Origin of the sequence: Streptomyces zagrosensis (assembly GCF_014203645.1) — a bacterium.
In the GTDB taxonomy this organism is placed as follows: Bacteria; Actinomycetota; Actinomycetes; order Streptomycetales; family Streptomycetaceae; genus Streptomyces; species Streptomyces zagrosensis.
Map to the genome: position 1 here is coordinate 1 of NZ_JACHJL010000007.1, position 115,343 is coordinate 115,343.

Sequence of the window (115,343 nt, forward strand, 5' to 3'; positions counted from 1 at the left end):
TTCTCCGGACTGCTGATCGCCATGCTCCCAGTCCTTGCGGTCTACATCATCTTCCAGCGCCAGGTGCAGGCGGGCCTGACCGCAGGCGCCCTGAAGTAGCCTCTCCCGCGACACTGGACTCGGTCGCGACGGCTCTGGCCCCGCTCGGCGGGACCAGAGCCGCCGCCGGTTGTGGCAGGGGCTTGGACACCGCACAGACCGTTGCGCGGCGGGGCCCGCCGGGTACCGCACACGGCCCTCGCGCGTTACGGTGCGGCGGGTCGTGTTGGCGTGGTGTGCTGCCGCTCGGTTCGCCGAAGCGGTGCAACCGGGCAGCATCCTTCGGGTCGCACGGGTCGCACGGGTCGCACAGGCGGCCGGTGCGCGTCGAGGACTTGACGAGCGGCAACCTGTGCCGATCAGCTTAGAGTTCACATGTTGGAAGCAAGGTCGGGCGCTGCGGTCCGGCCGGTGGTCGGCCGTCGAGCCGTTCGCCGAGGCGGGAGTGGATGGGCGTGGAGACTCCGGGGTCGCAGTCATCGCTGCACCGGGCCAACCTTGAGCGAGTCGTACGCGCGGTGCGTATGGCGGGATCGCTCACGCAAGCGGAGATCGCTCGGACCACCGGGCTGTCGGCCGCCACGGTCTCCAACATCGTCCGCGAGCTCAAGGACGGCGGCACCGTCGAGGTCACCCCGACATCGGCAGGCGGTCGCCGGGCCCGCAGCGTCGCACTCAGCGGGGACGCCGGAATCGTCGTCGGCGTGGACTTCGGCCATGCGCACCTACGCGTCGCTGTCGGCAACCTGGCCCACCATGTGCTCGCCGAGGAGACCGAGCCGCTCGACGTGGACGCCTCGGCAGCACAGGGCATGGACCGCGCCGAACACCTGGTGGAACGGCTGATCGCAGCGACCAACATCGACCCGGGCAAGGTGGTCGGGGTAGGGCTCGGCGTGCCGGGACCCATCGACGTCGCCTCCGGAACGCTCGGCTCCACCGCCATCCTGCCGGGCTGGGCCGGCACCAATCCGCGCGATGACCTCGCGGCACGGCTCGGGGTGCCGGTGTACGTGGACAACGACGCCAACCTGGGTGCCCTTGGCGAACTGGTGTGGGGGAGCGGCCGAGGGGTTGCCGACCTGGCGTACATCAAGGTTGCCAGCGGCGTTGGCGCGGGCCTGGTGATCAGCGGCCAGATCTACCGGGGCCCGGGCGGCACGGCGGGCGAGATCGGGCACATCACCTTGGACGAGTCCGGCCCGGTCTGCCGGTGCGGCAACCGCGGCTGTCTGGAGACCTTCACCGCGGCCCGTTATGTGCTGCCGCTGCTGCACTCCAGCCATGGCCCCGACCTCACCGTAGAGCGCATGGTGGCGCTCGCTCGGGAGGGCGATCCTGGTTGTCGCCGCGTGGTCGGCGATGTCGGGCGGCACATCGGAAGCGGTGTTGCCCACCTGTGCAACCTGCTGAACCCGAGCCGCGTCGTGCTCGGTGGCGACCTCGCGGACGCCGGCGATCTCGTACTCGACCCGATCCGGGACTCGGTCGCGCGCTACGCCATCCCCAGCGCTGCCCGCCAGCTGTCGGTGATGCCGGGCGCACTCGGCAGCCGGGCCGAGGTACTCGGGGCGCTGGCCTTGGTGTTGAGCGAAATGGGCGACTCCACGCTGCTCGACGGCTCCTTCGCGGCAGGCACCCCAGCCCTGACCTGAGCTGACCCAGCCCAGCCCAGCCCAGCCCAGCCCGGCCGGGCCCAGCCCAGCCCAGCCCGGCCGGGCCCAGCCCAGCCCAGCCCGGCCCAGCCGGGCCTTGAGGCTCCAGTCTGACCCGCACACGCCCCTGCCCCGCCCGGCCACCCGGCCCACCTCGACTAGACACGGGCCGTGCGGCCCACCCCCACCCCCACCCCCACCCCACCCCAACCCCGTCTTGTACGACTGCCTGGCCCCGGCCTCCCCCGGGCATGGCTAGCGGAAGCCTGCGCGTACGAGGCCCGCAGCCGCCCGTAACGGAGCAAGGTCTGCCCGTATCGGCAAGGCTCCCCGTATAAGGCCCGCAGTCTGCCCGTACTGCTCCAGCGCCTGCCCGTTTGGGGGCCGCAGCCTGCCCGTAAGCGATCGCCTGGCCCGTTGCCTGGCGTCGCCGGCGCTACCAAGTGGCTGACCGCAGGGCGGTATCGAGCCTCGTCCCGCACGCAACGCCAGACGCCCTGGCGCGGGCGGTCACGCTGGCCATATCGTGCGTGATTGAGTTCACGTACGTTACGAGTGGCATCGTTGCCATCTCGTTAAGGATTTACTTCTTGACGCCCCTCTGGCGGCCGAGTTGACTTCCAGCCACCTCGGCCGCAGTGACGGCCGCGTCAGGGAGGTACCCCACATGAACGCGACGCTGCGTCGTGTCGTCATCGCCACCGCCGCCGTCAGTTTGACCATGGGCCTGTCCGCCTGTGGCAAAGCCAAGGAGGCGGACAGCAACGGGTCCAAGGACCGAAAGAAGGGCAGCCCCCTCACCATCGGGCTCCTGCTGCCGGAAGACCAGACCGCGCGCTACGAGAACTTCGACGAGCCCTTGATTAAGAAGCGGGTTGAGGAGCTCTGCTCCGCCTGCAACGTCAAGTACGTGAACGCCAAGTCGGATGCGTCGGTCCAGCAGCAGCAGGTGGACTCAATGATCACCAAGGACGTGGATGTGATCATTCTCGACTCGGTGGACTCCAAGTCCATCGCCAGTTCGGTCGAGAAGGCGCACGAGGCCGACATCCCCGTCGTCGCGTACGACCGGCTTGCTGAGGGCCCCATCTCCGCGTACACCTCCTTCGACAACGCCGAGGTCGGCAAGGTCCAGGCCAAGTCGCTGCTCGATGAGATCGGGGGCAAGGCCGCCCAGGGGCAGATCGTGATGCTCAACGGCTGGGAGGCCGACCCGAACGCCGGCGACTACAAGAAGGGCGCGCTGTCCGTCCTCAAGGGCAAGGTCAAGATCGGCAAGTCGTACGACGTGGAGAAGTGGCTGCCGAACCTCGCCCACGACAACACGAACGGCGCCATCTCCTCGCTCGGCAAGGACCAGATCGTCGGCGTCTACGCGGCCAACGACGGCATGGCGGGCGGCGCCATCACCGCTCTCCAGCACGGCGGCTTCGACAAGCTGCCACCGGTCACCGGGCAAGACGCTGAACTCGCCGCCGTGCAGCGCATCGTCGTCGGCGACCAGTTCATGAGCGTCTACAAGCCGTACAAGAGCGAGGCCAAGACCGCGGCCGAGATGGCTGTGGCGCTCGGCTGGGGCGAGGACATCCCGGCCAAGACCGCCGTGGACAGCCCGACCACGAAGGACGTCCCGGCGACCTTGATTCCACCGGTCGCGCTGACGGTGGAGAACATCAAGGAAACGGTTCTCAAGGACGGCCTGTACCCGCTGGGCAAGATCTGCGCGCCCAAGTTCAAGGACGCCTGCCAGCGGGCCGGCCTGCTGTAGCCGCCGGCCCGGCCGCGACCGGGACCCAGTGGCTCCCCCGAGTTCTGTACGCGCCCGCCCCGGTGGTGCGGCGCATCCCCCGCCCCCGTGGGCGGTGAAGGAGATGGTTGATGTGACCGCTACGCCCGTACTGGCGTTGCGAGGGATCTCCAAGCGGTTCGGTGCCGTCCAGGCGCTCACCGACGTGGAGCTTGAGGTCCATGCCGGTGAGGTGGTTGCCCTGGTGGGTGACAACGGTGCCGGTAAATCCACCCTGGTCAAGACGATTGCCGGGGTCGGTCCCGCCGACGACGGCGTCATCGAGTGGCGGGGCGAGCAGGTGCGGGTTGAGCGCCCGCACGACGCGCAGGCGCTGGGCATCGCGACCGTGTACCAAGACCTCGCGCTGTGCGACAACATCGATGTGGTCGGCAATCTCTTCCTCGGCCGCGAGATCACCCGCGCCGGCATCCTGGACGAGGTCGAGATGGAGCGCCGCTCGCGTGAGCTCTTGGAGACGCTGTCGATCCGCATCCCCAGCGTTCGCATCCCCATTGCCTCGCTCTCCGGCGGCCAGCGGCAGACGGTGGCCATCGCTCGGTCCATGCTGGGCGAGCCGGGTCTGGTGATCCTCGACGAGCCGACCGCCGCGCTCGGCGTGGAGCAGACCGCGCAGGTGCTCGACCTGGTGGAACGGCTGCGTGAGCGGGGCCTGGCGGTCGTCCTCATCAGCCACAACATGGCCGACGTCAAGGCCGTAGCCGACCGCGTCGCGGTGCTCAGGCTCGGCCGTAACAACGGCACTTTCGACGTCGCGACGACTTCGCAGGAAGACATCATCTCCGCGATCACCGGCGCAACCGACAACGCTGTCACCCGCCGTAAGGCCCGTACCTCGGACGCGGAGGACCAGAAGTGACCACCGACCTCAACACGCCAGCCGACGAGCCCGAGCCGCGCGACCACGCCGCAACAACCGCCGCCGAGGCGGACGCCGGCACCGGCACCACAGGCACCACCGGCAGCACTGGCACCACCAGCGGCACCGCCAGCGCGACGACCGAAGCGACGCACAGCGCAACCGAAACCGCATCAGCCGCCGCCACCGGCGCAGCGCAGCCCGGCTCCTCGGCCGCGCGCCCGATCAAGGGCGCTCCCGTGGCGCCGGGCGCGGTCGCCGCCATCGATCCTCGGCTCCTGGTGAGGGAGCGCGGCTTCAAGGGATACCTCCAGGAATTCGGCCGCAAGCTACGTGGCGGTGAGCTCGGCTCGGTCCCGGTGGTGGTCGGCCTCGCCATCATCTGGGCCGTCTTCCAATGGAAGGACTCGGCCTTCCTCTCCCCGAAGAACCTCTCCGACCTGTCCATCTACATCGTCGGCACCGGGATGATCTCGGTCGGCATCGTCTTGGTGCTGCTGCTCGGCGAGATCGATCTGTCGGTCGGTTCGGTCAGCGGCCTGGCCGCCGCGATCCTCGCCGTGCTCTACGTCAACGAGGGCATGTCCGAGTGGCTCGCCATTCTCATCGCCCTGTCCGCCGGCGCCGCGGCCGGAGCGCTGCACGGCTTCTTCTTCGCGCGTATCGGCGTCCCGGCGTTCGTCGTCACCCTGGCCGGGCTCCTCGCCTGGAACGGCCTGATGCTCCAGGTGCTGGGCACCACGGGCACCATCAACCTCGACCGCGACAGCTTCATCGTCTATCTCACCAGCCACTACTTCGTCTACATAGCCGTCGCCTACGGTGTCGCCGGGCTCGCCGTCGCAAGCTTCCTCGCCGCTCAACTCCTCGACGCCAGGCGCCGGCAGGCCGCGGGCGTGCCCTCCAGGCCGCTCAGCGAGATCTTGGTGCGTACCGCCGTGCTGGCCGTGCTGGCGTTTGCGGTGGCCTGGCGGCTGAACGAGTACAAGGGGCTGCCGCTGGCACTGCTGATCTTTTTGGTGGTGTTGATCGCTTACGACGTGCTGCTGCGCCGCACCCGCTTTGGCCGCAAGGTCTTCGCCGTGGGCGGTGGCGTGGAGGCCGCGCGCCGGGCGGGCATCAACGTCACCTTGGTACGGATCACCGTCTTCGCGATCTCCGGCCTCATGGCCTCGGTGGGCGGCCTGTTCATCGCCTCCCGGATCGCCGCCGCGAACCAGGGCGCCGGCACCGGCAACCTCCTGATGGAGGCCATCGCCGCGGCGGTCATCGGCGGCACCAGCCTCTTCGGCGGCCGGGGCAGCGTCTGGTCGGCGCTGCTCGGCATGCTCGTCATCGGCTCCATCGCCTCCGGCATGGCGCTGCTCGGCATCGAGGCCTCGGTGCAGTACATGATCACCGGTGGCGTGCTGCTTGCGGCTGTGGTAATCGACTCCGTTTCACGCCGCACCCAGCGCTCGGCCGGGCGTGGCTAGCTCACGGCTGTGTACCCCGGTGGCTTCGCGACGGTTCCTTGGTGGCTCACCGGTGGTTTACCGGTAGCTCCCCGCAGCGTCGCTGAAGACAAGAACTGCTGCCAAGAACTGCTGCGGGGCCGCTCGCGGGACTGCGGCAGGGCGGACGGGACCAGCTCCCCTCCCGGGGGCAGGGCAGGGCGCACAGCAAGGCGCTTAAGTCCGTTGTTCTCGTGCGCCGGCGCGAGCCAGGTTTCTGGCCCGCCCGGCGCGCGGTACGCATGTGCGGGTGTGCTGTTGATGGTCCGAGATCTGGACCACCCACGTGAGTTACGTCGCATCGCCGCGGCATCACCGGTAAGTGCGGAACATTAGACTCGTCGAACTGGCAAGGCTCGACAGCTCTACACCAAGGAGGCACAGTGCCGAAGGAGCCGCGTGCAGCGCGTACGGAGGCAGCGGACGGGTGGCGACTGCTGAGCCGTGTGAAGCGGCCACGCGACCTCGACCGATTCAGTCCCGAGCAACTGAATGAGCTGGCGGCCGAGATCCGCTCGTTCCTCGTTGACGCAGTTGCCAAGACCGGCGGACACCTGGGCCCCAACCTCGGCGTGGTCGAGCTGACCATCGCCCTGCACCGCGTCTTCCACTCCCCGCAGGACCGGGTGCTCTTCGACACCGGGCACCAGTCCTACGTGCACAAGCTCCTCACGGGCCGTCAGGACTTCGGCAAGCTCAAGAGCAAGGGCGGCCTCTCCGGCTACCCCTCGCGCGCCGAGTCCGAGCACGACGTCATCGAGAACAGCCACGCCTCCACCGTCTTGGGCTGGGCCGAGGGCCTCGCCAAGGCCAACGAGCTGCGCCGAAAGAAGGACCACGTGGTCGCCGTCATCGGCGACGGCGCGCTCACCGGCGGCATGGCCTGGGAGGCGCTCAACAACATCGCCGCCGCGAAGGACCGCCCGCTGGTCATCGTCGTCAACGACAACGAGCGCTCGTACGCACCGACCATCGGTGGCCTCGCCAACCACCTGGCCACCTTGCGCACCACCGATGGCTACGAGCGCTTCCTCGCCCGTGGTAAGGACCTTCTGGAGCGCACTCCGGTCGTGGGCCGGCCGCTGTACGGCACGCTGCACGGCGCCAAGAAGGGCCTGAAGGACTTCATCGCCCCGCAGGGCATGTTCGAGGATCTGGGCCTGAAGTACGTCGGTCCGATCGACGGCCACGACATCGAGGCGCTGGAGTCCGCGCTGGAGCGGGCCAAGCGGTTCGGCGGCCCGGTCATCGTGCACTGCCTGACGGAAAAGGGCCGCGGCTACACGCCCGCCCTCCAGGACGAGGCCGACCGCTTCCACGCAGTCGGCAAGATCCACCCGGATACCGGCCTGCCGATCTCCTCCTCGGGCGCCGACTGGACCTCGGTCTTCGGTGAGGAGATGGTCAAGCTCGGCACGGAGCGCGACGACATCGTCGCGATCACGGCTGCGATGCTCCAGCCGGTGGGCCTGGAGAAGTTCGCCAAGGCGTTCCCGGACCGGGTCTTCGATGTGGGCATCGCCGAGCAGCACGCGGCCGTGTCGGCGGCGGGCCTGGCGACCGGCGGGCTGCACCCGGTCTTCGCCGTCTACGCCACCTTCCTCAACCGTGCCTTCGACCAGGTGTTGATGGATGTGGCGCTGCACAAGTGCGGAGTGACCTTCGTCCTGGACCGGGCCGGGATCACCGGCACCGACGGCGCCTCGCACAACGGCATGTGGGACATGTCCATCCTCCAGGTCGTGCCGGGGTTGCGGCTGGCCGCGCCGCGCGATGCCGACCAGGTCCGCGCCCAGCTCAGGGAGGCCGTCGAGGTCACTGACGCACCGACCGTGGTGCGCTACTCCAAGGGCGCGGTGGGCCCGGCGGTCAAGGCCGTCAACCGGATCGGCGGCATGGACATCCTGCGCGAGCCCGCCTCCGAGGGCCGGCCCGCGGGCCGCGCCGATGTGCTGCTGGTGTCGATCGGCGCGCTCGCCCCGATGTGTCTTGAGGTCGCCGACCTCCTCGACAAGCAGGGCATCTCCACGACCGTGGTGGACCCGCGCTGGGTGAAACCGGTGGACGAGACGATGCCCGTGTTGGCCGAGCGGCACCGGGTGGTCGTCACGGTCGAGGACAACAGCCGGGTGGGCGGCGTCGGGTCCGCCATCGCGCAGGCACTGCGCGACGCGGATGTGGACGTTCCGCTGCGCGACTTCGGCATTCCGCCGCGCTTCCTCGACCACGCATCCCGCAAGGAGATCCTGGCGGAGATCGGCCTCACCGCGCCGGACATCGCCCGCCAGGTGACCGGGCTCGTGGCGAAGATCGACGGCAGGTACGAGGCGACCGCGGCAGGGGCCGCCGGAGTCCATGCCGGGTCCGCGGAGCCCGCACGCGACTAACGCTGCCACGGCCTGGGCCACCGTCCACCAAGGCGGCAAGGTCCGGCCACCGGCTGCTGCCGGGCCGGCCACCGTGGCGTCACGCCAGCGGTGGCCGGCCCGGCTTTGTGCTGTGCCGCTCTGAGGCCAGGCCCCGTACCGTGCGGCTTGCTGGACCCGACCTCGCGGTGCAGCACGACTTCTGACTGCTGGACCCGGCCTGGGGTAAGGCGCGGCTCCTATGGACCCCTGCCTGGTCTGTGCCCTGCCCGCGGCTCGCTGGGGCCGCGCGGGTACGTTCTGGCTTGGGCGGCGAACCATCGGTGCCCCGCCCGGTCGGCGCGGCTGGCCCGCATCCCCGGGGTGGCCCGGCTCGCTGCCTGGCGGCCACGGGGCTCGGATGGGCCGGACAGCCAGCGCGGATCAGTTACGTCAGGACAACCACGAGGGGTCCCTATGCGGTACGTCATCATCGGCGCCGGTGCGATCGGCGGGGCCATCGGCGGACGGCTCCACGACAGTGGTCACGACGTGCTCATGGTGGCCCGTGGGGCCCAGTACGCGGCGCTGAGCGAGCGGGGGCTGCGCCTGGTGACACCGGATGGCATGCTCGATCTGCCGGTGCCCGTGGCGGCTGGTCCCGACGCGGTGCGGCTACACCCGGACGATGTGCTCATCTTGGCCGTCAAGACGCAGGACAGCGTGGCGGCGCTGGATGCCTGGGCGCCCCGGCCGGTGGCCGGGGGAGGCACAGCTGCCGACCGGTTGCCGCTGATCTGCGCCCAGAACGGGGTGGCGAACGAACGGTTGGCGCTACGCCGCTTCCGCCGCGTGTACGGCATGTGTGTGGTGCTTCCCGCGAGCTTCTTGGAGCCAGGCGTGGTGGCCGCCCCATGCGCCCCGTACACCGGCGTCCTCACCGTGGGCCGCTACCCGGCCCCGGCTGCGGGTGGCGCGGCGGTACCGGCTGCGGACGCTGGAGCAGTGCCGGCTGCGGACGGTGGGGCAGACCAGGTGCTGCGGCGGTTCGCCGCCGCAGCGGAGAAGTCCGTCTTCCTGGCACCCGTGGTGCCCGACGTCATGCGCTGGAAGTACGCGAAGCTGCTCGCCAACCTCGGCAACGCCGTAGAGGCCATCTGCGGGCTGGGCGGCGGCAGCCAGGCCATGGCCCTGGCGCAGCGCGCCGCGGCGGAGGGCGCCGCCGTCCTCGACGCCGCGGGCATCGACCGGGTCGGCCCGGCCGAGTTGCGGGTCTCCCGCGAGGGGAAGGTCGATGTGCGCCCGCTCGACGGCGCCTGGGCGGGCGGCGGTTCGTCGTGGCAGAGCGTGGTGCGCGGCACTGGGTCGATCGAGGCGGACTACCTCAACGGGGAGATCGTCCTGCTTGGGCGGCTGCACGGGGTGCCCACGCCGGTGAACGAGACGCTGCGCCGGGTGGCGAACGACTGCGCACGGGGGCGCCGGGCACCCGGCGAGATGTCCCCGGCCCAGCTCGCCGAGGCCATGGGCAGCGAGTGAGCTGGGCCGCCAAGTGAGCGCCTCCCGCGAGCCTTAGCACTGCGCAGGGTGTACGGGAGCGTCAGCGCGCGCCATCGGCTCGGTGAGCTGCCGGGCAGCGGGCCTGGCCAGCCGTGGGCCCGCGGTCAGGGGCCACGGGCCGCCACACGCCCAATACAGGGCCTGCGGGGGCGATGGAGGCGATGGGGGCCGATGGGGCCCGTGTGCTCCGAGTGGGGGAGTGAGACGGCGTGGTCCACCCCTCATCGGGTGAACCGGATGGTCCCCGGCTGTGTGCGAGGCCGGTCGCCCGCCGCCATGCGAGAGCTTGTCGCGATGCGCGGTTGAGCGAGCGTGGAGGTCCGCCGGTGAGCACACAGGAAACCCAGGGCAACGCCGGGGGCTACTTCCGGACGAAGACCGTCGAACAGTCCATTCGGGACACGGAGGAGCCCGACCGCGCACTGAGCAAGTCCCTGACCGCCCTCGACCTCACCGTCTTCGGCGTCGGGGTCATCATCGGCACCGGCATCTTCGTCCTCACCGGGCAGATCGCCAGGGACACCGCGGGCCCGGCGGTCGCGCTCTCGTTCGTCGTGGCGGGGCTCGTCTGTGCGCTGGCCGCCCTGTGCTACGCGGAGTTCGCCTCGACCGTGCCGGTGGCGGGCTCCGCGTACACCTTCTCGTACGCCTCGCTGGGCGAACTGCCCGCCTGGATCATCGGCTGGGACCTGATGTTGGAGATGGCGCTCGGTTGTGCCGTGGTTGCCGTGGGCTGGTCGGGCTATGTGCGCTCGCTGCTCGACAACGCCGGCTGGCATCTGCCGCAGTGGCTGTCCGGCACCAGCGACGCGGAGGGCTTCGGCTTCGACCTGCTCGCCTTTCTCCTCATCCTGCTGCTGACGGGGGTGCTGATCGCCGGCATGAAGCTGTCCGCGCGGGTCACCTCACTGATCGTGGCCATCAAGGTGGGCGTGGTACTCCTGGTGATCATCGCCGGGTCCTTCTTCGTCAAGGCCGACAACTACCGGCCGTTCGTCCCCGAGGCCCAGGGGGCCACCGACAAGGGCGCGGGGATGGCCGCACCGCTGATCCAGGTCATGTTCGGGTACGAGCCGACGACCTTCGGTGTGCAGGGCATCTTCACCGCGGCGGCCGTCGTCTTCTTCGCGTTCATCGGCTTCGACATCGTGGCCACCGCCGCGGAGGAGACCAAGAGTCCGCAGCGCGATGTGCCGCGCGGCCTCATCGGCTCGCTCATCGTCTGCACGGTGCTCTACGTCGCGGTGTCGGTCGTGGTCACCGGCATGCAGAAGTACACCGAGCTGACCGTGGACGCTCCGCTGGCCGACGCGTTCAAGGCCAACGGGCACCCGTTCTACTCCGGGGTCATCAGCTTCGGCGCCGCGGTCGGGCTCACCACGGTGTGCATGATCCTGCTCCTTGGCCAGACCCGGGTCTTCTTCGCCATGAGCCGCGACGGGCTGCTACCGCGGACCTTCTCGCGGGTCCACCCGCACTTCGGCACCCCGTACCGGTCCACGGTGCTGCTCGGCACCGTGGTCGCCGTCGTGGCGGGCTTCACCAGCCTGTCCGAGCTCGCGGAGCTGGTGAACATCGGCACGCTGTTCGCCTTCGTCGTGGTGGCGCTCGGTGTGATCATCCTGCGCCGCACCCGGCCCGACCTGCCGCGTGCCTTCCGCACCCCACTGGTGCCGCTGCTGCCCATCGTCTCCGTGCTCGCCTCGCTGTGGCTGATGCTCAACCTGCCAACGGAGACCTGGTTGCGGTTCGCGGTGTGGATGGTGATCGGTTACGTCCTTTACGTCGGGTACGGGCGCTCCCACAGCCGTATGAGCGCCACCACGGACCGGGCGGACTAGGGGCGCGTCCGCTGGGCCGTACGCCCTGGGAAGCCCTCGGGGGCGGAAGCGGCTGCTACCCGGACGGGCTGCGGCTGGCCAATTGGCTCCAGCAGGTCGGACGGAGCGCGCAACGGCGTGACCAGGGCGCGCACGGGGCACGACTAGAGCGCCCACGCGGGCGTACACGCCAGCGCCCATGCGGGCGCACACGCCCTTGATCCCCCTTCAGCTTCCGCTGGCTGCCTGACGACTCGCCCGCTGCTCGTGCTGGCTGTACTAGCTGTACTAGCTGTACTAGCTGTACTAGCTGGGCTGGCTGTACTGGCTGGGCTGGTCGTGCTGGTCGCGTTGCGGCACCCGCTAGCTACCCGTGTACCGCTCGCGGCCCGACGACGCTCGCGCCCAAGGCGCCTACTCGGGAACGAAGTTCGCGGTCGGCGGTGACCACCAGGCAGGGCCGCTCGGGGGCTCGGTCGCCGACCAGCGTGACGATGTGGTCATCGCCGCTGCCCGGCGCGGCCTCGACCCGTACCTTGGGCACCGAGTCCACGGCGCGCGCCTTGCCCTCCACGACGAGCACAATCTCCACGGGCGCCTCGCACGCCCACGCGGGCACGTCCGCGCGGGCGGGGAGCCCCGTGGATGCGTAAGCAGCCAGCGCGTCCCGTAGTCGTTCGGCTGCGCCGTGCCGGTCTCGCCACCATCCATCGGGTACGGAGCCCACCACATTCGCCGCGTCCACCACCACGAGTGCCTTCATGCGCTCAGCCTGGCACGATCGCTGTCACTGAGCCGTATTGCCATCGGGTGCGCAAGCGGTGTGCTCGGCCAGGCAAAATACTATGGTCGGTGTCACGTGAGGGAAGGTTGTCTGCGAACCATGGTGTTGCGGTTGCTGCGTGGCAAGGACGGCAGGCTCTCGGCCTACGCCCCAGCGGCAGGCGGCATCGCCCGCTGGACGGAGACCCGTCCCGGAGGCCCACAGTGGGCGGGGCCGGTGTGGCTGGATGCGCCAGGGCTGAGCGTCTGCTCGGTTGGCCAGGGCCTGGATGGCTATGTCCATCTGGTGGGCCTGCGGGAGAAGCGTGCCCCGGACGATCAGTTGGACGTCGATGTGGTGCACGCCACCCAGTACCAGACGGGGCGGCCGACCACGGTCTGGCACTCGCTGGGCACCCCGCACCCCAACGACTGGCGCAAGGCCAGCCGGGTCACGGTGGTGGCCACGGTCGTCGGCAAGGACGGCGCCGTCCACATCATCGTCCGTAACGCTGGGGGCGGCATCAGCGCGCGCCGCCAGGACGGCAAGGGCAAGTGGAGCGGCTGGGTTGATTTCAAGGGCAAGGACGTCACCGAGGGCCTGTCGGCCGTCGCGACCGCGGAGGGCCGGGTCGAGTTCATCGCGCCGACCACCAGTGGCGCGCTGCGCTGGTACATGACCGAGCCAGGCGGCGGCCTCAAGCGCGGCGACGACCTCGATGCGGACCCGCAGCCCGGTTCCGTCTCTGGCGTCGAGACCAGCCACGACACCCTCACCCACTACTGGCGGGACGCGAAGACCCGCGAGATCTTCGCTTACCGCCCCGGCGACGGTACCGAGCCCATCTCCCTGGGCGGCGGCGAGGGGCAGGGGCCCGCCGCCGTCATCCAGGCGCCCGTCTACGGGTACGACTGCACGGTTCTCGCCCAGCACGAGCCGGGTACCGGGCGGCTGGCCGTGGCGGCCTACCCCACCGAGAACGAGGCGGCCGGAGTGTGGTGGACGCCCACCGGCGACTGCGGCCTGACCGAGCCCGCGCTGTCGCTCGACGGCTACGGGCGGGTGGTGCTCGCCGCGCTGGGCCCCGACCGGGAACTGCGGGTCGCCCGGCAAAAGACGACCGAGCCGGGGCTCGCGCTCGACGCATGGAGCGCGGTGTAGCACGTGGCACGGCCAGGCGCACGCGGTGCGTCCAGCCGGGGTACGCACCACCGCGCACCCGGCGCGTCCGGCCGGGGCACGCACCACCAGCGAGCGTGCGCAGCACAGAGCAGCACAGGCAGCGCGCAAAAAACCGGGGAGCGCCACGCTCAGCGCCGCGTGACACTCCCCGGATTCCTGGGGCCCGGCTTCCTGGGGCCCGGATTCCCTGTGGGCCGGACGCTCTGTGGGCCAGGTGCCCTGTATGCGGCGGTTACGCCGGAACGCTCGCCAGCCCCTGCTCCAGGAACCGCTTGCCGGTGACCCGCTGCGATACGCCCTCGCGGTCCAGGTACGGCGTAATGCCGCCCAGGTGGAAGGGCCAGCCCGCGCCGGTGATCAGGCACAGGTCGATGTCCTGCGCCTCGGCGACGATGCCGTCCTCAAGCATCAGGCCGATCTCCTGCGCGACGGCGTCCAGCACTCGGGCGCGCACCTGCTCCTGCGTCAGCACCGTGTCGCCCTGCTGGAGCAGCGCCGCAACCTCCGGGTCCAACTCCGGCTTTCCGGAGTCATAGACGTAGAAGCCGCGCTTGCCCGCCGCCACGACGGCCTTCAGGTTCGGCGAGACCGTGAAGCGGTCCGGGAACGCCCGGTTCAGCGTCTCCGACACATGCAGGCCGATCGCCGGGCCCACCAACTCAAGGAGGACCAGCGGGGACATCGGCAGCCCGAGCGGCTCGATGGCCTTCTCGGCGGTGGCCACCGGGGTGCCCTCGTCGATGACGTTTTGGATCTCGCCCATGAAGCGGGTCAGGATGCGGTTGACGACGAACGCCGGGGCGTCCTTGACCAACACCGCGGTCTTCTTCAGCGACTTGGCGACCGCGAAGGCGGTGGCCAGCGACGCGTCGTCGGTCTGCGCGCCGCGCACGATCTCAAGCAGCGGCAGGATGGCGACCGGGTTGAAGAAGTGGAAGCCAACGACCCGCTCCGGGTGGCTGAGTTGCGAGGCCATCTCGCTGACCGAAAGCGATGAGGTGTTCGTGGCCAAGATGGCGTGCTTCGGCACGACCGCCTCAACCTCGGCGAACACCTTCTGCTTGACGGCCATTTCCTCGAAGACGGCCTCGATGACGAAGTCCGCGTCACCGAATGCGGCGGCCTTGTCGAGGGAGCCGGTCACCAGACCCTTGAGGCGATTGGCCTGGTCCTGGTTGACGCGGCCCTTGAGCAGCAGCTTGTCGATCTCCTCGTGGACGTATCCCACGCCCTTGTCCACACGCTCCTGGTCGATGTCGGTCAACACGACCGGCACCTGAAGACGGCGGACGAACAGCAGCGCGAGCTGCGAGGCCATCAGCCCCGCACCGACCACGCCGACCTTGGAGACCGGGCGGGCCAGCGACTTGTCCGGGGCACCGGCGGGCCGCTTGGCGCGCTTTTGGACCAGGTTGAACGCGTAGATCCCGGCGCGCAGCTCGCCGCCCATGATCAGGTCGGCGAGCGCCTGGTCCTCGGCGTCGAAACCCTGCCGCAGGTCGCCGCTCTTGGCCGCGGCGATGATCTCCAGCGCCCGGTAGGCGGCCGGGGCCGCGCCGTGCACCTTGGAGTCGGCGATGGCCCGGCCGCGCTCGACGGCCTGGTCCCACGCCTCGCCCCGGTCCACCTCGGGCCGTACGACCTCGGTCTTGCCCTGGAGTACCGACGCCGTCCACAGCAGCGACTGCTCCAGGAAGTCCGCGCCATCGAACAGCGCGTCCGCGATCCCGAGGTCGAAGACCTGCTGCCCCTTGAGCTGCCTGTTCTGGTTGAGCGAGTTCTCGATGATCACCGAGACCGCGCGGTCCGCGCCGATCAGGTTCGGCAGCAGCGCACAGCCGCCCCAGCCGGGCACCAGACCGAGGAAAACTTCGGGCAGCGAGAAGGCAGGCAGCGTCTTGGAGACGGTGCGGTACGTGCAGTGCAGGCCGACCTCGACGCCGCCGCCCATCGCCGCGCCGTTGTAGTACGCGAAGGTGGGCACGGCGAGCTGGGAGAGCCGCTTGAAGACGTCGTGGCCGCCCTTGCCGATGGCCAGCGCGTCCGGGTGTCGCTTCAGCAGCTCGACGCCCTTGAGGTCGGCGCCGACGGCGAAGATGAACGGCTTGCCGGTGAGGCCGACGCCGGTGATCTCACCGTCCGCGGCCTCCTTTTCCACCTGGTCGATCGCCGCGTCCAAGTTGGCCAGCGACTGCGGGCCGAAGGTGGTCGGCTTGGTGTGGTCGAAGCCGTTGTCCAGGGTGATCAGCGCGAACCGCCCGGCGCCGGGCAGGTCGAGATGGCGTACGTGTGCCTGCGTCACGACCTCGTCCGGGAACAACTCGGCCGCGCCCCTCAGCAGTTCAGCGGTGGTGGCTGTGGTGGTGGTGCTCACTTGCCCTCCCAGTGGGGGTTTTCCCAGATGACCGTGCCGCCCATGCCGAAGCCGACGCACATGGTGGTGATGCCGTAGCGCACCTGCGGCTGCTCCTCGAACTGCCGGGCGAGCTGCGTCATCAGCCGCACGCCGGAGGAGGCCAGCGGATGGCCGTAGGCGATGGCGCCGCCGTACTGGTTCACCCGCGGGTCGTCATCGGCGATGCCGTAGTGGTCCAGGAACGAGAGCACCTGCACCGCGAACGCCTCGTTGACCTCGAACAGGCCGATGTCGTCGATCGAAAGGCCCGCCTTGGCGAGCGCCTTGTGTGTTGCCGGAACCGGCCCGATGCCCATGACCTCGGGCTCCACGCCCACGAAGGCGTAGGAGACCAGGCGCATCTTGACCGGCAGGCCCAACTCGTGCGCCACGTCCTCGGCGGCGATCAGCGAGGCGGTGGCGCCGTCGTTGAGGCCCGCCGCGTTGCCCGCGGTGACGCGGCCGTGCGGGCGAAAGGGCGTCTTGAGGCCCGCCAGGTTCGCCAGCGTGGTGCCCGGGCGCATCGGCTCATCGGCGGTGGCCAGGCCCCAGCCGGTCTCCCCGGCCTCCGGGCTGGTGCGGCGGATGGAGATGGGCACCAGGTCCTGCTGGATCTGGCCGTTGGCGTACGCCTTGGCGGCCTTCTCCTGACTGCGTACGGCGTACTCGTCCGCGCGCTGCTTGGTGATGTGCGGCAGCCGGTCGTGCAGGTTCTCCGCCGTCATGCCCATGAACATGGCGGACTCATCGACCAGCTTCTCCGACACGAAGCGCGGGTTGGGGTCCACGCCCTCGCCCATCGGGTGCCGCCCCATGTGCTCCACGCCGCCCGCGACCACGACGTCGTATGCGCCGAAGCTGATGGAACCCGCGGTCGTGGTCACGGCCGTCATCGCGCCGGCACACATCCGGTCGATGGAGAAACCGGGCACGGACTGCGGCAACCCCGCCAGGATGCCGGCGGTGCGGCCCAGGGTCAGGCCCTGGTCACCGATTTGAGTGGTCGCGGCCAAGGCCACCTCGTCGATCCGCTCCGGTGGCAGACCGGGGTTGCGGCGCAGCAGTTCCCGGATGCACTTGATGACCAGGTCATCGGCTCGGGTCTCGTGGTAGATGCCCTTCGGGCCCGCCTTGCCGAACGGGGTCCGGACGCCGTCAACGAAGACGACGTCCCTAGCGGTACGAGGCACGTTGGATCTCCCTCTCGTAGTGTTCGCTCGCCACCGGATACGGCGCGACCAGCGCCCGCTGGCTCGCTCACTCACGGGGCTGGCCGGATACACAGGGCAGGTCACCCGGCAGAGCTCACCGCAAGACGTAGCGGCGGGCTCACACCGCCATGCTACTTACGAGTAACCAAGCTGCCCACCCCCTACGAGCTAAGCGGCGCAGATCACACCCTGAGCGGCTGCTTTACGTGCCTTGCTCAGGCTGGCACGTACCTAGCTCGGGCTGCTTTACGTGCCTTGCTCAGGCCGCCGGCGTCAGCAGTGCCGCGGTGAGCGCGGGCGTGACCAACTCGATCTGCCAGGCCCTGGCCCCGTACCCACCGAGCACCGCCGCGACGCTCTCCGCCGTCGCCTCGGCCGGCGGCTCCCAGCACAGCCGCCGGACCGTATCGGGGGTGATCAAATTCTCCTGGGGCAGGTTCAGCCCCTCCGCGAGTGCGGTCACCGCGGTGCGCGCGGCGGACAGCCTGGCGGCGGCGGCCGGGTCCTTGTCGGCCCAGGCCCGAGGCGGCGGCGGGCCGTTCAGCGGCTGTCCCGGCTGGGGGAGGTCCGTCTCGGGCAGGGTGCGCGCCCGCTCCACGGCCGCCTGCCACTGCTCCAGCTGGCGGCGGCTCATCCGCGAGCCGTATCCGGGCAGCGCGGCCAGTGCGCGGGCGCTGGTCGGCAGCGCGAGGGCCGCCTCGACGATGGCGCCGTCGCTGAGGACCTTGCCGGGCGAGACATCGCGCCGCTGGGCGATCTGGTCGCGGGCCTCCCACAGCTCGCGCACCACGGCCATCTGCCGACGCCTGCGCACCTTGTGCATGCCCGAAGTGCGCCGCCAGGGGTCCTTGCGCGGCGGGGCGGGCGGCGCCGCGGCGATGGCCGCGAACTCCTGCCGGGCCCACTCCAGCTTCCCCTGCTCGGCCAGCTCCGCCTCCAGGGCGTCTCGCAGGTCCACCAGGAGCTCCACATCGAGCGCGGCGTAACGCAGCCACGGCTCGGGCAGCGGGCGGGTGGACCAGTCAACCGCGGAGTGGCCCTTTTCCAGGGCGTAACCGAGCACGTTCTCCACCATCGGGCCGAGCCCCACCCGGGCGAACCCGGCAAGCCGCCCCGCTAGCTCGGTGTCGAAGAGCCGTTGCGGAACCATGCCTATATCGCGCAGGCACGGCAGATCCTGAGTTGCGGCGTGCAGCACCCACTCGGCGTCCATGATCGCGGCGGCTAGCCCCGACAGATCAGGACAGCCGACGGGGTCGATCAGTGCGGTCCCCGCACCGGCACGGCGCAACTGGACCAGATACGCGCGCTGCCCGTAGCGATAGCCGGAGGCGCGCTCGGCGTCCACGGCCACCGGCCCCGACCCCGCCGCGAAGGCCGCGATGATCTCGGCGAGGGCATCGGGACCGGCGACGACCGGTGGGATGCCCTCGCGTGGTTCCAGCAGGGGGACCGCTGCCGATGGGCTGTCCGGGGGGCCGCCCCCGGCGGTTCGCAGTGTCGTCTCTGCTGCGGCTTCTTGGGCGTCGGTCACCCGTCAAGGGTATAGGCCGCGCGAGGCGGTGACCTGCCCTGATTCCACGTAGTGGGCGCTGACCTGCGTCAACCACGCTCAGTAGTTCCCATCCGCGCCCGTGCGGCCGGAATCTGATGTCCCCGCACCGGGTGCGTACTCGGTGCATTGCCCCACAGATGCCCCCAGACCTCTCAGGACATGTCGTGGAACAGACCTTCTTGGCCCGGTGGCGGCTTAATCGCCCACAGGGTGCGATAAGCCGCGGATGGCGGGCATGGCACGCGCCCGCCGGCGGGACATCTCCGCCGGCGGGCGCGGGTACGCGAGGTCAACAGCGCGTCTACAGGTACCTGATCACGGTTAGTGGATGATCCCCGTCCGCAGCGCGACGGCGACCATGCCGGCCCGGTCTCCGGTGCCCAGCTTGCGAGCAATGCGCGCCAGATGGCTCTTGACGGTAAGTGCGGACAGGCCCATCGAGACGCCGATGGCCTTGTTGGACTGGCCCTCCGCTACCAGCCGCAGCACCTCCACCTCGCGCCCCGACAGCTCGCGGTAGCCACCGGGGTGGCCGGGGGCGCCGGGGGGCCGGCGGTGCAGTCGGGCGGCTGCCGCGCCCACTGGCGCGGCGCCCGGGCGGCCGGGGAGGCCGAGGTTGGTCCTGGTGCCGGTGACCACGTAGCCCTTGACGCCGCCCGCGAGGGCGTTGCGTACGGCGCCGATGTCGTCGGCGGCGGAGAGGGCCAGGCCGTTGGGCCAGCCGGCGGCGCGGGTCTCGGAGAGCAGGGTGAGCCCCGAGCCGTCAGGGAGGTGGACGTCGGCGACGCAGATATCGCGCGGGTTTCCGACTCGGGGGCGGGCCTCCGCGATGGACGACGCCTCGATGACGTCACGCACTCCGAGCGCCCACAGATGGCGGGTGACGGTGGAGCGGACTCGGGGGTCGGCCACGACGACCATGGCGGTCGGCTTGTTCGGGCGGTAGGCGACCAGGCTCGAAGGTTGCTCAAGAAGAACAGACACCAGGCCTCCTGGGGGGAGTGGCAAAACGGACGTCGTGCTCGGGGAGTAAGCGGGACGTTCCGTGCGGGAAGGGTCATGTGATCCTTCGGCAGCTCAGGCGCCCGGCTTTAGTGAGTGATCACGAAATAGTTGGTAACAATTGGGGCAATACGGACCGTTGGTCGGGTCGGCCGCTGGGGTGCGGTAGGCGCCGAAACCGGCGCGGCCCCAGTCGATGGCGGCTTGACGCCGAGGCGGTGTGAGGGAGGAGCGGTGGCGGCGTACGGGCGGCGTCGGTGCCGGATCGGTGCTGGCGCAGCGCCGGGAATCGGGGAGGCCGCGGTCAGTGTGTGGCGGGCTGGACGCGGGTTCGTGGAGTCGGGTCTCGTCGGCGCCTACGGGGCGGGGCTCGTGCCTGCCGCAGTATCGGGGGCGGTGGGCCGTGGCGGGGTGGGCCGCGTGCGGGCTGATCGTGGTGCGCGTGGTCGTACGGGGCCGGTTATGCGCCTGCCGCCGGTGTACGCGCCCCTCGTCGGCGCGTGCGGGCGGTGGTTGATGCGTGCGGGGGTTCGCTTGCGCGGTGGTTCAGCGGGGGAGGGGGCCTCTGCGTTGGGGGAGGGTGACGATGCCCGGTTCGCCTGCGCCCACCGGTGGCAGCCCCGCGATCTGGCAGAGCAGGTCGCCCCACGCCGACAGATGGGAGGCGGTGTCGGGCACCGGCTCCGCGGCGGCGGGGCCACCTCGCCCGTTTCGTGCGCCCAGGTCGGCGGTGCCGACCCAGTCCGCCGGGGTCCACGAGGCCCGGATCTCGATCCGGGTCGATGGGTCACGGTCGGCGAGCCCGCCGAAGTAGTGCGATCCGGCTCGGGTCACGGTGCCGCTGGGCTCGCTGTAGACCACGCCGCGCGCGGCCAGCGCACCGGTCAACCACGACCAGCACACCTCCGGCAGCAGCGGATCGGCGGCCATCTCGGGCTCCAGATCGGCATGGACGAGCGTCACCATGCGGAACGTACCCTTCCAGGCATCGTGTCCCGCCGGGTCGTGCAGCAAAATGAGCCGGCCCTCCGCCAGTTCCTCGTCATCGACGACGACTGCTGCCTCCAGCGCGTACGAGAACGGCGCGAGGCGCCGGGGCGGCGGCGTTGAGTCGATCTCCAACTCGGGCCGCAGCCGCGCGTCGCGTAGCCCGGCGACCGCGTGTCGGAACACGAGCGGGGTGACTTCCCCGTCCGCGCCGTCCGCACCGCTCGCACCGTCAGCGAAGTGTCCGTGAGCCGCAGCCATGCGGGGAAGACTAGGCGGAGAACGGAGCTGGTTCGGGTAGGAACACCCGCATGGGCGGGTCACTCGTTCGGCCCGTGCGAAGATTTGGGACATGAGCGTCAACTCCCAGCCGACGAGCCAGCAGCAGCAGACCGGCCGCACCGCGGCGTACGACTCCGCATTCTTGCGGGCGTGCCGCAGGGAGCCGGTGCCGCACACCCCGGTGTGGTTCATGCGCCAGGCGGGTCGCTCGCTGCCTGAGTACCGCAAGGTGCGGGAAGGCACCGCCATGCTGGACTCCTGTATGCGGCCTGACCTGGTCACGGAGATCACGCTGCAACCGGTGCGGCGGCACGGTGTGGACGCCGCGATCTTCTTCAGCGACATCGTGGTGCCGCTGAAGGCGATCGGCATCGACCTCGACATCAAGCCGGGGGTCGGTCCGGTCATCGAGCGGCCCATCCGCTCGCGTGCCGATCTCGACCAACTTCGGCCACTCACCCCTGACGATGTGAAGTACGTCACTGAGGCGATGGGAATGCTCGTCGGGGAGCTCGGTTCGACGCCGCTCATCGGCTTCGCAGGCGCGCCGTTCACCCTCGCCAGCTATCTCGTCGAGGGTGGCCCGTCACGCAACCACGAGCACACCAAGGCGCTCATGTACGGCGACCCGGAGCTATGGGCCGAACTGCTCGACCGGCTCGCCGACATCACGGCCGCGTTCCTCACCGTGCAGATCGAGGCGGGCGCGAGTGCCGTGCAGCTCTTCGACTCCTGGGTGGGCGCCCTCGCGCCGGCCGATTACCGGCGCTCCGTCATGCCCGCTTCGGTCAAGGTCTTCGACGCGGTCGCCGGGCTCGGCGTGCCTCGTATCCACTTCGGCGTCGGCACCGGCGAACTCCTGCCGCTGCTCGGCGAGGCGGGTGCGGATGTCGTCGGCGTGGACTGGCGGGTTCCGCTGGACGAGGCCCACCGCCGCGTCGGCCCCGGCACGGCGCTTCAGGGCAACCTCGACCCCGCCGTTTTGTTCGCCCCGCGGGCAGCGGTCGAGGCCGCGACCGATGAGGTGCTTGAGGCGGCGCGCGGGCTGGATGGCCACATCTTCAACCTGGGCCACGGCGTCTTGCCGGACACCGACCCGGAGGCGCTGACGCGACTCGTGGCGTACGTGCACGAGCGCACGCAGCGCTAGCTCGTCAACGTGCGTCCAACCGGCGCTCGACCGGCGCGGCCCCGCCGCGGGCCCGCGCCGCGCCCCGGCGTCGCGGCAGCGGACCAGGCCAGTGCGAACTAGGCGAGGCTAGTTCGCACTGGGCGGGACCGGACCGAACTGGGTCAGCGCGGAATTGGGTTAGCCAGTCAGCCAGTCAGCCAGTCAGCCAGTCAGCCAGTCAGCCAGTCAGTCAGCCAGCCAGCTCAGCGCTGGCCCGCCGCGTCGCGGGACACCTCCGCCGCCGCCTTGCGGGCTGCCACCAAAACGGGGTCCCAGACCGGCGAGAAGGGCGGCGAGTAGCCGAGGTCGAGCGCCGTCATCTGTTCCACCGTCATGCCCGCGGTCAGCGCCACAGCGGCGATGTCCACGCGCTTGCCCGCCCCCTCGCGGCCCACGATCTGCACACCGAGGAGCCGCCCCGTACGGCGCTCGGCGATCATCTTGACCCACATCGGATAGGCGCCCGGGTAGTAGCCGGCCCGGCTGGTGGATTCGATGGTGGCGGTGACGAACTGGTACCCCACCTCTCGCGCCTGCTCCTCAAGGACTCCCGTACGGGCGATCTCCAGGTCGCAGACCTTGCTGACGGCCGTGCCGACCACACCGGGGAAGGTGGCGTAGCCGCCGCCCACGCCCGAGCCGATGACCTGTCCGTGCTTATTGGCGTGCGTGCCGAGCGCGATATGCCGGGTGCGTCCTGACACCAGGTCAAGCACCTCCACACAGTCGCCGCCCGCCCAGATGTGCTGCTGCCCGCGTACCCGCATCGACAGGTCGGTCAGCAGCCCGCCGGATGCGCCGAGCGGCAGCCCCGCCTGCTGCGCCAGCGTGGTCTCGGGGCGTACGCCTAGCCCAAGGACGACGATGTCGGCGGGGTACTCGGCGTCCTCGGTGGCCACGGCGCAGACCCTGCCGTCCGAGCCGGTGCGGATCTCGGTCACCGCCACACCGCGCACCGTGTGGATGCCGAGCCCGCACATCGCCTCGTACACCAGTCGCCCCATGTCGGGGTCGAGTGTGGTCATGGGCTGCTCGGCCTGGTCCACGACCGTCACCTGGTAGCCGCGTCGGACCAGCGCCTCGGCCATCTCCACGCCAACGGAGCCGGCCCCGATGACCACGGCCCGGCGCGCGTCGCCCTCCTGTGCGCTGCTTTCTGCCGCGCTCAGCGCATCGAGCAGGGCCTGACCGTCGTCGAGGCTCTGCACTCCGTGCACCCCGGGGGCGTCGATGCCGGGCAGCGGAGGGCGCAGGGGCCGGGCGCCGGTCGCGATGACCAGGTCGTCGAAGCCCGTCCAGCGCTCGGTGGCACTGGGTGACTCAAGATCGCGGGTACGGACCTGTTGCCGATCGAGGTCGAGCTCGGTGACCTCGGTGCGCATCCGCAGATCGATGGAGCGCTTGCGGTGCTCCTGCGGTGTGCGCGCGATGAGCGCGTCGGGGCCGTCCACGGTGCCGCCGACCCAGTACGGGATGCCGCAGGCGGAGTACGAGGTGAAGTGGCCGCGCTCAAAGGCGATGATCTCCAGCTCGTCCGGGTCCTTGAGCCTGCGGGCCTGTGAGGCCGCCGACATTCCGGTCGCGTCCCCTCCAATGACCACCAGCCGCCGTTTCGCCATCCTGCGCGCTCCTCTTCACCGATACGGAGTGTCGTAGCCAACGGTACGTGCCCACAGCGCGGCCCCTCGGGGGGCTGCCGCCGTGCGGGTGGGGCGCTGCCTTCACACCCGCACGGCGCGCGGTCCTAGCCGTTCGACTGCCCGCTGTGGTCCGACTCATGGGTGATCTGGTCGGCCGGCGGCGGGTCGATGCTGAACCCCTCGTTGTGGGCGAGGAAGGTGAGCTCCATGGCCACGGGGCCGTCAGGGGTCGTGGCGCTCATCGTGAACTGCTTGGTGAAGCCGTCCGGGTCGATCCACATGTCCGTTGAGAACCGCTTGGCGCCCGTCTTCTCGAACTCCTCGATGGCCTCCTCACGGCTCGCCCGGCGGGCCGGGTCCTTGGTGGTGGCCGAATTTTTACGGAGTTCGGTCGTGCTGAGCGTGCCCCGGTAGTGAGTGGTGCTCACACCCATGATGGTCTCGGTGCCCGCTCGGCGCAGGTCGTGGGACTCGGCGAGGAAGGACGCCCCGATCGCTGGGTTCTTCGGTGTCCGGCCCTTGAGGCGGCCCAGGTCCGGCTCGGATGTGCCGTCCTTGCGCGGGGCCGAGACGTCCAGCTTCATCCAGGGCGTGTCGCCGAGTTTGGCCGTGGTCTCCGCGTCGCCCTTGACGTACGTCGCCCCATCGACGATGCGCATCTCCCCCAGGATGGGGGTCTCCGCCGTCGCCTCAATGCCAGTATTTTCTCCGGGCTCTCCGGGCTCTCCGGGCGCGTAGTGCGTCACGCTCAGGCTGAAGGGGGCGGCGGTCATCGTCACGTCGCTCGTCACCAGCCCGTCCTTCGGGGTCTGGGCGAGCGTGCGGTAATGCACAGTTGTGAACGCCTCGCCCTTGCGCGCGGCCTCGCGTACCGCCGTCGCGGGCGCGACCTGCGGTGCGCTGGTGGGCGCGCTCGGTGCCGCCCGCTCGGGCCGTTCCTCGGCCCCCGGCTCCGATGAGCCGCAACCGGCCACGCCGCCGCACAGCAGGACGCTGCCGATCGCGGCGGCCACCGTTCGCTTCCGCCGCTGTTTCCCCGAACACAAGCCGCTGGTCATCTACCCCGCCCTTGTGCGTAATTGAGCCCTTTTCGCGCGATTCGGGGACCATAGCGCACGCTGAGCGAACGACGGGGGCTGGGTGGGGTTGGTGGCGGCAGGGCCTTCGGGGCGGCAGGGCGTCGAGGCGCCAGGGTCGAGCCGGGGCGGCGGGCCCGGGGAGCTGCCGGTGTTCGGGCCCGCCGCGGTCCGCGGGTTTGACCCGCAGTGGTCAGCGTTCCAGGACCAGGGCCTGGCCCTGGCCGACCCCGATGCACAGGGCGGCGAGCCCCACGCCCGAGCCTGCCGCGGCGAGTTGGTGGGCCACCGAGCCCGCCAGACGGGCGCCGGAGCAGCCGAGGGGATGGCCGATGGCGATGGCGCCGCCGCGCGGGTTGACGATGTCCGGGTTCAGATCGGGCCACTCCGCCAAGCAGCCCAGCGCCTGGGCCGCGAACGCCTCGTTGAGCTCGAAGGTGGCGAGGTCGGCGAAGGTGTGGCCGCTGCGCTTCAGCGCCTGCCGCACCGCCCGTACCGGGCCGAGCCCGAAATACTGCGGCTCGATGCCGGTGACCGCCGTGGCCCGTACTCGGGCGAGCGGCTCGCGACCGCTGGCCCGCAGCCCCTCCTCGTCGCACACCAGCAGCGCCGCCGCCCCGTCGTTGAGCGGCGATGAGTTGCCCGCCGTGACCGTGCCGTCCGTACGGAAGGCGGGCTTGAGCCGGGCCAGTGCGTCGAGTGAGGTGTTTTGGCGAATGGTCTCGTCACGGTCCAAGGCGGCGGCGGGACACGGCACCACCTCCGCGTCGTAGGCCCCGTCCTTCCAGGCCCGCGCGGCCTTTTCATGGCTGGCGAGCGCGAACGAGTCCTGCGCCGCGCGGCTGATCTTGTGCTGGTCGGCGATGAGTTCGGCGCCCTCACCGAGCGGTGTCGTCCACTGCGGAGGCATCTGCGGGTTGACCATCCGCCAGCCCAGCGTCGTGTTCAGCAGCGTCTGGTTGCCCGGCGGGAACGGTCGGTCCGGCTTGGGCAGCACGTACGGTGCGCGGCTCATCGACTCGACACCGCCCGCGACCACCACCTGTGCGTCCCCCACGGCGACGGCACGCACCGCCTGTACGACGGCCTCAAGGCCGGAGCCGCACAGCCGGTTGACGGTCGCGCCCGGCACCGAGACCGGTAACCCGGCGAGCAGCACCGCCATCCTGGCCACATTGCGGTTCTCCTCGCCCGCGCCGTTGGCGTTGCCGAAATACACATCGTCGACACGGGCCGGGTCGAGCGCGGGCGCGCGCTCCATGAGCGAGCCGAGGACATGCGCGGCGAGGTCGTCCGGCCGTACGCCGGACAGCGCGCCGCCGTACTTTCCGATCGGCGTGCGGACTGCATCGACGATGTACACGTCGCGAAGGCGGTCATTCATACGGTGGTCGTCCCTCGTTAGAAGGTTCCGGTGGATGACGGTCGTGCCTCGGTGCCGACGGCGGGCTCCGGGCGGCGGCCCGTTGATCCAGCAGGTCAGATCGAGCGGTCGAGAAGCGGACCAGCTGGTCAGCGGGGCTGATCGGGGCGGCAGGCCCAGGTGGCCCTGCGGGCAGCCGCCAGCCCACCGACCGATCGTCCGTTCGGCCAGTGGGAGCGCTCGCGTGTGCTGCCCCGCGCCGAGTCTCCGCACCCTGGCACGCAGTGTCAATGGGGCCCACTCGGCGGCGTCGGCGGGGCCCGTTAGGGGTGGGGGTGCGGCGGGCGGCACGGGGCGCGGTGAGAGAGTGGGGGTATGAGCGAAACGCACGTCCCTGCTCGTCGGGTGGTCGTCATCGGCGGCGGGATCTCCGGCCTCGCCGCCGCTCACCGGCTCGTTGATGGCGGCGCACAGGTCACCCTCCTGGAGGCGTCGGGGCGACTCGGAGGCAAGCTGTACGCGGGGCAGATCGCGGGCGTTGCGGTGGACCTGGGCGCCGAGTCCATGCTGGCCCGCCGCCCCGAAGCGGTGAATCTCGCCCGCGCCGTGGGGCTCGCGGACCGGTTGTGCCTCCCGGCCGCCTCGGCCGCCGGTCTGTACACCCGGGGCGCGCTGCGGCCCATGCCCACCGGCCATGTGATGGGCGTTCCGGGTGATGTGGCACCGCTGGCCGCCTGTGGAGTGCTCTCCGATGCGGGCCTGACCCGCATCGGGCGTGACGCCGAACTGCCCCGCGACGAGCTCGGCGAGGACGTCGGCATCGGCACTTACGTTGCGGCCCGCCTTGGCCGCGAGGTCGTGGACCGGTTGGTGGAGCCGCTCCTTGGCGGCGTGTACGCGGGCGATGCGTACCAGATCTCGATGCGCGCCGCCGTGCCGCAGCTGTACGAGGCGGCGCGCGCCGAGCGGTCGTTGACCGAGGGCGTACGCGCCATCCAGCGCCGGGCTGCGGCTGGGCCCGCCGCGGGCGGCCCGGTCTTCATGGGCATCGACGGCGGCGTCGGAGGGCTGCCGCTGGCCGTCGCCGACGCGGTACGAGCCGGCGGCGGGGACATTCGCACGCATGCGCCCGTGCGCCGGCTCGCGCGTACCGGATCGGGCTGGAGCGTGGTCACCGAGGACGGGACCGCGCTCACGGCGGACGCGGTGGTGGTTGCGCTGCCCGCGCCCGCCGCGGCCAGCCTGCTCGCCGCCGATGCACCGGGTGCCGCCGCCGAACTCGGCACCGTCGAATACGCGTCGATGGCCCTGGTGACCATGGCCTTCCGGCGCGCCGAGGTGGCCGGGCTCCCGAACAGTCGGGGATTTCTGGTGCCCTCCGTGGACGGGCTCACGATCAAGGCAGCCACGTTCTCCAGCCACAAGTGGGGCTGGGTCGCGCAGGGGGACCCGGAACTGTTCGTGCTGCGCACCTCTGTTGGCAGGTACGGCGACGAGGCCGATCTGGAACGCGACGATCCGGAGCTGGTCGCACGGTCACTGGCCGACCTGCACACCACCGTTGGGCTCACCGCGCGCCCCGTGGCCACCCGCGTCGAGCGCTGGGACGGCGGGCTGCCGCAGTACCCGGTCGGTCACCTCGACCGCGTCGCCCGAGTACGCGAACAGGTCGCGGGGCTGCCGGGGCTGCGGGTGTGTGGCGCGGTGTACGACGGTGTGGGCATCCCGGCGTGCGTGGCCACCGCGCACACCGCGGCCGATGAACTGCTGGGGCTGCTGGCGACCGTGCCCGCCGCCTGAAGACTTCCGGCACCCTGATGCGCTGCGGGCACCGGGCCCTGCCGCGGGGCACTGCCGGGCGAAAGTGAGAAGAGGAACCATGACTGCTGCTCCAGACAAGACCTCGAACGCGGGTAAGAAGGCGAAGGACCTCAACGAGGTGATCCGCTACACGCTGTGGTCGGTGTTCAAGCTGCGCGATGTGTTGCCCGATGACCGCAGCGGCTACGCGGACGAGGTGGAGGAGCTGTACGCGCAACTCGCCGCCAAGGACGTCACCGTGCGCGGCACGTACGACGTGTCGGGACTGCGGGCCGACGCGGACCTCATGATCTGGTGGCACGCGGAGACCGCGGAGGCGCTGCAAGACGCGTACAACCGGTTCCGCCGCACCACGCTTGGTCGGGCCCTGGAGCCGGTCTGGTCGAACATGGCACTGCACCGCCCCGCGGAGTTCAACAAGTCACACATCCCCGCGTTCCTCGCCGACGAGGAGCCTCGTCAGTGGGTCAGCGTCTACCCCTTCGTACGTTCCTACGACTGGTACCTGCTGCCCGACGAGGACCGCCGCCGGATGCTCGCCGACCACGGCAAGATGGCGCGCGGCTTCCCCGACGTACGGGCCAACACGGTCCCCGCGTTCTCGCTGGGTGACTACGAGTGGATGCTGGCCTTCGAGGCGGACGAGCTGTACCGCATCGTGGACCTGATGCGCCATCTGCGGGCCTCCGAGGCCCGGATGCACGTCCGCGAGGAGGTGCCGTTTTACACCGGCCGCCGCAAGCCGATCGCGGAGCTGGTGGCGGAGCTGGCGTAAGGCCCGCGCGCCGGTGCGGGTGGTTGGGGGCGGCCTGGTGCTGGCGCGTGAGCGGGTCGCCCCGGGGCCGGTGGGTCGGCGTGGTCGGCTGTTGGCGTGGGCAGCGGGCTGGCATGGGCAAGAGGCTGGCGTAGGCAGGGGCGGATCAGAACCGCTCGCGGCGCCGGCCGCCCCGCAGCGCGGCCCGAAGCCCGGGGTCGGACAGCCCGGCTGCCCCGTGGACGGCCAAGATGGTGAGCGCGGCCCTGGCCAAGCGCTCGTCCGGGGCGTTCGGGTCGGCTGGGTCGTTCGGCTTGCTTGGCTTGCTGTGCTCGTTGGGGCCGTTGGGGCCGTTGGGGCCGTTGGGGTTGCTCGGGTTGGTTGGCGCCGGGGCGCCGTCGTCCGAAGTGCCGGGTGTGGCCCCGGCGTTCGACCCGGCGCTCCCCGGCGCCGCGTCGTTCCCGCCGTCGCGCTCGGTGGGCGCGACGGCGTCGGAGCCGCCGGGCTGGCCCCCGGGGCGTTCGCCCGGGGCGCCAGCGGCGCGTGGCCCAGGCTCCGTACCGGGCAGCCGGTCATCGCGCGGCGGTACGGAAATCTCGCCCAGCCGCTGCTGGCCGGCGGGGGAGGCCCAGCGCGTGTACGGGTGGACCTCGACGCGCGCTATCGCCAAACAGCCGGTGGTCAGCACCAGCGGCAGGGCGAACCACGCCGCGACCGGTCCGGACCCTGTCTCCGGTGGCACCATCACCAGCGCGGCGACCGCCGACACCAGCACCAGTGCGCACGCACCGCGCACCTGGGAGATGGCCGTGGCAACGCCCAGCCTGGCCGCGTCGGGCACCGCGAGGCCGGCGGCGACCAGGCGGTCGGCGAGTGCCCGTACGGCATCGGCGGCGGCCACCGCCGAGCGCACCGGTGGGATCGGTGCCTGCCCGGCGGAGCCGATGGCCTGGAGCAGCGAGCGCTCCATCTCGTCCCGGCCGACCGGATCGACCACCGTCACCCAGCCGGTGTGGGCGAGCAGCAGCCGCCGTTCGCGGTGCATGGAGACGAGGGCGAGTTCGCTGACCCGGTAGGGGCCGCCGGAGAGGAACGCCGTTTCGTACAGCGTGAGAGTGCGGCGAAGGCCCCCCGGCGGCGGGGCGTCGGGGCCTTGCGCGGCGGCAACGGCCGCTTGACACAGCCGGGCACAGGTGAAAAAGGCCACGCCCCAGGCGATCACAAGAAACAGGACCCACAGCATGGCCGATTCTTACTCACCGGATTCGCGCTTCGCCATGGTTTGTTCACGATACGGACCTGGGATGTGCGGAAGATGACCTTCCGCAACCGGTGATGCACGGGTTCGAGTGGGCCTGAGCGCAACGGGGTGGGTCGGGCGGAAGGCGGGCGTGCCGGGAAGTGAGCATGCGGGATGCGCTACTGCGGCGTCCAATGGGGCGCGTAATCGTAGGGGTTGCGGGCCTGTGATTCCCAAGCCCCCGGCCCCCCAGGGCCGCTGGCCCCCAAACCCAAGGCTTCCGAGCCTCCTTGGCCCCCGCGAGCTCCCCAGGGCGGCTTGTGGCGCGCGGGCCCACGCCGTACCCCTACGCGCGACTAACCCCCACCACCGCCTCCTCCTCCACAACCCCCTCCGCCGCAGCCGCCTCCGCCGCCGCCTCCACCACAGCTGCCGCTGCCGCCTCCGCCGTCGCCCGCGCTCGTCCCGCACGACGCCGTACCGCAGCCTCCACCGCCTCCACTGCCCCCACCGCTTCCACTGCTCCCGTCGCTGCGTACGGGCTGGCCGTGGGCGCTTCCGCACCACACCGCCTCTGCCGCCTCCGGCACCGCGACGACCCCCACCCCCACACCGCTCACGGCACGCGATGCCGTTGGTCCGGTGCGTGCCGCGTCCCACAAGTAGGTGCGCAGTGGTTCGCTCATCCCGTTCACGCCCTTGGCCACGATTCGGGACATGGCTGCGTCCACCGTGCGTTCGCGGGTGGAGCCGGTGACGCGGGTGTACGTGGCAAGGGCCTTGCGCCCCGGCCCGGTCACGCGACCGCCGACCACCTGCGTGCAGACCACGCCGATGACGACGCCGGCGACCAGTGGCGGGAGCACCTTGGTGAACAGCGTCGCGGTGGGACCTTCGACGGCCTCGATGGCGTACAGGATGAACACGAAGGCGCCGCTGCTCGCGCACACCGACGCCAGGCCGCGCGCCCACTGCTGCCAGTGGCGAATCAGGCTGGGCTGGACCATGAGGCCGCGCTCCGCGAGCCCGTCACCAATGCCCTGGACGACCGGACTACGCATCACCTCGCCGCGCAACCAGCCGAGTCCGCCGTGCGGGGAGCGGGCGGCTGCCTCGAAGATCGCGCCGTCCACCGGGTTGCGGACGGTCCGCCGCGTGATCGTCACCACGCCAGGGTCCCCGATCTGTAGTCTCCCGTCGGAATACAGGGCGTACAGAGCGGTGTCCGTGACCCGGCCGGGTCCGCCCGCCAAGAACGCGGCCTCCCACACGTCTTTCACATGCGCTGCGGCATTCTTGGCCCGCAGCGCACGCCGGAAACCCACCACACCGACCACCAGGAACAGCGCCGCCGCAGCGACCGCCAGATACGCCAGTGCCGCGAAGACGTTGACGATCATCGTCGCCCCCAAACGAGCCGGGCGGCGCGCAGCAGTCGCGTCGCGCGGTGGTGGGGCAGCGGGGCGGGCCCCGACCGCTCTTGCCACCAGGCCGCCAACCGCCGCCGTACCGTGGCGTCGCCGGGTGCGCCGGCTGCCAGTAGTCGTTCGACGAAGGCCAGCGCGTCGCGCCGGTAGCCGCCGGTGATCGGGGAGGTACGGGCGTACGCCAAGAAGGCGGGCCGATACGCCTCGCCGAGGATCTCCACCAGCTCGGGCGCCACCTTGGCCACCACATCGGCCCGCTTGGCGGCCAGTGCCCGACTCTGCACCCGCAGCCGCCGCCGGTCGAACCCCTCCGGGGCCGGAGTGCCCGCGACCAGCGCGGACAACAGCGCGGTTTGGGCCAGTGCGAGCCGCTGCCGCAGCGGATCGCTGGAGTCCGGGTTGCCGGGCACGGGGCTCGGCACTGCGCTGCCGCTGGGGCTCGCTTGGCGGGCGGTCGCGACGGGGCCAGGAGCCGCCTCTAGCGGTGCCGTTCCCACCGCGCCCCGTGCCGGGTGCGCGGCAGCCACCGTGCCCCGTGCCCCGTGCGCGGCGGCCACCGCGAGCCGCACCAACTCGGGGCTCGGCTCGGACGACCGGGGCGCGGGAACAGCCGTGGACACAGCCGCGGGACCAGCCGTGGGCACGGCCGCGGGACCAGTCGCGGGCACAGCCGCGGGAACAGCCGTGGGCCCAGCCGCGCCGCTGGCTTCAAAGGCGGCCGACAACTGCGGCACCCCCGGCAACGCTGGCATCCCCGGCACCCCCGACACCCCAGGCATCCCCGGCACCTTTGGCACCTGTGACCACGCCGATGGCCTCGTTGATCGCGTCATCACGGCGCGTATCGCATCGAGTTCTCTCGCCAGCTCAGCCATCGGCGGAAACGCCTCGTCGCGCTCCAGGAGGACGCCGGGCGGTGTCACGCGGTCGCACAGCTCCGCAAGGACGTCGAGCACCGGTCGGGTGACCGGATGGGCGTGGCTGTCGTGCCAGACGCCATCGCGTTCGACACCGCCCGCCACATGGACGTACGCGATGGCCTCGACCGGCAGCGCGGCCAGCACGGTGGCCGCCTCTTCGCCCCGATTGACATAGTTGGTGTGCACATTGGCGACGTCGATGAGCAATCTGACCCCGGTGCGCTCGACGAGCTCCGTCAGGAACTGGCCCTCGGTCAGCTCCTCGCCGGGCCAGGAGATCAGGGCCGCGATGTTCTCCAGGGCCAGCGGCACCGGCAGCGCGTCCTGCGCGATCCGTACGTTGTCACACAGGACGTCCAGCGCTTCTCGGGTGCGCGGCACCGGCAGCAGATGGCCGGCCTCGATGCCAGGCGACGCGGTCAGCGGCCCCCCGCCGCGCACGAACGCGATGTGCTCGCTGACCAGGGGCGCACCCAGGGCTTCGGCACGCTCGGCGAGCGCCGTGAGCCGCCCGGGGTCCGGGCGTTCGGCGCCGCCGAGGCCGAGTGACACCCCGTGCGGCACGATCGTCGTGCCGCGCTCACGCAGCGCGCGCAGGGCGTCGGGAAGGTGGCCGGGGCAAATGTTCTCCGCCACCACCTCCACCCAGTCGATGCCCGGCAGGCTTGCGATGTCGTCCGCGATCTCCGGTCGCCAACCGATGCCGGTTCCTAGCCGTTTCATGGTCGTCCCCCTGGCCGTTTCATGGTCGCCCCCCGAAAAACCGCGTTCGTTCGCGTGGAGGAAGTCTTGGCCCTCAAAAGAGGGGACGAACCCCGTCCGCCTTCGGTTCAGAGCTTCATTTGAGGTTGCTGGGCGGCTGGTCTCCGCGCTGTGCAGGGACTGTTGTGCGAGCGATCGGGCAGGGGTACGTCGGCGTGCGCGGGGTGCGTTGCCGGCTGGTGAGGAGCGGTTTCCGAGCGGTCGAGATCCGTTTTCCGAGCGGCTCCGGCAGGAGATGAGTGATGATAGGCACGTATTCCCGGATGCGTAGATTGCGCCCGTGCCGGTCCGCTAATGTCGGCACTGCTACAAACTTGTGCGGTTCTCTTGCGATTGCTGTTCACCAGGCGCCATAGGGACGAACGGTTGCGGGAGCGTGGATCGGTGCGGATGCGCCGTGTCTGGTGTGCAGCATTCGGGACGTGGGAGAGACGTGCGTATCGGAGAACTGTTCGCGGCGGCCAAAGCGCGCGGGTTCGGGAAGTCGAGAGGCGCGGGCGGAGCGGGAAAGCCGAGTGTGCCGCCCGATGTAACCGGTGAACCTGTGGGGCGCTGGGAGCCCGACTCGACGATGCCCATACGGCAGTTCGTTCCGCCCCCCGCCGCTACACCCCCCGCTGCCACACCCCCCGTTCCCGCCCGGCCCGACCATCTGACCAGCACGGGCGCCGCACCGGATACGGACCCAGTCGATCGTAGTTCGGCAAGCGCCGCGCACGGCTCGGTCCAGGGCAAGGGCCGCATCGGCACGGCCGGGACCGGTCGCAGGCGCAAGGCGCGGCCTCAGCGCACCGGCCGGTTCCGCCGCCCCTGGATCGACTATCCGCGCTCGGCCAAGACTGGTGTCCGGCGTTGGGTGCCCTCCTGGCGGCAGACGCTCGGGGTCTTTCTGTTCACCATGGGGACGCTGGCAGGCGTCATTGGTTACGCGTATTCGCAGAGCGAAATACCCGATGACCTCAATGACTTCGCTACCCAGCAGGACAACGTCTACTACTGGGCAGATGGCACCGTGATGGGGCGGACCGGGCAGGTCAACCGGCAAGTCACGGCGCTGGATCGGGTTCCCGAAGACGTGCGCTGGGCGGTTCTCGCTGCCGAGAACGCCTCCTTCTACTCCGACAGCGGCGTCTCACCGAGCGGCATGTTCCGCGCCGTGAGTCGCATGCTCACCGGTGGTGAGACCCAGGGCGGTTCCACCATCACCCAGCAGTACGTCAAGAACGCCTACCTCAACCAAGATCAGAAGTTGTCCCGCAAGGTCACCGAGATGTTTATCGCGATCAAGCTGGATAAGAAGATGAGCAAGGACGATATTCTGGAGGGGTACCTCAACACCAGTTGGTTCGGGCGTGGGACCTACGGGATTCAGCGTGCCGCCTACGCGTACTACCGAAAAGACGTGTCCGAGCTGACCGTGAGCGAGGGTGCTTTTCTCGCCACGCTGTTGAAGGGTGCGGGGATGTACGATCCGCACCTGAGCGAGGCCAATCACCGCAGGGCGGTGGAGCGTTGGGAATGGGTGCTCGACCGCATGGTGGAGATCGGCAAACTCCCTCGCGACGAGCGCAAGAAGATCACCGAATTCCCTGAACCGAAGAAGACTCCGAAGCCGGCCGGTCTCGACGGGCAGACGGGATATCTCGTGGAAACCGCGCGCGCCTATGTCGCCGCCCATACCGAGATCGAACCCGCAGATTTCGATCTCGGTGGCTACCAGATACGCACCACCTTTGAGAAGCCGAAGGTGGAAGCGCTGGCCACCTCGGTGAAGAAGGTGCGCGACGAATTGCAGCCCGAACAGCGGGAAGCGGATCGGCAACTGCACATCGGCGCCGCATCGGTGGAAGCTGACGGGCGTATCGTCGCCCTCTACGGTGGCCCGGACTACGTCAAACAGGGCTTCAACGATGCCAACGCCTCCAATGTCCCCGCGGGCACCGTGTTCACACCGTTCGTCTATGCGGCCGGGCTCCAGGACGGCGTGCTCAAGGAGCGGGGAGCAGACAGAACCCCGGTCACGCCCGCGACGCTGTACGACGGCGCTGACAAGGCCGCTGTCACCACGCCGGAAGGCCCGTACTGGGACCGTGGCGGCAAGATCGTGCGGGCCCGGAACGATGACGGTAAGTCCTGGGGCAAGGTGAGTTTGCACCAGGCGATGGTGAATTCGGTGAACACGCCACTGATGCAGCTCGGCATGGACGTGGGGCTCGATCGGGTGCGCCATGTGGCCACCGCCGCGGGATTGTTGCCCAGCAGCTTCGGTGAGCAGGTGCCCGCGCTTTCGCTCGGCACCGCCAAGCCCAGCGCGATTCGCATGGCCAGCGCCTATGGCACCTTCGCCGCGCGGGGCACGCACACCGACCCCTACTCGGTGACACGGCTGATCCGCAACGGCGATGCCGTCTCGCTGCGTACGCCCAGCGGAAAGCGGGCGTTGCGCACCGACGTGGCGGAGGCCGTGGACGGGGCGCTCCAGGACTCCGTACGCAGCGGCGCGGCGAGCGCGGCCGGGGAGGCGGGGCCGGGCGCGGCGGGCAAGGCCGGCACCGCGCAGGACCGCACCTCCGCCTGGTTCGCCGGCTACCGAGACCAGTTGGCCACGGCCGTCTCGATCAGCCGCCCCGACCCCAAGACGCACGAGTTGTTGCCGCTCGACGGCGTGGGCGGCGATCCGACGGCCAAGACGGGCAGCGGTTACCCGCTCGCGATCTGGACGGACTACCTGCGGTCGTCGGCCCGCTGAGCTGCCGGGTGGTGCGGCGCCAGCGGGGCCGCGGGGAGCGGGCGGCCAAGCCGCCCGCTCGGATGGCAGCCGCCGCACACGCACGGCGCGGCGGTCACTTCAGGAAGGTCTTCCAATCCGGGGCCTGTGCCGGGTCGAGACCACGCAGCTTGGCGAGGACCGCCGGGTCCTGCGCGTCGAGCCAGTCGGCGAGTTGGCGGAAGGACACGCATCGCACGCCCTCGCGCGGGCACGCCTCGCGCATGGTGTCCTCGATGGCCTGCATATAAATGCCGCCATTCCAGTTCTCGAAGTGATTGCCGATGAACATCGGGGCCCGACTGCCGTTGTACACGCGCTCGAAGCCATTGAGATAGCCGCCCCTGGTGAGCTTCAGCCACTCGTCGTACTTCGCTGGGTCGCCCTCGGTGCTGTCACCGGACTGGTTGTAGAGGAAGTTGAAGTCCATCGATAGGACCTGCTTCTCACTCTTCGGGTACGGCAGGAGTTGGAGGGGGAAGTTCCAGACGTCGTCGATCTTGGACGGCCACAGTTGGAAGTCGCCCGGCGAACTTGCGTCATAGCGCCAGCCGAACGACTTGGCCGCTGGTATCAGCGTCTTTTGCCCCTCAAGACAGGGGGCCCGGCCGCCCACCAGCTCCTTCGTGTAGTCGAAGGGCAGCGGATCGATATCGGTGTAGCCGGTGTTCGTCTTCCAGTTCTGTACGAACGAGTACTGCTGCTTTATCTCGCTCTTCCACTCCTCGGTACTCCAGTCGTCACCGCCCTTGGCGCCGCAGAAGTGCCCGTTGAAGTGGCTGCCTATCTCATGACCGTCCTGCCATGCCCCGCGCAACTGCTCCAGGGTGTCCCGTATATGCGGGTCGGTCGCGAAGGATATCGCCGCGCTGCCCGGCTTGTGCTGCGGGGGACGGTACAGCTCGCGCTTGGACTTGGGGAGCAGGTACATGCCGCTGAGGAAGAACGTCATCTGCGCATTGCTATCCCGCGCGACCTGGCGGAAGTGCGAGAACAGCCGGTCATCACCCTGGAGTGCGCCGTCCCAGGAGAACACGATGAACTGCGGTGGCTGCTGCCCCGGTTTGAGCTTCTCGGCCTTCGGCTGGTTCGGCTGCGGCCCGGTGTAGGACGTGGAACCGTCCCCGAGCACCTTGACCTTGCCGTCCCAGGGCTCCTCCGTCTTCTTGGGCTTGCCGTTCTTGCCTTTGGCTCCCTTGCCATCCGCGCCGAGGGCGCCCGGGAGGCTGGGCTGGGCGCCGGTGGCCGCGGTGGCGTCTTTTCCCCCGTCATCGGAATCGCCGGTGGAAAGGCCGATCGCCACCGCGGTCACGGCACAGGCCGAAACGAGCGCGATGGCGGTGTAGATCGTCCTTTTCGATGGCTTTGACGATTCACGTGACGCGCGTGCTTTACGTGACTTCTTCCGGGACGTGCTCAACTTCGCCCCCTTGGGCACCAGTACAGATGTTCTGGTGCCTAAGTATCACAGTTCCCACGGGCGTCCCCGAAAGATGGGGTGGTCCGCGACGACTGTGCACGAACCGGGAGCGATCTCCGTGAACCCCGCGTCCCGCACCACCGGCAGCCCGCTGCGTGTCAACGCTGCCCAGTGCTCGGGCGCGGCGACGCGCACAGCCAGCGCGAAATCGGCCCGCCGCCAGGCTTCCCGCTGCGCGTCGGCCAGCTCCCACCACGCGAGCTGCGCCGCGTGCCCAGCCTGGGCCATCGCCTTGCCTGCCGACATCTCCAACTCCGGGTTGAGCCACAAAACGGGCACCTCGGGGCCGGGCGTCACGGGTGGCTGCGGGTCGTCCAGTTCGGTGCCGGACACCTGGAGCTTGGCGAGTTCCTTGGGCCAGCCGTCGAGCGGCACTGGCGGAAAGACCCGCACCTCGGTGTGTGCGCCGCTGACCGTGATGCCGGGCAGCTCACAGGCCCGCCGCCACTCGGCGCCGCGCGCTCGCCGCACCACCTTGCGAATCCGGGCATCCTGCCAGTCCCGTACGGCCTCGGCCCACGCGCCATCCACCGCCGTTGCCCGCTCGTCGCACAGCAGCGTGAGGACGGCGCGCGCGGCGGTCTCCAACGCGTCGGTACGGGGCGGGGGCGCGGCCTTTTCCACCCGCACCACCAGTGGCAGCACAAACTGCGGAGCGGCGTCCCGCTCCGCGGCATCGCGCGGATAGGCGGCGCTGCCGACCTCAGTGGTGTCCGCGACGGGGCTGGACGTGGACGGGTGCGTGGATGCGGGCTCGGGCGCGTGGGCGTGGGCGTGGGAGCTTGCGAGCGCGGGTACCGGCGCGGACGCGCCGTTGGGGTCGGGGTCTGTGGCGCCGTCGCGAAGGCCAACGGCAGGGCTGGGGCCGGAGCCGGGACCTGAGCCGGGGCGACTGGCGCCGCGGTCGGTGGCGTGGTCGGGGGCGGGCGCCGGCTGACCTTCGCTGGCGCCGTTGTCGGAGCTGATCACACGCCCCAGTCTGCCAGCCCCAAGACCGCCCGCCCGGGGCCCGTGACGCGGTAGGGCATCGGCTACGGTCGGTTTCCATGAGAGCGCCACGACCGCCGAGTCCTTCCGGGGTATTCCTGGAACTACGGGGCGTGGGCCGGCGCTACGGGCTGCGCGGGCCCTGGGTGCTGAGCGGGATCGATCTCGACGTCGCCGCCGGGACCTTGGTGCGCATCGAGGGGACGAACGGAACCGGCAAGTCCACCCTGCTGCGGCTCATCGCCGGAATCGACCAACCGACCGTGGGCCGGGTCGCGGGTCGCCCCCGTACCGCGTACGTGCCCGAGCGCTTCCCTGCCGCCTTGCCCTTCACCGCCGCCGACTACCTCGCCCGCATGGGCCAGGTGCACGGCCATGGCCGGACGCGCGCCGTGCGCGGAGCGGGGGAGTGGCTGGAGCGCTTCGGCGCCGCGGGGCATGCCCACACGCCGCTCGCCGAACTGTCCAAGGGCACCAGCCAAAAGGTCGCCGTCGTACAGGCGCTGCTGGCCGATCCGCAACTTCTGGTGCTGGACGAGGCATGGTCGGGGCTCGACCAGCGGGCTCGCGCCGAGCTTGACCGGGCGGTGGCGGGGCGGGTGGCCGAAGGCGGCACGGTCGTCTTCGTTGACCACGATCCGCTGCGGCTCGCCGGGGCGCCCGACACCGTCTATCGCTTGCGTGCGGGCGGGCTCGATCGCGCCCGCCCGGGCCAGGTCGCTGAATCGGGGGAGAGCGCTCCGCCGGGCCTGCGGGTGCTGATCGAGGCGGAGGGGCCGCCGGGCGCCGACCCCCCGGGCGGGCTGCCCGGCGCTCCCACCGTGCAGCGCGCCCCCGACGGGGCGATACGTCTGACGGTGCCCGCCGCGTACTCCGATGCCCTACTCCGCGCCCTGCTGACGGCGGCCCGCCCGCCGTGGCACATCCGGACCGTCACGCAGGCGGGCGCACTGCCGACTCCGCGAGAGCCGCGTTCGCAGGGAGTTGACGACCGTCCATGACCGCTGTTTTGCCGCTGTTGCGCTATCAAACGGCGCTGCTGATCCGTTCGCACCGCTGGCTGCCGCCCCTGCTGCTGTACGGGATCTTCCTGGTGGTCGGCGTGCAGTCGGGGCAGCCGATTTTGGACTCGCTCGGCTACACGGCGGCCGGGCTCCTTCCGGTGGCGGCCTGGCTGGTGCGTGTGTGCGTCGTAGGCGATCCACCGGCCGCCCGGCAGATCGCGGCAGCCGCGACCAGCCCGGCCCGGGTCCACCTTGCATGTGTGCTCACCGCACTCCTGTGCTCCGTCGCGCTCGGCACCCTGGCCACCGGCATCGTCGCGGGGATCAGCAGCCCCTACAGCGCCGACCATCGGGTCGCGGTGCCGATCGGCGAGGCGACCGCCGGCGGGTTGCTCGCCGCCGTCACCTGCGCACTGTTGGGCACCGCGGTGGGCGCACTGTGCAACTGGCCGCTGTTGCGTCGGCCGGGCTGGGCCATGCTGGCCACGACACTGGCAGCGCTACTGACTTTGGTCCAGCGCTCCTCACCCGCGCAGGCCGCCGTGGGCGACCTGGTCAGCGGCTCACACAGCGGGACGGTGCCGATGCCGATCTGGCCGTGCCTGGTCGCCGCACTGGCGTGCGCTGCGGCGACTGCGGCGGCCTGTGCGCTCAGCTCCCGCAGGTCCTGAGCGGCACGGGCTTGCCCACTGAGAGGCCGGGCGCCGCCTCTTGAGGGGTCGGGCGCGCGGACGTGCCGCCGGCGCGCGCCCCGGCCTCGGGTGTGCCCGGTTACCGCCAGGGGCCCGTCACGGCGAACGTCGTCCCCGGGGTGTAGCAGTTGACGAACATCGTGCGGTGGTCGGGCGAGAAGGTGACTCCCGCGAACTCGCCCCACTCCGGCTCCTGCGGCGTCCCCAGGTTCTGCCGGCCGCGCGCCACCGGGTAGACCTCGCCGCGCCGCGTCAGGCCATAGACGTGCTGGGCGCCGCCACCGTCCTCGCACACCAGCAGCCCGCCGCTGGGCGCGAGGGCGATGTTGTCGGGCGACTCGCCGGGCAACTGCACGTCCGTGTCAGGGCCGAAGACGATCACCAGCGTGAGGCGGTTGCGCTGCGGGTCATACCGCCACACCTGCCCGAAGTGATCGGCTGCGGAACCGTCCTTGCCGCGGGCGAAGCTGGCGACGAAGTACACGCTGGACCCGCCCCAGTAGCATCCTTCGAGCTTTTGGGCATGGGTGACGCCACGCGCGCCGAAGTCCTGGAACCGAATGGCGGTCTGCTTGGCCAGCGGGTCGGGCACGGGCACCCACTCGATGCCCTCGAACGTCGCGCCGATCTCCTGGATCGCCGAAAGATCGGGCACCTCCGGCACCCGCATGGCCTCCAACACACCGCCCGCCCGCAGCGAGCCGCGCCCGCCGCGCGGCTTGTGGGGCAAGAAGCGGTAGAAGAGGCCGAAGGGGCGCTCGAAGGCGTCCTCGGTCTCGTAGATGACGCCCCGCCGTGGGTCTACGGCGATGGCCTCGTGCTGGAAGCGGCCCATCGCCGTGAGCGGCACGGCCCCGGTGCGACGCGGGTCGTACGGGTCCACCTCGAAGACGAAGCCATGATCCTTGGTGTAGCCGAACTCTCCGGCCTTGACCTCGGTTTCTTCGCAGGTCAGCCACGTGTGCCAGGGGGTGGGTCCGCCCGCGCAGTTGACGGCCGTACCGGCGATGGCGACCCGCTCGCTCAGCACCCGGTTCTCCCGGTCGAGCGCGAGCGCCGTACAACCGCCCATGCCCACCGGGTCGTAGGTGAGGCCATCGACGGCTGGTACCCCCAGCCGGGCGTCGCCGCGGTTTTCGTGGTTACGCACCAGCCGCGTGTGCGCCCGGCCGTACGCGGCGGGGCCTGGGTGCCCGGGTGAGCCGGGAAATGCAGCCATGCCGTCGTGGTTGCTTGGCACCTTGCCCTCTCCCGAGCGCAGCGGATCGCCCTCGCGGGAGAGCACCCGGTAGCGAAATCCCTTGGGCAGGTCGAGCAGCCCGTTCGGGTCGGGGATCAGTGGGCCGTAGCCGCTGTGGTCGCCGGCGCCTGGAGCGGCGGCGGCCGTGCCGGCGAAGAGTTCGGGAAGGGCCCCGGCGAAGGCGATGCCCGCGCCCAGCGTCCCGGTGCGGGCGAGGACCTGACGTCGTGTCGTAAACATACGGCGACTCCCTGCTGGCGGACAGGTGACATGACCCGCATGTATGTATCACGCAGCGGAACGTTACGGAACCAGCCGCGTCGCCGTTCTGCCCTTGCAAGGCACCGCCGCGCCCCAGCCCCACCCGCCAACCTCACCGCGCCGTTCACACGGCCCAGCGCCGCCGCCCGCTCCCGGCTACGCCTCGGCCAGGCTCTTTGCGTCGCGCGCCAGGGCCGTCAGCCGGGAGATGGCGCGGAAGTATTTCTTCCGGTATCCGCCCCGCAGCATCTCTTCGCTGAAGAGTTGGTCGAAGGGCGCCCCGGAGGCCAGCACCGGCACCTCCCGGTCGTAGAGCCGGTCGGCCAGGACGACCAGCCGCAGCGCCGTCGATTGGTCGGGCACGGGGACGACGCCCGTCAGACACACCGCGTGGATGCCGTCCGACATGGCACCGTAGCGGCTCGGATGGACCGTGGAGAGATGGTCGAGGAGCGCACGGAAATCATCGAGCGAGGCGCCGGGCGTGCGGTGGGCCACCTGGGTGACGGTCTCGTGCGGGTACGGCGGCGGGGCCTCGGGCAGGCCCCGGTGCCGGTAGTCGTCTCCGTCGATGCGCAGCGGCCGAAAGTGTGCGGACAGCCCCTGTATCTCGCGCAGGAAGTCGGCGGAGGCGAACCGGCCCTCGCCCAGCTTGCCCGGCAGCGTGTTGGAGGTGGCGGCGAGCGCGACGCCCGACTCGACGAGGCGGGAGAGCAGGCTGGAGACCAGCACCGTATCGCCCGGGTCATCCAGTTCGAACTCGTCGATGCACAGCAGCCGGTGTCCGCTCAGCGTCCGTACCGTCTCCTGGAAGCCCAGCGCGCCCACCAGGTTCGTCAGCTCCACGAAGGTGCCGAACGCCTTGCGCTCGGAGGCCGCCGGCGTCGCGTGCCACAGGGAGGCCAGCAGATGGGTCTTGCCGACGCCGTAGCCGCCATCCAGATACACCCCGCGCGGGGTGCGGGTGGCCGCGGGCTTGGCCGCCCGCCGAAACCAACGCCTGCCCCCGCCACCTGCCGCGCCCGCCTGGTCACCGAGGCCCGCGGCGAAGTCACGCAGCACACGGACGGCCTCGGCCTGGCTCGGCTGATTCGGGTCGGGCAGGTAGTTGTCGAAGCTCACCACGCCAAAGCGCGGTGGCGGCACCATCTCGGCGACCAGTCGATCGGCGGGGACGCGGGGGGCGCGGGCAGTCAGCGCAAGCGGGCCCTCGTGCGTGGCCGCCTTCCCTATTCGGCAGGCGGGCTGAGAGCTGGCGGCTGAGTCGGCGCTGGAGGAGGACACAGCCGTCCAGCCTAATCGCTGCGTACCGGGGGTCCGCACGTCGAGTCACCCATGTCACACTGCCGCCATGCGACGCCTGTTCCCCCCGCCATCTGAACCGACGGACCTCGTAGAGCGAGCATGGTCACTGGACGAGTTGGCCGACGCGTACGCCTATCCGGGTGCACCGGGCGCCGGGGAGACGGCCCAAAGCCCTCCCGAGCCGCCGCCCCCCGGCGTGGGGTTTGCGCCATCCGGCCCCAGTGGGCCGGTGGGGTGGCTGCGGGCGAACATGGTGTCCTCGCTGGACGGTGCCGCATATCACGACGGCCGCTCACAGCCGCTGTCATCGGACGCCGACATGCGCATCTTCGGGGTGCTGCGCGGGCTGGCCGACGTCGTCGTGGTGGGCGCGCAGACGGTACGGCAAGAGGGGTACAGGCCCGCTCGCGCGCGCGAGGCGTTCGCGGCGCGCAGAGCAGCGCTCGGCCAGTCGAGTGCGCCCGCCATCGCCGTCGTCAGTGCAAGCCTTGACCTGGACTTCTCGCTGCCGCTCTTCACCGAACCGCTGGTGCCGACCCTGGTCCTCACCGGGGAAGCGGCGCCCCAGGATCGGGTGGCCGCCGCAGCGGCGGCCGGAGTCGAGGTGGTGCGCGCGGGCGAGGGGGCGCGGGTTGACCCGGGACGCATCAAGGGAGCCCTTGCGCAGCGAGGAATGACCCGTCTGCTCACCGAGGGTGGGCCTAAGCTCCTGGGGCAGTTCGTGACCGCCGGAGCCTTGGATGAACTGTGTCTTTCGGTGGCCCCGTTGATCGCGTCGGGCGATGCGGCGCGTGTCGTCAACGGTCCGGCACTGATCGTGCCGGAACGATTCTCCATCGCAGCTCTTCTGGAGGAAGATGGTTTCCTCTTCACCCGCTACCGTCGGGTCTGACAATCATCGGAATACATCGTTCCGGTTAGTTTCCACTGGGCAGATTTGTGTCACGCGGCTCCGTGTGGGCACGCGCAGGATGGTTCTGTCGGGCCTGGTGGGCCTATGAGGAGAAGGGCGTCCGTCGTGTTCACGAGCGTATTGATGATCGAGCAGCCCCTGACGCCGGCGGATGTGGACTTCGTCGCCTCGCTACACGGCGACGATGCCGTTTCTTTTGTCGTCCTCATGCAGCCGCGCGGCGACCAGGATCGGCTGCTGCGCGCGATCGACGATGTAGCGCTCGGCGAGTTGGACCGGGCCGTCCAGGAGGCCGAAGAGCCACAGGGGCACACCGCCGGGCAACCGGCGGAGCGCGCCCTGACGCACTCCTTGGAGGCGCTACGGGCCACCGGCAGCGAGGCCGTCGGCCAACTCGTCGAACGGCATCCGCTGGACTTGCTGCGCTCGGTGGTGGAGGAGACGGGCGCCGACGAGGTGATCGTGTTGACGGCCCCGCACTTCGTCGAGGAGTTCTTCCACCGGGACTGGGCCTCGCGGGCCCGGCACAAGGTCGGCGTCCCGGTGTTGAAGCTCTTCTCGCACGCGCCGGACGAGCCGTACGAGGGCACACCGCAGGGCGAGGGCTGAGCCGAGGCTGGGGGCGGGGGTGTCGGTGCGGGGTGCGAGAATCCTGGTCGGGGTCGGCGGCATCGGCGGCCTCGTACCGGATCGGCGGCCTCCACCGGCCACCTACAGCTACCACCAGGGAGAACCGCGATGGCACCGGCGGGCCTCGGCTCCGACAACGCAGCGCGGCGCGAAGCGGCGGCCCCCGCGGGCACGGCCGCGCCGCCGCCCGAAGCAGCCGCGCCCGAAGCAGCCGCGCCCGAAGCAGCCGCGCCCGAAGCAGCCGCGCCCGAAGCAGCCGCGCCAGAAGTAGCCGCGCCGGGAGCAGCCGCGCCGGGAGCAGCCGGGCCGGGAGCAGCCGCGCCCGCGGCGACTGGTAGGCAGGATGCGCCCGCAGCAGCCGGCGCGCCGAGCGGCGCAGGCTCGGTGGGCGATGCGCTGGCGCGACCGCACTTCATCGGAATCGGTGGCGCCGGAATGTCCGGCATTGCCAGGATTCTCGCTATGCGGGGTGCTCAGGTTGCGGGCAGCGATGCACGCGAGTCGGCCACCGCGCAGTCGCTGCGTGCGCTCGGTGCCACCGTGCACATCGGGCACGCGGCCGAGCACCTCGCGCACGACACCACCAGCGTCGTCGTCTCCAGCGCCATCCGCCAGGACAACCCGGAGCTGCGGGCGGCTGCCGAGCGCGGCATCCCCGTAGTGCACCGCTCCGACGCGCTGGCCGCGCTGATGGCCGACCACCGCGCCATCGCCGTCGCCGGCACGCACGGCAAGACGACCACCACCTCGATGCTCGCCGTCTCCCTGGGCACGCTGGGCGCCGACCCGTCGTATGCGATCGGCGGCGACCTCGACGCCCCCGGCTCCAACGCCCAGCACGGGGGCGGTGAGATCTTCGTGGCCGAGGCGGACGAGAGCGACCGCAGCTTCCACAAGTACGCGCCCGAGGTCGCCATCATCCTCAACGTGGAGCTCGACCACCACGCCAACTACGCCTCGATGGACGAGATCTACGAGTCCTTCGAAACCTTCGTCGCACGGGTGCGCCCCGGTGGCACGCTCGTCATCGCCGCCGACCAGTCCGGCGCCCGCGAGCTGACCACCCGCGTCATGGACCGGCGGCACCTGGCCATCGTCACCTACGGCGAGTCCGCCGGCGCCGACCTGCGCATCCTGGACGTCACCGCGCACGGCCTGACGAGCGAGGTCACGGTAGCCCTGGCCGATGGCGAGGAACTGACGTTCACCGTCTCGGTGCCCGGCCGCCACTACGCGCACAACGCGGTCGCCGCGCTCGCCGCGGGCACCGCCATGGGGCTGCCCACCCGCGAGCTGGCCACCGCGCTCGCCTCGTACACCGGCGTCAACCGCCGCCTTCAGCTCCGCGGCACGGCAAACGGTGTGCAGGTCATCGACTCCTACGCGCACCACCCCACCGAGATCGCCGCCGATCTGGAGGCCATCAGGGGCGGCGCCGGCGACGGCCGGGTGCTCGTCGTCTTCCAGCCCCACCTCTTCAGCCGTACGCAGGAGCTGGGTGCCGAGATGGGCGAGGCGCTGACGCTGGCCGATGCGGCATTCGTGCTCGACGTCTACCCGGCCCGCGAGGACCCGGTCGAGGGCGTCACCAGTGCGCTGGTCATCGACGCGGCCACCGCGAAGGGCGCCGACGCGCGGCCCGTGTCCGACAAGTCGGCGATTCCCGAGCTGATCGCGGGAATGGCCAGGCCGGGCGATCTCGTTCTCACCATGGGCGCGGGCGACGTCACGGACCTCGGTCCGCAGATCGTGGCCCGGCTAGAGAGCTGACCTGCGGCTGGTCAGCGACCGGTATCGGTCGCTGACCGGCGGCAACGCGTAAGACCGTATCCCCGAAAGGCAGCGCGAAATGGCGTACGAGGTCGAGAAGTCCGACGAGCAGTGGCGCGCGGAGCTGTCCCCTGCGGAGTACCAGGTGCTGCGCCAGGCCGGCACCGAGCCCGCATTCCGCGGCGAGTACACCGATACCAAGACCGAAGGTGTCTACTCCTGCCGGGCCTGCGGCGCCGAGCTGTTTCGGTCCACGGAGAAGTTCGAGAGCCACTGTGGCTGGCCGAGCTTTTACGACCCCAAGGACTCATCCGCCGTCGAGCTGATCGAAGACCACTCGCACGGCATGGCCCGTACCGAGGTCCGTTGCGCCCAGTGCGGCTCCCACCTCGGCCATGTCTTCGCGGGCGAGGGGTATCCCACGCCGACCGACCAGCGCTACTGCATCAACTCCATCTCGCTGCGGCTGGCGTCGGCCGAGGGCTGAGCCGGACGACCGACGCGCCGCGGTGGCCCGGCCGGTCGGAGCTGCTGGTCCGCACGAGGAGGTTGGCCAGGCGCGAGCGCTGAGCCGGTCAGGATGCCGGGCAACGCAGTACCGCGACCGACTCCGCCGGCAACCACAGCGGTGCAGCGGCGCTCTCCGGGAGGCCGATGGGGCTCCAGGCGGCCAGGACCTCGGTGGGGCGGGCCCCAAGGTGCAGCTCGGCGGGGGCGCTGGCCAGGTTGACGGCCACGCACAGCGTCCCGCGCCGAAGGACCACGGCGAGGCCAGGGCCGGGGCTGGGTTCGGCGGTGGCCGTGCTGACTGTGGTGACCGTGGTGGCCGCGAGGTTCGCGGTGCTGAGGGACGGCTCCGCGCGGCGTAGCGCGATGAGTTCGCGGTGCCAGGTGAGCAGTGCCGTGTGCGGCGCGCGGCCCGGCTCCGTCCAGTCCAGGCAGGAGCGCAGTCGGGTCGCCGGGTCCTGGGGGTCGGGAAGGTCTTCGGCCGCCCAGCCGTGGGCAGCGAACTCGCGCCGGCGGCCGATGCGTACCGCCTCGGCGAGGTCGGGGTCCTGATGGTCGGCGAAGTACGGCCAGGGCGTGCGGGCGCCCCACTCCTCGCCCATGAAGAGCATCGGGGTGAACGGCGAGCACAGGACGAGCGCGGCGGCGCAGGCGAGCCGACCGGGCGAGAGCCGTGCCGCGAGTCGGTCTCCCCGGGCCCGGTTGCCGATCTGGTCGTGGGTCTGGGCGTAGCCAAGGAGCCGATGCCCGGGGGTACGCCCGCGGTCCAGGGGGCGGCCGTGCGGGCGCTTGCGGAAGGTGGAGTACGTCCCGTCGTGGAAGAAGCCGCCGCGTAGCGTCTTGGCCAGTGCGTGCGCCGGGTCGGCGGCGAAGTCCGCGTAGTAGCCCTGAGCTTCGCCGGTCAGCGCTGCGTGCAGGGCGTGATGGAAGTCGTCGTTCCACTGCGCGTGCAGGCCATGGCCGCCCTCCTCGCGCGGGGCGGTGGTAGCCGGGTCGTTGAGGTCGGACTCGGCGATGAGGAACAGCGGCCGTCCCACCTCGGCCGCCAACTGGTCAACAGCTGTGGACAGTTCAGCGAGGAAGTGCTGAGGACGGGTATCGCACAGGGCATGGACGGCATCGAGTCGCAGCCCATCCAACCGGTAATCACGCAGCCAACTGAGGGCGCTGTCGATGAGGTAGCGGCGTACCTCGTCCGAGCCGGGGGCATCCAGGTTGATCGCCGCGCCCCAGGGAGTGCGATGGGCGTCGGTGAAGTACGGGCCATAGGCGGGCAGGTGGTTGCCGGCAGGGCCGAGGTGGTTGTGCACCACGTCGAGAACGATGCCGATGCCGTGCCCGTGCGCCTGGTCGATAAAGCGCTTCAACCCCTCGGGTCCGCCGTACGGCTCATGAACAGCCCAGGGGCAGACGCCGTCATAGCCCCAGCCGTGCATTCCGGGAAAGGAGCTGACCGGCATCAGCTCCACATGGGTCACGCCCAACTGGGCCAGCTGCGGCAGGCGTTCGGCCGCCGCGTCGAAGGTGCCGGCGGTGGTGAAGGTGCCGATGTGCAGTTCGTAGAGGACGGCGCCGGGCAGCGCGCGCCCCGGCCAGGCCCGCCAGGCGTACCGGGAGTGGTCCACGACCGCGCTGAGTCCGTCCGGCCCTTCGGGCTGTCGGGGCGAGCGCGGATCGGGCAGGGTTGGGCCGCCGTCCAGCGAGAAGCCGTACCGGGTGCCGTCCGCCGCCTCCGCTGTCGCCCACCACCAGCCCGCGCGGCTCGGGTCACACCTCATGGCCACCCGCTCGCCCGCCACCTGGAGGGCGACCTGCCGGGCGCGCGGCGCCCAGACCTCAAACAGCATGACGGCTCCTTGTCGTCATCACCCATCGTCATCTCGTTATCTTGTCGGCGTCGGCGTCGGCGTCGCGCCGACGTTGGTGGGGGGCACGGGGCACGGGGCGCGGGGCACGGGGCGCGGTGCGCTGGGCGTCTTTCACCATCGTGCGGGACGCGGGGGCCCGGCGCACGGGGGCGCACGGGGGCGGGCGCGGGCGCCACCGGCGACAGCGGCGGTTCGAGCCTGCGGGGATTGCGGCGTGCGTGGGGCTGGTGCGCACGGGTTGGGTGGCGCGTACGGGCGGATGGCGCGCGGGGCGCGGGTTCGTGGTGAACCCGCGCCCCGCGGTTACTCAGTGGACTGCCACTCCGTCACTGCGGGCTGTCACTCCGTCACTCCGCCGTGCGCGGCCACTCGAAGTAGCTGCGCTCTTGGGTGACCGGATAGCCGGCCTTGGTGAAGTTCATCGCCATCGGCCGGTTTTCGTGGTCGGTCTCGGCGATGATCTGCGTTACCCCCTCGGCGGCCAGCAGCCTGGTGCAGTCGGCGAGCAGGTCGTACGCGTAGCCATGGCCGCGGTGCTCGGGCACCACACCGATGGAGCCGATGACCGGGGAGGTCTGGTTGCGGGCCGGAATGTGCAGCCCCACCAGCTCCCCTTCGCGAGTCCATGCCGTACGCCACCACTCGCGCGGCGACGGGCACCAGCGGAAGAAGTCCATCTCTTCCTGTGCGGCGGCGTCATGCCCGGCAGTGCCGATGGTGCGACGGGCGTGCGCATCCAAGGTGCCGTGCTGAATTCGGCGCAGCACGGAGAGGATTTCCGCGTCGTCGGGCTCCGGCCGGAACGTCAGCCGCCCCGGCTGCGCGGGAACTCCACAGTCGGGCGTCCACGTGTAGCGGTAGCGATCGACGAGCTGGTCCATGCCGGCGGCCCGTGCAGCCTCGGCGCGGGCCTGCGCTGCTTCCCGTAGCGCCGGGTCCTGCTGCCAGTTGGGCGGCAGCAGCAGCACATAGTCGGAGCGGAACGGGGCAGTGCGTAGCAGCTCCACCGCCGCGTCCCGGTCGGTGAAGTCGAACCAGTCCAGGGCGATGGGCTTGTCATCGCTTGGGCCTGCCCACCAGGCGGCACGGGCCACCACGGTGTCCTCGCGTAGCGCGACCCAGGTCCACTCGGGCCGGTACTCGCCGCCAACGGCAACGGTGGCATAGCGACGCTCAAAGGCGGCGTGGCCGACGAGTTCGGGGTCGGGCAGGGTGTGAAAAAGGTGAGCGTCGCTCTCGGAGAGCTGACGAATGACCAGATCGGTCATGAAGGTCCTTCCAGGAAAACGGTGCGCTCCCGGTCAGACGGCGTCAGACGAAGGCAGCCCTGCGGACGGGGCGGGAGCGCGTGAAGGGTGTGATGTACATGGCTCCGGCCTCCTTCCGTGATCTAGGGCGTGTCCGCACTTTAAGCAGACGGCTCGCGGTGTGTCCACACATTTATGCGAATGGCGCTCGGCGCCCCCGCGGTTCGGCTGTCGGTGCGTGGGGGGGGGCGCCGAGCGGGCGCCTTCGCGACTAGCGTGACGGGGCAGCAACGGGTGGGCAGCAACGGGACGATCCGTACCCCACGTCTGAGGAATCCCTGCGGGCGGTGAGCGGCGGGCTGCTATGCGATGGTCGAGGGCATACACGGTGGGCCGACAAGATCTTGCGAACGCGCTGGACGCGGAGATGCGAAGGCGGCTTTTGCCACCCTCCGCGGTGCGGGCCATGGGGGAGTGGCTGGCAGGACCGGGCGCTCGGTACGCAACGGGCGCCGGCCAGCACGCCGTTACGTACGTGCCCGCGCGCTGGTCAGCCATCGCCCCGTGGCCTCGCGGGCTGGCCGAGCGGTCGAGCGTGGCGGCCACGGCGATCAGCCGCCTCCAGGTGGCCACGACCGTACGGGACGCCGTGGCGCGCGGTGAGTGGCTCACGGCCCTCGTGGCTCCGTACGTGTGGGGCCAGGGCACGGTGGGCTACGGCCCGCACCGCCTTCAGGAAATACTGGCCGACCCGGCCACCGCCGACGCACTGGCGCTGGCCAGTGCCGCGTTGCACGCGAAGGGCGCGGTGGCGGCGTATGGCGTACTGGATGGCGCGGTGAAGGGGCTGGGACCCGCCTTCTTCACCAAGGCCCTCTACTTTCTCAGCCTCGCCATGGACCCGCCCCCGACCCCTAGCCCGCTGATCTTGGACCAGCGGGTTGCGCGGGTGCTGCGCGCCCATGCCACGCGCGTCGGGCTGGACCTGGGATGGGAGTGGGCGGCGGGTGTGGCGGCCTGGATCTGGTCGGATGGAGGCTGGTCGCCGCATCGTTACGGTGTGTACGTGGAGTGGATGACCGCAGCCACCGATCAACTCGCCTCTGCCGGCATCGGGTGGCCCGAGGCGGGCCAGGACCTGCTGGAACTCGCCCTTTTCGGTGCGGCCTGGCAGCCGGCTGCGTAACCGGTCACGGAGCCGGCCATGGGACCGGCCATGGGACCGGTCATGGGACCAGGCGCTGGGCTGCGGCTCGGTGCGTGTGGCGGCATTGGTCGAGCGCCATGGCTCCATGGCCGCAAGCCCACGGCCACGCCTGTCAGGCCACAGGTTTCGGGCCGCCGGCGCCCCGCTGCCGTTCGCCGTCCAGCAGTCCCGCGTCATGGGCGAGCAGGGCGATCTGCACCCGGTTGTTGAGGTCGAGTTTGGTCAGGATGCGGGAGACATGGGTCTTGACCGTGGCGACGCTCATGTACAGCGCGCTGCTGATCTCCGCGTTCGACTTGCCCTCGCCCACCGCGATGGCGACCTCCCGTTCCCGGTCGTTCACCTGGCTGAGCAGGCCGCGCGCCCGGCTTGTGCGCCTCTCCTGCGCGGACTCGGCGACGTGCGCGATGAGTTGCTGGGTGACCGCGGGGGAGAGCACCGGGTCCCCGGCGGCGACCCGGCGCACGGCGGCCACGATGTCGGCGGGAGGCGTGTCCTTGAGGAGGAAGCCCGCGGCTCCGGCCCGTAGCGCGCGTAGCACGTGCTCGTCCGCGTTGAACGTCGTCAGCACGATGACCTCGGGCGGCTGTTCCCTACGACGCAACTCTTCCGTCGCCGCGAGCCCGTCCACGGTGGGCATGCGGATGTCCATCAGGACGACGTCGGGGGAGTGTTGGTCCACCAGCGGGCCGACCTCGCTCCCGTCGGCGGCCTCGCCGACGATCTCGACCTCGGCCGAGCCGCCGAGCATCAGCCGCAGCCCGGCCCGCACCAACGGGTCGTCGTCAACGAGGAGTATGCGTACGCACTGGTGATCGGGAACGCTCATGAGGGCCACGGTAGCCACGCCCGGAGCAGGAAGCCGCCGTCTTGGGTGGCTCCGCTCTCCAGGTACCCACCAGCCAGCGAGGCGCGCTCGGTGAGGCCGATCAGCCCCTGCCCCGACCCGGGGATCACCTTGCGCGCGGCGCCCTCGGCCTTCCCACTTCGCACCGGGGCGCCCTGCACCAGCGCCGCTGCCCAGTCCCGTACCTCCACGGTCAGGCCGCGCTCCGGCGTGCCGGTCACCCGCACCGTTACCTCGGCGTCGGGGGCGTGCTTACGGGTGTTGGTCAGGCCCTCCTGCACGATGCGGTACGCCGTACGCCCCGTCGCCGCCGGGACCTCGCCGTGTTGGCCGGTCTCGTCCCGCAGTGTCACGCGCATGGCGGCCTGCCGTGACTCCGCGACCAGCCGCGGCAGATCGGCCAGCGTCGGCTGCGGGCGACTCGGCACGGCGCCGGCGAACGTGACGCCTCCGGCGCCACCCGCGCCATGTGCTGGCTCCGCGCCCCCCGTTGCCTCCGCGCCACTTGGCCCGTCGCGGACCGCCTCGGCGCCACCTGCCCTGTCGCGGACCGTCTCCGCGCCACCTGCCCCATCGCGGACCGTGCTTCCGGCCGGGGCCGCGGGCTGGCCGATGGGGGCCCGCAGCACGCCGATCACCTCGCGTAGATCTTCCAGAGCCTGATGGGCGCTGTCGCGGATCACCCCGGCGGCCTGGGCGATGTCATCGGGTGGTGCGCCGGGCCGGTATTCGAGCGCCCCCGCATGCACGCTGAGCAGCGACAGCCGGTGCGCGAGCACATCGTGCATCTCGCGGGCAATCCGTTCCCGGGTGAGCCGCTGGGCGCGCTCGGCGCGTAGCGCGGCCTCCGCCTCGGCCCGGTGCGCGCGGTCCCGTAGCGAATCCACGAGCTGTCGCCGAGAGCGTACGAACATGCCCCAGCCGATCGCGGTGGCGTACAGCAGCGCGCCGGCCAGCACGGAGCCCAGATAGCCGAGGTCGGGGTCGGTATGCACCAGGCCGTTGACCAGGCTGCACGCGAGGGACAGGCCCCCGATCGCAGCGACGGTGCGAAACGGTCGGTGCACCGCGACGGTGAACATCGCCACCATTGTGGGCCCGACCACGAAGTGGGACGCCATCGACGCCAGCAGCACGACCACCGCGAGCTGCACTGGCCAGCGGCGGCGCAGCCATAGTGCCGTGCACGCCAGCGTTCCCGTCACCTGGTCGAGGAAGACCGTGAGTTCCGTCAGATCGGGGTCTTCCACCACTGGCCCGGCGGTCATGAAGGAGAACCCGGCGGCCAGCGCGAAGCTGATGATGTCCACCCACCAGTCGCGTGCGCTCCGCTTGGCGCGTGCGGGGCGCGCCGTGGCGTGCGGAGGTGGATCGTACGAGCCGTTCATACGGGTGAACCTACTGACCCTCCCGCCCCGGCGAACTGTCGAGCGCTGGAGCCGCTACCAAAGTCGCGCGGTCGTAGACCTTCGGCCGACAGGCGATACCGCCTGTCGCGCCTAGCGTCCATGCCATGAGAAAGCTGCTTGAGCTGCTGGGTATGGGGCTACTGGTGATCGGCGGGTCCAGCCTGGTCCACCACTTCACCGACTGGTTCGGCAAGTGGGCCCTGGTGGACCGGCTGCCCTGGTTCGACGGGTATGAGCTGTACGCCAGCGGCATCGTCGCCGTACTCGGCTTCGCCGTGCTGTGCGCGAGCGACATGGTGCCGGGCCCGGCGGCGGCAGCCGCCGGGCTGTTCGAAGACAGGGCGGTGCCGATGACCGATCGCAGCGTCACTGCTGATGAAGGCCCCGATGGGCCAGGGTGAGGAACGCCTCGCCGACCGCTTCGGACAGCGTCGGGTGCGGGTGAATGTGCTGGGATACGTCGGTCGGATCGGCCTCCCAGCCGACGATGAGCTGACTCTCCGCGATCATTTCGGAGACATGCGGCCCGACGAGGTGCACCCCCAGCACGGTGCCGACCGCATCGGTCCCGGCCCCTCGCGCGGCCGAAGTGGCCGCCCCGCCGCCAGCGGAGGGGCGGCCCGAGCCGCGCTCGGCGACGATCTTCACCATGCCGCCCTGCCCGTGCACCATGCCCTTGGCGGTCGCGGTCAGCGGCATGGTGTTGGTGACGACATCGTGTCCCGATTCCCGCGCCCCGTGCTCCGTGAGCCCCACGGAGGCGGTTTGCGGACTTGAGTACGTCACGCGCGGCACCGCCGCATAGTCCACGGGGCGCGGTGACTGGCCCGCCAGGACCTCCGCCACCAGCATCCCCTCCGCGAACGAGGCGTGCGCAAGCCCCAGCGCCGGAGGCGGCAGCAGATCGCCCACCACATGCACGCCCGGAACGGCCGTCTCCAAGCGCGACCAGTCGGCAGGGGCCACGTGCCCCCGGGCGTCGGCCGTCAGGCCCGCTGCCGCCAGCCCGAGCCCCTCGGTCACCGGCACCCGCCCCACGGCCACGAGAAGCCGCTCCACATCGAGGTGGTGCGTTTGTCCGCGCGCCGCGGTGACCGTGGCCCGTACCCCGCTCTCGTACGGCTGTGCATCCTCCAGCCGGGCCCCGGTCCACACCGCGATGCCGCGCTTCTTCAGGCCGCGGGTCAACTGGCGGCTCACCTCCACGTCCTCCAGCGGAAGCAGCCGGTCCGCCGCCTCCACCAGGGTGACGTCGGCGCCCAACGAGCGGTGCAGCGAGGCGTACTCCACGCCGATCGCGCCCCCGCCGAGTACCAGTACGGAGCCCGGCAGGCCCGGCGCGAACAGCGCGTCGTCGCTGGTGACCACCTGCCGTCCGGTGGGCGCGAGCCCCGGCAGCGCACGCGGCCTTGACCCGGTCGCCAGCACGATGCCGCGTCGCGCCGTCCAGTCGCCACCCGGCTGCACGCGCACCGTACGGGGCCCCGTCAGCGTGGCGAAGCCGCGCACCACCCGCACGCCCGCATGGGCAAGGTGGCCCTCGACGCCCCGGTGGTTGCGCGTCACGATGTCATCGCGGGTCGCCGTCAGCGCGGCCCAGTCCACGCCCTCCAAGGTCGCGTTCACGCCCCAGCGTTCGCGGGCCTCCACCACGTCGTCGATGAGCTCAGCGGCGTGCAGCATCGCCTTGCTGGGGATACAACCGCGGTGCAGACAGGTGCCGCCGACCAGGTCGTGTTCGGCCAGTACCACGTTGAGGCCAAGAGCGGCGGCGCGTAGGGCGGTGCTGTAGCCGCCGGTGCCGCCACCGATCACGATGACGTCCGCCTCATGTTCACGATCAGACATGTCCCCAGGCTCCGCCCACGGCAGTCAATGAGTCCAAGGCAATGTTTTGATGGAGTCGATGAATTTCGTGCATACCCTCGTGCCTGCGTGAAGTGCCGCGAGGACAGGCAGAGGGCGGGCGAGGAGTGGGGCGTGCGGTGAGTCTGCGGCAGATGGAGTACCTGGTGGCGGTGGTGGAGGAGGCGTCGTTCACGCGTGCGGCCGAAACCCTCAACGTGACGCAGTCGGCGCTGTCCCACCAGATCAAGGCCCTGGAACGGGAGGTCGGCGGACCGCTGTTGGAACGGCTGCCGCGCGGCGTGGGGCTGACCCCGATGGGCCGTGCCTTCCTGCCGCACGCGGAGTTGGCGGTACGCAGCGCCGGCCAGGCCCGGCGGGCGGCCAAGGCAGCCGCCGACGCGGAAGGCGGCGAACTGCACATCGCCAGCGTGCACGCGGTGGCCATGGGGGTGCTGCCGGAGACGTTCGCCCACTGGCAACGCGCGCACCCCGCAGTGCGCCTGGTGCTCCACGAGTACCCGTCGGCCGACGAACTGGTCGAGCGGATGGGGCGCGGCGTGGCCGATGTCGCTGTCGGGCATCGGCCGACGACGTGGCAGGGCCCGGTGGTGCCGATCGGTGCTGAGGAGATCGTCATTGCCGTCTCCGCCGATGACGCGCTGGCGACCAGGGGCACCGTACGGCTGGCCGAGTTGGCGGACCGGCCCTGGGTGCGCTGCGCCCTGGAACCGATGGTGGCGGGGCGCCCCGCGATGGACCTGCTCTGTGAACGGGCAGGCTTCACGCCCCGTACGGCCGTCCACACCGAACACACCTCCACCGCGGTCCGCATGGCACGCGCAGGCGCCGGCGTGGTGGCCGCCCCGGACCATGTCATCAGCGGCATCCGTGGCTGCGCGATGCTACGGCTCGACCCGCCGATACGCCGCGAACTGGTCGCCTTCTCCCGCGTGGAACTCACCGGAGTGGCACGGTCGTTCGTGGACCACCTACGCACCGTGCAACTCGCCACTATGCCGGCCGCCGCCCCAGGCGTATCCGCTGTCCCAGGGGCATCCACCGCCCCAGACATATCCGCTACCCCAGGCGCGCCCGCCGCTCCAGCGGCGAGCGCTGTTCCGGCTGCGAGTGCCACATCCGTGTCGAGCGTCAGTCCGGTGGCAACAACTGCCGTCACGGCGCCCGCTGTTTCCCACCATGCGCGGTCGGCCTCGGTGCGGGCGTCGCCGCCCCCTCAATCCCCGTAGCGCACTTGCCCCCTCTCCCGCCCCTCTCCCGCCCCTCTCTCCCGCCCCTCAATCCCGTACGAGCAGCGCCACCGGATACCGCGCGAACAGCTCATCCAGTGCGAGGCCCTTGAGGCGGGCCGGCTCGTCGGGGTCGGTGCGTACGGTGTCGGCGGTGAGTGCCGTTCCCGTCAGCAGGTCTCGCCATCGGCCCGCGCCGGGGACCGCGAGGAGGGTGCCGCGCCAGCCGCCGGATGCGGCGAGCGCGCGGGGGAGCCGGGTTGCCGCGCTCACCACCTGGCCCGAGCGGGCGAAGGCCACGCAGTGGGCGGCTGCGGGGCCATGGGCGGCGAGCGGTTCGTAGGAGGCCGCGGTGCCGAACCATTCGGGGTGACGGGCGCGCAGCCGTAGTGCCGTCGCTGTCAGCAGCAGCTTCGTGGCACAGAGGTCGTTCGGCGCGGCGTCGCCTTTCGGCGCGGCGTCCCCCGCCTTGGGGCCCGCCCCAGCCGCCGCGCCGCACGCGGCCAGTGCGAGGCCGTCCTGCCCACCCCGCCCGGCGAGTTGTGCCGCGAGCTCACCGTGGAAGCGCGGCGGGCGGCGGTTGTCCGGGTCCACCAGGGCCACATACGTACCCTCCGTATCCATGTACACATCGGGCACGCCCGGCATGGTCAGATGCAGCAAGGTTGCGCCGAGGGTGTTGGCGCGGGCCGAGGCGTCGAGGCCCTGCTGAAACGCTCGCAGTTCGGCGGGTGGCGGCCCGGCCGGGCCCGCCTGCGTGAAGGCGGCCACCGCCGCCTCGTACGCCTCGTCCGGATCGGCCCACGTGGTGTGCAGGCCGGCCTCCCGCACCGCCTTGAGCACCGCGGGCACCAGCCGCTCGGGGCCGATTCCGGGGCAGCCAAGCGCCGTCTGCCAGGCCACCCAGGCGACATGAGCGTCCGGCGCAGGCGGCTCGGCCCGCGCCGTAAGCCGCCGCACTACGTCGTCCCAGGAGCTCGGGCACTCGGTGAGCGCGGCGATCCGGGCCCGTACGTCTGCGCTGCGCTTGGTGTCGTGGGTGGTCAAGACCGTGCCGGTGTCCGGCCAATCCCGCTGGAGACGGGCGCAAAAGGCGTGGAACTGCGCCGGGGACACCGCCGCCCGCTGCGGAGCGCCGCCTACCTCGGTCGCCGACAGCAGCGGAACGTACCGGTAGAACGCCGCGTCCTCAAGGGACTTGGCGCGCACCGCCGACGCAGTCTGCGCGAACCGGGCACAAAAGTCGCGGTGCCGCGGCCCCGCCCCGATGCGGCCGAGCGCCGCGTCCCGTACGACGTCCACCGCGTCCGCCTCGCGCGCCACCGCGAAGCAGCTACGGGCCGCGTGCGCTGCGGTGGCCAGCAGCTCCGCGTCCACGGCACGGGCGGGTGCGTCGGGGGTGGCGTACGGGCGGTAGACGGGGAGCCGCACGAGCAGTTCGCGGATGGCCGTACGCAGGGCCCAGGGCGCGTGGTCGCTCCACTGCGGCGAGGCGGCGCACAGCAGCGAAGCGGTGCGGGTCAGCCGCTCGACCTCGGCGGCCAGTTCGTAGGTCACCACGTGGTACGCCGCGCGGCGCGCCGTCGCCGCCCAGTCGCCGCCCCGGTCATCGGCGGGCGCCACGGTCGCGCGGTAGGCGTCGGCGAGTGCCGCCGCACCCGCGGGGTCGAGGAAGAGCCCGTCCACATGGCGCAGCGCGTCGTAGCCGGTCGTGCCCGCCACCGGCCAGTCGGCGGGCAGGCGCTCATCGACGCCCAAGATCTTCTCGACCACCGTCCACCGTCCGCCGGCGCGCGGTAGCCGCCCCCGGCCGGGGGCGGCGGGGCCACCCGGTGCCCCCGCCGCACGGTGTGCCCCCGCTTCCCCCTCGTGCGTCCCGGGTTCGCCACAGTGCGCCCCCGGTCCGCGCTCGCGCGCCGTGGCATCGCGTACCGCCTCGTCCAGTCGCCGCAGATAGCCACCGGGGTCGGCCAGCCCGTCCGGGTGGTCCACGCGCAGCCCATCGAGGACGCCGTCGCGCAGCAGCGCGAGCACCGTGGCATGGGTGGCCGCGAAGACCTCCGGGTCCTCCACGCGCACCGCAATGAGGTCGGAGATGGTGAAGAAGCGGCGGTAGTTCAGCTCGGTACGGGCGAGCCGCCACCAGGCGGGCCGATACCACTGGGCGGCAAGCAGCCCGGGTAGTGCCAGGTGCTCGGTGCCGGGCCGCAGCGGCAAGGCGTGGTCGCCGTAGCGCAGCACCGAGCCATCCACCGTGAACCGCTCCCGTTCGGCACCGAGCGGGCCACTCAGCATCGGCAGCAGCACCTTGCCGTCGTGCTGGGACCAGTCGATGTCGAACCAGCGCGCGTACGGCGAGGCGGGGCCGTCGCGCAGCACCGCCCACAGCGGCCCGTTCAGATGCTCCGGGGCGGGCACCGCCATGTGGTTGGGGACGATGTCGGCGATCAGCCCCAGGCCGTGGGCCTGCGCCGTACGGGCTAAGGAGCGCAACCCCGCAGCGCCGCCCAGCTCCGCGCGTACGGCCCCGTGGTCGATCACGTCGTAGCCGTGCGGAGAGCCAGGCACGGCCTCAAGGACGGGGGACAGATGAAGGTGCGAGACGCTGAGCGAGGCCAGATACGGCACGGCGCGCTCGGCCGCCGCGAACGGAAAGTCAGGTTGCAACTGGAGCCGATAGGTGGCGGTTGGCGGAACGGGTCGCGGGAGGTGAACGGGGCGTACGGGATCGGCGGGGCCAGCGGGGCCACCAGAGCTAACGGGGTCAGCGGGGCCAACGGGATGCGGGGCGGGCGCAGGCGTCATGGGCACGTGTGTACCCACTCCGCGGGCTCCCGCCGCGGGGTCGGGCGCCTCGTCCACCCATGTGCCTCATGTGCCTCGTGCACCCGCTTCGAGGCCCCCGAACGCCCGCTTCGCTCGCTCCAACCGCCCCCGTGCCCCGTGCCCCGTGCCCCGTGCCCCGTGCCCCGCCCCCGTGCCCCGTGCCCCGTGCACCCTCGGCCCCGCACACCCCGCCGCCCCGCCGCCCCGTCCGGCAGCGCGCCAGCGCGCCCCCTACGTCGGCCGCTGGAGCACCATCATGCTGCGGTCCACCAGGGTGAGCCGGTCGCCCGCCTGGACCCTGGGGCCGCTCCCCGGGGGTACACCGTCCGGGCGGGCGGTGTCCACCACGATCTGCCACTGCTTGCCGTGATCGACCGGCACGGTGAAGCCGAGCGGTTTGCTGTCCGCGTTGAACAGCAGCAGAAAGGAGTCGTCGCTGATGGGCTCCCCGCGCGGGCCTGGCTCCGAGATGGCGTTGCCGTTGAGGAAGACGATCAGTGAACCCGCGTGCGCCGCCTGCCAGTCGCGCTGCCGCATCTCCGTGCCGCCGGCCGTGAACCAGGCGATGTCGGACAGCTCATCGTGGGTGCCCTCCACCGGGCGCCCGTGGAAGAAGCGGCGCCGCCGGAAAACCGGATGGTCGCGACGTAGCCACACCAGCGCGCGCGTGAAGTCGAGCATGCGCAGCGCCTCGTCGTCGGCCGGGTCCGGCCAGCGCACCCAGGCCAGTTCGTTGTCCTGGCAGTAGGCGTTGTTGTTGCCGCCTTGCGTGCGTGCGAACTCATCGCCGTGGCTGAGCATCGGCACGCCCTGGGAGATCAGCAGCGTGGCGATGAAGTTCCGCATCTGGCGCTCGCGCAGCGCCCGCACCTGCGGATCATCGCTCTCGCCTTCGGTGCCGCAGTTCCAAGACCTGTTGTGGTTCTCACCGTCGCGATTGTCCTCGCCGTTGGCCTCGTTGTGCTTCTCGTCGTACGAGACCAGGTCGCGCAGCGTGAATCCGTCGTGGCAGGTGACGAAGTTGATCGAGGCTAGTGGGCGGCGGCCGTCGCTCTGATAGAGGTCGGACGAGCCGGTGAGCCGCGAGCCGAACTCCGCGAGGGTGCGCGGCTCGCCACGCCACAGGTCGCGCACCGTGTCCCGGTACTTGCCGTTCCACTCGGTCCACAGCGGAGGGAAGTTGCCGACCTGATAGCCACCCTCGCCCACGTCCCACGGCTCGGCGATCAGCTTCACCCGGCTGACCACCGGGTCCTGCTGCACTAGATCAAAGAAGGAGGACAGCCGGTCCACCTCGTGGAACTGCCGGGCCAGCGTCGCCGCCAGATCGAACCGGAACCCGTCCACCCGCATTTCGGTCACCCAGTAGCGCAGCGAATCCATGATGAGCTGGAGCACATGCGGATGGCGCATCAGCAGTGAATTGCCGGTGCCGGTGGTGTCCATGTGGTAGCGCAGGTCGTCGCCGAGCCGGTAGTACGAGGCGTTGTCCAGGCCGCGGAAGGAGAGCGTGGGCCCCAGGTGGTTGCCCTCGGCGGTGTGGTTGTAGACGACGTCGAGAATGACCTCGATGCCCGCCTGGTGGAGGGCCCGCACCGCCGACTTGAACTCCAATACCTGCTGCCCCCTATCGCCCCACGAGGCGTACGCGTTGTGCGGGGCGAAAAAGCCGATGGTGTTGTAGCCCCAATAGTTGGCGAGGCCCGCATCGGTCAGCCGGTGGTCATTGACGAACTGGTGCACCGGCATCAGTTCGAGGGTGGTCACCCCCAACTCCGTCAGGTGTTCGATGATGGCCGGGTGCGCCAGGGCCGCATAGGTCCCGCGCAGTTCGGCCGGCAGCTTGGGGTGCCGCATCGTCAGGCCCTTCACATGGGCCTCGTAGATGACGGTGCGGTGGTAGTCGGTGCGCGGCGGTCGGTCGTCGCCCCAGTCGAAGTACGGGTTCACCACCACCGAGGACATGGTGTACGGAGCCGAGTCGCGATCGTTGCGCCGCTCGGGCCGCCCGAAGTGGTATCCGTAGACCGCCTCGTCCCAGGTGATCTGCCCGCTGACCGCCTTGGCGTACGGGTCGAGCAGCAGTTTCGCTGAGTTACACCGGTGCCCCTGCTCGGGCGCGTACGGGCCGTGTACGCGAAAGCCATAGCGCTGGCCTGGCATGACGCCGGGCAGGTAGGCATGCCGTACGAACGCGTCGGTCTCCCGCAGCTCGACCGTGGTCTGCGAGCCGTCGTCGTGCAGCAAACACAGCTCGATCCGGTTGGCGACCTCGGAGAACACCGCGAAATTGGTCCCTGCACCGTCGTACGTGGCGCCGAGGGGATACGTCTGTCCTGGCCAGACCTGCATGAGCCGACTCTTCCACTTCTTCACCGGGCCCCGCGAGAGCGTCGCGGGTACCGACCGGAACGGGGACCCTCATTCAACTGGCCTGCTTTATGGGGCATTTCGTGAAAATTCTCCGGGTAGTGAGACCGGTCTCGAACGGCGGGGAAGGGATCTCGGCGAGTGATCGCCGTGCCCTTGGCATGTGGTCATATTGCAGGGCATGGGGGATTTAGGGACGGTGCGCGCACCATAATGCACCGTGCTCCGGGATGGTGGTGGCGGGCGCGGCCGGGGGCTGGCCCCGGCGGAGGAATCGGCGGCTGCCGGGACGTTGGCACGGCCGCTCGCCGCACCTACGCTGCGCACTGTTATGAATCAGCTCACTCCGTGCGGGTTGCGCAAACGCAACGCGCGTGCGGGGGAGGCGCGTTGACGCATAGCTGAGCTGCTGAGGCTGCACCGGCTCCCCGCATCGCAGTAGTCTGCCTTGATCGTTGGACGGGGGCGGAAGGCGGTGCACAGGTGAGCTCGGGCGGGTTGGAGCTGCCCTTTGGGGAGGAGAACACCCCGGGAGGTGGCGCCACCGAAGCACCTCCTGGCGCAGTGTCCCTGGTCAGACCGGTAGAGATCGGAGCGGAACTGGACTGGGGCGCCGACGCGTGGGCCGAAGTGCACACCCGCGCACGCAGGGCCGGACGGGCCTATATCTGGCTGAATCTGGTCGAACAGCGGCTGCGTGCCGTGGTGGCCGCGGTGCTGCAACCGATCTACGAGCCGGTGCACGGCGATGACTGGCCGGTCGCCGCCGCGGGCCCGGCCGGGCAGGAATGGGTACAGCGCGCGGTCGCCGTACGCGAGGTCAGCCGCCGCAAGGGCTATCTCCTGGACCCGGCGGACGACAACGTGGTCAGTTTTCTGACCCTGCCGCAGTTGCGCGAGCTCCTGGTGCAGCACTGGCCGTGTTTCGTGCCCTATCTGGACGACCGGCGCGAACTGGAGCTCGCGCTGGACGAGCTGGAGGTCGCGCGCAACGTCGTCTCCCGTAATCGGGCCCTGTCGCAAAACGTCCTGGACCAGGCCGAACGCGCCTCGGCCCGACTCCTTGACATCCTCGGCGGCGGCACCGGCGGCCCATCCACCGACCGGCTGCCCATAGACGCGGTCGAGGACCTGGTGGGGGACCGCTATGCGGATGTGGTGAGCGTCCACTCCGACCGGGTGCGGCTCCAGCGGCAGCTTCCGGCGGAAGACCTGTTCGGCAGCGCGCGACGGCTCGACGCCCTGGGCATAGGTCTCAATCTGCTGGTGCAGAACTATTCCGGACGCCGTCTGATGCGGCTCGCGGAGACCGGCAGTCGGATACGGCTGCTCTTCCTCAATCCCGCGAGCAGTGCGGTACGCCGTAGGGAGCGGGAACTCGGCATGAAAAAGGGCGAGCTGAGCCGTTCCGTGGAGATGAACATCATGCACATGCGCCGGGTGCGGGCCCGGCTGCGGGACCCCGGCGCCTTTGAGATCCACGTCTTCGACGAGACCCCGCGCGTGACCGCGTATCTCATCAACGGCGACGCGGCCGATGGCGTCGGCATCGTCCAGTCGTATCTGCGCAAGGCCCGTGGCATGGAGGCCCCGGTCCTCGTGCTGCGCGCCGGGGGCCGCGACCGCGAGGTGGTGCGGGCAGGCGTCACGGACACGGGTGCGGACAACGGCCTCTTCGAGGTCTACCGCGAGGAGTTCGAAGGCACCTGGGCGGACTCGCGCCCGGTGTCCTGACGACACCGCCCGTCAGCTTCGGGTGCCGGCCACGGGCCAGCCGGCCGTGCTGCGCCCCGCCGAGGTCCGGATGCCGCCCCGTGCCCCGTGCCCCGTGCCGCGGGTCCGTTCAGGGGATGGACAGACCGCCGAATGCGGAATGGATGCGTCAGCCACGCAGCGCCAGGACGCGCGATACGCTCCGTGAACCTGTCAATGAGAGAGAGAACAACGACGTGAGTACGCCCCCGCAGCAGCCCGGGCCCGGCACCCCGGAGGGCGGCCAGTCGCCCGGTCAACCCGGGACGGGCGGACAACAGCATGCGGCGCCAGGCCCCTACGGATTCCAGCCCGGCGCGCCCTACGGCCAACAGCAAAGTCACCAGCAGGGTCAGCTGCCGCAGTACGGCCCGCCGCCTGGCCGGCAACCGCAGTATGGGCAGCAACCGCAGGGTTCAAATCCGCAGGGTCAGTACCCGCAGTACGGGCAACAGCCGCCGGGCCCGCAGCCTCCGCCTCCGTCTCCGTACGGACAACAGCCGCAGTACGGACAACAGCCGCAGTACGGCCAGCAGCCTTCGTATGGGGCGCAGTCCGGCCCCGGATATGGCGGCGGCGGCCCCTACGGCACCGGTACGGGGCAGGGCGGGCCGCTGCTTGGCCCCGGGGGCGGTGCGGCGGGCGGCCCTGGCGGCAACTCGCGCAAGACCCTCGCCATCGTCCTTGGCGCGGTGCTCGTGAGTGCGCTGGTGATCGGTGGCGCGGTCTTCGTGGCCAGCGGTGACGACGACGGCGGCAAAGCAGACGGCGGCAAGCGAGACGAAGCGAAGGTCAGCGACGGTCCGTCGATCGGCACCAGCGACTCCGCGAGCCCAGCGCAGCAGTCACCGTCGCCATCGGCGAGCGACGACGGGGAGACCACGTACAAGGTTGCGCTGCCCAAGACGTTGGAGAACGGCAAGTACACGCTGGAGAAGGACCTCAGCGACACGACCGACGAGCAGGTTCCGGACGACGGCAGCGGGGCGCGCGACGTGAAGCCCGTGACCGGGCGGTATGTCACCGCGGGCCGCGACGCGGAGCTGGTGGTGAACGGGCTCAACGGTACGTTCGCCAGCTCGGAATACGCGCTGGACAGCTTCTTCCGCGGGCTGGAGGGCAGCGAGAGCTCCGAGGTGGCGGTGGAGCGCAGGGAGATCACTCCACCTGGTTCGGACGCACCGCTGAGTTGTGAAGTCGTGCTGAAGCGGCAAGGCGGGCAGAAGCTGGTGATGCCGATGTGTGCTTGGGCCGACACGACCACGCTCGTCGGGGTGGTGGAGAACGCCCTCGCGACGACCGGCAAGGACCCGCACTCCATCGACCTGGATGCCTTCGCAGCCCGGGTGGATGACATGCGCGACGAAATCCGCATCCCCGTCAGCTGACGGCGCGCAGCACCGTGTTCCGACGCCTGCCGCACTCCCGCAGATCGGTGCAACTCGGGCATCTTTGGGCGTATGGGGGTACTCGGCTCGCTGAGTGCTGGGCCGTGCCCAACGCCGAATGGGTTGTCAGTGGCGCGTGCGAGGCTGGTTAACAACAGGGGGACGCACCACAAAGGAGGGCCGCCATGAGCTGGCACCGAGAGCTGTTGATCGGCTTCGACCTGGAGACGACGGGCACGGACCCGGACGAGGCGCGGATTGTGACGGCGGCGATCGTCGAGGTCAGGAGCGGGGAAGTGGTGGGCGGCCGGGAGTGGTTGGCCAACCCCGGCGTGCCCATACCGCAAGACGCCGTCGCCGTGCACGGCATCACCAACGCCCGTGTGATGGCCGAGGGCCGACCTGCGCGCGAGGTGGTGGACGAAATAGCGGACACGCTCGTCGCGCACTGGCGCACAGGCACGCCGATCGTCGCCTACAACGCGGCATTCGACCTCAGCATGTTGGCCGCCGAGTTGCGACGGCACGCCTTGCCGTCGCTGCACGAGCGGCTTGGGCAGGTCGAGGTGGGCCCGGTCATCGACCCGTACACCATCGATCGTTCCGTGGATCGCTATCGCCCGGGCAAGCGCACCCTTGAGGCGGTGTGTGGACACTACGGCGTTGTGCTCGACCGGGCACATGAGGCCCACTCGGACGCCCTGGCTGCGGCGCTCGTCGCCTGCGCGGTCGCGGAGCGGCATGCCCAGATAGCGGGACTCGATCTGTGGGAGCTGCACCACAAACAGGTCGGGTGGTACGCGGAGTGGGCCGCCAACTTCCAGTCCTGGCTGCGCCGCAAGGGCACCCAGGATGCGGTGGTGGACGGCACGTGGCCGATGCGCGGAGCACAGGCGATAGCGCGCTGAGGGCGGGAGCGGCCTCGGCGCGACCACGCGGGTCGGCACCGAAGCACCGCTACGGGACCGTGCGGACGGCCTTCGCCGGGGCGCTCAGCTAGAGCGCGGACCAGCGGACGCTGAGGTCTTCCTCGCGTAGCGACGCCACTCGGAGCCGAAACTCGGCCAGGGCGTGCGGGTTGCCCGGGGTGTGCTGAGCCACCCAGGCGCAGCTTGCCGTCTCACGGGCCCCGCGCAGCACCGCGCATCCCTCCCACTGCCTGACATCCCAGCCGTATGCCGAAGCGAACTGTGCGTATCCGTCGGCGCCAAGGCCGTACCGGTCGCGGGTCAGCGCCATGACAACGAGGTCGTGTTCGCGTAGATCGCTAGCGAAGGTCTCCAGGTCCACCAAAACCGGGCCGGTTGCGGTGATGTGTACGTTGCGGGGCAGCGCGTCGCCGTGCAGCGGGCCGGGCGTCAGATGGGGCACGAGCGCGTCGGCCGCATCCGCGAAGCCGGCTTTGCGGGCGCGCAGATACGCGGCGTCGGCGGGGTCGATAGCGTCGCCGGCCAGCCGCAGCCAGCGCTCCACGCCGCCCAGCAGCTCGCGGCGCGGCAGTGCGAACGGCGGCTCGGGCAGGGCGTGCACACGGCGCAGCAGCACGGCGAGGTCGGCCGGTCCTGCCGCGCGGACGGCCGGGGGCAGCCGGTGCCAGACCGTGACCGGGTGACCGGCGACCAGCAGGGCCTTCGGCTCGGCGGGCCGCACCGCGGGGACATCGTGTTCGGCGAGCCAGGTGGCGACGCGTAGCTCCCGGTCGGCCCGCTCCCATAGCCCGTGCTCGCGGCCCACCTTGACCACGGTGGTTTCCAGCGCGAACACGGCGTTCTCGCCCAGTGTGAGCAGGCTCGCATCGGCCGGCGAGGCCCCAAGCCCCGCCTCCGCGAGCACCTGGCGGGCCCGCTCTTCGGTGAACGCCTGCATCACGCCGTACTCCTCACGCCTCGTCCATCCATTCCCAGCTCATTCCCAGCTCACCGGGGGCCGCGGCGCACACCGAGCCCGGGCCGTCCGGTCGTTTCCCAAGCCCTACCGGTCGCCTGGGGCCGCTGCGGGCCCCGGCAAGTCTCGCATCAGCGCGGTACAGCTTCCTGCGCGTGACGCTTGACTGCGATACAGGGTGTCAGCACGATGACGGGGGCCTCCCGACCGGGCGCCCTCCCGTCCCAGTGGCCGCTGGAAGGGATGCCCGCCTCAGCCGCCGCTGGCAGGCGCCCCGATCCCAGCCGTCGCCGTGGCGCGCTCATCCGAACGTCGTCCGGGTGAGCGTGCCATGCCGTGCCCGCGCCTCTAAGGAGACCCCTGCCGTGACACCGGTGACCGCAAAGGCGCGGTCGGACAACGGGAAGGCCCCCGGCAGCCCGGACGGCCCCGGCAGCCCGGACGGCCCGGACGGCCCCGACAGTCCGAGCACCACCGACACGGCAGGCGGTGGCACCGGCCGCATCCGGCCGGGCGGCGGCCGGCGCGGCGACGGCGGACGCCGGGCTGGCTCCGGTGCCTGGCCTGGTGCCTGGTTTCTCGTGCTGCCCGCGCTGATCCCCATCTTGGTGCTGAGCGTGGGCCCGCTGCTGTACGGCATCGGCCTGGCGTTCACCGACTCCCAGTCGGGCCGCACCGACCCCACCCAGTGGATCGGCCTGCTCAACTTCCGCGACCTGTGGCACGACAGCCTGTTTTGGGAGTCGTTCCGGGTCGGCCTGGTGTGGGCCGTCGGGGTCACCGTGCCGCAGTTCCTCCTTGCGTTGGGGCTCGCGCTGCTGCTCGGCCAGGACCTGCGAATGCGCTGGCTGGCGCGAACGCTGGCGATCGTGCCGTGGGCGATGCCGGAAGTCGTCGTCGGCATCATGTGGCGGCTCGTCTACCACTCCGATGCCGGCATCCTCAACGAGACGCTGCGTGATCTGCACTTGGGCAACGGCACGGACTGGCTGACGGGCCTGTCCAGCGCGCTGCCCGCCGTGATCGTCGTCGGCATCTGGGCAGGCATGCCGCAGACCACGGTCGCCCTCCTGGCCGGGCTGCAAAACGTGCCGCGTGAACTGCACGAGGCCGCGGCCGTGGACGGCGCCGGCGCCTGGCGCCGGTTTCGTACCGTCACCTGGCCCGCCATCCGCCCGATCGCCCTGGCCATCACCGCGCTTAACTTCATTTGGAATTTCAACTCCTTCGCCCTGGTGTACGTGCTGACCAGCGGCGGGCCCGGCGGTCGCACCCGGCTTCCGATGCTCTTCGCCTACGAGGAGGCGTTCGGCTACGGCCAGTTCGGCTACGCGGCGGCGATGGGCTGCGTGATGGTCGCGGTCATCTCCGTACTGCTCGCCATCTACCTCGCCGGCCGACTGAAGGGGGACGACCAGTGAAGACCACCGCCGCCCGCGCGACCTGGCGAAGCCGGGCAGCAGCCCGCGCCACCAGCCGCCACCGATGCCCACGGCCCGGCGCGCCCCGGCTCGGCCCACGGCGCCGAGCTGCCCGCACCGGGCAGTACCTGGCCCTCCTGTGTTACCTGGTCTTCCTGGCCTTCCCGCTGCTGTGGTTGATCTCCACCGCGTTCAAACCACCGGCCGAACTCGCCACCCTGCACCCGACCTGGCTGCCCGAGCGCCCCACGCTGAACAACTTCCGGCAGGCATTCGACGAACAGCCCCTGCTGCGCGCCGCGGGCAACAGCCTGATCACCGCCGGCTGCGCCACCGCCATCGCGGTGGTGCTCGCGACGCCGATGGCGTACGTCATGGCCCGGCACCGCTCCCTGCTCTCCCGCGCGGCCACCGGCTGGGTCGTGGTCAGCCAGGCGTTTCCCTTCGTCCTGGTGATCATCCCGCTGTTTCTGATCTTGAAGAACCTCCAGCTCATCAACGAACTCGCCGGCCTCGTCCTGGTCTATGTCGTGTGGTCGCTGCCGTTCGCGCTGTGGATGCTCACCGGGTACGTACGGGCCGTGCCGCGCGAGGTGGAGGAGGCTGCGGCCGTGGACGGCGCGGGCAAGCTGCGCACCCTGGTCTCCGTGACGGCCCCGCTGCTCGCGCCCGGCATCGTGGCCACCGCGCTGTTCACGTTTATCACCGCATGGAACGAGTTCTTCTTCGCGCTCGTCCTGCTCAAGTCCCCGGAGAAGCAGACCATGCCGGTCGTCCTCACCCACTTCATCGGCACCGAGGGGGTCGCCGACCTCGGCCCGCTGGCCGCCGCCGCGCTGCTGGCGACCGTGCCCTCGCTGGTGCTGTTCGCCGTCATCCAGCGCCGGATCACCGGCGGCATGCTGACCGGGGCGGTGAAGCACTGATGCCCGGTGGCGCGGCGGGCAAAGGGGCCAGCGGCGAGCCGGCCGGCGGGCCGGTGCGCCGGCGCCGCCTCCTCACCGCTGCGGGGGCCACGGCCGCCGCAGCGCTGCTGCCCGGTTGCTCCCGCGGCGACGGCCGGGGCGGACTGCGCTTCCTCTCCCTGGCCTGGCAGCAGGAGTCGGTGGCGGCAAACAAGCGGCTCGTCGCGCAGTGGAACGCGGCGCACCCCAAGGCCCGGGTCAGCTATGTGCAGGGCAGTTGGGCCAGCGCCCATGACCAGTTGCTCACCTCCTTCGAAGGAGGCGAGGCGCCGGACATCATCCACGACGCATCCGATGACCTCGCGGACTTCGCGTACGGCGGTTACCTCGCCGACCTGACCGGCCTGGTGTCGGACCGGTTGCGGCAGGATATTCCCGGGCACAGTTGGCAGACCACCACCTTCAACAGGCGGGTGTACGGGGTGCCGTTCCTCCAGGAACCCCGAATGATCATGGCCAACCGGCGGCTGCTGACCACCGCCGGGGTGCGGCTGCCCACCGCGGACGAGCCATGGTCATGGGAGGAGTTCCGGTCCGTCGCACAGCGGCTGACCCGCAAAGACACCTACGGCGTCGCCTGGCCACTGAAGGAGCCGGTCTCCGCAACGCTCAACCTCTCGCTGTCCACCGGCGGGCAACTCTTCCACCGAGGCGACGACGGCAAGGTGACCATCCGCTACGCGAAGGGGGACCAGATCGTCCCCCGCGTCATCCGCGACCAGGCGGTGACCGACAAGTCCGCCTCGCGCAGCACCCTGGGCATGGGCGGCGCCGACACGCTGCCGGGTTTCTTCGGCGACCGGTACGCGATGGTGCCGCTGGGCTTCTCCTACCGCCAGCAGATCACCCAACAGGCACCGAAGGGCTTCGACTGGATGGTGCTGCCCGCACCCGCGGGCCCCGGCGGCGATCAGCGTCAGGGCGTCAGCCCACAGACCCTGTCGATCGCGGAGGACTGCCACCGCAAGGAGGACGCCATGGCGTTCATCAACTTCCTGCTGCGACCGGCCAACATGGTGCGCCTGGCGCGCGGCGACTGGGTCCTGCCCACCGGAACCACCGCACTGGCCGACCCCGCGCTCCGCACCACCCGACACGGCTGGGCCACCGGCACCGCACTGGCCGACCAACTGCGCCCGGCCCCAGCCCAGTCCGTACGCGGCTACCCGGAGTGGAAGGACAAGATCGCCACCCCCGCACTCCAGGAGTTCTACAGCGGAGCGATCGGGGAGGGCGAGCTCGAACACCGGCTGGTCTCGGACGGCAACCGCGTCCTGGCCCGTTACCAGCGCTGAGCGTGGACGTGCGTCTGTGCTGAGCGGGGGCGGCGGCGGGGCCGCGGCTGTGAGTGGTGCGATGCGGTGTGGCCCGGAACGTCGTCCCGGGTGAGCACGCGCCAAGCGCGCCTTCACGGGAGCTTCACCCCCACCCGACGCCGCTGAGTCCTGGTGGACGACGAAGGTGCTGCTCATCTCGGAGCGTACGGCGACCGAGGGCGCGATCCGGCAGGCGGCCGTCTTCATCGAGGCCGCGCTGTCGAAACGGTCCGTACGCCATGGCTGAGGACAGGACACGGCACCCCGCCGCGCACAGTTTCGCGGCGCCTGGACACCCCGCCCGAACGTGTCGCCCGCACACGCCGCCCAAAACGCACCGGAGCCCCGGCACTGCCCAGCCGTGAGCTGGTCAACGCCGGGGCCCGGCAGGGTTGTTCAGGCGGCGGCGCGTGTGAGGGCTCGCCGCGCGTCGCGCGCCCGCTGGTTACGCCGCGGAGCTCATGAGGCGTCCAGCACCGTGCCGGTGAACACCGGCCCCGGCTTCGGCTCCCAGGTGTCGTCGTCGTAGGTGACCATCTGTAGCCGCAGTTTCTCTTCCGGCTCGGCCACCTTGTCCTTGATCGTGGGGACGCTCACCTCGACGCTCTTCTTGCCCGCGGGCACGCCGGCCGGCACGCCCGGCTCGTCGTACATCTTCGACAGCGGCCGGGCCGGGGCCGGCGACTCGCCGAACACGTCGTCCAGCCAGCGCGCGCTGACGTCCAGGGTGGACAGCTCCGTGCCACCAGACACCGGCAGGATGACAAGATCGACCGGCAGCTCCGTGTCGGCCACATCGGACAGCGAGACTCGCCAGGTCAGGCTCTGGCCCTCGGTGACCCGGTCCTTGACCGGCGTCACCGTGATCGTGGGTGCTGGGTCGTCGTTCTGGACCAACACCCCGCCGTGATGCGAGCCGATCACCGCGCCGCGCACCGCCTTCACGAACACGTTGTGCCCGACCTCGGCACCGTAGCGGGTATTGCCGGTCACCTTGACCGGCACATCGACGGTGTCGGTGCCCGGGCGCAGCGTCACCAGCCGGGAGGTGGGCTCATCCGCGCCCGGCTCCTCGACGAACAGGCGCACCTGGCCACTGCCGTGCCCGGTAACCCGTATCGGCACGTGGTGCGTGCGCGTTCCCGAGTTCCCTTCCTTGACCGTCAGCCGGCCGATGTCCATGCGCAGCAACTCGGCCGGGCGCACCGCTGGGGTACCGGGGCGCCAGCCCCACGCGTCCATCAGCCACGCCCGTCCGGAACGGTTGCGCGGCGTCAACTCAACGGCCTTTATCTGCTTGAGGTTCAGCTTGGCCTTGGCGGCGGCGGACAGCGGTACGCGCACCTCGCGGCCCCAGCTGGAGGCGGTCCGGTCGGTCCCGGGCAGCCCATCGACGGTGACCCGACCCAGCGTCACGCGGCGGCCCGAGGTGTCGGTGAGGGCGACGTCAAGCGGGGTGCCGGTGGTGTTGGGCGGCACGATCACCCGCAGGGCCAGCGCCTCGTTGCCCGCCACGGAGAACGGACGCGCGGGGCGCATTTGGACCGCTGAGCCCGGCTTGGTCCAGCGCATCGCCACCGCGTACCGGCCCGGCTCCCGGGGCGTCTCCCAGTGGTTGAAGTGCGGTGACGCACCGTCCTTTTCGCCATTCAGACACGAGGCGGCCGGGTCCGGGGTCACCTGGGAGCACAGCCGGCCGCCGGTCACGGTGACGGAGGTGTCCGGCACGATGGCGGGCGTGCGCTTGGCCCCCACGGCGTGGGTGAGTATCTGCGCGGCGCCCGCTGAGGGCGCGCGCCGGTTCGAGCCGTCCAACAGCGGGCGCACCCGGTCGTCACCCGCGACGAAGAGATGGGCCGACGCGGCGATGTAGGTGGCTCCCGCGGTCTGCTGCTGCGTGGCGGTCAGCCGGGACTTGGTGCCTGGCGAGCAGACCCGGTCCGGTGTGTCGTCGGGGGAGAAGTCGTCATCGGCGGGCGCCTGGGCCTGCCCCGGCGTCCACTCGGCATTGAAGAAGTTGTGGTTGGCGCCGACCATGTAGACCGCGCTGTGCAGGGCGGCGCCACGGCTGACGCCGCGCGTGCCATCCACGTAGGTCTGGCCCTGTAGATCGGATACGTCCCCGTCGCAGCCCGGCAGGATGGTCGTGGAGGGTACATCGGGGACCGGGTTGTGCCCGAAGATGGTGGGGCCTATCAGGACGTTGCCGCGGATGCGCCAGCGCACCGGGCCCTGATATCCGTCACTGGCGGCGGGCGGCCTGGAAAGGCTGTCCAGCGCGGCGCGGTTGACGCCCTCGCCGCCTCGGGAGTGGCCGACCAGCAGCACCCGGGACATGTCGGTCCGGGACACCGCGCGCACAGGGGCCGGTGCCCCCTTTGGCTTGGCGGACCAGTCCGCCCAGCGGGCCAGGTGCTGTCGTATGAGAGACGAGCGGGCTTGTGCGCCGCCATCCGCCGCCGCGTAATCCTGCCCGTTGACGCCGTTGGCCGAGATGGACACCGTGACGTACCCCTGCGAGGCCAGCAGCTTTTGGGCCTTCAGATATCCGCGGTAGCTCGGAACCTGCTTGGCGCCGGGCGCGCAGGGCCAGTCGCCGGTCTCTTCGCCCTTGCCGAAGCACGTGTAGTGGCGGCCGTGCAGGAACAGGGCGAGCGGTCGCCGGCCGGGGGCGTTGGTCGGACCCACGACGGTGGCGCGCATCTCGACCGGGGCGGGAAAGTCGGGCAGGCGCACGGACTTCAGGGCGTACTCGCCGCTGGCCGTGCGGTACGGGCCGGGCTTTCCCGGGTCCACCGGGTTCGCGGGTGGGGGAGTGGCGCGCTGCATTGGCGTGTTGGGGCGCGGGGCCAGTGGAGCCCGGGCCGTGTCGGGCGCGTCGAGACGGCGCCCACCGGCCCGCACCTGGAGTTCCTTTGCCGGTCCCAGGCGCGCGCCGTCGAGCGCGAGCCGGAACGTACGGCCGTCCTTCCCCGGCACCGGTTGACCAAGGAGCCTGTCACCGGCGTAGAACTCGACTCGGGCATCGCCCATCGGCACCTGGTCGGACGACCGCCAGACCAGCTGTCGCGCTGTGCCCTCCCCGGTGACCTGCCAACCCGCTGGGAGTTGCTCGTTTGAACTGCCCGGCGGTACGGACGGTATGGACTCACTGGGCGGTGGCGTGTGCGCCGGTCTCGGCGAGGCGTTGGCCATCGCTGGCAGCCCCACCACCAGCATGAGCGCCGCAGTGGTAGCGGTCACCATGCGCGGGACACGGATCAAGGTGATCCTCCTTGTCATCGGCCCAACCGGAAATCTCCAAAGATCATGGGCCTCTTGTCAGGGGAGGATGGCGAGCCCTGCCGTGAGGTTGCCTCACGGTGCGCATGTGGTCACGCACGCTGGCCGGTCATCGCCCGAAACCCGCGGCCTACCGCCGCGCGCTCCCATCTCGGCAGTGATCGACAGTGATCGACAGTGATCGGCAGTGGCCGGCAGTGATCTGCGGTGGCCGGCGATGGCCGGCAGCGATCGGTGGTGATGGGCAGCGCACGGAAACGGGCACCTGGTGGCAGAGAGCCAACACCTGCGTCGGCAGCTCGTTCAGTGCGCACGGCCACCAACGGGCCTTCGTAGCACGGGTGTTGATGACCATGCCTGACCGCTGTCAACCGCACCGGTGGCAGCACGTGAGCGCGCCCCCGCTTGGCATTCCTAGGGCTCCTAGGTTATACCTAGGGGTCCTAGGAACTGGGGAGGGCGCATGGCACGGGCCGGGCTGACGGCGGAGCGGGTGACGATTGCGGGCGCCGAACTGGCAGATGAGGTCGGGCTCGACCAGATGACCATGTCGCAGGTGGCATGGCGGCTCGGCGTGAAGGACGCCAGCCTCTACACCCACGTCCGCAGCCTGGAGGATCTGCGCGGACGAATCGCGCTGCTGGCGGCGGACGAAAAGACCATCCGTATCGCGGAGGCGACCGCCGGGCAGTCGGGCAAGGACGCACTGGTCGCGTTTGCCAACGCCTGGCGTGAGTACGCCCGCACGCACCCGGGCCGCTACATGGCGACGCAAACCCCGATCCAGATCGATCCCGAACTGGCCGCAAGAGCGCCAGGACCGCGGCGTGCGGTAGAGCTGACGTACGGCATGCTGCGCGGCTACGGACTGGCCGAGCCCGATCTGACCGACGCGGTCCGGCTGCTGCGCAGCACCTTCCACGGGTTCGTCGCCTTGGAGGCCGCGGGCGGGTTCGCGCACCAGCGTTCACCGCAGCATTCCTGGGTCCGCGCCCTCGATGCCCTACACACCCTCCTGGACCACTGGCCCCCGTCCCGAGAAGGAGACTCGGCATGACCGACGCGACCATCGGCAGCCTGCGCGTGAACGGCGCGACCCTGCACTACGAAGTGCGCGGCTACGGCCCGCTCCTGCTGCTGATCCCCGGCGGAACGGGCGGCGCCGCTTCCTTCGACGGCGTCGCCGACGACCTGGCCGCCGAATACACCGTCGCGACCTACGACCCGCGCGGCATGTCCCGCAGCACGCTGGACGACCCCGAGGCCGAGCAGCACGTGGCAGAGCACGCCGACGACGCGTTTCGCATACTGGAACTGCTGTCACCCGGTGAGCCGGCCCGGGTGTTCGGCGCCAGTTCGGGCGCGATCACCACCCTGCATCTGCTCACCGCCCACCCCGAACGCGTCGAACGCGCCGTGGCGCACGAGCCGCCGGTGGTGGAGGTCCTGCCGGACGCCGCCGAACACCGCGCGCTCCTCGCGCGTGTGCAGCAGACGCTGCACACGCAGGGGCTCATGCCGGCGATGGCCGTGTTCGCCGCGGGGCTGAAGGAGGGCGGCGCCCCCACCGAGCCGAAGGCTCAGCTCCAGCTTCCGCCGCGAGCAGCGGCGCGGGCCGAGCAGACGATGGCCGACCTGCCGTACTTCGTCGGGCGCATCGTGCCCAGCTTCATGTCCTACGCCCCGGACATCCACCGGCTGGAGACGCTGTCAGACCGGCTCGTGCTGGCCTGCGGCCAGGACTCGCGCGGTGAGCTGCCCTATCGCCCTGCCGCCGCGCTGGCCGAGCGTCTCGGCATGGAACTCCAGCAGTATCCAGGCGGGCACACCGGCCTGACCACACACCCCGCCGAGTTCGGCGCGCTCCTTCGGGCGGCCTTCCGCTCCTAGATCCGAGTCCGTCAGCCGACGTCGTCGGGGACGATGCGGGAGTTTCTGCGCGATGCGGGCGAGGGTCTTCTGGTCGGTCGTGTTGAGCGAGTCGGGGACGATGCGGCGTACGGCGCGCAGGTGTGTGGGCGCCGCCAGGCGAAGGTGTCGAAGCCGGCGTCGGTGAGCTCGGCGAGGGTGTAGCGGCCGTCGGCCGGGTCAGGTGTCCGTACGACCCAGCCGCGCTGCTCACAGCGCTTGACGACGTTGGACAGGCGGCAGAGCGTCCCGCTGGCGAGGAAGGCGGGCTGCCCCATCCGCAGCTTGCGCCGCGGGGCATCGGAGAGGTGGACCGCCATCGTCGGCTCGGGGAACTGAGCCATCCGGTGCGGCACGCGCCACCGCGGGTTCGAGTCAGCCGATGGAAGAGATGCCGCCCTCGCGGGCGTCGAGCAGCTCGTCCCAGTGCTCGGCCGTCCATTGGCACGTGGCGGCCAGCGGCTCCAGCATGCTGCGACCCAGTGGTGTCAGCGCGTACTCCACCCGCAGTTTCGGGTCGGCGTGCACCGTGCGTGACACGAACCCGTTCCGCTCCAAGCCGCGAAGCGACTGGGTGAGCACCTTCGGTGTGACGCGGCCCAGGGGCACGCGGAGTTCGGAGTATCTGCGCGGGCCGTCGTCCAGACAGCGAAGGATCATGGGCGCCCATTTGTCACCGAAGCGGAACGGCATCACCGAGGACGGGCACAGCTCGTCGAACAAATCGGGTGGCAGCGGTGGCCGTTGCGTCATCGAGAGTCTCCCATCGCCGTTCTTGGTATCCAGTTGGTGACCGACCTTCTGGATATCTTCCGGAGCACCGGCTCAACGGGAGTTATTCCGACGATGGGCCGGAACGTGGTCTTCGGGGCGGATGGCCGCCCGCTCGTTCGGCAGCCTCACCGATCCGCATCCGTCCTCCTTGGACCGGAGGCAGGCGACGTGCCGACGTGAACTTCACGCCGACGTCTGGTTCACCGTAGCGGGCGCCGAATGAACACCATCACTGCTACTCATCAAGGCAAGGCGGGACATTATGCGCGCAGCCCTCTTCCATGCGTACGGCGGAGCGGAGAACCTGGTGATTGAGCAGGCCCCCGATCCCCACCCCGAACGTGGTGAGATCCGGGTCCGTGTCGCGGCGGCCAGCGTCAATCCCATCGACTGGAAGCTGCGTACTGGGGCCTTGCACCAGCTGTTTCCCCAGGAGTTGCCCGCCATTCCGGGGCGCGACGCCGCCGGCGTGGTTGACGCGATCGGTGCCGGAGTACAGGGGGTGAGCATCGGCGACCGCGTCTTCGGGCTGGGTGGTGTCACCGGCGCAACCGCAGAGCTGGCCATCTTCTCGGCCTGGTCCCACACCCCCGACACGTGGAATGACGAGCAGGCTGCGGGCGCCGGTCTCGCGTCCGTGACCGCGATGCGCGGCCTGAACGCGCTCGGCCCCCTTGCGGGACGCATCCTTCTCGTCGAGGGCGCCGCCGGAGGCGTGGGCAGCGCGGCGGTCGAGATCGCCGTGGCACACGGTGCCACCGTGATCGGGACAGCCAGCGAGCGCAACCACGAGTTCCTCACCTCTCTCGGCGCCGTTCCCACCACCTATGGCCCCGGCCTCGCACAGCGCCTGACCGCTCTCGCTGCGCACGGCATCGACATCGTGCTCGACACCGCGGCCTCCGGGTCCCTGGACGACCTCGTCGCGATCACGGGCGATCCGACGCGCGTCGCGACGGTCGCCGACCACGCAGGCGGGCTGCGCCTGGGTACGCATGTGGTCAACGCGGAGAACGACTCCGCCCTCCTGTCCGCGGCCGGGGAATTGGGCCGGCAAGGCCGCTACACACCCCGTATCGAACGGGCCTACCCCCTGGGGCGGATCGCCGACGCACACGCGCACGCCGAGCGCGGACGCACCCGCGGAAAGATCGTGATCCGCATCTGAAGCGGAGCATGGCGCAGTCATGCCAGCTACTGGCCCATCGAAGGAGACTGAGGGCGTGGGCATGACATGTGGGTACATCGTGTCAGTTATCGCTAAAGCGTAGGTGCGGTATGCAGGTCTTCCTTCGCATTCGCGCGACTTGGGCGGGCGTTGGGTATGTCACAACACCTCAAGTTGGTTGTGCGGGCCGCTACCGGTCGGCCAGAGTTTCGAGTCTCCTCGGGGATGATCGCCGCCGCCTTCGGGGTGTGAGCATGCCGCGCACAGGAGGCGTCATATCGCCCTCGCGTGCGGCCCATTCGGCCGGTCGTCGCGCCCAACCCCCATGGGGCGCGGCGACCGGCGCCCCGTCGCCCACGTCTATCGACGGGTCGCCTCTCGCGAGGTCGCGACACCGGGCCTTGTCCGCCCGCCGGGCGAGCGTTGTCATCGGCGGCTGGCACCTCACGGTCACGCCGGGGCGGCGGGGTTCGCCGAGTCGCCGGGTCATGGGGGTCGCCGCGGAGGCGGGAGTTCCGGCGGTCGAGCCGAGTGTGGCGCGGAGGCGCTGACTCCATCGCGGAAGCGATCGCTCCGCCGCATTTCCCGTTGCGCAAACCTGGCTGGACGGCCCGTGGAGTTACCTCGGTCACATGCCCGTTCACCTGCGGCGATTGCGTGTATTTGGCTGGCGTTCTGTTGGCCGTCGAGTCATCTTGCCGCAACGTAGCGTGCCTAGACTGTTACACGATCATGGCACCCGCCACGAGAAGTGAGGATGACCGACAGTGAGTACGTTACGACTAAGCGCAGCCGATCTGCGGGGGTTCTCGGCGCCGCCGAAGGTGCGCAATCTGCACAACGGTTACCGCTCGGCCAGTTGGACGGCCCCGGCCAAGCTGGCCGACGGCTGCCGGGACCGAATCTTTGACGTGGTGGCCGACGTCGCCACCCGCACGTTCGAGACCGATCACTCCGGCTACTGGAAGGCACGCAAGGAACAGAACTTCTTTGACAACGTTTCCAACTTCACGCTGACGCTGGCCCCGGACGACGAGGTTGTCGGCTGGGCCGGGTATCAGCGCAAGAAGTTCTCTGGACACAGCGCGGTGTACCTGGACGCCGCTGGCCTGCTACCTGCGCACCGGCGGTCGAAGCTGACCGCCCGAGTGCAGGCACGTTTCCTGATATCCGAGATCTTGCTGCGCAACCCGTTCGGGCACACCTATGTGATCCTACGGACGCAAAACCCGGGCATACACGCCGGATTCACCAAGACCTTCGGACCCGACCGCGTGTTTCCGCAGCCGGACCGTCCGGTGCCCGGCGAGGTGAGCCGCATCGGCGGCGAGGCCATGCGCTGGCTCGGCCACAGCCCGGAGTCCTTCGACCCCGAGAAGCTTGTCGTCAAGGACGCCCTCAACGGCATCTTGTCCCAGCTCTACGGGCAGGCGCCGCGCAGCGGAGACCCCGAGCTCGACGAGTTCTTCACGGACCAGATCGGCGCAACAGACTGCTTCGTCCTGATCATCAAGGCCAGCCCTCGGCCGATCCTGGCATTCATGGCCCGCGAGGCCGGCCGCCAGGCTGTGACGCGGGTACGGCGCCAACTGAGCTGGGCGTTCAGTGGAGTTGGGCACGCCATGCGGCGCGTATCGCGCTGACTCGCGAGCTGAGCTGACTCGCGGTCTGAGCCGAAGCACAGCCTGAGCCGAAGCACAGCCTGAGCCGAAGCACAGCCTGAGCCGAAGCACAGCCTGAGCCGAAGCACAGCCTGAGCCGAAGCACAGCCTGAGCCACAGCGCGAGCTGACCGCGTGCCGGGCCGCGGAAGCCGTGGAGCAGAGCACGGCCATGCGTCCGGAACACCCTCCCCGTTCTTCCCCCTCCCCGCCCTTCCCTCCCCGACCTGCTGTCCTTCCCCTCGCGACCTGCTGTCCTTCCCCCTCCCGGCCTCCCCCGGCGAGAGCCCTGACCCGCTGGGAGTCAGGCGCTGAGCGGTACGCCCAACGAAGTGCGCACCGCTCGCGCTTCCCGCTTTTGCTCGTAGCGCCGGAGCAGCAGCGCGGCCACCTCCGGGGCGGGCCCCAGCACATCGGCCAACACATCGGCCCCCGCCTGTTCGGCGCCACACACAATGCGGTCGGGCAGCCGCCCGGGCGCGATGACGTACGGCGCGACGGCCACCCGCCGCACCCCCTGCGCCCGCAGCGCCCGCACCGCGTCCTCGGTACGTGGCACGCAGGTGAGGGGGGCTGCCGCGGAGGCGAACGCAGGCCGCACGGCGCACCAACCGGTGTGCCGCCACTCCCGCGCGATTTCAGCGATCACTGCGATCGCCTCCGGGTCTGATGAGCCCGCCGAGGCCAGGACGACCCCGGTCGAGCTTCGGTCGCCGGGGCGTATCCCGGCCTCGGCCAGGCGACGCTCCAGCGCGTCGATCAGCAGCGTGGACGGGCCGAGCACCGCAGCCTGCCGCACGGTCAGCTGTGGCCATGCGGCGCTGGCCTCGTACAGCACCGCCGGGATATCGGCCTTGGCGTGGAAGGCGCGGGTCAGCAGCAGCGGCACCGCCACCACGTCCCGTACGCCATCGGCCGCTAGCCGCGACAGCACCTGTGGCACGCTCGGCGCGCAGAAGTCCAAGTAGCCGACCTCTACCCGCAACCCTGGCCGCAGGGCCCGTACCCGAGTGCTGAGCTCGGAGACGGTTGCCGCGTGCCGCGGGTCGCGGCTGCCGTGCGCGATGATCACCAGCGCTGTCGCGTGCATGGGCCGGCCCCTTAGCGGTTGCTCGCGAGCAGGCCGCGGCTGCGCAGCACCCGCCGCTCGATCGGCGCGAAGATCAGCAGCTCGATGCCGATGCCCACGATGAGGATGAGCAAGATCGCGGCCAGTACCAGCGACATGTCCGAGTCCACTCGGGCCTGGTCGAGCAACTGGCCGAGTCCGGTGCCCAGCTCAGGCGAAGTGGCGATCAGTTCGGCCGCCATCAGCGACCGCCAGGAGAACGCCCAGCCCTGCTTGAGCCCGGCAATGTAGCCGGGTAGCGCGGCCGGCAGCAGGACATGCCGTATGCCGGCGAATCCGGTGGCGCCGATGGTGCGGCCCGCACGCAGGAACAGGGGCGGAATCTGGTCCACGCCCGCCACGAGGCCGTTGGCGATCGAGGGAACGGCACCGAGCAACACGACCGCGTAAATGGTGGAGTTGGTCAGCCCGAACCAAATGATCGCCGCAGGCACCCACGCCACCGACGGCAGCGACTGGAGGCCGGAGAGGATCGGGCCGATGGCCGCACGCACGAACCACACCCGCGCCACCACAAGCCCGAGCGGCGTTCCGATGATCAACGAGGCGGCGAAGCCGAGCGCCCCGCGCGACAGGCTCTCCCACACATAGCCGAGGAGCGTGCCGTCCAGCCACTTGTCCTGCAACGCCCGCGCCACTTCGGCGGGGCTGGGCAACTGGTAGTGCGGCTTGACCTCGAAGTGGTACGCGAGCTGCCAGGCGATGAGGACCAGCGCGACGGCGACGACGGGCGGCAGGACCTGGTCGAGCAGCACCCGGCCCAGCGGCACCCGGGTCTTGGTATGCGTCTCCAGCGCGTCGAGGCCCGCCTCAAGCCCGGCGAGCTGATCGGACGCGCCGGCTGCGGAGCCCTTGCCTCCCGCGCCTCCCGGGCGCCCCGCGTTGACAGTGTTGACTGTGTTGCCCGCGTCGATGGGTGAGGCGGAGGCGGCGTGCTGTGGCTCGGGGTCCCCTGGGGAGCGGGTGTCAGTGCTGGCCATGTCGGCGGATCTCCCCACGGAGTTGCTCGGTGATCTCTACGGACAGGTCGGCGACGGCGGCGTCCTCGATGCGGCGCGGCTGGGGGATCTCCACGTCCCACTCGCGGGCGATTCGGCCGGGGCGCGAGGAGAGCAGCACCACGCGCTGCGCCAGCCGTACCGCCTCGCGCACGTTGTGCGTCACGAACAGCACCGAGACATGGGTCTCGGCCCAGATGCGGGTCAGTTCGTCGTGCAGGACATCGCGGGTGATGGCGTCCAGGGCCGCGAACGGCTCGTCCATCAAGAGCAGCTTGCTGTCCTGGGCGAGGGCCCTGGCGAGCGCCACCCGCTGCCGCATCCCGCCGGACAGCTCGTGCACCCGCTTGCCGTACGAGCCGTTCAGCCGCACCAGGCCAAGCAGCCGCTCGGCCTCCGTGCGGCGCGACCCGCGCGGCACCCCCCGCATCCGTAGCGCCAGTTCGATGTTCTTGCCCGCCGTGAGCCACGGGAACAGCGCATGCTCCTGGAACATCAAGGCGGGCCGCCCGCCGGGGACGTCGATGCTTCCCGCGGTCGGCTTGTCGAGCCCGGCGACGAGGTTCAACAGGGTGGATTTACCACACCCCGAGGCCCCCAGGAGGCAGACGAACTCACCGGGCGCGACATCGAGTGCGATGTCATCAAGCACTTGCTGCTGTGCGCCGGGGCGGCCGAACGACTTGGACACATGATCGATGCGAGCGGCGTAACTGCTCGACCGTTCCGTCGTGAGGGGCTGCTTGGTGAGCGTGGCGGACATGGCGGTCACCTCCTGGAAAGCCGGGGCGCCGGGGAATCCCGGCAAAAGAACCTGCGGTGGGGCGTGGGGGGCGGCTGGTAGCGAGAGCTAGCTGACGCCGAGCCCGGCGTCCTTGACCTTGGGCTTGCCCTGGGCCTTCAGCACCTTGTTCAGCAGTGTGAGGTCGTAGATGCCATCGAGCTTGGGCTCCTTCACGAGCCCCGCATCGACGGCGTGCTGCGCCTGGTCCCGCAGCGTCTCCGCGAGCGGGTCATTGGTGACATCCACGTTCTTGAACGCCGGGCTCAGGACCTTCTCGTCCAACTGGCTGCCCGTGAGGTTCTTCAGTGCCGCGTTGACCTGCTTCTTCGCCGCGTCCGGATGAGCCTTGATCCAGTCATTGGTGTTGACCGCCCCGCGCAGCACCGCCTCGACGACCTTCGGGTGCTCCTTGAGGAACTTCTGCGAGACGATCACGTTCGTGATGACGAACTTGCCGTCCTTCCACAGGTCCCGCTCATCAAGAAGGATCTTGCCGCCCTCGGCCACCAGCTTGGACGCGGTGGGCTCCGGCACCCACGCGCCGTCGATGCCGCCCTGCTTGAAGGTGGTCGGAATTTCCTTGTTGTCCTGCCGCAGTACCGACACATCGCCCTTGCCGGTCTGGGCATCGATGTCGTAGCCCTTGCCTGCCAGGTAGTTGAGCAGCGCCACGTCCTGCGTGTTGCCCTTTTGCGGGGTGGCGATCCGCTTGCCCTTGAGGTCATCCGGCGTCTTGATCTTGTCCGGGTTCACCACGAGCGAGACGCCCCCGGACGCGGCACCGGAGATGATCCGCAGGTTTTGGCCGCCGGACTTGGTGTAGCCGTTGATGGCGGGCGAGGGGCCGATCCAGCCGATGTCGATGGAGCCGGCGTTCAGCGCCTCGATCTCCGATGGTCCCGCGTTGAAGGTGAACGGCTTGATCTGGGTGCCGCCCAACTCCTTTTGAATCAGCCCCTCTTGAACGCCCACTAGCGCGGTCGCGTGCGTGACGTTCGCGAAGTAGCCGACCCGCACCGAGTCAAGACCGTCGAGCTTGGCGCCCTTGGCCTTGGCCGCGGGCTTCTTGCCGTCGTCTTCCTTGTCCGATCCGTAGCCGCAGGCGCCCAGCGCGCCGATCAGCAAGGGGGCGAGTGCAGCGGCCAGTAGACGACGACGGGCGGCTCTGCGGGCGCGGGGCGCGAGGGCGGCAGTCACAGAGGTGGTTCCTCTCAGCGAGCCGGGGTACGCCTCACGGCGGACCCGGCGGTGGTTCCGGTTCTCGGAAGGGAACGAACGGTCCGGCCGGATGGCCGAAGGGGCGGGGGGTGGCCGGGGCGGTTAGCACGCACATCGCCCAACGCCGCCCTGCCCACTGCCAAGTGCGCCGCTGCCCACGCGACCGCCCTCCTTGGCGAACGTCGAAAACGCCTCGCCTGCCATGTCAAACACCCCTTTCCGCACCGCTCGGTCCAAACTGAGCGCCCGATACTGCCGGCCCATCGGCAAGGCCGCGGGCCGCACTGGCTGCTGTGGCTGATGCGGCTGCTGTGGCTGTGAAAGCCGGGCCCGCCATGCCGGCGGTGAGCGTCGTGCCGTCCGCCGGGTCGATCAAGAGGAAGGACCCGGTGCGCCGGGAGGCGGCGTACGCGTCGAGCGCGAGCGGCTCGGCGGTACGTAGCACCACCCGACCTATGTCGTTGGCGACCAGTTCGTCGGGCGCCGGATGCTGGGAGAGGTCGTCCAGCGTCAGCCGCGACGGAATGTCCTTGACGATGGCCTTGACGGTGCGCGTGGTGTGCTTGAGCAACACCCGGTCACCGATCCGCAGCGGCCGGTCCGCCACGTGGCACACGGTGGCCACCACGTCCTGCGTGGTGCGCGGCGCGGCGTCGGCGGGCGCGATCAGGTCCCCGCGCGACACATCGAGGTCGTCGGCGAGCCGCAGCGTCACCGACTGCGGCGACCAGGCCGCGTCCACCGGGTCCCCGAGCGCGTCGATGCCCTCGATCACGCTCGTACGCCCCGATGGCAGCACCACCACCGGCTGCCCCACGCGCAGCACACCTGAGGCGACCTGCCCCGCGTAGCCGCGGTAGTCGCGGTGTTCGGCGGACTGCGGGCGGATGACGTACTGCACCGGGAAGCGGGCCACATCGCGCGCCGGGTCGGCGACGACCGGCACCGTCTCCAGGTGTTCGAGCACGGTGGGCCCGCCGTACCAGTTCATGTGCGCCGATGCCGTCACCACGTTGTCCCCGGCCAGTGCGGAGATGGGGATCGCCGTGCACCACTCTTCCTTGGGACCATCGGCGCTACCCCAACCGGGGACGCCCAGCGAGGCGGCGTAGGAGGTGAACTCCTCGGCAATGGCGGCGAACACCGGCTCCGCGTAGTCCACCAGGTCCATCTTGTTGACGGCCAGCACGATGTGCGGCACGCGCAGCAGCGCGGCCACCGCGGCATGGCGGCGGGTCTGCTCCACCACGCCGTTACGGGCGTCCACCAGGACCACGGCCAGCTCAGCCGTCGAGGCGCCGGTGACCATGTTGCGGGTGTACTGCACATGGCCCGGGGTGTCGGCGAGGATGAATCGGCGCCGGGGTGTGGCGAAGTAGCGGTAGGCGACATCGATGGTGATGCCCTGCTCCCGCTCCGCGCGCAACCCATCGGTCAGCAGGGCCAGGTCAGGGCCCTGGGAGCCGCGGTGGCGCGAGGCGTGCTCGACTGCCTCAAGCTGGTCGGCCAGCACCGACTTGGAGTCGTGCAACAGCCGCCCCACCAGTGTGGACTTCCCGTCGTCAACGGAGCCCGCGGTGGCAAAGCGCAGTAGCGAGGTGGCGGGCGTCTGCTCGGCTCGCTCGGACTGCCCGGTGATGATGCTCGTCATTAGAAGTACCCCTCGCGCTTACGGTCTTCCATCGCGGCCTCGGACAGCTTGTCGTCCGCCCGCGTTGCACCCCGCTCGGTGAGCCTGGACGCCGCGATCTCCTCGATGACCTGGGAGATGGTCGCCGCCTGCGAATCGACGGCGCCGGTGCAGGACATGTCGCCTACGGTGCGGTAGCGCACCAGGCGCCGCTCGATCCGCTCGCCCTCGCGCGGGCCGCCCCAGGCGCCGGGCGCCAGCCACATGCCGGCCCGTGCGAAGACCTCGCGCTCGTGCGCGTAGTAGATCGCCGGAAGGTCGATCTTCTCCCGCTCGATGTACTGCCACACATCAAGCTCGGTCCAGTTCGACAGCGGGAAGACCCGCACATGCTCGCCGGGGGAGTGCCGCCCGTTGTAGAGCTGCCACAGCTCCGGGCGCTGCCGCCGCGGGTCCCAGCCGCCGAACTCATCGCGCAGCGAAAACACCCGCTCCTTGGCGCGCGCCTTCTCCTCGTCGCGCCGCCCGCCACCGAAGACCGCGTCGAAGCGGTTCTTCTCGATGCCGTCGAGCAGCGGCACCGTCTGGAGCGGGTTACGCGTGCCATCGGGGCGTTCGCGAAGCCGGCCCGAGTCGATGAACTCCTGCACCGATGCCACGTGCAGCCGCAGCCCGTGCCGCTCCACGGCGCGGTCACGGTAGTCGATGACCTCGGGGAAGTTGTGCCCGGTGTCCACATGCAGCAGCGCGAAGGGCACCGGCGCCGGGGTGAACGCCTTCAGCGCCAGGTGCAGCATCACGATCGAGTCCTTGCCGCCGGAGAACAGGATCACCGGCCGCTCGAACTCGCCCGCCACCTCGCGGAAGATGTGCACCGCCTCGGACTCCAAGGCGTCCAGATGGGGCAGTGCGTACGGGTTGTCGGCGTCTTCGCCGACAGAGTTGGGGGGTGTCATGGGGGGCTCGCTCCTCTTGTCGATCGCTGTGCGTGCGTCGTGCGCCGTGCGTGCGCCGCTCACAAAGCCCCCCGCCTGGCCAGCAGCGCGTACAGTGCCGCCGCTGACTCGTGCACACCCTGCTGGTGCGCCTCGATCCGCAAGTCCGGGTCGGCGGGCACCTCATACGGGTCGTCCACGCCGGTAAGACCAGAGATCTCGCCTGCCGCCTGCTTGGCGTACAGGCCCTTCACATCACGCTCCGAGCAGACCTCAACGGGCGTGGCGACATGCACCTCCAGATACGGCGTCCCCTCGACCTGGTGCCGCTTGCGCACGGCCTCCCGGCTGTCGGCGAACGGTGCGATCACCGGCACCAGCGCGATGGTGCCGTTGGAGGCGAGCAGTTCGGCCACGAAGCCGATGCGCTGCACATTGGTGTGCCGGTCCGCCCGGGAGAAGCCAAGGCCCGCGGAGAGGAACTCGCGGATCTCGTCACCGTCGAGCACCTCGACCCGATGGCCCTCGCTGCGCAGCCGCTCGGCCAGCGCGTAGGCGATCGTCGTCTTGCCCGCGCTGGGCAAGCCGGTGAGCCACACCGTCGCACCCGTCTGCTGGGGGGCGCTCGCGGCCCGCCCGCCCGGTGTGGCCGTGCTCATCGGTGACTCCTGGGGTATGTGTGTGTCCGTCATCAGCCGTGCAACCCGCACTCGGTCTTGCCGGTCCCCGCCCAGCGGCCGGCCCGCGCGTCCTCGCCCGCCGCCACCCGGCGGGTGCAGGGGGCGCAGCCAACCGATGCGTAACCATCCATCAGAAGTGGGTTGGTGAGCACCCCGTGCTCGGCCACGTAGGCGTCCACATCGTCCTGCGTCCAGCGGGCGATCGGTGACACCTTCACCTTGCGGCGCCGCGCGTCCCAGCCCACCACCGGCGTGTTCGCCCGGGTGGGGGACTCGTCGCGGCGCAGCCCGGTCGCCCACGCGTCGTAGTCACCCAGCCCCGCCTCAAGCGGCGCGATCTTACGCAGCGCGCAGCACCGGTCGGGGTCGCGCTCGTGCAGCCGCGGGCCGTACTCGGCGTCTTGCTCGGCGACCGACTGGCGCGGCGTGAGCGTGATCAAGTTGACGTCCAGCACCGCGCCCACGGCGTCCCGGGTGCCGATGGTCTCCGGGAAGTGGTAGCCGGTGTCGAGGAAGACCACGTCCACGCCGGGGCGTACGCGCGCGGCCAGATGCGCCACGACGGCGTCCTCCATCGAGGAGGTGACGCAAAACCGCTCCCCGAAGGTTTCGGTGCTCCAGCGCAGAATTTCCAGCGCCGGCGCGTCTTCCAGTTCCCGGCCCGCCCGCTCGGCCAGCTCCTCAAGCTCGGTTTCGGTACGTTGCCTGGTGATCGTCATGCGGTACCGCCCCTCTCGCTGGTCTCCTCGGTGCTGTGCCGCAGACCCGCGGCCAGCAGTCCGAGGAACGACAACCGAAACGCGCGGTTACAGGCGGTGCATTCCCAGGTGCCGTGGCCTTCTTCGGAAGGATTCAGGTCCTCCTCGCCGCAGTACGGGCAATAGAATGGCGCACTCCGCTCGCTCACGACAGGTCTTCTTCGGCCGCGCGGCCGGCCCACTGGGCGAACCGTTCCCCTTCGGTGCGCTGCTCCTGAAATCGGGTCAGCAACCGTTCGACGTACTCGGGAAGTTGGGCCGATGTGACCTTCAGGCCGCGCACCTTGCGGCCGAATGCGGCCTCCAAACCGAGCGCACCGCCGAGGTGCACCTGGTAGCCCTCGACCTGGTTGCCGTCGTCATCGCGGACCAACTGGCCCTTGAGGCCGATGTCGGCGACCTGGATGCGGGCGCAGGCGTTGGGGCAGCCGTTGATGTTGATGGTGAGCGGTTCGTCGAAGTCCGGCATCCGGCGCTCCAACTCGTCGATGAGCTGTGCGCCGCGAGCCTTGGTCTCCACGATGGCCAGCTTGCAGAACTCGATGCCGGTGCACGCCATGGTGCCGCGCCGGAAGGGCGACGGGTTGACCTGGAGTTCCAGTGCCTCAAGGCCGGCAACCAGGGATTCGACGCGGTCTTGCGCGACATCCAGGACGAGCATCTTCTGCTCGGCGGTGGTCCGCAGTCGCCCAGAGCCATGGTCGTGCGCCAGCTCGGCGATCTTCGTCAGCGTCGCGCCGTCCACCCGGCCGACGCGCGGGGCGAAGCCCACGTAGAACCGGCCGTCGCGCTGCCGGTGCACGCCGACATGGTCGCGCCAGCGCTCGGCGGGCTGCTCGGGCCCGGGGCCGTCGATGAGCTTGCGCTTGAGGTACTCGTCCTCCAGGATCTGGCGGAACTTCTCCGCGCCCCAGTCGGCGAGCAGGTACTTCATGCGGGCGCGGTTGCGCAGCCGGCGGTATCCGTAGTCGCGGAAGATGCTGATGACGCCGCCGAAGACGTCCGGCACCTCTTCCAGCGGCACCCAGGCGCCGATGCGGACGCCGAGCTTGGGGTTGGTGGACAGACCGCCGCCGACCCAGACATCGAAGCCGGGCCCGTGCTCGGGGTGGTGCACGCCGACGAACGCGACGTCGTTGATCTCGTGCACCACGTCCAGGAGTGGCGATCCGGAGACGGCGCCCTTGAACTTGCGCGGGAGGTTGGAGTACGCCGGGTTGCCGATGTACTGGCGGTGGATCTCCTCGATGGCCCAGGTGCCGTCGATGATCTCGTCCTCGGCGATGCCGGCGACGGGGGAGCCGAGGATGACGCGGGGAGTGTCGCCACACGCCTCCGTCGATGACAGGCCCACGTCCTCAAGCCGGCGCCAGATCTCCGGCACGTCCTCGATCCTGATCCAGTGGAACTGGATGTTCTGCCGGTCGGTGATGTCGGCCGTGCCGCGTGCGAACTCCTGCGATATCTCGCCGATCACGCGCAACTGCTCGGTGGTCAGCCGCCCGCCGTCGATGCGCACCCGCAGCATGAAGTACGAGTCGTCCAACTCCTCCGGCTCCAAGATGGCGGTCTTGCCGCCATCGATGCCGGGCTTGCGCTGGGTGTACAGGCCCCACCAGCGCATCCGCCCGCGCAGATCGGCGGGGTCGATCGAGTCGAAGCCGGCCTTGGAGTACACCGTCTCAATGCGTGTCCGCACATTGAGACCGTCGTCGTCCTTTTTGACCTGCTCGTTGCCGTTGAGCGGGGTGAAGTGGCCCACGGCCCACTGGCCCTCGCCGCGGTGGCGTCCGGCCTTGCGGCGGGGCGCGGCGGCGGGGGCGCCCTGAGCCGAAGACTGGGGGCGTTCCGGATTGGCGGCCATGGTGGTGTGTCCTTCTGGGCGGCTCGGGCGGGACGGCGGGCGACGAGCGGGGCGTGACGGATGGCGGCGTGGCCGGGAGCGGTGCCGACAGCACGCGGGGACGAGCGCCAGGCCGCGCTGAACTCTTAGCTACGCGGCGGGGACGCAAGCTGGTGGGCCGGACCGGCGAAACCTCGCTGATCTGCACTGCTGACCTGCACCATGCGTGGGTGCACGGCGCTTGAGCAACGGGCCTGGACAGGCGTCATCAAGTCAGTCGTCAGAGCAAGGAAAAGACGCGCGAGAGCGACGGAAAAGACGCGCGTCCGCGACGATGGGAACGGCGGAAAGTGTGGTGGCGCTGCGCTGTCAGCCCGCCGGACAGATGGCGCTGGACATGCGTCCGAGATCGACGTGACGCCGACTCACCAAGGCAATTCCAGCTCTAGACATGACGGAAGCGTGGCATGGCCGTCTTGGGAGCGTCCACCATTGTCCATTATGTGGACGTTAGCGTCTCGCTTTATGGGACACTGTGGGGTCGCTCACACCAGTGAAACGGGTGTACTCGCGAAGCTCGGACCAGTCCGGTTACGCGTGAGTAGCGGGCTCGTACGCACCGGGCCACGGCCCCGGATTCACCGGCTCCGCTTCCTCCTCGGCCTCGGTCCGGTAGATCCGAAACCCCCGCCGCTCGTAGGTGCCAAGCGCATGCTCGCCGTCCTTGGAACAGGTGTGCACCCACACCCGCTTTGTGGGGACCCGCTGCGGCCACCGCTCGGCCAGGTCCCACGCCCGCTCAACGCCGAACGACAGCAGGCGCCCACCGATGCGACGCCCCCGAAAGGCCGGCAGCAGCCCGAAATAGCTGATCTCCACGACACCATCGGCCTGCCCCGCCAACTCGATATAGCCGGCGGGCGTGCCCTTCTCGTACGCCACCCACGTCTCCGTGCCCGGCTGCCCAAGGGCCTCCTGCCACTGTGCGTACGTCCAGCTCAGCCGGTCGGTCCAGGCGTTGTCCCCGCCAACGGACGTGTACAGGAAGCGGCTGAACTCCGGGCTAGGCACCGTCGCACGCCCCACCAGCACATCGGCTTCGGCGGACAACGGCCGCGCGACGACGAGATCGGCCGGGGAGGTCTGCTCCAAGTACCAGGTGGTCACGGTGGTCGTCATGCCGCCAGCCAACCATGCGGGGGCCAGCGAGCAAAGATCGGCCCAGGTCACCCGGCTGGCCGGGGGCGAAAGGGCAGATACGGTGAAGACGTGCAGCCAGCGAACGAATCCCCCGGGCGGCCAGATGGCCGACTGCACAGGGCCCGTGCCCTGTCTCAGCATGTCTCCAAACGCAAAATGGCATGGCTGCTCCTCAAGGACACCGTCAACTCCTGCATGGAGTACCGCGTCACCGGGCTCGCCGCCGAAGCGGCGTTCTTCACCCTGCTCTCGTTGCCGCCGCTGCTGCTCGGCCTGATCGGGCTCCTCGGCTACCTCGACGCCTGGACCAACACCGAAACCGTTGCCAGCATCAGGGACAACATCCTCGAAGCCTCCGGCACGGTCCTGTCCGACAAGGGCGTCAGCGAGATCGCCGAACCACTCCTCGACGACGTCATCGAGGGCGGCAGACCCGATGTGATCTCCCTCGGCTTCGCCATCGCCCTGTGGTCGGGGTCGCGCGCCGTGAACGTCTTCGTCGACACCATCACGATCATGTACGGGCTCGAAGGCCACCGGGGCATCGTCAAGACCAGGCTGCTGGCCTTCCTGCTCTACCTGGTCGCGCTCATGGTGGGGGCAGTGGCGCTGCCGCTGATGGTGGTGGGGCCCGATGCGGTGGTGCACATCTTCCCGCGCAGCGCGGACACGGTCCGCATCCTGTACTGGCCCGTGGTGATCCTGCTCTCCGTCGCCTTCCTCACCACGCTCTACCACGTCTCCGTGCCCGTCAGATCGCCCTGGCGCGAGGACATCCCGGGCGCCCTGATCGCGCTGACCATGTGGGTGCTCGGCAGCTTGCTGCTGCGCATCTATCTGACCCAGACGGTCGAGGGCCCCACCATCTACGGCTCGCTGGCGGCGCCGGTGGCGGTGCTCCTGTGGATCGGTGTGTCCGCGTTCGCGGTCCTGGTGGGCGCCGCCGTCAACGCCTCCCTCGACCGGGTCTGGCCCTCGGTCGCCACCGCGGCGGCGCGCGAGGAACGCGAACGCGAGCGGCGCGCGGCGGCGGCCCGGGCCTTCGCCGAGGCGGCGGCCAGGGAGCGCGACGCCGAGGGAGACGACTGGGCGGAGTCCGAGCCGCCATCGGAGTTCCCCGAGCGCTGGGCCCAGTTCCTGCCCCCCAAGGACGTCAGGTCCCGGCTGCACGCCCGGCGCGAGCGCGAACACGTGCCGGAGCGGGACCGGGAGCGCGCACAGGGCCGAGAGCGGGAACGCACGCAGGGCGGGGCCGGGGCCCACGCGCAGGACCAGCAGCGCGACCGCCAGCGGGCGCACGCGCGGGCGGACGATCCGGCGCGAGGCGACGCCGCTGCGCACCGGGGCCCGGGGCCCGGTGCGACACCGCAGGGCGTAACCCGCTATCCGCCGCGCCCCAGCTACCCACCGGGCCATTTCCCGCGCAGCACCCACCCACCGGCGCCGCAGCCACCGCCGCCGTCCCCCCGCCCCGCGGGCCCGGCCCGTCAGCAGCCGCCGCACCCGTCCGACGCCTGGGAACCATCGAGCACGGCCGATGCGCCGGCCCCCTCAGACCCGCCCTATCCGACTGGCGCTGCGTACCCCTCGGACGCGCCGGACGGGGCGTACCCGCCGAACACCGCCTGGCCGCCGCAGGGCTCCCCGGAGCCGCCGCAGGGACGCAACCGGACGCCACACTCCCTGCGCGGGCGGCACCGCGCCGGACCGTGAGGTGTCGTGGACACGTAGCTCAGGCGGCGGAACGGGAGGTGGACCGGCCGCCGGTTAAATGGCTGGCGCCGGGTGCGATAGCTGGTTTACGGTAACGGCGTTCCCCACCGCGGCGGTCCCGTCGCGCAGCGAGAACACGGCCGCACCGGCGCGCAACAGCGGCGGAACGCGGAGCGATAGCACGAGCAGGCAGAAGCAGGAGGTGAGGACATTGATGACGGTCACGGTGCGAGGCACTGCCCGCGTTCAGGAGTTCATCACGCCCACCCCTGTGGCCTCCGGCTGATCCTCACGAAGCCTTCTTCGTTCACTGCGCGCCGCGCGCGCGGTGCCGGGGCCACCCTGTGAAGGGTCATCCCTTGTCTCACGCTCCCCTGCACCGTTCCTCCTTCTCCTCAGCGTCTACCGCTGCGGACCCCGTGAACTCTTCTTATCGTGCCGACTCGTCGGCGCCTTCGGCTGCGCACTGCCCTGACGCTGTACTCGTTCCGTACGGCTGGGACAACGCATGGCGCACCGCCTTCGCCCCGTACGCAGCTGCCGGGCTGGCCCCCGGGCGCATCGTGCGCGTTGACCGGGGCCGCTGTGATCTCGTCGTCGCGGGCGAGGCCGGCGGGCCTGACGCTGCCGGCGGGGTGCGTACCGTCCATGCCAGCACCTCCCTGGTCACCACCGGCGATCCGCTGGACATCATGTGTACCGGTGACTGGGCCGCCGTTGATCTGGAGCAGGGGTACGTACGGGCGCTACTGCCACGGCGTACCGCCTTCGTACGCTCCACCTCGTCGAAGCGCTCCGAAGGCCAGGTCCTGGCGGCCAATGTCGATCACGCCATCATCGCCATCTCGCTCGCGGTCGAACTCGACCTGGGGCGCGTCGAGCGGTTCCTGGCCCTGGCGTGGGAGAGCGGCGCGACCCCGCTGGTCGTCTTGACCAAGGCCGATCTGGTCGATGAGCCGGCCGTGCTCAGCGACCTCATCTCCGACACCGAGGCCACCGCACCCGAGGTACAGGTGTTGGCCGTCAGCGCGGCAACCGGCGATGGCCTGGACATTCTCGCCGCCTCACTCGCCGACGGCACCGCCGTACTGCTCGGCCAGTCCGGCGCGGGCAAGTCCACCCTGGCCAACGCGCTGGTCGGGCAGGACGTGCAGGAGGTGCAGGCCATCCGCGACATGGACGGCAAGGGCCGGCACACCACGACCACCCGTAACCTCCTCGCACTGCCCTGGGGCGGAGTGCTCATCGACACCCCGGGGCTGCGTGGCGTCGGCCTGTGGGACGCGGAGAGCGGTGTCGCGCGGGCGTTCGCCGAGATCGATGCGCTGGCCGCGGAGTGCAAGTTCCACGACTGCGCGCACGAGGCCGAACCCGACTGCGCGGTACTCGCCGCGCTGGAGGACGGCACGCTCCAACACCGCCGGCTGGACAGCTACCGCAAACTGCTGCGCGAAAACCAGCGCCTCGCGGCCCGCACCGACGCCCGGCTGCGGGCCGAGCAGCGGCGCGACTGGAAGCAGCGGCAGGCCCTCGGCCGACACATGCTTGAACGCAAGCGCGGCCCCGTCCGTAAGCCGTAGCTGCGCGGCGCGCTGCTGTAGGGGCAACGGGCCCTTCGACGGCAGATGACCCCGTCCCCGTTCTGATGGCTGCCGCGCCGGGCCGCTCTTTCCGCCCGTCCGGGTGGCCTGGCCCGGCGCCCGAGGGAAGGATGGGGCGGGGCGGCGCACATGTCCTGGTCGCGCGCCGGTCGCTGGGTAGCGCCGGACCGACCAGACCTGTGACCGTAACCGCCGAGGCACCGTCGCAGCCGTATCGCCGTAGCGGGACTCGCCGCGTAGGGCCGCAGCCCGGGACCGGCGCCCAGCGCCGATGCCCACAACGAATACAACAGATACAACGGATGCAACAGATACAACGTTGCAACGGATACCGATAACGACTGACGACACCGAATAGCCGATGGCCGAGGCCGTTTGCCGTAGCTGTCGGAAGAGAGCGGGTTGTGATGGGCGCCGCCATGGATGTGTACGACGTGATCGTCTTGGGCGCGGGCCCGGTGGGCGAGAACCTGGCCGACCGAGCGCACGCGGCGGGCCTGTCCGCCGTCATCGTGGAGAGCGAACTCATTGGCGGCGAGTGCTCGTACTGGGCCTGCATGCCGAGCAAGGCACTGCTGCGCCCGGTCATCGCACGGGCAGACGCGCGCCGTACGCCGGGCGTGCAGCAGGCCGCCGCCGGACCGCTGGATGTGCCCGCGGTGCTCGCAAACCGCGACGCGTTCACCTCGCACTGGAAGGACGACGGACAGGCCCAGTGGTTGGAATCGGCGGGCATCGACCTCGTACGGGGGCACGGCCGGATCGACGGGCCGCGAAAGGTGACGGTCACCGCACCGGATGGGCAGCGGCGCACACTCACGGCGCGGCACGCCGTCGCCGTGTGCACGGGGAGCCGCGCCGCGCTGCCAGAGCTGCGGGGCCTGGCTGACGCGCGGCCGTGGACGAGCCGTGAGGCGACCAGCGCCCAGCACGTCCCTGGGCGGTTGGCGGTGGTCGGCGGTGGCGTCGTGGCGGTCGAGATGGCAACCGCCTGGCGAGCGCTCGGGGCCGAGGTCACCCTGCTGGTACGGGGCAGGGGACTGCTGCCGCGCATGGAGCCGTTCGCGGGCGAACTGGTCGCCGAGGCGTTGACCGAGGCCGGGGTGGTCCTGCGCACCGACACCTCGGTCACCGAGGTGCGGCGCTCCGAACCGGCCGGGCCCGTGACCCTCACGCTGGCCGGCGACGGGGCGGGCGCCAACGCCACCATCGAGGCCGATGAGGTGCTGTTCGCCACCGGCCGCGCCCCGCGCACCGACGACATCGGCCTGGAGAACGTCGGACTGCGACCGGGCACCTGGCTGGACGTGGACGACACCTGCCAGGTACGGGGCGTCCCGGGCGGTTGGCTCTACGCGGCGGGGGACAGCAACCACCGCGCCCTGCTGACCCATCAGGGCAAGTACCAGGCACGCATCGCGGGCGCGGTCATCGCCGCCCGAGCCCAGGGGCTGCCGCTCCTGGAGACCGACCCCTGGGGTGCGCATGTGGCCACGGCCGACACCGCGGGTGCCCCGCAGGTGGTGTTCACCGATCCCGAGGTGGCCGCGGTGGGCCTGACCGCGGCCGACGCGGAAAGCGCGGGCCGCCGAATTCGGGTCGTTGATCAGGACCTGGGCCAGGTGGCGGGGGCCAGCCTGTACGCAGACGGCTACCGGGGCCGGGCCCGCATGGTCGTTGACCTCGACCGCGACCATCTGATCGGCGTGACGTTCGTGGGCCCCGCGGTCGGCGAACTGCTGCACTCCGCGAGCCTGGCCGTGGTCGCCGAAATCCCCATCGAACGCCTCTGGCACGCGGTGCCCGCCTACCCCACCATCAGCGAGGTCTGGCTCCGGCTTCTTGAGGCGTACCGGGGCTAAGCACAAACGGCGGATGTCAAGGTGTGGTCCAGGCGTCGTAGAGGTGGGCTGCTTGGCGCGAATGCCAGCGGTTCCGTACAACAAGGTTTATGCGGTGGGCGCGAGATGGCGCGGGGCGGTCGTGTCGATGGTGCCCGGTCAGGCGAAGATCACCGCGGCCAGCCACGCGCCGGCGACCAAGAGGCAGCTGACCAGTTCCACCAGGACCGCGTAGCCGGTCGCGCGCAGCGCGTTGCGGGTGGACACCCAGGCCGGGCCGTGCGCGCCGAGGCGGGCCCGTTCGGCGACGTAGACCCCGGCGACGAATCCCGGCACCGCGCCGACCACCGGCACCACGACGAAGCCGACCGCACCGGCGCACCCCGCAAGCAGCAGGGTGCCGCGGGTGATGCCCGCGCCGCTCATGCTACGGCTGGGCAGCAGCCATCTGAGGGCCTGGCTGAGCAGCAACACGGCCGTTGCCCCGGCCAGCAAGGCCCATGCCACGGCGGTCTTTTCGGCCATCGACCACCACAGCACCCCGGCCCAGACGATCAGCGGCCCCGGCACCCCCGGCAGCAGGACGCCGATCAGCCCGAAAAGCAGCACCAGACCGTCGAGAACGAGCTGCCCGGTACCCATGGGCCCCAGGTTGCCGGACCAGACCGGGCAACGCCCCTCGGGCAGCGCCGCCCGGCGGCCGGGTGTGGCCGAACGGCCGCAAGCGGGTGAGCGCCGCCGGGCGTCATCGGGCTGTATCCGGCCGGGCTCGCAGAGCGGTTGCGGGTGCCTTGATGTGTGTGGCCGGAGCCGGGGACGATGGGCTTGCCTTACGCACGGCAGGCACGGCAGGCACGTCCGCCGCCCGCCAGCTCTCTGGCCGCTATGTCCTGTGCAGGGCCCGTGCCGCCGCGTTCGCGGCCTCGCGCGCTGTGGCCCGTCGGGGCGCGGGGGAGCGCTGGTCGGATGACGGGCGAGCCGGGGGCACGGGCTGGTTGTTGGGCCGGCTGCCACCGGGCGCGGCGCTCGAACGGCCACCGGACGAGGCGACTGGACGGCCACTGGACGGGGCGACCGTACGGGAGATCCAACAGCGTTCGTACGCGTGCCATCCAAGCTGGAGCCGGGTCGTCACGCCCGCCAACTCCATCAGCCCCTTCACCCGGCGCTGCACCGTGCGCAGGCCCAGATCGAGCTGTTTGGCGACGCTCGCGTCGGTCAGCCCGGCGAGCAGCAGCGACAAGATCTCCAGGTCTGTGCCGTCCGGGCCATCGGGTGCCGGCGCCGGCGGTTGGCTTGCCCCACCCGTCGTGTCGAACCGCAGGGGCACCGCGTCCCGCCACGCCGCGTCGAACAGCGCGTGCAGCGATGCGAGCAGGCCGCTGGGGTGGACGATCAGCGCTTCGGGCTCCACCAGCCCCACCGTCTCGACAGCGCTGTGGGCCCGCGCACCGGGCTGCCCGCCAGACTGCCCGCCCTGCTGGCCACACCCCGTCTGCCCGGGGCGCCCCGCCTGCCGCGATCGCCGTGCGGCGGCCGGATCACCGTCGTACGGGTCGGCCTCGGCCACCGGCCAACCAGTGGGCGCCTCGGCGGGAGGCCGCTGCAAGGCGACCAGGGCGAGCCGCCCGTCCGCTATGAGCAGGCTCGTCGGCACCCGGTCCACCACCCGTATCTGCGCGCCCGTGCCGCGGCCCAGGGCGGTGGTCAGCTCGCTGAGCCCCGCGGGCCGTGACAGCAGCTCGCGCTCGACCACCACCCGTTGGCGCACCCCGTGCCCCATGGGCCTGCCCAGCGGCATCCGCTCCGTACCGGCGATCAGCGCACACACCTCGTCGGCCGCGCCCGACCGTAGTTGCAGCGAGCGGTGGCGGATGGCGGTCATGCCGGATACCACCTCCACCACGTCGCGCGCGGCGCGATGCGCCGCGCCACAGCGGTACTCCTCGGCGAGCGCTGCCGCGGTCTGCTCCGCACGCTCCAGCTCGTGCCGGCGCCGGGTGAGCAAGGTGCCGAGCGCGGCGGTGGGTGGTACCGCCACCCACCGCCCGGCGCGCCCCGACGATCGTGCCGCCAATCCCTGCCGCTCCAAACAGCGCAGGGCCCGCTCGGTGTCCCCCTCGGGGCGGGCCAATCGGAGAGCGAGTTCGGGAATCTCAGCAGCACCGAGCCCCACCAGGGTTCGATACGCCGACTCCTGCACCTCATCCAGACCTAGCGCACTCAGCATGCCGCGCCCTCCCAGAAAGCCGGTGAATGAAAGCCGGTTAACGAAGGCTGGTCAACGACGGACGGCGACGGAAAAACGCCGCGGCGCGAACCCGCCTCGCGGGCACATCCTTGCACTGGGCGCCGCGTTCATGACCAGCCGATCGGGGGGGAAGGGCAGCGCGATCACCATGGCCGCGCGCCCCCGCCGTGGGCCAGGCACGTTCGGCGCTCCCTGTTCCCACGCGCACCGAGCGGTAGACAATGTGGGCCATGAGCCAGCAGGGGGAACATCGTCACGGCCACGAGGATGACTGGTGGCGGGAGTTGTACGACGAGGACAGGGGGGACACCGGCCCTGTTGCCGCGCCGGACTCCCTGGACGACCGCTTCGACTCCGCAGCCCGCACGCTCGCCCCCGCATCGGACGGCTTCATACCGGAAGGTTCCGTACCGGGCGACTCCGTACCGGAAAGTTACGTGTCGGGCGACTTCGTACCGGAGGGTTTTGTACCGGGCGAATCCGTACCGGAAGGACTGGTGCCGGGTGGTTCCATAGCGAGCGGTACGCCACCGGATGACTCCGCGACTCCAGCGGCCCAGCCGGAGCGCCCCAAGTCGCGCACGGAACCGGATGCGCCCGCTCCTCCCGAGCCGGGCCTCTCCGCTCCTCCGGAGCTGGACTTGCCCGCTCCACCGGCCCAGCTCGACCCCGCGCAGCCGCGTCCGGCCTTACCTCATCGGCCCACCGCGCCCGAGCGAGGCACCGCGCCCGAGCGGCCCACTGCACCAGAAGACACCTGTGCGCCCGATGGCCGTGCCGTGCCCGATGGCCGTGCCGCATCGGAAGACCGCGCGACCTCCGAGAAGCCGGCCGTGCCCGATGGCCGTGCCGTACCCGAGGACCGTGCCGCACTGGAAGACCGCGCGACCTCCGAGAAGCCGGCCGTACCCGAGGGCCGTGCCGCACCACAGAGCCTGGCGTGGCGGGAGCCGCCCGCCGCGTCCGACCGCCGGACCTGGCGGGACCAGCCCGATCAGCCCGCTACGGTCCAGCCCGTTCCGCCCCAGCCCGCTCAGCCCACCCTGCTTCAGGCCGCCCTCGCCCCGCGCAATGCCGGCCCGCGCGACGCCGCCTGCACGGCCACCGGTGCAGAGGACGTTCGGCCGGGCGGGGTTCCGACCGCTGGGTGGCCGTGGGACGCGTCGTTCGGGGGCGGGCCGGGCTCGGCAGCGTGGGCAGGGGCGAAGCCGACGACGGAGCGTGGACCGCGCGCCGCACCGACTCGCTCCATATCCACGGCGCGGGCCCCGTGGGAGCCGCCCCTTCCGCCCGGCGAGGGCGAGGGCGGACCAACGCTTCCGGGTTACGGGACGCCGGCCGGGTTCGCGATGCCGGGCCCCGCGACGCCCTTCGGCCGCGCCGCCGACTTCAGCGGGCCCACCACCCCAGCCGGCCCCTCAAGCCCCGGCGGTACCAGCAGCTTCGACGGGCTGCCGGGCTCCGCCAGCGCCTCCGGTCCTGCCGGCTCCGCCGGCCCTGGCAGCCCCTCCGGCCGGGCCGCTGCCGGGTCGGATATGGCGTCCGGCTCCGCCACTCCTTGGGCTCAGCCCGCAGCCGACCGGCTCGGGCCCGCCGCCCAGCAGCCCGAGCCCGCCCGGTGGACTGGCCCCGCCGCAGGCCCGCCGCACATCGCCGACGAGCCGATCCAGCCCGCCACTGCCTGGTCGGCCCCGGCCACGGCACCCATCGCAGCCGTCGCGCCTGCCGCATCCGCACCACACGCGGCCCCCGCAACACCCACCGAACCCATCGCTCCTACCGGCCTGGCCGCCCCGTACCAGGGAGCAACCGCGGCCGGGCGGGCGACGGATGGGGGAGTGCCGCGACAGCACGCCGAGCGGGCGGTGGGGCAGCCGATACTGCCTGGTCAGCCGCGCGCCGAAGGAGAGTTCATCGGCGACCGTCCGCCCACCTACGCGGCCGAGCCGACCGCGTTGCCGCCTGCCACCGCCATTGACCCGGGCGATGACGCCATCGATCTGGACGATTTGGTGCCCGATAGCACGGTGGACGGCGCCTGCTACGGGGCGATCACGCTGCGCGCCGTCTCCTCTCGTGGCGACTCGGCCCGGTATCGCGGTGAGCCGCGGCGCGACATGCTGCTGACCGCGCGCTTTGGCACCGGCGATGACGCACTGCTCCTGGTGGCCGTGGCGAGCGGGTCTCGCGCCGCGCCTGGCGCGCACCGGGCGGCCCGGGAGCTGTGCGCATGGATCGGCGGCGCGGTCGGGCGCAGCCATGTCCGGCTCGCCGACGACATCAGGGGCGGACGCAGGGCCGCGCTGAAGTCGGGGCTCCAGCGGCTCACCGACCGCGGTTACGGGCGGCTGCGTACGCGCGCGGCCGAACTGGGCCTGGACCCCGCCGAGTACACCGCATCGTTGCGCTGCCTGTTGCTGCCTGTCGCCCCCGGCTGCCGTACCCGGGTGTTCTTCGGCGTGGGCGACGGCGGGTTGTTTAGGCTGCGCGGCGGCGCGTGGCAGGACCTGGAGCCCGCCGCCCAGGAGTCGGACGGTGGGTCCGGCCCGATCCCCGGCCTCGATGGCGGTTCGCCATCGCCGCAGTTGCACGGGCCGGGGCCGGTGGCGTCGGAACCGGAGCGGGCGCCAGGCAGTGGGCCCGAGCCGGCGACGTACGGCGGGACGGAGCCGACGCCGTACGGGTGGGAACAGGCACCGTACGCCGCGGATCAGGGGCCCGCGCCCGCCACCCAGCCACACCCCCCCGCCACCCAGCCACACCTTCCCGCCGCCCCGCGACCCCCGTCGCCCGCTGCCGTGCCCGCTGCCGTGCCCCCTGTCGATGGCCAGCCCGCAGCCGCGGCCGTTGAGTCGTTCCGCTTTCGGGCGCACATCGCCCGGCCGGGCGATGTGCTGCTGCTGTGCAGCCCGGGCCTCGCGGAGCCGTTCATCGGCCAACCCGCGCTCGCCGAAGCGCTGCGCCAGCGGTGGTCGGCCCCGGAACCGCCAGGGCTCATCGCGTATCTGGCCGATGTCCGGCTACGCGTCAAGGGGTACGCCGATGACCGCACGGCGGTCGCCGTCTGGGAGGCGTAACCGCGCCATCCGTGGGTTGATGGGGAGGACCGCGGCGCCCGCCGGCCGACGAGCGGGCGCCCGGTTCCGGATGTCCGGGACCGGTGGGACTCAGCCGAAGGGGCGAGCACACGATGGCGAAGCAGACCGTGGCGGAGCAGTTCGTGGACATCCTGGTACGGGCCGGGGTGCGGCGGCTGTACGGGGTGGTGGGCGACAGCCTCAATCCGATCACCGACGCGATCCGCCGGACATCGGGCATCGACTGGGTGCAGGTCAAGCACGAGGAGACGGCTGCCTTCGCGGCCGGGGCCGAGGCGCAGCTCACCGGCTCGCTCGCGGCCTGCGCGGGCTCTTGCGGGCCTGGCAACGTGCACCTCATCAACGGCTTGTACGACGCACACCGTTCGATGGCCCCGGTACTCGCCATCGCCGCGCAGATCCCCAGCAGCGAGATCGGCACGGGGTACTTCCAAGAGACCCACCCCGATCAACTCTTCCGCGAGTGCAGCCACTACAGCGAGCTGATCTCCAACTCCCGGCAGATGCCCCGGGTGCTCCAGACCGCCATTCAGCACGCCATCGGCCGCGGCGGAGTCAGCGTGGTCTCGCTGCCGGGCGATGTGGCCGCCCAGCAGGCGCCCGAGCGCGCTGTCGAGCACGCGCTGATGACCTCGCGCCCCTCCGTACGGCCCGGTGACGCCGAGATCGCGGAGCTGGCCCGCCTGGTGGACGAGGCGGAGCGGGTGACGCTGTTTTGCGGTAGCGGCACGGCGGGCGCGCACGAGGAGGTGATGGAGTTCGCGGAGCGGGTGAAGGCACCGGTCGGGCACGCGCTGCGCGGCAAGGAGTGGATTCAGTACGACAACCCGTACGACGTGGGCATGAGCGGGCTGCTCGGCTACGGCGCCGCCTACGAGGCTACTCACGAGTGCGATCTGCTGATCTTGCTGGGCACCGACTTCCCGTACAACGCCTTTCTGCCCGACGACGTGAAGATCGTGCAGATCGACGTGCGGCCCGAGCATCTGGGACGGCGCTCGACGCTCGCGCTCGCCGTATGGGGCGATGTGCGTGAGACGCTGCGCTGCCTCACGCCCCAGGTGCGCGCCAAAACGAGCCGTAAGTTTCTTGAACGGATGCTGCGCAAGCACGCGGATGCACTGGAAGGTGTCGTCAAGGCGTACACCCGCAAGGTAGACAAGCACATCCCCATCCATCCGGAATTTGTCGCCTCCGTACTGGACGAAGAGGCGGCCGATGACGCGGTCTTTACGGTCGATACCGGAATGTGCAATGTCTGGGCGGCCCGCTATCTCACGCCCAACGGCCGCCGCCGCGTGATCGGCTCCTTCACTCATGGGTCCATGGCCAACGCGCTGCCCCAGGCCATCGGCGCGCAGTTCCTCGACCGGCGGCGGCAGATTGTCTCGATGTCGGGGGACGGCGGGTTCTCGATGTTGATGGGTGACTTCCTCACCCTCGTGCAGTACGACCTGCCGGTGAAGATCGTGTTGTTCAACAACTCCTCACTCGGCATGGTCGAGTTGGAGATGCTGGTCGCGGGCCTGCCGGCATATGGCACAAGCAATCACAACCCGGACTTCGCTGCCATCGCCCGGGCGGCGGGCGCGTACGGGGTGCGAGTGGAGAAGCCCAAACAGCTTCGCGGCGCGCTGCGTGATGCCTTCGCGCACCAGGGTCCGGCGCTCGTCGATGTGGTCACCGACCCCAACGCGCTATCCATTCCGCCGAAGATCCGCGCTGAGATGGTGACCGGTTTCGCGCTCTCCGCAAGCAAGATCGTCCTGGATGGTGGCGTGGGGAAGATGGTGCAGATGGCTCGCTCAAACCTGCGCAACCTGCCCCGTATCTGAGTGTGTGTCCGGGAGTGTGAGCCGATTAAGTGGGGCATGCATTCTAGGAGCGCGCGTTCGAATCAGACGGTTCGTCGGACAGACGGGGTCGGTCGAGAACGGTCGGGGCGGGGAGGTATGAAGCGTCAGCCTGCGCGGTGGAGTAACACGGACCGCCGGTCGGAAGCCGAGATGGTGGCAGTCGCACGGGACGTCTCGGGAGAATCCGCACGGAGTACGAGGGAGGCCAGAAGCGTTACGGGGGAGACTGGAAGGACTACCGGGATCGTAGGAAGGGCCACGGGGGAAGCCGGGGGCGGAGCGCGCAAGGACGCCGAAGCGCGCATGACGCGGCAGCTTCGCCGCGGTGAGCTCTCGGGAATATCGGACGTCCGCAGGGGCTTGCGAGAACTGCTGCGCCAGTGGGGCGACGGTCAGGACCGGGCGCAGATCGCCGAGTTGCTCATCAGCGAACTTGCCACCAATGCCCTGGTGCATACGGAGAGTTCAGCCATCGTCACGGCGCGGCTGACCTCAGGCCCGCGAGCCCATGCCAGGGGGCGGCTGCGGGTTGAGGTGCGGGACTTCGGTGCCCGCTCGCCCAAGCCGCGCACGGATGCGGAGCAGGCCAGCACGTCGGGCCGGGGCCTGCTGCTGGTCGAGGACATGGCTGACGTCTGGGGTGTGCGCGAGCACGGCGTGGGCAAGGCGGTCTGGTTCGAACTGGGCGCCAGCGGCTCCGGCTGAGGAGCCGCGAGGACAGGCGCACCGGCCGACATACGCTGGCGCGCACGAGCGTCGGCGCCATCGCACCCAACGGGGCGCGACGGCATACGGTCACGAGGCCGGTCACGGACACAGGACACGGCGACGATGCCGGTCATGGCGACGCCCACGGTCATGACCGGCAGCTCAGCCATGACCGGTAGCTCAGCCATGACCGGTAGCTCAGCCATGACCGGTACCAGCACAGCCGAGACCACGAGCTCAGCGAGCCGGGCACGGACCTGCTCCGGACATAGACATGGTCCGTACGGAATATTCCGTACGGACCATGTCCAAGGCGTGTCTCGGCTCAGCCGAACTGGCGCTCAATCTGTGCCAGCTTTTCTTCTAGCGAGTCGAGCCGCGGAATGGTGAGGGTGTCGTCCTCGGCGGTGAGGTCAACGGTTCGGCGACGGCCAAGGGCCGTCGCGTCACCCTCCTTGTCACCGTGGTCGCTGCCCGCGACCGGCTGGAGTGCCGGGCGGGAGAGCACGGGGAGTTGCCCTGGCCTGTCCGGACCGGGCGGCTCGGATATAGCGCTCTCCGAACCGAGCTGTCCCGCCGGCGCTGACATGCCACCGGCCTCTACCTGGCGGCCACCGCGGCGGCCCCATAGCCGGTGCTGGCGGTTGTAGGCGCGTATCCGAGCGCGGTCCAGCTTGTCCTGGTCGCGTCGGCGCTGCCGCTCCTTGTCCTGCTGTCGCCGGTCGTCGCGTACCTCTTCGACGGCCTCGTCCAGGGTGCGTACGCCCTCAAGCAGCATTAGCGACCAGGCGGCGAACGTCTCTCGCGGTGCCCGCAGCCACCGCACGATCCGAATCTGCGGCAGCGGGCGCGGCACGAGACCTTGTTCGCGCAGAGCGGCAACACGAGTCTGCTTCAGCGCGCGGTCGAAGAGCACGGCCGCCGAGAGCGACATGCCCGCGAAGAAGTGCGGAGCACCCGCGTGCCCCATCCCTCGTGGTGCATGCACCCAGTTGAACCAGGCCGCGGCCCCGGCGAACGTCCACACCAGGAGCCGGGAACCGAGCGCGGCATCACCGTGGCTCGCCTCCCGCACGGCAAGCACCGAGCAGAACATGGCTGCGCCGTCGAGTCCGAACGGCACCAGGTACTCCCAGCCGCCGGTCAGATTCAGGTTCTGCCGTCCGAAGCCCACCAGGCCATGGAAGGACAGTGCCGCGGCGACTGCCGCACAGCAGAACAGCAGCAGATACGAGGCGCTGGCGTAAAGGGCTTCCTTGCGCCGCCGCCGCTCTTCGCTGCGCTCCCACGAGTCGGCTTGCGCGGCGTCCTTAGCCGCTACCTTCTGGCCGCGCGCCTTCAACGTCACTGCTACCGCGACCCCGACGACTGCTACGGCGACCGGAAGCGCCCAATCAAGCGATATGTCGGTCAGTTTCATCCGGTGCCCCTTGCCTCGCTTCCGTGACGTTTTGGCCGCTGTGCGACCTATCGCGGGTCATCTTGACGGAACCAGACCTTCTCCTAGGGCGTTTCCGGGCAAGAGGACGCCAACGGAGGCTAAGGGCATCCGGATAGGTGCGATACGGGCCGAACGCGGGCACGATGACGCCGCGTCGCGTTCGAGTCGCGAAACTCGATGGGGTGAATCTACCGCAAGTGATCGAAGCGATTGACCAGTTGCGGAAGCTCGCACAACAACGAATCTCGGACGCCCGGATGCGTCAGCGTATACGAGGGCGCACAGCGGTACGCGAGCGCGCGGAAGGCCCTCTACGCGACGATGCGATGGCGTAGGCGGTAAGCCGAAAAAGCGCTGTTGTCACGTCAGCCGGTGCGTATTGCGCGGCCTCTGGTGGGCCGTCACTCCACGCGTAGTGAGTCGCATGCCGTGCATGCCGTCCCCGAAAGTCCCCCCACATATGCCGTACGCCGCACCCCCGCAGGCCGCATCGCCGTGAACAGGAGGTAGCGAACAAGGGAGCGGACGAGCGGATGGTCGAACTGGGTGTGGCCATGCGTGCGTCACCGCATCGCGAACCGGTAAGTAACGCCTCACCTTGTGAGTACCGGCCGGTATGGGAATTGGCGCGGTATCCGCCTATGGTGCATGAAGCCCGGAAACTGCGGGCCAAGGTGGACAGGGACGCGGCAGGAGGACTCGGGTGGAGCAGCTTGCCCCCAAGGTGGCGGCGCCGCAGCGCCGCCGCGAGCGCGGCGTCGTACCGGCGCCACGTACCGTGCCTCGCCGGTTCTCCGTGCGTGACCAGGTGCTGGCCGCCCTGCGGAGCGCGCTGCTGGCCGGGGAGCTGGCCCCCGGTGGGATCTACTCCGCACCGTCGCTCGCCGACCGCTTCGGCGTTTCGGCGACCCCGGTGCGCGAGGCCATGCAGCGGCTTGCCAGCGAGGGTGTGGTGGAGGTCGTCCCCAACCGCGGGTTTCGCGTCGCTCAGCGCAGCCAGCGTGAGGCCGCGGAACTGGCGGAGGTGCGGGCTCTGCTGGAGGTCCCGGCGATGCTGCGGCTGATCCGTACGGTTCCGGCGTGGCGCTGGGCGACGTTGTGCCCGCTCGCCGATGCCTCGGCACTGGCCGCTGCGAGTGGTGATGTGGCCGCCTACGCCGATGCGGACCGTGCCTTCCACGGCGGCGTTCTCGCTCTTGGCGGTAACGCTCAACTTGCTTTGGTGGCCAATGAGTTGCACCGTCGATCGCAGTGGCCGCCGGAGCCTATCCGTGCCATTGCCGATCTTGTCGCGGATGCGGCCGAGCATGCCGCGTTGCTTACCGCCTTGTCGGCGGGGGATGTGGCGCGTGCGGAGTCACTGGTGCGCGCGCACTTCACGTGACGTCCCGCGTGGGGTGGTGGTGGGCAAGCGGCGAGATGGCGGCGGGGGCGGGGGCGCGGTGGAGAGGCGGCGGGATTTCAGCCCGCCGCCGCGTGTGCCTGTTCAGCCCGTCGCACTGTCCTTGGAGGCGTCCTCCAGCGTCCGTAGCCGCTTCGCCAACCAGGTTGGCACCCCGCCGAGCAGCCGCACCAGTCGGCCGGCCTCGGCCCGTAGCCGGGCGGACTCGGACTCGGATTCCACGCTGGCGAGCGCGACCAGCGCCGGGGCGATGCCGATGAGGTAGCCCAACTCTTCCCGGATGTGGAGCGATTCGGCGAAGCCGTGCCGGGCCTCGGCCCGATCGCCCTTCTCCTCGGCCATCGCGGCGAGGTGCCGCCAGGTGAAGGAGCACAGGAGCACATCGCCGTGTGCCATGGCCCCGGCGTGTGCGCGCTGGAACGCGGCCTGGGCGCTCGTCGCGTTGCGGGACAGGTGCTGAGCGAGCAGGCCGCGCCGGAAGTCGAGCAACGGGCGAGTCGCCGAGTCGGGGGCGAGTAGCGCCGCTGCCCGACCGAGCGCGGATCGGGCCTCGTCCGCCCGATCCCGGTTGCCAAAGAGCGTGGCCGCATAGGCGAGGTGCCCCCGTTCGCAGGCGGCGGCCCCCCGCTCGTCGTCGGTGTGCGCGATGGCCTCGGCTGCGCGTAGCGCATCCTCGGCCGTCTCCCACCCACTTGTGGTGAACATGCACTGTTCCGTCAGTACGGAGCTCCGCAGTCGGGCCGCGGCCGGATCGGTACGGGCCAGCGGGCTGAGCAACTCCGCGGCGTCTTCCCAGCAGGCGCGTGAGCGCAGCCGCCAGACCGCCGTATGCAGTGGGTCGACCAGCAGGCCGGCCCCTAGGCCACCCCCTGGCCCTATATCAGAGTTCGACGATCCAGAACGTGACATGGCGGTGTCCGCCACATTGCCCTCCCCTAGCGCGTCATCGAGCCGGAAGCCGTGGGCGCATCTCAACACGGAACCCGGGGCCCGGCCAAGGGGTTGGTGTGAATTGATTCACAATCCTGGATCTCTTCTGACCAGGGAATGGCGTGCGGTGGCAGTGGTTTTTACGGCGGATCACGCCCGAGTAAGAGGCCGCGACCCGCCTGCGACACCGCCACCCCGCGGCCGTACGCCATGTTCACCCCACAGACGTGCCAGCGACGGCCGTGCGTACCGGCCCGCTGCGAGGGTTCGGCGGGTCAGAGCGGCTCAAAGTGGTTGAGGAGTGTTCGACGTGGTCAAGGTGTCTAGCCGTCCCCGTTCGTTGCGGCCCGCGGCGCTGGCGGCGGTGCTCGTCGCGGCCCTGGTGGCCCCGGGCGCCACCGCACAGGGCGCCGCCTCCCACCGCGGCACCTCGGGGGCCGCTACGCCCACGGCGCAGGGCGCCCCCAAGCCGGCGGCCCACTGGGATCGGGACCGGCTGGCCCCCGGCGTGGACCTCTACCAAGGCGTCATAGCGGGGCGGCCGGGGGCCGACCACTGGACCGTCACGGTACGGGCCGACGCCGGCGCGCAACTCTTCCCCGAGACCGCGGCCGACGCGCTGGCGAAGCGGTTGCGGGAGGCCGGGTTCGCCCCGCGTGCGGAGCGGGTCGAGTGGCCGCGCGGCGCCGACCGTGAGGGGCTGCTCGGCGTGCGGCTACGCGTGGGCGTGTTCGGCGGGCAGAACCAGGCCGATGCGCAGCGCAAGGCCCTCACGGCGGCGGGCTTCGACGCGGTCAGTGAGTGGACCGGGGCCGATGGCGCTGCGGGCACCGGCCTGGCGCAGGTGAAGGTGGCGATCATCGACCCGGGACGCTTCGGCGGGTCGCTGAAGGGTGCTTACGGCAGCTCGGTGGCCGGCCGCGAGAAGGTCAGCGATATGGCCTCGCGGGCGCACGCGCTGCTCGCGGTGAACGCGGGGTTCTTCGTGATGGAGAGCAAAGACGGCGTACCGGGGGCGGCGGCGGGGATCGCCGCCTACGAGGGTGAGTTGCAGAGCGCGGCCACCAACGGCCGCGCCGCCATGGTGTTGCGCGGCGATGGCCTACGGCCCGAGATCGATCAACTGAGCACCCGGCTGCGGGTTCGTGCGGGCCACAGCTCCGAGGTCATCGACGGCATCAATCGCATCCCCGGCACCATCCGCAACTGCGGTGGCACGGGTGGAGACCAGCCAACGGAGCAGCCCCGGCACGATGTCACCTGCACGGACCCGGACGAGATCGTGCGGTTCACCGACGAACTCGGCGCCGAAACGCCCGCGGGCGACGGTGTGGAGGCCGTCATCGACCGCTCGGGCCGGGTGCTGGAGCTGCGCCAGCGCGGGGGTTTGGTGCCCGCGGGCGGCAGCGTGCTGGCCGGCGTGGGCGCCGGGGCGCAGTGGTTGCGCGAGCACGCGACGGCGGGCGAACGGCTGACCGTGGAGGAGCAGATCCTCGATGAGCGGGGCCGGCGGGTGCGGCTCGGCCCCGCTGACGACATCGTCAGCGGTGGGCCTCGGTTGGTCCGCGATGGGAAGACAGCCGTTGACTACAGGGCGGATGGCATCGACCGGCCGGGCGAGCCGTCGTTTCCGTACACCTGGGGGCTCAAGCGCAACCCGCGCACCGCGGTCGGCGTGGATGCCCGTGGCCGCCTGATCATGGTGACGACGGCAGGCCGCCAGCCCGGTTACAGCGACGGCCTTGGCCTCAGCGAACTCGCTGACCTCATGCGGTCGTTGGGGGCCAGGCAGGCGATGGCCCTGGATGGTGGCGGGTCATCCGGTATGGCGGTGGACGGCAAGCTGATCACCATGCCATCGGACGCGACGGGCGAACGCGCGGTGGGGGACGCGCTGCTGCTGACGGGCTGACTCGCGCCCGTACCCGTACCCGTACCTGTGTAGCCACTGCCCGGCTTGCGTACCCGTAACACGGCCGGGGCCACCCGCGGCGGAGCCGGGCCTTTCAGCGGGCCCGGCCGCTTCCTGGTCCAGCGGGTTGCGGGACCACTCCCAACCCGTCACTTCAGGCGCAGGGCCAAGAAGAAGTCCAGCTTGTCCTCCAGACGGGCCAGATCGCGGCCGGTGAGTTGTTCGATGCGGCCCACCCGGTAGCGCAGGGTGTTGACGTGCAGGTGGAGGCGGGCCGCGCAGCGGGTCCAGGAGCCGTCGCAGGCCAAGAACGCCTCCAGGGTGGGGATGAGTTCGGCGCGGTGGCGGCGGTCGTACTCGCGGAGCGGGTCGAGCAGCCGGGCGGTGAAGGCCCGCCGTACGTCGTCGGGCACGAACGGCAACAACAGGACGTGTGAGGCCAACTCCTGGTGGCCGGCCGCGCAGACGCTGCCGGGGCGCGCGGCGGCGACCCGGCGGGCGTGCCGGGCCTCCTCCAGGGCGCCGTGCAGCCCCTCGGCCGAGGACACGGCGGCACTGACCCCAAGGGTGAGCCGGCCGTCGTCGGCGAGGCCGTGGGCGAGGGGTTCGCGCACCACCGTGAGCAGCGCGTCCGCGTACACCTCCGCCTCGGCCCCTTCGCCCCCGGCCAGCGCGGGCAGGGGCACCAGGGCCACCGCCTCGTCGCCGGTGTGGGCGACGGCGATCCGATCCGAGAGTTCGGGCCCAGGCGCCGCCGGGTCCACCAGGATCTCCTCAAGGAGTGCCTGGGCGACCGGGCCGCCGGGGATGTTCGCGCCCTGCCATTCGACTCGCGCCACCACCAGTTGCCAGTGGGGCGCGGTGCCGAGTCCCGGCAGCAGCACGGGGGCGGCGACCCGTAGCCGGGCCGCGATCTCGGCGGGCGGCGCGCTCGTCTGCACGAGCTCCAGGACCTCGTGGGCCAGCCGCCTGCGCACCGTGCGGGCCGCGTCCCTGCGGTCCCGCTCGACCGCGATCAACTGGGTGACGCCGTACAACAGGTCGAGCCGCTCCGTTGGCCACTCGCCGGCGTCCGCCTCCACGACCAGCAGCCAGTCCGAGAGGACCGTCTCGCGTACGTCACGCGGTGTCGCGCCGCGACCGCTGTTGCGGACCGGGAAGAGCGAGTACGTGCCCGCGCTGGTGCTCAGCCGGTACGGGGGGCGGCGCCCGGCGCGTACCGCGGCGAGCTGCTCGCCCGCGAGCCGGGCCCGTAGCGCGGCAGGCAGTTCGGGCCCCTGCCCCGCGAGCGCCGAGCCCGCGATCTGGCGGCCCGCCGTGGACAGCACCCAGGCGCGCAGGTCCAGGTCGCTGCCGAGCAGGTCGAGCACCACATCGGGGCCGCCGCCGGCCGGGCCTGCCGTCATCAGCCTGCGGTGCCGGTCCACGACGGCGGCCAGGTCCCCGGCCCGCTCGCTGGAGACCTGCCGCACCACGTGTTCGGTGATGGCGGCGAACGAGACGTCCTCGACCACCGAGAACAGCGGCAGCCGATGCCGGGCGCAGGCCACCACCAGGTCTTCGGGAACGGAGCCCAGTTCCGCCTCGCCCGCCGCGAGCCCGGCGACCCCGGCCGCGGCCAGGGCGGAGACGAACCGCTCCGTATCGGCGGGCTCGCGGTGCCAGGCGAGACCGGTGAGGACGAGTTCGCCGCCCGACAGATAGCGGCTGGGGTCGCGCAGGTCGGTGGTCATGACGCCGCGCACCGTGCGGTCGAGCTCCTCATCGCCGCCGAGCAGGCGAAGGCCAAGAACGTCGGTTTCCAGCAGGGCGCGCAGCCGCATCGTGTCGTCACCTGTTCTCTCTCGTGGGCGGGGCCGGACGGGCGGCCCGGGGCGGCGGCGCCCGGTGGGTGGGGGCCGCCTGGTCGGTGGAGGCACCCGGTGGGTGCGTGGGCGTCGGTGGTCGGGTGTCGGCGGTGGTGCCGTGGGGGCAGGAGGTGCAGCCCGGCGGCCGAAACCACGGCCGTGCAGACCGGGACCGTATGGGGTACCCGTGGCGCAGGTCACGTGGGGTGAACACCGGGGTTTGCGTTCCGCACCTCTCGTTCGAATCTACAAGACCGGGCCGCTGGCCAGCCAATTGCTTCAGGTGTTCGGTGACTGCACCAGGTGGGCCACGTCTCGGTGTACTGAGGCCACGCCGCGTGAACAGGACACAGCAAAGTTCTACGGCAGCCCCCTCGGGGACCGCCTCGCAGCCCGATCTTCGAGAAGAGACCACCCATGGACTTCCTGCGCCCCGCAAGCTGGGAGGAGGCGCTCGCCGCGAAGGCCGAGCATCCTTCGGCTGTGCCCATCGCGGGCGGCACGGACGTGATGGTCGAGATCAACTTCGACCACCGCCGACCCGACTACCTCCTTGACCTCACCCGCATCGGCGACCTGTACGAGTGGGAGGCGGGTGCCGAGCAGGTGCGGCTCGGCGCCGCCGTCCCGTACACGCAGATCATGGAGCACCTGCGCGGCGAACTGCCGGGCCTGGCGCTCGCCGCCCACACCGTGGGCTCCCCGCAGATCCGCAACCGCGGCAGCGTGGGTGGCAACCTCGGCGCGGCGTCCCCGGCCGGGGACTGCCACCCCGCGCTGCTCGCCGCCGGGGCCGAGGTCGAGGCACAGTCCGTGCGCGGCACCCGGCTGATCCCGGTCGATGACTTCTTCACCGGCGTCAAGCGCAACGCCCTGGCGCCGGACGAGCTGATCAGAGCGGTACGCATCGTCAAGGCCGCGGGCCCGCAGCAGTTCTCCAAGGTCGGCACCCGCAACGCCATGGTGATCGCGGTCTGCGCTTTCGGCCTCGCGCTGCACCCCACCGAACGCACGGTCAAGACCGGCATCGGCTCCGCCGCGCCCACGCCGGTACGGGCCAAGGTCGCCGAGGACTTCTTGACCGCCGCGCTGGACGAGGGCGGCTTTTGGGACAGCGGCAAGGTGATCACACCGTCCATCGCCCGGCAGTTCGCCGAATTGGCCTCCGGCGCCTGCAACCCCATCGACGATGTGCGCGGCACCGCCGCGTACCGCCGCCACGCCGTGGCGGTGATGGCCCGCCGAACCCTCGGCTGGGCCTGGGAGAGCTACCGGGCCACAGCGGACAGCACGAAAGGGGGCGCGCCGCGATGCGCGTGAACATGACGGTCAATGGCCGGCCGCAGGAAGCGGACGACGTCTGGGAGGGCGAGAGCCTGCTGTACGTGCTGCGCGAGCGGTTCGGGCTGCCCGGCTCGAAGAACGCCTGCGAGCAGGGCGAGTGCGGCTCGTGCACGGTGCGGCTTGACGGCGTACCGGTGTGCGCGTGCCTGGTGGCCGCTGGGCAGGCCCAGAGCCGCGATGTCGTCACCGTGGAGGGCCTGGCCGACTTCGCCAAGCAGCGGTCCACGCCATGCGGCGGCCACGGCCCCGGCCCGGACGCCGGCGACGCCACTGGTGGCGGCGCGGGCCGCGCCGACCGCGCTGACGGCCTCGCACCCGGCATCAGCATCAGCGACGCCCAGCACTGGCAGGCCAAGCCGGCCGAATCGGCGAGCCCCGAACTCGCCCCCGTTCAGCAGGCGTTCATCGACGCGGGCGCCGTGCAGTGCGGCTTTTGCACCCCGGGCCTGTTGGTGGCGGCCGATGAACTCCTGGAGCGCACCAGCGAGCCATCCGACGCCGACATCCGCGAGGCGCTGTCGGGCAACCTGTGCCGCTGCACGGGATACGAAACAATCCTGGACGCGGTGCGCCTGGCCGCCGCCCGGGCGAGCGAAGGGGCGTGACCATGGGCGTCACCCGTATCCCCACCAGCCTCACCCAAGGCAGCCACACCAAGGGCGCCATCGGCGAGTCCACGCTGCGCCCGGACGGCACGCTCAAGGTCACCGGCGACTTCGCGTACGCATCCGATCTCTGGCACGAGGACATGCTGTGGGGCTGCACGCTGCGCAGCCCGCACGCGTACGCGGAGATCCTGTCCATCGACGTCTCCCAGGCCCTGGCGACGGCCGGCGTCCACGCTGTCATGACCCATCAGGACCTGCCTGCCGGCACCCACTACGGCCTGGAGATCCGCGACCAACCGGTGCTGGCCGACGACGTCGTACGGTTCCACGGCGAACCGGTCGCCATCGTCGCCGCCGATCACCCGGAGACCGCACGCCGCGCCGCAGCCAAGATCGTGGTGGAGTACCGGGAACTGCCGCCGATCACCAACGAGGCCGCCGCGCTCGCCGCGGACGCCCCGGTGCTGCACCCGCACCGAACCGACTCCCACGCCGCACACGTGCCACACCCCAACATCTTGCACCGACAGCCCGTCACACGCGGCGACGTCGCAGCCGCCAGGGCCCGGGCCGACGTCGTGGTCAGCGGCGACTACGAGGTGGGCATGCAGGACCAGGCGTTCCTCGGCCCCGAGTCGGGCCTTGCGATGCCCGCAGAGGACGGCGGTGTGGACCTGTTCATCGCCACCCAGTGGCTCCACTCCGACCTGCGGCAACTCGCGCCCGTCCTCGGGTTGCCCGAGGACAAGGTGCGGATGACACTCTCCGGCGTCGGCGGCGCGTTCGGCGGGCGCGAGGACCTGTCCATGCAGGCCCACGCCTGCCTGCTCGCACTGCGCACCGGCAAACCCGTCAAGATCGTCTACAACCGGTTCGAGTCGTTCTTCGGGCACGTCCACCGCCACCCGGCCAGGCTCCACTACGAGCACGGGGCCAGCCGGGACGGCATGATCCAGTACATGACGTGCCGCATCGTGCTCGACGGCGGCGCCTACGCCTCGGCTTCCCCGGCCGTCGTCGGCAACGCCGCCTCGCTCGGCGCTGGCCCGTACGCCATCGACAACGTCGAGACCGAGGCGCTCGCGCTCTACACCAACAACCCGCCCTGCGGCGCCATGCGCGGCTTCGGCGCGGTCCAGGCGTGCTTCGCCTACGAGTCACAGATGGACAAGCTCGCCGCCGAACTGGGCATGGACCCGGTCGAGTTCCGGCGACTCAACGCCATGACCCAGGGCACCAGACTGCCCACGGGCCAGGCGGTGGACTCCCCGGCACCGGTCGCCGAACTGCTGCGTCGTGTCAAGGCGATGCCCATGCCGCCCGAGCAGCAGTGGATCACCGCCGATGAGTCAGGCGAGTCCATCGACGTACGGGCGCTACCCGGCGGTCTGTCCAACACCACGCACGGCGAGGGCGTGGTGCGCGGCGTCGGCTACGCGGTCGGCATCAAGAACGTCGGCTTCTCGGAGGGGTTCGACGACTACTCCACCGCCCGGGTGCGGCTCCAAGTGATCGGCGGCGAGCCGGTCGCCGCGGTGTACACCGCGATGGCCGAGGTCGGCCAGGGCGGCGTCACGGTGCACGCCCAGATTGCCCGTACCGAACTGGGCGTCACCCAGGTCACCATCCACCCCGCCGACACCCGCATCGGGTCCGCGGGCTCCACCTCCGCCTCCCGGCAGACCTACGTCACCGGCGGCGCGGTCCGTCACGCCTGCGAGCTCGTACGGGAGCGAGTGCTCGAACTCGGGCGCGTCCGGTTCGGCAGCTACCACCCGGCCTGGGCCACCGCCGAACTCCTCCTGGAGAGCGGCAAGGTGGTCACCGATGACGGCGAGGTGCTGGCCGACCTGGTGCATGTCATCGGGGACGAGAGCATCGACGTCGAGCGCGAATGGCGGCACCGCCCCACCGAGCCGCTCGACCCGCACACCGGCCAGGGCTTCGGCCATGTCCAATACATGTTCGCCGCACACCGCGCCGTGGTCGAGGTGGACACCGAACTCGGCCTGGTCAAGGTCATCGAACTGGCCTGCGCCCAGGACGTCGGCAAGGCGCTCAACCCCCTGTCGGTGCTCGGCCAGATCCAGGGCGGCACCACCCAGGGCCTTGGGCTCGCCGTGATGGAGGAAATCGTGGTCGCGCCGGACGGGAAGGTGCGCAACCCGTCCTTCACGGACTACTTGATCCCCACCATCTTGGACACCCCGAGCATCCCGGCCGATGTGCTCGAACTCGCCGACCAGCACGCCCCGTATGGGCTGCGCGGTGTTGGCGAGGCGCCGACCCTCTCCGCCACACCGGCCGTCGTCTCGGCGATCCGCGCGGCGACGGGCCTCGCGCTGACCCGGGTCCCGGTACGGCCGGAACACCTCACCGGAACCTGAGCGCCCAGCGCACCGGGCGGCGTCCGGCGGGAACCGCGTACGGAACCTCCCGTCGTACGCACCCCCGACCGTACGCATCCCCGACCGTACGCATCCCCGACCCGTAGGCACCGCGGACCGCGCGACACCTCGGCCGTACCGCGGGTGCCCCATGAAC

84 protein-coding genes and 4 pseudogenes are annotated in these 115,343 nt (G+C 70.7%); 43 read left to right on the plus strand and 45 right to left on the minus strand.

Translation table 11 applies throughout. The features are described from left to right. From FHS42_RS37045 to FHS42_RS14900, 8 genes and pseudogenes are all read left to right on the plus strand, one after another. Positions 1-99, plus strand: a pseudogene (locus FHS42_RS37045) (carbohydrate ABC transporter permease); the annotation flags it as partial. A gap of 395 nt (positions 100-494) precedes the next feature. Next, positions 495-1,694 (plus strand): ROK family transcriptional regulator, encoded by a 1,200-nt coding sequence (rok7B7, locus tag FHS42_RS14870; RefSeq protein WP_184572940.1) that lies wholly within the window; start codon positions 495-497, stop codon positions 1,692-1,694. A gap of 667 nt (positions 1,695-2,361) precedes the next feature. After that, a complete protein-coding gene (locus FHS42_RS14875; RefSeq protein ID WP_184572701.1) occupies positions 2,362-3,462 on the plus strand; it encodes a substrate-binding domain-containing protein in 1,101 nt (366 codons plus the stop codon). 103 nt (positions 3,463-3,565) lie between these two features. Continuing rightward, on the plus strand, positions 3,566-4,360 hold the full coding sequence (locus tag FHS42_RS14880) for an ATP-binding cassette domain-containing protein (RefSeq protein WP_184572702.1): 795 nt from the start codon (positions 3,566-3,568) through the stop codon (positions 4,358-4,360). 224 nt (positions 4,361-4,584) lie between these two features. Then, on the plus strand, positions 4,585-5,835 hold the full coding sequence (locus tag FHS42_RS14885; RefSeq protein ID WP_312866901.1) for a sugar ABC transporter permease: 1,251 nt from the start codon (positions 4,585-4,587) through the stop codon (positions 5,833-5,835). Positions 5,836-6,287: 452 nt separating this feature from the next. After that, positions 6,288-8,240, plus strand: a complete 1,953-nt coding sequence (dxs, locus tag FHS42_RS14890; RefSeq protein ID WP_184572941.1) for a 1-deoxy-D-xylulose-5-phosphate synthase — start codon at positions 6,288-6,290, stop codon at positions 8,238-8,240. A gap of 435 nt (positions 8,241-8,675) precedes the next feature. Continuing rightward, on the plus strand, positions 8,676-9,737 hold the full coding sequence (locus FHS42_RS14895) for a ketopantoate reductase family protein (RefSeq protein WP_184572704.1): 1,062 nt from the start codon (positions 8,676-8,678) through the stop codon (positions 9,735-9,737). Between the two features lie 347 nt (positions 9,738-10,084). Continuing rightward, positions 10,085-11,599, plus strand: a complete 1,515-nt coding sequence (locus FHS42_RS14900) for an amino acid permease (RefSeq protein ID WP_184572705.1) — start codon at positions 10,085-10,087, stop codon at positions 11,597-11,599. A gap of 346 nt (positions 11,600-11,945) precedes the next feature. Here FHS42_RS14900 and FHS42_RS14905 read toward each other — a convergent pair whose 3' ends face one another. After that, the gene (locus FHS42_RS14905) at positions 11,946-12,341 is read right to left on the minus strand and encodes a PIN domain-containing protein (RefSeq protein ID WP_184572706.1); all 396 of its coding nucleotides are present in this window, start codon (positions 12,339-12,341) and stop codon (positions 11,946-11,948) included. Between the two features lie 120 nt (positions 12,342-12,461). Here FHS42_RS14905 and FHS42_RS14910 point away from each other — a divergent pair, with 120 nt between their 5' ends. Further along, positions 12,462-13,502, plus strand: a complete 1,041-nt coding sequence (locus tag FHS42_RS14910) for a PLL family lectin (protein WP_184572707.1) — start codon at positions 12,462-12,464, stop codon at positions 13,500-13,502. Positions 13,503-13,755: 253 nt separating this feature from the next. Here the strand turns inward: FHS42_RS14910 and FHS42_RS14915 are convergent, their stop codons facing one another. From FHS42_RS14915 to FHS42_RS14935, 5 genes are all read right to left on the minus strand, one after another. Further along, positions 13,756-15,897: a 3-hydroxyacyl-CoA dehydrogenase NAD-binding domain-containing protein gene (locus FHS42_RS14915; RefSeq protein WP_184572708.1), complete on the minus strand. Its 2,142-nt coding sequence runs from the start codon at positions 15,895-15,897 to the stop codon at positions 13,756-13,758. Next, positions 15,894-17,108, minus strand: coding sequence for a thiolase family protein (locus FHS42_RS14920; RefSeq protein ID WP_184572709.1), 1,215 nt, complete (start codon positions 17,106-17,108; stop codon positions 15,894-15,896). Before FHS42_RS14920 ends, FHS42_RS14915 begins: the two co-directional genes overlap by 4 nt. Before the next feature lie 280 nt (positions 17,109-17,388). Beyond that, positions 17,389-18,663, minus strand: coding sequence for an HRDC domain-containing protein (locus FHS42_RS14925; protein ID WP_184572710.1), 1,275 nt, complete (start codon positions 18,661-18,663; stop codon positions 17,389-17,391). A 342-nt stretch (positions 18,664-19,005) separates the two neighbouring features. Further along, positions 19,006-19,668: a response regulator transcription factor gene (locus FHS42_RS14930; RefSeq protein ID WP_184572711.1), complete on the minus strand. Its 663-nt coding sequence runs from the start codon at positions 19,666-19,668 to the stop codon at positions 19,006-19,008. Positions 19,669-20,232: 564 nt separating this feature from the next. Further along, the gene (locus tag FHS42_RS14935; RefSeq protein ID WP_184572712.1) at positions 20,233-20,934 is read right to left on the minus strand and encodes a DUF3000 domain-containing protein; all 702 of its coding nucleotides are present in this window, start codon (positions 20,932-20,934) and stop codon (positions 20,233-20,235) included. Positions 20,935-21,025: 91 nt separating this feature from the next. Here FHS42_RS14935 and hemE point away from each other — a divergent pair, with 91 nt between their 5' ends. Continuing rightward, a complete protein-coding gene (hemE, locus tag FHS42_RS14940) occupies positions 21,026-22,105 on the plus strand; it encodes a uroporphyrinogen decarboxylase (RefSeq protein ID WP_184572713.1) in 1,080 nt (359 codons plus the stop codon). Between the two features lie 224 nt (positions 22,106-22,329). Here hemE and FHS42_RS14945 read toward each other — a convergent pair whose 3' ends face one another. The 3 genes from FHS42_RS14945 to FHS42_RS14955 form a co-directional block, all read right to left on the minus strand. After that, entirely contained in the window at positions 22,330-23,745 is a 1,416-nt protein-coding gene (locus FHS42_RS14945) for an FAD-dependent oxidoreductase (RefSeq protein ID WP_184572714.1), read from the minus strand. 125 nt (positions 23,746-23,870) lie between these two features. Then, positions 23,871-24,779, minus strand: a complete 909-nt coding sequence (locus FHS42_RS14950) for an SCO4651 family lipoprotein (RefSeq protein ID WP_184572715.1) — start codon at positions 24,777-24,779, stop codon at positions 23,871-23,873. Positions 24,780-25,035: 256 nt separating this feature from the next. Further along, positions 25,036-26,226, minus strand: a complete 1,191-nt coding sequence (locus tag FHS42_RS14955; RefSeq protein ID WP_184572716.1) for a thiolase family protein — start codon at positions 26,224-26,226, stop codon at positions 25,036-25,038. Between the two features lie 354 nt (positions 26,227-26,580). Here FHS42_RS14955 and hemG point away from each other — a divergent pair, with 354 nt between their 5' ends. Both hemG and hemQ read left to right on the plus strand, forming a co-directional pair. Then, complete coding sequence (gene hemG / locus FHS42_RS14960) at positions 26,581-28,005, plus strand: protoporphyrinogen oxidase (RefSeq protein WP_184572717.1); 1,425 nt, start codon at positions 26,581-26,583, stop codon at positions 28,003-28,005. A gap of 79 nt (positions 28,006-28,084) precedes the next feature. After that, positions 28,085-28,801, plus strand: coding sequence for a hydrogen peroxide-dependent heme synthase (gene hemQ, locus FHS42_RS14965; RefSeq protein WP_184572718.1), 717 nt, complete (start codon positions 28,085-28,087; stop codon positions 28,799-28,801). 499 nt (positions 28,802-29,300) lie between these two features. On the opposite strand, the pseudogene FHS42_RS39095 reads toward hemQ, so the two are convergent. The 3 genes and pseudogenes from FHS42_RS39095 to FHS42_RS14980 form a co-directional block, all read right to left on the minus strand. Beyond that, positions 29,301-30,023: pseudogene (locus tag FHS42_RS39095) on the minus strand (TIGR04222 domain-containing membrane protein); the annotation flags it as partial. Between the two features lie 353 nt (positions 30,024-30,376). After that, entirely contained in the window at positions 30,377-31,420 is a 1,044-nt protein-coding gene (locus FHS42_RS14975) for a TIGR04222 domain-containing membrane protein (RefSeq protein WP_184572720.1), read from the minus strand. Next, positions 31,417-33,090 (minus strand): MbnB/TglH/ChrH family RiPP precursor modification enzyme, encoded by a 1,674-nt coding sequence (locus tag FHS42_RS14980; protein ID WP_184572721.1) that lies wholly within the window; start codon positions 33,088-33,090, stop codon positions 31,417-31,419. The genes FHS42_RS14975 and FHS42_RS14980 overlap by 4 nt, the downstream gene beginning before the upstream one ends. Before the next feature lie 610 nt (positions 33,091-33,700). Here FHS42_RS14980 and FHS42_RS14985 point away from each other — a divergent pair. Next, entirely contained in the window at positions 33,701-35,878 is a 2,178-nt protein-coding gene (locus tag FHS42_RS14985) for a transglycosylase domain-containing protein (protein ID WP_246494823.1), read from the plus strand. 94 nt (positions 35,879-35,972) lie between these two features. Here the strand turns inward: FHS42_RS14985 and FHS42_RS14990 are convergent, their stop codons facing one another. Further along, positions 35,973-37,316 (minus strand): polysaccharide deacetylase family protein, encoded by a 1,344-nt coding sequence (locus tag FHS42_RS14990; protein WP_221476535.1) that lies wholly within the window; start codon positions 37,314-37,316, stop codon positions 35,973-35,975. Positions 37,317-37,361: 45 nt separating this feature from the next. Next, positions 37,362-38,021, minus strand: coding sequence for a peptidyl-tRNA hydrolase (locus tag FHS42_RS14995; protein ID WP_184572944.1), 660 nt, complete (start codon positions 38,019-38,021; stop codon positions 37,362-37,364). A gap of 401 nt (positions 38,022-38,422) precedes the next feature. On the opposite strand from FHS42_RS14995, the gene FHS42_RS15000 reads away from it, so the two are divergent. Continuing rightward, entirely contained in the window at positions 38,423-39,364 is a 942-nt protein-coding gene (locus FHS42_RS15000; protein ID WP_184572722.1) for an ABC transporter ATP-binding protein, read from the plus strand. Continuing rightward, a complete protein-coding gene (locus FHS42_RS15005; protein WP_184572723.1) occupies positions 39,361-40,038 on the plus strand; it encodes an ABC transporter in 678 nt (225 codons plus the stop codon). Before FHS42_RS15000 ends, FHS42_RS15005 begins: the two co-directional genes overlap by 4 nt. Before the next feature lie 100 nt (positions 40,039-40,138). On the opposite strand, the gene FHS42_RS15010 is transcribed toward FHS42_RS15005, so the two are convergent. Continuing rightward, positions 40,139-41,539, minus strand: coding sequence for an alkaline phosphatase PhoX (locus tag FHS42_RS15010; protein ID WP_184572724.1), 1,401 nt, complete (start codon positions 41,537-41,539; stop codon positions 40,139-40,141). A 177-nt stretch (positions 41,540-41,716) separates the two neighbouring features. Then, on the minus strand, positions 41,717-42,793 hold the full coding sequence (gene zapE / locus FHS42_RS15015; protein ID WP_312866902.1) for a cell division protein ZapE: 1,077 nt from the start codon (positions 42,791-42,793) through the stop codon (positions 41,717-41,719). Positions 42,794-42,911: 118 nt separating this feature from the next. Here zapE and FHS42_RS15020 point away from each other — a divergent pair, with 118 nt between their 5' ends. The 4 genes from FHS42_RS15020 to msrB all read left to right on the plus strand — a co-directional run bounded on the left by FHS42_RS15020 (position 42,912) and on the right by msrB (position 46,665). Continuing rightward, positions 42,912-43,757, plus strand: a complete 846-nt coding sequence (locus FHS42_RS15020) for a pyrimidine reductase family protein (protein WP_184572725.1) — start codon at positions 42,912-42,914, stop codon at positions 43,755-43,757. Between the two features lie 144 nt (positions 43,758-43,901). Beyond that, complete coding sequence (locus FHS42_RS15025; RefSeq protein WP_184572946.1) at positions 43,902-44,387, plus strand: indole-3-glycerol phosphate synthase; 486 nt, start codon at positions 43,902-43,904, stop codon at positions 44,385-44,387. 129 nt (positions 44,388-44,516) lie between these two features. Then, the gene (murC, locus tag FHS42_RS15030) at positions 44,517-46,178 is read left to right on the plus strand and encodes a UDP-N-acetylmuramate--L-alanine ligase (protein WP_281392758.1); all 1,662 of its coding nucleotides are present in this window, start codon (positions 44,517-44,519) and stop codon (positions 46,176-46,178) included. A 79-nt stretch (positions 46,179-46,257) separates the two neighbouring features. Then, positions 46,258-46,665: a peptide-methionine (R)-S-oxide reductase MsrB gene (gene msrB, locus FHS42_RS15035; RefSeq protein ID WP_184572726.1), complete on the plus strand. Its 408-nt coding sequence runs from the start codon at positions 46,258-46,260 to the stop codon at positions 46,663-46,665. A gap of 88 nt (positions 46,666-46,753) precedes the next feature. Here the strand turns inward: msrB and treZ are convergent, their stop codons facing one another. Together treZ and FHS42_RS15045 are read right to left on the minus strand one after the other, a co-directional pair. Further along, the gene (gene treZ / locus FHS42_RS15040) at positions 46,754-48,532 is read right to left on the minus strand and encodes a malto-oligosyltrehalose trehalohydrolase (protein ID WP_184572727.1); all 1,779 of its coding nucleotides are present in this window, start codon (positions 48,530-48,532) and stop codon (positions 46,754-46,756) included. Positions 48,533-48,900: 368 nt separating this feature from the next. After that, complete coding sequence (locus tag FHS42_RS15045) at positions 48,901-49,821, minus strand: GNAT family N-acetyltransferase (protein ID WP_184572728.1); 921 nt, start codon at positions 49,819-49,821, stop codon at positions 48,901-48,903. 445 nt (positions 49,822-50,266) lie between these two features. Between FHS42_RS15045 and FHS42_RS15050 the strand changes: the two genes are divergently transcribed. Then, complete coding sequence (locus FHS42_RS15050) at positions 50,267-50,986, plus strand: 8-oxoguanine DNA glycosylase OGG fold protein (RefSeq protein ID WP_184572729.1); 720 nt, start codon at positions 50,267-50,269, stop codon at positions 50,984-50,986. A gap of 133 nt (positions 50,987-51,119) precedes the next feature. Here the strand turns inward: FHS42_RS15050 and FHS42_RS15055 are convergent, their stop codons facing one another. Beyond that, on the minus strand, positions 51,120-51,836 hold the full coding sequence (locus FHS42_RS15055; protein WP_184572730.1) for a response regulator: 717 nt from the start codon (positions 51,834-51,836) through the stop codon (positions 51,120-51,122). Then, positions 51,833-53,242, minus strand: coding sequence for a sensor histidine kinase (locus FHS42_RS15060; RefSeq protein WP_184572731.1), 1,410 nt, complete (start codon positions 53,240-53,242; stop codon positions 51,833-51,835). Before FHS42_RS15060 ends, FHS42_RS15055 begins: the two co-directional genes overlap by 4 nt. Before the next feature lie 125 nt (positions 53,243-53,367). Here FHS42_RS15060 and FHS42_RS15065 point away from each other — a divergent pair, with 125 nt between their 5' ends. Further along, positions 53,368-53,664, plus strand: coding sequence for a hypothetical protein (locus FHS42_RS15065; RefSeq protein ID WP_184572732.1), 297 nt, complete (start codon positions 53,368-53,370; stop codon positions 53,662-53,664). On the opposite strand, the gene FHS42_RS15070 is transcribed toward FHS42_RS15065, so the two are convergent. Further along, complete coding sequence (locus FHS42_RS15070; RefSeq protein WP_184572733.1) at positions 53,630-55,111, minus strand: dihydrolipoyl dehydrogenase; 1,482 nt, start codon at positions 55,109-55,111, stop codon at positions 53,630-53,632. The genes FHS42_RS15065 and FHS42_RS15070 overlap by 35 nt on opposite strands. Positions 55,112-55,263: 152 nt before the next feature. Here FHS42_RS15070 and FHS42_RS15075 point away from each other — a divergent pair. Further along, positions 55,264-56,103: pseudogene (locus FHS42_RS15075) on the plus strand (LysR family transcriptional regulator); the annotation flags it as partial. A gap of 303 nt (positions 56,104-56,406) precedes the next feature. On the opposite strand, the gene treY reads toward FHS42_RS15075, so the two are convergent. Next, complete coding sequence (treY, locus tag FHS42_RS15080; protein WP_184572734.1) at positions 56,407-59,163, minus strand: malto-oligosyltrehalose synthase; 2,757 nt, start codon at positions 59,161-59,163, stop codon at positions 56,407-56,409. Positions 59,164-59,415: 252 nt separating this feature from the next. Next, the gene (gene glgX, locus FHS42_RS15085; protein ID WP_184572735.1) at positions 59,416-61,536 is read right to left on the minus strand and encodes a glycogen debranching protein GlgX; all 2,121 of its coding nucleotides are present in this window, start codon (positions 61,534-61,536) and stop codon (positions 59,416-59,418) included. A 501-nt stretch (positions 61,537-62,037) separates the two neighbouring features. Here glgX and FHS42_RS15090 point away from each other — a divergent pair. From FHS42_RS15090 to FHS42_RS15100, 3 genes are all read left to right on the plus strand, one after another. Further along, complete coding sequence (locus FHS42_RS15090; protein WP_184572736.1) at positions 62,038-63,288, plus strand: DUF5919 domain-containing protein; 1,251 nt, start codon at positions 62,038-62,040, stop codon at positions 63,286-63,288. 215 nt (positions 63,289-63,503) lie between these two features. Beyond that, a complete protein-coding gene (locus FHS42_RS15095) occupies positions 63,504-64,694 on the plus strand; it encodes a hypothetical protein (protein WP_184572737.1) in 1,191 nt (396 codons plus the stop codon). A 185-nt stretch (positions 64,695-64,879) separates the two neighbouring features. Then, positions 64,880-65,602, plus strand: coding sequence for a 3'-5' exonuclease (locus tag FHS42_RS15100; protein ID WP_184572738.1), 723 nt, complete (start codon positions 64,880-64,882; stop codon positions 65,600-65,602). 88 nt (positions 65,603-65,690) lie between these two features. Here the strand turns inward: FHS42_RS15100 and FHS42_RS15105 are convergent, their stop codons facing one another. Next, positions 65,691-66,560: a phosphotransferase enzyme family protein gene (locus FHS42_RS15105; RefSeq protein WP_184572949.1), complete on the minus strand. Its 870-nt coding sequence runs from the start codon at positions 66,558-66,560 to the stop codon at positions 65,691-65,693. A 383-nt stretch (positions 66,561-66,943) separates the two neighbouring features. Between FHS42_RS15105 and FHS42_RS15110 the strand changes: the two genes are divergently transcribed. The 3 genes from FHS42_RS15110 (at position 66,944) to FHS42_RS15120 (ending at position 70,259) form a co-directional block, all read left to right on the plus strand. Beyond that, positions 66,944-67,999: a carbohydrate ABC transporter permease gene (locus FHS42_RS15110; protein WP_376772598.1), complete on the plus strand. Its 1,056-nt coding sequence runs from the start codon at positions 66,944-66,946 to the stop codon at positions 67,997-67,999. 128 nt (positions 68,000-68,127) lie between these two features. Next, positions 68,128-68,925, plus strand: a complete 798-nt coding sequence (locus tag FHS42_RS15115; protein WP_221476555.1) for a carbohydrate ABC transporter permease — start codon at positions 68,128-68,130, stop codon at positions 68,923-68,925. Next, positions 68,925-70,259: an ABC transporter substrate-binding protein gene (locus tag FHS42_RS15120; RefSeq protein WP_184572740.1), complete on the plus strand. Its 1,335-nt coding sequence runs from the start codon at positions 68,925-68,927 to the stop codon at positions 70,257-70,259. The genes FHS42_RS15115 and FHS42_RS15120 overlap by 1 nt, the downstream gene beginning before the upstream one ends. Before the next feature lie 480 nt (positions 70,260-70,739). On the opposite strand, the gene FHS42_RS15125 is transcribed toward FHS42_RS15120, so the two are convergent. After that, positions 70,740-73,544, minus strand: a complete 2,805-nt coding sequence (locus FHS42_RS15125; RefSeq protein ID WP_184572741.1) for an alpha/beta hydrolase — start codon at positions 73,542-73,544, stop codon at positions 70,740-70,742. A gap of 481 nt (positions 73,545-74,025) precedes the next feature. On the opposite strand from FHS42_RS15125, the gene FHS42_RS15130 reads away from it, so the two are divergent. Together FHS42_RS15130 and FHS42_RS15135 are read left to right on the plus strand one after the other, a co-directional pair. Beyond that, entirely contained in the window at positions 74,026-74,619 is a 594-nt protein-coding gene (locus FHS42_RS15130; RefSeq protein WP_184572742.1) for a TetR/AcrR family transcriptional regulator, read from the plus strand. After that, on the plus strand, positions 74,616-75,452 hold the full coding sequence (locus FHS42_RS15135) for an alpha/beta fold hydrolase (RefSeq protein ID WP_184572743.1): 837 nt from the start codon (positions 74,616-74,618) through the stop codon (positions 75,450-75,452). Before FHS42_RS15130 ends, FHS42_RS15135 begins: the two co-directional genes overlap by 4 nt. 11 nt (positions 75,453-75,463) lie before the next feature. Here FHS42_RS15135 and FHS42_RS15140 read toward each other — a convergent pair whose 3' ends face one another. Together FHS42_RS15140 and FHS42_RS15145 are read right to left on the minus strand one after the other, a co-directional pair. Then, positions 75,464-75,826, minus strand: coding sequence for a winged helix DNA-binding protein (locus tag FHS42_RS15140; RefSeq protein WP_246494826.1), 363 nt, complete (start codon positions 75,824-75,826; stop codon positions 75,464-75,466). A 19-nt stretch (positions 75,827-75,845) separates the two neighbouring features. Continuing rightward, positions 75,846-76,223, minus strand: a complete 378-nt coding sequence (locus tag FHS42_RS15145; protein WP_184572744.1) for a winged helix-turn-helix transcriptional regulator — start codon at positions 76,221-76,223, stop codon at positions 75,846-75,848. A 283-nt stretch (positions 76,224-76,506) separates the two neighbouring features. On the opposite strand from FHS42_RS15145, the gene FHS42_RS15150 reads away from it, so the two are divergent. Both FHS42_RS15150 and FHS42_RS15155 read left to right on the plus strand, forming a co-directional pair. Continuing rightward, positions 76,507-77,412 carry an NADP-dependent oxidoreductase gene (locus tag FHS42_RS15150; protein ID WP_184572745.1) on the plus strand — a complete coding sequence of 302 codons (906 nt, stop codon included), beginning with the start codon at positions 76,507-76,509 and terminating at the stop codon, positions 77,410-77,412. A 767-nt stretch (positions 77,413-78,179) separates the two neighbouring features. Continuing rightward, the gene (locus tag FHS42_RS15155) at positions 78,180-79,055 is read left to right on the plus strand and encodes a GNAT family N-acetyltransferase (RefSeq protein WP_184572746.1); all 876 of its coding nucleotides are present in this window, start codon (positions 78,180-78,182) and stop codon (positions 79,053-79,055) included. A gap of 321 nt (positions 79,056-79,376) precedes the next feature. On the opposite strand, the gene FHS42_RS15160 is transcribed toward FHS42_RS15155, so the two are convergent. The 12 genes from FHS42_RS15160 to FHS42_RS15210 form a co-directional block, all read right to left on the minus strand. Further along, positions 79,377-80,162 (minus strand): sirohydrochlorin chelatase, encoded by a 786-nt coding sequence (locus tag FHS42_RS15160; protein ID WP_184572747.1) that lies wholly within the window; start codon positions 80,160-80,162, stop codon positions 79,377-79,379. Positions 80,163-80,173: 11 nt separating this feature from the next. Beyond that, entirely contained in the window at positions 80,174-81,181 is a 1,008-nt protein-coding gene (locus tag FHS42_RS15165) for an ABC transporter permease (RefSeq protein ID WP_184572748.1), read from the minus strand. Further along, positions 81,168-81,962, minus strand: a complete 795-nt coding sequence (locus FHS42_RS15170; RefSeq protein ID WP_184572749.1) for an ABC transporter ATP-binding protein — start codon at positions 81,960-81,962, stop codon at positions 81,168-81,170. The genes FHS42_RS15165 and FHS42_RS15170 overlap by 14 nt, the downstream gene beginning before the upstream one ends. Before the next feature lie 87 nt (positions 81,963-82,049). Next, entirely contained in the window at positions 82,050-83,180 is a 1,131-nt protein-coding gene (locus FHS42_RS15175; protein ID WP_184572750.1) for an aliphatic sulfonate ABC transporter substrate-binding protein, read from the minus strand. A 226-nt stretch (positions 83,181-83,406) separates the two neighbouring features. Further along, the gene (locus tag FHS42_RS15180) at positions 83,407-84,852 is read right to left on the minus strand and encodes a sulfate adenylyltransferase subunit 1 (RefSeq protein ID WP_184572751.1); all 1,446 of its coding nucleotides are present in this window, start codon (positions 84,850-84,852) and stop codon (positions 83,407-83,409) included. Next, entirely contained in the window at positions 84,852-85,787 is a 936-nt protein-coding gene (cysD, locus tag FHS42_RS15185) for a sulfate adenylyltransferase subunit CysD (RefSeq protein WP_184572752.1), read from the minus strand. Before cysD ends, FHS42_RS15180 begins: the two co-directional genes overlap by 1 nt. Positions 85,788-85,846: 59 nt before the next feature. Next, positions 85,847-86,425 carry an adenylyl-sulfate kinase gene (gene cysC, locus FHS42_RS15190; RefSeq protein WP_184572753.1) on the minus strand — a complete coding sequence of 193 codons (579 nt, stop codon included), beginning with the start codon at positions 86,423-86,425 and terminating at the stop codon, positions 85,847-85,849. A gap of 32 nt (positions 86,426-86,457) precedes the next feature. Then, positions 86,458-87,165 carry a phosphoadenylyl-sulfate reductase gene (locus tag FHS42_RS15195; RefSeq protein ID WP_184572754.1) on the minus strand — a complete coding sequence of 236 codons (708 nt, stop codon included), beginning with the start codon at positions 87,163-87,165 and terminating at the stop codon, positions 86,458-86,460. Further along, positions 87,162-87,353: a hypothetical protein gene (locus FHS42_RS15200; RefSeq protein WP_184572755.1), complete on the minus strand. Its 192-nt coding sequence runs from the start codon at positions 87,351-87,353 to the stop codon at positions 87,162-87,164. The genes FHS42_RS15195 and FHS42_RS15200 overlap by 4 nt, the downstream gene beginning before the upstream one ends. Beyond that, on the minus strand, positions 87,350-89,068 hold the full coding sequence (locus tag FHS42_RS15205) for a nitrite/sulfite reductase (RefSeq protein WP_184572756.1): 1,719 nt from the start codon (positions 89,066-89,068) through the stop codon (positions 87,350-87,352). The genes FHS42_RS15200 and FHS42_RS15205 overlap by 4 nt, the downstream gene beginning before the upstream one ends. 348 nt (positions 89,069-89,416) lie before the next feature. Beyond that, a complete protein-coding gene (locus FHS42_RS38610; RefSeq protein WP_309471194.1) occupies positions 89,417-89,500 on the minus strand; it encodes a putative leader peptide in 84 nt (27 codons plus the stop codon). Positions 89,501-89,638: 138 nt separating this feature from the next. Continuing rightward, positions 89,639-90,226: a GNAT family N-acetyltransferase gene (locus FHS42_RS15210; protein WP_184572757.1), complete on the minus strand. Its 588-nt coding sequence runs from the start codon at positions 90,224-90,226 to the stop codon at positions 89,639-89,641. A gap of 90 nt (positions 90,227-90,316) precedes the next feature. Between FHS42_RS15210 and FHS42_RS15215 the strand changes: the two are divergent. Then, positions 90,317-91,441: pseudogene (locus FHS42_RS15215) on the plus strand (YihY/virulence factor BrkB family protein); the annotation flags it as partial. A gap of 573 nt (positions 91,442-92,014) precedes the next feature. Here the strand turns inward: FHS42_RS15215 and FHS42_RS15220 are convergent. Next, entirely contained in the window at positions 92,015-92,185 is a 171-nt protein-coding gene (locus tag FHS42_RS15220; RefSeq protein ID WP_184572758.1) for a hypothetical protein, read from the minus strand. Between the two features lie 194 nt (positions 92,186-92,379). On the opposite strand from FHS42_RS15220, the gene rsgA reads away from it, so the two are divergent. Together rsgA and FHS42_RS15230 are read left to right on the plus strand one after the other, a co-directional pair. Beyond that, the gene (gene rsgA, locus FHS42_RS15225; protein ID WP_312866883.1) at positions 92,380-93,540 is read left to right on the plus strand and encodes a ribosome small subunit-dependent GTPase A; all 1,161 of its coding nucleotides are present in this window, start codon (positions 92,380-92,382) and stop codon (positions 93,538-93,540) included. A 428-nt stretch (positions 93,541-93,968) separates the two neighbouring features. Next, positions 93,969-95,423, plus strand: coding sequence for a dihydrolipoyl dehydrogenase family protein (locus FHS42_RS15230; protein WP_184572760.1), 1,455 nt, complete (start codon positions 93,969-93,971; stop codon positions 95,421-95,423). 138 nt (positions 95,424-95,561) lie between these two features. Here FHS42_RS15230 and FHS42_RS15235 read toward each other — a convergent pair whose 3' ends face one another. Continuing rightward, positions 95,562-96,044 carry a DUF456 domain-containing protein gene (locus tag FHS42_RS15235; RefSeq protein WP_184572761.1) on the minus strand — a complete coding sequence of 161 codons (483 nt, stop codon included), beginning with the start codon at positions 96,042-96,044 and terminating at the stop codon, positions 95,562-95,564. Between the two features lie 241 nt (positions 96,045-96,285). Further along, complete coding sequence (locus FHS42_RS37055) at positions 96,286-97,632, minus strand: helix-turn-helix domain-containing protein (protein ID WP_246494828.1); 1,347 nt, start codon at positions 97,630-97,632, stop codon at positions 96,286-96,288. A gap of 251 nt (positions 97,633-97,883) precedes the next feature. Between FHS42_RS37055 and FHS42_RS37060 the strand changes: the two genes are divergently transcribed. The 3 genes from FHS42_RS37060 to FHS42_RS15265 all read left to right on the plus strand — a co-directional run bounded on the left by FHS42_RS37060 (position 97,884) and on the right by FHS42_RS15265 (position 103,312). Further along, the gene (locus FHS42_RS37060) at positions 97,884-100,730 is read left to right on the plus strand and encodes a protein phosphatase 2C domain-containing protein (RefSeq protein WP_246494830.1); all 2,847 of its coding nucleotides are present in this window, start codon (positions 97,884-97,886) and stop codon (positions 100,728-100,730) included. A 113-nt stretch (positions 100,731-100,843) separates the two neighbouring features. Next, positions 100,844-102,586, plus strand: coding sequence for a pyruvate dehydrogenase (locus tag FHS42_RS15260; protein ID WP_184572762.1), 1,743 nt, complete (start codon positions 100,844-100,846; stop codon positions 102,584-102,586). Between the two features lie 324 nt (positions 102,587-102,910). Next, entirely contained in the window at positions 102,911-103,312 is a 402-nt protein-coding gene (locus FHS42_RS15265) for an ATP-binding protein (RefSeq protein ID WP_184572763.1), read from the plus strand. A gap of 328 nt (positions 103,313-103,640) precedes the next feature. Here FHS42_RS15265 and FHS42_RS15270 read toward each other — a convergent pair whose 3' ends face one another. Then, positions 103,641-104,735 carry a DUF2637 domain-containing protein gene (locus tag FHS42_RS15270; protein ID WP_184572764.1) on the minus strand — a complete coding sequence of 365 codons (1,095 nt, stop codon included), beginning with the start codon at positions 104,733-104,735 and terminating at the stop codon, positions 103,641-103,643. A 745-nt stretch (positions 104,736-105,480) separates the two neighbouring features. Between FHS42_RS15270 and FHS42_RS15275 the strand changes: the two genes are divergently transcribed. Then, on the plus strand, positions 105,481-106,140 hold the full coding sequence (locus FHS42_RS15275) for a GntR family transcriptional regulator (protein WP_312866904.1): 660 nt from the start codon (positions 105,481-105,483) through the stop codon (positions 106,138-106,140). 102 nt (positions 106,141-106,242) lie between these two features. Here the strand turns inward: FHS42_RS15275 and FHS42_RS15280 are convergent, their stop codons facing one another. Then, a complete protein-coding gene (locus tag FHS42_RS15280; RefSeq protein WP_184572766.1) occupies positions 106,243-107,067 on the minus strand; it encodes a hypothetical protein in 825 nt (274 codons plus the stop codon). A 331-nt stretch (positions 107,068-107,398) separates the two neighbouring features. On the opposite strand from FHS42_RS15280, the gene FHS42_RS38615 reads away from it, so the two are divergent. Then, entirely contained in the window at positions 107,399-109,000 is a 1,602-nt protein-coding gene (locus FHS42_RS38615; protein WP_221476536.1) for a phosphodiester glycosidase family protein, read from the plus strand. A 149-nt stretch (positions 109,001-109,149) separates the two neighbouring features. Here FHS42_RS38615 and FHS42_RS15290 read toward each other — a convergent pair whose 3' ends face one another. Then, the gene (locus FHS42_RS15290; RefSeq protein ID WP_184572767.1) at positions 109,150-110,823 is read right to left on the minus strand and encodes a PucR family transcriptional regulator; all 1,674 of its coding nucleotides are present in this window, start codon (positions 110,821-110,823) and stop codon (positions 109,150-109,152) included. Between the two features lie 441 nt (positions 110,824-111,264). Here FHS42_RS15290 and FHS42_RS15295 point away from each other — a divergent pair, with 441 nt between their 5' ends. From FHS42_RS15295 to pucD, 3 genes are read left to right on the plus strand one after another with little or no spacing between them, the layout of a single operon-like run. Continuing rightward, a complete protein-coding gene (locus tag FHS42_RS15295) occupies positions 111,265-112,167 on the plus strand; it encodes an FAD binding domain-containing protein (protein WP_184572768.1) in 903 nt (300 codons plus the stop codon). After that, positions 112,158-112,796 (plus strand): (2Fe-2S)-binding protein, encoded by a 639-nt coding sequence (locus tag FHS42_RS15300; protein ID WP_184572769.1) that lies wholly within the window; start codon positions 112,158-112,160, stop codon positions 112,794-112,796. Before FHS42_RS15295 ends, FHS42_RS15300 begins: the two co-directional genes overlap by 10 nt. Positions 112,797-112,798: 2 nt before the next feature. Then, complete coding sequence (gene pucD, locus FHS42_RS15305) at positions 112,799-115,186, plus strand: xanthine dehydrogenase subunit D (RefSeq protein WP_184572770.1); 2,388 nt, start codon at positions 112,799-112,801, stop codon at positions 115,184-115,186. The last annotated feature ends 157 nt before the right edge of the window (positions 115,187-115,343 follow it).

Coding starts and splice junctions, on each gene's coding strand:
- FHS42_RS15300 (WP_184572769.1), top strand. CDS start 112,158: ATGCGCGTGAACATGACGGTCAATGGCCGGCCGCAGGAAGCGGACGAC.
- FHS42_RS15120 (WP_184572740.1), top strand. CDS start 68,925: ATGCCCGGTGGCGCGGCGGGCAAAGGGGCCAGCGGCGAGCCGGCCGGC.
- FHS42_RS15105 (WP_184572949.1), bottom strand. CDS start 66,560: ATGCAGGCGTTCACCGAAGAGCGGGCCCGCCAGGTGCTCGCGGAGGCG.
- FHS42_RS15290 (WP_184572767.1), bottom strand. CDS start 110,823: ATGCGGCTGCGCGCCCTGCTGGAAACCGACGTTCTTGGCCTTCGCCTG.
- murC (WP_281392758.1), top strand. CDS start 44,517: ATGGCACCGGCGGGCCTCGGCTCCGACAACGCAGCGCGGCGCGAAGCG.
- msrB (WP_184572726.1), top strand. CDS start 46,258: ATGGCGTACGAGGTCGAGAAGTCCGACGAGCAGTGGCGCGCGGAGCTG.
- glgX (WP_184572735.1), bottom strand. CDS start 61,536: ATGCAGGTCTGGCCAGGACAGACGTATCCCCTCGGCGCCACGTACGAC.
- FHS42_RS15065 (WP_184572732.1), top strand. CDS start 53,368: ATGAGAAAGCTGCTTGAGCTGCTGGGTATGGGGCTACTGGTGATCGGC.
- FHS42_RS15145 (WP_184572744.1), bottom strand. CDS start 76,223: ATGACGCAACGGCCACCGCTGCCACCCGATTTGTTCGACGAGCTGTGC.
- FHS42_RS15295 (WP_184572768.1), top strand. CDS start 111,265: ATGGACTTCCTGCGCCCCGCAAGCTGGGAGGAGGCGCTCGCCGCGAAG.
- FHS42_RS15130 (WP_184572742.1), top strand. CDS start 74,026: ATGGCACGGGCCGGGCTGACGGCGGAGCGGGTGACGATTGCGGGCGCC.
- FHS42_RS37055 (WP_246494828.1), bottom strand. CDS start 97,632: ATGCTGAGTGCGCTAGGTCTGGATGAGGTGCAGGAGTCGGCGTATCGA.
- FHS42_RS15025 (WP_184572946.1), top strand. CDS start 43,902: ATGATCGAGCAGCCCCTGACGCCGGCGGATGTGGACTTCGTCGCCTCG.
- FHS42_RS15020 (WP_184572725.1), top strand. CDS start 42,912: ATGCGACGCCTGTTCCCCCCGCCATCTGAACCGACGGACCTCGTAGAG.
- FHS42_RS15265 (WP_184572763.1), top strand. CDS start 102,911: ATGACGCGGCAGCTTCGCCGCGGTGAGCTCTCGGGAATATCGGACGTC.
- hemE (WP_184572713.1), top strand. CDS start 21,026: ATGAGCGTCAACTCCCAGCCGACGAGCCAGCAGCAGCAGACCGGCCGC.
- FHS42_RS15135 (WP_184572743.1), top strand. CDS start 74,616: ATGACCGACGCGACCATCGGCAGCCTGCGCGTGAACGGCGCGACCCTG.
- FHS42_RS15260 (WP_184572762.1), top strand. CDS start 100,844: ATGGCGAAGCAGACCGTGGCGGAGCAGTTCGTGGACATCCTGGTACGG.
- FHS42_RS15070 (WP_184572733.1), bottom strand. CDS start 55,111: ATGTCTGATCGTGAACATGAGGCGGACGTCATCGTGATCGGTGGCGGC.
- hemG (WP_184572717.1), top strand. CDS start 26,581: ATGAGCGAAACGCACGTCCCTGCTCGTCGGGTGGTCGTCATCGGCGGC.
- FHS42_RS15280 (WP_184572766.1), bottom strand. CDS start 107,067: ATGTCACGTTCTGGATCGTCGAACTCTGATATAGGGCCAGGGGGTGGC.
- FHS42_RS15165 (WP_184572748.1), bottom strand. CDS start 81,181: ATGGCCAGCACTGACACCCGCTCCCCAGGGGACCCCGAGCCACAGCAC.
- FHS42_RS14905 (WP_184572706.1), bottom strand. CDS start 12,341: ATGAAGGCACTCGTGGTGGTGGACGCGGCGAATGTGGTGGGCTCCGTA.
- FHS42_RS14875 (WP_184572701.1), top strand. CDS start 2,362: ATGAACGCGACGCTGCGTCGTGTCGTCATCGCCACCGCCGCCGTCAGT.
- FHS42_RS14880 (WP_184572702.1), top strand. CDS start 3,566: ATGGTTGATGTGACCGCTACGCCCGTACTGGCGTTGCGAGGGATCTCC.
- hemQ (WP_184572718.1), top strand. CDS start 28,085: ATGACTGCTGCTCCAGACAAGACCTCGAACGCGGGTAAGAAGGCGAAG.
- FHS42_RS14935 (WP_184572712.1), bottom strand. CDS start 20,934: ATGGCTGCGGCTCACGGACACTTCGCTGACGGTGCGAGCGGTGCGGAC.
- FHS42_RS14910 (WP_184572707.1), top strand. CDS start 12,462: ATGGTGTTGCGGTTGCTGCGTGGCAAGGACGGCAGGCTCTCGGCCTAC.
- treZ (WP_184572727.1), bottom strand. CDS start 48,532: ATGCTGTTTGAGGTCTGGGCGCCGCGCGCCCGGCAGGTCGCCCTCCAG.
- FHS42_RS14895 (WP_184572704.1), top strand. CDS start 8,676: ATGCGGTACGTCATCATCGGCGCCGGTGCGATCGGCGGGGCCATCGGC.
- treY (WP_184572734.1), bottom strand. CDS start 59,163: ATGACGCCTGCGCCCGCCCCGCATCCCGTTGGCCCCGCTGACCCCGTT.
- FHS42_RS15270 (WP_184572764.1), bottom strand. CDS start 104,735: ATGAAACTGACCGACATATCGCTTGATTGGGCGCTTCCGGTCGCCGTA.
- FHS42_RS15230 (WP_184572760.1), top strand. CDS start 93,969: ATGGGCGCCGCCATGGATGTGTACGACGTGATCGTCTTGGGCGCGGGC.
- FHS42_RS14955 (WP_184572716.1), bottom strand. CDS start 26,226: ATGAATGACCGCCTTCGCGACGTGTACATCGTCGATGCAGTCCGCACG.
- FHS42_RS15150 (WP_184572745.1), top strand. CDS start 76,507: ATGCGCGCAGCCCTCTTCCATGCGTACGGCGGAGCGGAGAACCTGGTG.
- FHS42_RS15045 (WP_184572728.1), bottom strand. CDS start 49,821: ATGACCGATCTGGTCATTCGTCAGCTCTCCGAGAGCGACGCTCACCTT.
- FHS42_RS15170 (WP_184572749.1), bottom strand. CDS start 81,962: ATGTCCGCCACGCTCACCAAGCAGCCCCTCACGACGGAACGGTCGAGC.
- FHS42_RS15010 (WP_184572724.1), bottom strand. CDS start 41,539: ATGTTTACGACACGACGTCAGGTCCTCGCCCGCACCGGGACGCTGGGC.
- FHS42_RS14985 (WP_246494823.1), top strand. CDS start 33,701: ATGCCCATACGGCAGTTCGTTCCGCCCCCCGCCGCTACACCCCCCGCT.
- cysC (WP_184572753.1), bottom strand. CDS start 86,425: ATGAGCACGGCCACACCGGGCGGGCGGGCCGCGAGCGCCCCCCAGCAG.
- FHS42_RS15180 (WP_184572751.1), bottom strand. CDS start 84,852: ATGACGAGCATCATCACCGGGCAGTCCGAGCGAGCCGAGCAGACGCCC.
- FHS42_RS15235 (WP_184572761.1), bottom strand. CDS start 96,044: ATGGGTACCGGGCAGCTCGTTCTCGACGGTCTGGTGCTGCTTTTCGGG.
- FHS42_RS15000 (WP_184572722.1), top strand. CDS start 38,423: ATGAGAGCGCCACGACCGCCGAGTCCTTCCGGGGTATTCCTGGAACTA.
- FHS42_RS38610 (WP_309471194.1), bottom strand. CDS start 89,500: ATGTCTAGAGCTGGAATTGCCTTGGTGAGTCGGCGTCACGTCGATCTC.
- FHS42_RS14975 (WP_184572720.1), bottom strand. CDS start 31,420: ATGATCGTCAACGTCTTCGCGGCACTGGCGTATCTGGCGGTCGCTGCG.
- FHS42_RS15160 (WP_184572747.1), bottom strand. CDS start 80,162: ATGCACGCGACAGCGCTGGTGATCATCGCGCACGGCAGCCGCGACCCG.
- cysD (WP_184572752.1), bottom strand. CDS start 85,787: ATGACACCCCCCAACTCTGTCGGCGAAGACGCCGACAACCCGTACGCA.
- FHS42_RS15205 (WP_184572756.1), bottom strand. CDS start 89,068: ATGGCCGCCAATCCGGAACGCCCCCAGTCTTCGGCTCAGGGCGCCCCC.
- FHS42_RS14945 (WP_184572714.1), bottom strand. CDS start 23,745: ATGGCGAAACGGCGGCTGGTGGTCATTGGAGGGGACGCGACCGGAATG.
- FHS42_RS14980 (WP_184572721.1), bottom strand. CDS start 33,090: ATGAAACGGCTAGGAACCGGCATCGGTTGGCGACCGGAGATCGCGGAC.
- FHS42_RS15210 (WP_184572757.1), bottom strand. CDS start 90,226: ATGACGACCACCGTGACCACCTGGTACTTGGAGCAGACCTCCCCGGCC.
- FHS42_RS15005 (WP_184572723.1), top strand. CDS start 39,361: ATGACCGCTGTTTTGCCGCTGTTGCGCTATCAAACGGCGCTGCTGATC.
- FHS42_RS37060 (WP_246494830.1), top strand. CDS start 97,884: ATGAGCCAGCAGGGGGAACATCGTCACGGCCACGAGGATGACTGGTGG.
- FHS42_RS15060 (WP_184572731.1), bottom strand. CDS start 53,242: ATGAACGGCTCGTACGATCCACCTCCGCACGCCACGGCGCGCCCCGCA.
- FHS42_RS15055 (WP_184572730.1), bottom strand. CDS start 51,836: ATGAGCGTTCCCGATCACCAGTGCGTACGCATACTCCTCGTTGACGAC.
- pucD (WP_184572770.1), top strand. CDS start 112,799: ATGGGCGTCACCCGTATCCCCACCAGCCTCACCCAAGGCAGCCACACC.
- FHS42_RS15050 (WP_184572729.1), top strand. CDS start 50,267: ATGGGGGAGTGGCTGGCAGGACCGGGCGCTCGGTACGCAACGGGCGCC.
- FHS42_RS15195 (WP_184572754.1), bottom strand. CDS start 87,165: ATGACGATCACCAGGCAACGTACCGAAACCGAGCTTGAGGAGCTGGCC.
- FHS42_RS15100 (WP_184572738.1), top strand. CDS start 64,880: ATGAGCTGGCACCGAGAGCTGTTGATCGGCTTCGACCTGGAGACGACG.